This is a genomic window from Cohnella yongneupensis (genome assembly GCF_042655785.1).
Lineage (GTDB): Bacteria > Bacillota > Bacilli > Paenibacillales > Paenibacillaceae > Cohnella > Cohnella yongneupensis.
This window is the reverse complement of record NZ_JBHSNC010000027.1, coordinates 1-115,343: the sequence shown is the minus strand read 5'-3', so window position 1 is coordinate 115,343 and position 115,343 is coordinate 1. Positions and strand designations below refer to the sequence as shown.

The 115,343-nt window shown below is 51.9% G+C and carries 80 protein-coding genes and 1 pseudogene (1 of these 81 running past the window's edge); 13 read left to right on the top strand and 68 right to left on the bottom strand.

Going from position 1 to position 115,343, the window contains the following annotated elements:
• Positions 1–465, bottom strand: the 5' portion of a protein-coding gene (locus ACFPQ4_RS09505; RefSeq protein WP_378111581.1) for an AraC family transcriptional regulator. 396 nt of this gene lie to the left of the window's left edge; only the first 465 of its 861 coding nucleotides appear in the window; its start codon is at positions 463–465; the stop codon falls past the left edge of the window.
• A 129-nt stretch (positions 466–594) separates the two neighbouring features.
• Here ACFPQ4_RS09505 and ACFPQ4_RS09500 point away from each other — a divergent pair, with 129 nt between their 5' ends.
• Both ACFPQ4_RS09500 and ACFPQ4_RS09495 read left to right on the top strand, forming a co-directional pair.
• The gene (locus tag ACFPQ4_RS09500) at positions 595–1,686 is read left to right on the top strand and encodes a Gfo/Idh/MocA family protein (protein WP_378111580.1); all 1,092 of its coding nucleotides are present in this window, start codon (positions 595–597) and stop codon (positions 1,684–1,686) included.
• Positions 1,683–2,477 (top strand): sugar phosphate isomerase/epimerase family protein, encoded by a 795-nt coding sequence (locus ACFPQ4_RS09495; protein ID WP_378111579.1) that lies wholly within the window; start codon positions 1,683–1,685, stop codon positions 2,475–2,477. The genes ACFPQ4_RS09500 and ACFPQ4_RS09495 overlap by 4 nt, the downstream gene beginning before the upstream one ends.
• 67 nt (positions 2,478–2,544) lie before the next feature.
• Here the strand turns inward: ACFPQ4_RS09495 and ACFPQ4_RS09490 are convergent, their stop codons facing one another.
• Positions 2,545–5,196, bottom strand: a complete 2,652-nt coding sequence (locus tag ACFPQ4_RS09490; RefSeq protein ID WP_378111578.1) for an NPCBM/NEW2 domain-containing protein — start codon at positions 5,194–5,196, stop codon at positions 2,545–2,547.
• Positions 5,197–5,421: 225 nt separating this feature from the next.
• Positions 5,422–5,853, bottom strand: coding sequence for an Lrp/AsnC family transcriptional regulator (locus tag ACFPQ4_RS09485; protein ID WP_378111577.1), 432 nt, complete (start codon positions 5,851–5,853; stop codon positions 5,422–5,424).
• A gap of 156 nt (positions 5,854–6,009) precedes the next feature.
• Between ACFPQ4_RS09485 and ACFPQ4_RS09480 the strand changes: the two genes are divergently transcribed.
• On the top strand, positions 6,010–7,062 hold the full coding sequence (locus tag ACFPQ4_RS09480) for an oxidoreductase (protein ID WP_378111576.1): 1,053 nt from the start codon (positions 6,010–6,012) through the stop codon (positions 7,060–7,062).
• Between the two features lie 58 nt (positions 7,063–7,120).
• On the opposite strand, the gene ACFPQ4_RS09475 is transcribed toward ACFPQ4_RS09480, so the two are convergent.
• From ACFPQ4_RS09475 to ACFPQ4_RS09430, 10 genes are all read right to left on the bottom strand, one after another.
• Positions 7,121–8,173 carry an S-layer homology domain-containing protein gene (locus tag ACFPQ4_RS09475; RefSeq protein ID WP_378111575.1) on the bottom strand — a complete coding sequence of 351 codons (1,053 nt, stop codon included), beginning with the start codon at positions 8,171–8,173 and terminating at the stop codon, positions 7,121–7,123.
• 59 nt (positions 8,174–8,232) lie between these two features.
• On the bottom strand, positions 8,233–12,759 hold the full coding sequence (locus tag ACFPQ4_RS09470; RefSeq protein WP_378111574.1) for a glycoside hydrolase family 3 C-terminal domain-containing protein: 4,527 nt from the start codon (positions 12,757–12,759) through the stop codon (positions 8,233–8,235).
• Positions 12,760–13,098: 339 nt separating this feature from the next.
• Positions 13,099–14,456, bottom strand: a protein-coding gene (locus tag ACFPQ4_RS09465) for an IS1182 family transposase (protein WP_378111573.1) whose coding sequence is annotated in 2 segments (ribosomal slippage) — positions 13,099–13,886 and positions 13,886–14,456 — 1,359 coding nt in all. Because the reading frame shifts where the segments join, the coding sequence is not laid out codon by codon here.
• A gap of 162 nt (positions 14,457–14,618) precedes the next feature.
• Positions 14,619–16,157 (bottom strand): alpha-L-rhamnosidase-related protein, encoded by a 1,539-nt coding sequence (locus tag ACFPQ4_RS09460; RefSeq protein WP_378111572.1) that lies wholly within the window; start codon positions 16,155–16,157, stop codon positions 14,619–14,621.
• Positions 16,154–16,993: a carbohydrate ABC transporter permease gene (locus ACFPQ4_RS09455; RefSeq protein ID WP_378111571.1), complete on the bottom strand. Its 840-nt coding sequence runs from the start codon at positions 16,991–16,993 to the stop codon at positions 16,154–16,156. The genes ACFPQ4_RS09460 and ACFPQ4_RS09455 overlap by 4 nt, the downstream gene beginning before the upstream one ends.
• Positions 16,990–17,871 (bottom strand): carbohydrate ABC transporter permease, encoded by an 882-nt coding sequence (locus tag ACFPQ4_RS09450; protein WP_378111570.1) that lies wholly within the window; start codon positions 17,869–17,871, stop codon positions 16,990–16,992. Before ACFPQ4_RS09450 ends, ACFPQ4_RS09455 begins: the two co-directional genes overlap by 4 nt.
• Before the next feature lie 69 nt (positions 17,872–17,940).
• Positions 17,941–19,317, bottom strand: a complete 1,377-nt coding sequence (locus tag ACFPQ4_RS09445; protein ID WP_378111569.1) for an ABC transporter substrate-binding protein — start codon at positions 19,315–19,317, stop codon at positions 17,941–17,943.
• A gap of 170 nt (positions 19,318–19,487) precedes the next feature.
• Positions 19,488–20,816, bottom strand: coding sequence for an ABC transporter substrate-binding protein (locus tag ACFPQ4_RS09440; RefSeq protein ID WP_378111568.1), 1,329 nt, complete (start codon positions 20,814–20,816; stop codon positions 19,488–19,490).
• Positions 20,817–20,821: 5 nt separating this feature from the next.
• The gene (locus ACFPQ4_RS09435; protein WP_378111567.1) at positions 20,822–22,303 is read right to left on the bottom strand and encodes a response regulator transcription factor; all 1,482 of its coding nucleotides are present in this window, start codon (positions 22,301–22,303) and stop codon (positions 20,822–20,824) included.
• A gap of 2 nt (positions 22,304–22,305) precedes the next feature.
• Positions 22,306–24,078 carry a cache domain-containing sensor histidine kinase gene (locus ACFPQ4_RS09430; protein ID WP_378111566.1) on the bottom strand — a complete coding sequence of 591 codons (1,773 nt, stop codon included), beginning with the start codon at positions 24,076–24,078 and terminating at the stop codon, positions 22,306–22,308.
• A 284-nt stretch (positions 24,079–24,362) separates the two neighbouring features.
• Here ACFPQ4_RS09430 and ACFPQ4_RS09425 point away from each other — a divergent pair, with 284 nt between their 5' ends.
• Together ACFPQ4_RS09425 and ACFPQ4_RS09420 are read left to right on the top strand one after the other, a co-directional pair.
• Positions 24,363–24,968: a TetR/AcrR family transcriptional regulator gene (locus tag ACFPQ4_RS09425; protein WP_378111565.1), complete on the top strand. Its 606-nt coding sequence runs from the start codon at positions 24,363–24,365 to the stop codon at positions 24,966–24,968.
• 70 nt (positions 24,969–25,038) lie between these two features.
• Positions 25,039–27,357: an MMPL family transporter gene (locus tag ACFPQ4_RS09420; RefSeq protein ID WP_378111564.1), complete on the top strand. Its 2,319-nt coding sequence runs from the start codon at positions 25,039–25,041 to the stop codon at positions 27,355–27,357.
• Positions 27,358–27,465: 108 nt separating this feature from the next.
• Here ACFPQ4_RS09420 and ACFPQ4_RS09415 read toward each other — a convergent pair whose 3' ends face one another.
• On the bottom strand, positions 27,466–27,819 hold the full coding sequence (locus ACFPQ4_RS09415) for a DoxX family protein (RefSeq protein WP_378111563.1): 354 nt from the start codon (positions 27,817–27,819) through the stop codon (positions 27,466–27,468).
• Positions 27,820–27,964: 145 nt separating this feature from the next.
• Here ACFPQ4_RS09415 and ACFPQ4_RS09410 point away from each other — a divergent pair, with 145 nt between their 5' ends.
• A complete protein-coding gene (locus tag ACFPQ4_RS09410; protein WP_378111562.1) occupies positions 27,965–28,348 on the top strand; it encodes a winged helix-turn-helix transcriptional regulator in 384 nt (127 codons plus the stop codon).
• 126 nt (positions 28,349–28,474) lie between these two features.
• On the opposite strand, the gene ACFPQ4_RS09405 is transcribed toward ACFPQ4_RS09410, so the two are convergent.
• Positions 28,475–28,618 (bottom strand): hypothetical protein, encoded by a 144-nt coding sequence (locus tag ACFPQ4_RS09405; RefSeq protein ID WP_378111561.1) that lies wholly within the window; start codon positions 28,616–28,618, stop codon positions 28,475–28,477.
• Positions 28,619–28,833: 215 nt separating this feature from the next.
• Here ACFPQ4_RS09405 and ACFPQ4_RS09400 point away from each other — a divergent pair, with 215 nt between their 5' ends.
• Positions 28,834–29,388 carry an SLOG family protein gene (locus ACFPQ4_RS09400; RefSeq protein ID WP_378111560.1) on the top strand — a complete coding sequence of 185 codons (555 nt, stop codon included), beginning with the start codon at positions 28,834–28,836 and terminating at the stop codon, positions 29,386–29,388.
• 74 nt (positions 29,389–29,462) lie between these two features.
• Here the strand turns inward: ACFPQ4_RS09400 and ACFPQ4_RS09395 are convergent, their stop codons facing one another.
• From ACFPQ4_RS09395 to ACFPQ4_RS09360, 8 genes are all read right to left on the bottom strand, one after another.
• A complete protein-coding gene (locus ACFPQ4_RS09395) occupies positions 29,463–30,710 on the bottom strand; it encodes a DUF4153 domain-containing protein (RefSeq protein ID WP_378111559.1) in 1,248 nt (415 codons plus the stop codon).
• 2 nt (positions 30,711–30,712) lie between these two features.
• Positions 30,713–30,925, bottom strand: coding sequence for a helix-turn-helix domain-containing protein (locus tag ACFPQ4_RS09390; RefSeq protein ID WP_378111557.1), 213 nt, complete (start codon positions 30,923–30,925; stop codon positions 30,713–30,715).
• A 10-nt stretch (positions 30,926–30,935) separates the two neighbouring features.
• The gene (locus ACFPQ4_RS09385; RefSeq protein ID WP_378111556.1) at positions 30,936–31,418 is read right to left on the bottom strand and encodes a DUF2975 domain-containing protein; all 483 of its coding nucleotides are present in this window, start codon (positions 31,416–31,418) and stop codon (positions 30,936–30,938) included.
• Positions 31,419–31,574: 156 nt separating this feature from the next.
• The gene (locus ACFPQ4_RS09380; RefSeq protein ID WP_378111555.1) at positions 31,575–31,916 is read right to left on the bottom strand and encodes a LytTR family transcriptional regulator DNA-binding domain-containing protein; all 342 of its coding nucleotides are present in this window, start codon (positions 31,914–31,916) and stop codon (positions 31,575–31,577) included.
• A gap of 55 nt (positions 31,917–31,971) precedes the next feature.
• Positions 31,972–33,594, bottom strand: coding sequence for a response regulator transcription factor (locus ACFPQ4_RS09375; RefSeq protein ID WP_378111554.1), 1,623 nt, complete (start codon positions 33,592–33,594; stop codon positions 31,972–31,974).
• Positions 33,595–33,614: 20 nt separating this feature from the next.
• Complete coding sequence (locus ACFPQ4_RS09370) at positions 33,615–35,324, bottom strand: sensor histidine kinase (protein ID WP_378111553.1); 1,710 nt, start codon at positions 35,322–35,324, stop codon at positions 33,615–33,617.
• Positions 35,311–36,810, bottom strand: coding sequence for an ABC transporter substrate-binding protein (locus ACFPQ4_RS09365; RefSeq protein ID WP_378111552.1), 1,500 nt, complete (start codon positions 36,808–36,810; stop codon positions 35,311–35,313). The genes ACFPQ4_RS09370 and ACFPQ4_RS09365 overlap by 14 nt, the downstream gene beginning before the upstream one ends.
• Positions 36,811–37,194: 384 nt before the next feature.
• Positions 37,195–43,569, bottom strand: coding sequence for an S-layer homology domain-containing protein (locus ACFPQ4_RS09360; protein WP_378111551.1), 6,375 nt, complete (start codon positions 43,567–43,569; stop codon positions 37,195–37,197).
• Between the two features lie 360 nt (positions 43,570–43,929).
• On the opposite strand from ACFPQ4_RS09360, the gene ACFPQ4_RS09355 reads away from it, so the two are divergent.
• On the top strand, positions 43,930–49,452 hold the full coding sequence (locus tag ACFPQ4_RS09355) for a DUF4832 domain-containing protein (protein WP_378111550.1): 5,523 nt from the start codon (positions 43,930–43,932) through the stop codon (positions 49,450–49,452).
• A 953-nt stretch (positions 49,453–50,405) separates the two neighbouring features.
• Here ACFPQ4_RS09355 and ACFPQ4_RS09350 read toward each other — a convergent pair.
• From ACFPQ4_RS09350 to ACFPQ4_RS09335, 4 genes are all read right to left on the bottom strand, one after another.
• Positions 50,406–53,336 (bottom strand): DUF4832 domain-containing protein, encoded by a 2,931-nt coding sequence (locus ACFPQ4_RS09350; protein WP_378111549.1) that lies wholly within the window; start codon positions 53,334–53,336, stop codon positions 50,406–50,408.
• A gap of 89 nt (positions 53,337–53,425) precedes the next feature.
• The gene (locus tag ACFPQ4_RS09345) at positions 53,426–54,265 is read right to left on the bottom strand and encodes a carbohydrate ABC transporter permease (RefSeq protein ID WP_378111548.1); all 840 of its coding nucleotides are present in this window, start codon (positions 54,263–54,265) and stop codon (positions 53,426–53,428) included.
• A gap of 12 nt (positions 54,266–54,277) precedes the next feature.
• Complete coding sequence (locus tag ACFPQ4_RS09340) at positions 54,278–55,144, bottom strand: carbohydrate ABC transporter permease (RefSeq protein ID WP_378111547.1); 867 nt, start codon at positions 55,142–55,144, stop codon at positions 54,278–54,280.
• A gap of 76 nt (positions 55,145–55,220) precedes the next feature.
• A complete protein-coding gene (locus ACFPQ4_RS09335; RefSeq protein WP_378111546.1) occupies positions 55,221–56,570 on the bottom strand; it encodes an ABC transporter substrate-binding protein in 1,350 nt (449 codons plus the stop codon).
• A gap of 263 nt (positions 56,571–56,833) precedes the next feature.
• Here ACFPQ4_RS09335 and ACFPQ4_RS09330 point away from each other — a divergent pair, with 263 nt between their 5' ends.
• The gene (locus tag ACFPQ4_RS09330) at positions 56,834–58,105 is read left to right on the top strand and encodes a Gfo/Idh/MocA family protein (RefSeq protein ID WP_378111545.1); all 1,272 of its coding nucleotides are present in this window, start codon (positions 56,834–56,836) and stop codon (positions 58,103–58,105) included.
• 45 nt (positions 58,106–58,150) lie between these two features.
• Entirely contained in the window at positions 58,151–60,172 is a 2,022-nt protein-coding gene (locus tag ACFPQ4_RS09325; RefSeq protein ID WP_378111544.1) for a methyl-accepting chemotaxis protein, read from the top strand.
• A gap of 54 nt (positions 60,173–60,226) precedes the next feature.
• Here the strand turns inward: ACFPQ4_RS09325 and ACFPQ4_RS09320 are convergent, their stop codons facing one another.
• The 14 genes from ACFPQ4_RS09320 to ACFPQ4_RS09255 form a co-directional block, all read right to left on the bottom strand.
• Complete coding sequence (locus ACFPQ4_RS09320; protein ID WP_378111689.1) at positions 60,227–61,237, bottom strand: LacI family DNA-binding transcriptional regulator; 1,011 nt, start codon at positions 61,235–61,237, stop codon at positions 60,227–60,229.
• 63 nt (positions 61,238–61,300) lie between these two features.
• Entirely contained in the window at positions 61,301–62,848 is a 1,548-nt protein-coding gene (locus tag ACFPQ4_RS09315; protein ID WP_378111543.1) for a glycoside hydrolase family 31 protein, read from the bottom strand.
• A 132-nt stretch (positions 62,849–62,980) separates the two neighbouring features.
• Positions 62,981–63,799 (bottom strand): hypothetical protein, encoded by an 819-nt coding sequence (locus ACFPQ4_RS09310; protein ID WP_378111542.1) that lies wholly within the window; start codon positions 63,797–63,799, stop codon positions 62,981–62,983.
• Between the two features lie 261 nt (positions 63,800–64,060).
• On the bottom strand, positions 64,061–64,204 hold the full coding sequence (locus ACFPQ4_RS09305; RefSeq protein WP_378111541.1) for a copper homeostasis protein CutC: 144 nt from the start codon (positions 64,202–64,204) through the stop codon (positions 64,061–64,063).
• A gap of 187 nt (positions 64,205–64,391) precedes the next feature.
• Positions 64,392–64,769: a RidA family protein gene (locus tag ACFPQ4_RS09300; protein ID WP_378111540.1), complete on the bottom strand. Its 378-nt coding sequence runs from the start codon at positions 64,767–64,769 to the stop codon at positions 64,392–64,394.
• A complete protein-coding gene (locus ACFPQ4_RS09295; RefSeq protein WP_378111539.1) occupies positions 64,766–65,170 on the bottom strand; it encodes a pentapeptide repeat-containing protein in 405 nt (134 codons plus the stop codon). Before ACFPQ4_RS09295 ends, ACFPQ4_RS09300 begins: the two co-directional genes overlap by 4 nt.
• A gap of 3 nt (positions 65,171–65,173) precedes the next feature.
• Positions 65,174–66,202, bottom strand: a complete 1,029-nt coding sequence (locus ACFPQ4_RS09290) for a GyrI-like domain-containing protein (RefSeq protein WP_378111538.1) — start codon at positions 66,200–66,202, stop codon at positions 65,174–65,176.
• 22 nt (positions 66,203–66,224) lie between these two features.
• Positions 66,225–67,004: a VOC family protein gene (locus ACFPQ4_RS09285; protein ID WP_378111537.1), complete on the bottom strand. Its 780-nt coding sequence runs from the start codon at positions 67,002–67,004 to the stop codon at positions 66,225–66,227.
• Between the two features lie 150 nt (positions 67,005–67,154).
• Complete coding sequence (locus tag ACFPQ4_RS09280) at positions 67,155–68,486, bottom strand: (Fe-S)-binding protein (protein ID WP_378111688.1); 1,332 nt, start codon at positions 68,484–68,486, stop codon at positions 67,155–67,157.
• Entirely contained in the window at positions 68,479–69,921 is a 1,443-nt protein-coding gene (locus tag ACFPQ4_RS09275; RefSeq protein ID WP_378111536.1) for an FAD-binding oxidoreductase, read from the bottom strand. Before ACFPQ4_RS09275 ends, ACFPQ4_RS09280 begins: the two co-directional genes overlap by 8 nt.
• A complete protein-coding gene (locus ACFPQ4_RS09270) occupies positions 69,918–71,081 on the bottom strand; it encodes a Gfo/Idh/MocA family protein (protein WP_378111535.1) in 1,164 nt (387 codons plus the stop codon). The genes ACFPQ4_RS09275 and ACFPQ4_RS09270 overlap by 4 nt, the downstream gene beginning before the upstream one ends.
• Position 71,082: 1 nt before the next feature.
• The gene (locus ACFPQ4_RS09265) at positions 71,083–71,925 is read right to left on the bottom strand and encodes a class I fructose-bisphosphate aldolase (protein WP_378111533.1); all 843 of its coding nucleotides are present in this window, start codon (positions 71,923–71,925) and stop codon (positions 71,083–71,085) included.
• A gap of 2 nt (positions 71,926–71,927) precedes the next feature.
• Positions 71,928–73,421, bottom strand: coding sequence for a rhamnulokinase (locus ACFPQ4_RS09260; RefSeq protein WP_378111532.1), 1,494 nt, complete (start codon positions 73,419–73,421; stop codon positions 71,928–71,930).
• Positions 73,422–73,431: 10 nt separating this feature from the next.
• Positions 73,432–74,625 carry an apurinic/apyrimidinic endonuclease family protein gene (locus ACFPQ4_RS09255; RefSeq protein ID WP_378111531.1) on the bottom strand — a complete coding sequence of 398 codons (1,194 nt, stop codon included), beginning with the start codon at positions 74,623–74,625 and terminating at the stop codon, positions 73,432–73,434.
• Positions 74,626–74,816: 191 nt separating this feature from the next.
• Here ACFPQ4_RS09255 and ACFPQ4_RS09250 point away from each other — a divergent pair, with 191 nt between their 5' ends.
• Complete coding sequence (locus ACFPQ4_RS09250; protein WP_378111529.1) at positions 74,817–75,587, top strand: DeoR/GlpR family DNA-binding transcription regulator; 771 nt, start codon at positions 74,817–74,819, stop codon at positions 75,585–75,587.
• Positions 75,588–75,644: 57 nt separating this feature from the next.
• On the opposite strand, the gene ACFPQ4_RS09245 is transcribed toward ACFPQ4_RS09250, so the two are convergent.
• From ACFPQ4_RS09245 to ACFPQ4_RS09190, 12 genes are all read right to left on the bottom strand, one after another.
• A complete protein-coding gene (locus tag ACFPQ4_RS09245) occupies positions 75,645–78,443 on the bottom strand; it encodes a glycosyl hydrolase family 95 catalytic domain-containing protein (protein WP_378111528.1) in 2,799 nt (932 codons plus the stop codon).
• 110 nt (positions 78,444–78,553) lie between these two features.
• Entirely contained in the window at positions 78,554–79,576 is a 1,023-nt protein-coding gene (locus tag ACFPQ4_RS09240) for an ABC transporter substrate-binding protein (RefSeq protein WP_378111527.1), read from the bottom strand.
• 67 nt (positions 79,577–79,643) lie between these two features.
• On the bottom strand, positions 79,644–80,666 hold the full coding sequence (locus ACFPQ4_RS09235) for an ABC transporter permease (protein ID WP_378111687.1): 1,023 nt from the start codon (positions 80,664–80,666) through the stop codon (positions 79,644–79,646).
• A gap of 9 nt (positions 80,667–80,675) precedes the next feature.
• Positions 80,676–82,184, bottom strand: coding sequence for a sugar ABC transporter ATP-binding protein (locus ACFPQ4_RS09230; protein ID WP_378111526.1), 1,509 nt, complete (start codon positions 82,182–82,184; stop codon positions 80,676–80,678).
• A gap of 168 nt (positions 82,185–82,352) precedes the next feature.
• On the bottom strand, positions 82,353–83,339 hold the full coding sequence (locus ACFPQ4_RS09225; protein ID WP_378111525.1) for a substrate-binding domain-containing protein: 987 nt from the start codon (positions 83,337–83,339) through the stop codon (positions 82,353–82,355).
• Between the two features lie 25 nt (positions 83,340–83,364).
• Positions 83,365–85,125, bottom strand: coding sequence for a cache domain-containing sensor histidine kinase (locus ACFPQ4_RS09220; protein WP_378111524.1), 1,761 nt, complete (start codon positions 85,123–85,125; stop codon positions 83,365–83,367).
• Between the two features lie 5 nt (positions 85,126–85,130).
• On the bottom strand, positions 85,131–86,750 hold the full coding sequence (locus tag ACFPQ4_RS09215) for a response regulator transcription factor (protein WP_378111523.1): 1,620 nt from the start codon (positions 86,748–86,750) through the stop codon (positions 85,131–85,133).
• Positions 86,751–86,752: 2 nt separating this feature from the next.
• The gene (locus ACFPQ4_RS09210) at positions 86,753–88,804 is read right to left on the bottom strand and encodes a methyl-accepting chemotaxis protein (protein ID WP_378111522.1); all 2,052 of its coding nucleotides are present in this window, start codon (positions 88,802–88,804) and stop codon (positions 86,753–86,755) included.
• A 156-nt stretch (positions 88,805–88,960) separates the two neighbouring features.
• Entirely contained in the window at positions 88,961–89,896 is a 936-nt protein-coding gene (locus tag ACFPQ4_RS09205; RefSeq protein ID WP_378111521.1) for an AraC family transcriptional regulator, read from the bottom strand.
• A 61-nt stretch (positions 89,897–89,957) separates the two neighbouring features.
• Positions 89,958–90,785: a sugar phosphate isomerase/epimerase family protein gene (locus ACFPQ4_RS09200; RefSeq protein WP_378111520.1), complete on the bottom strand. Its 828-nt coding sequence runs from the start codon at positions 90,783–90,785 to the stop codon at positions 89,958–89,960.
• Positions 90,782–91,804 (bottom strand): zinc-dependent alcohol dehydrogenase, encoded by a 1,023-nt coding sequence (locus ACFPQ4_RS09195; protein WP_378111519.1) that lies wholly within the window; start codon positions 91,802–91,804, stop codon positions 90,782–90,784. Before ACFPQ4_RS09195 ends, ACFPQ4_RS09200 begins: the two co-directional genes overlap by 4 nt.
• 142 nt (positions 91,805–91,946) lie before the next feature.
• On the bottom strand, positions 91,947–92,957 hold the full coding sequence (locus ACFPQ4_RS09190; RefSeq protein ID WP_378111518.1) for a LacI family DNA-binding transcriptional regulator: 1,011 nt from the start codon (positions 92,955–92,957) through the stop codon (positions 91,947–91,949).
• A 314-nt stretch (positions 92,958–93,271) separates the two neighbouring features.
• On the opposite strand from ACFPQ4_RS09190, the gene ACFPQ4_RS09185 reads away from it, so the two are divergent.
• Entirely contained in the window at positions 93,272–95,401 is a 2,130-nt protein-coding gene (locus tag ACFPQ4_RS09185) for an alpha-galactosidase (RefSeq protein ID WP_378111517.1), read from the top strand.
• A gap of 88 nt (positions 95,402–95,489) precedes the next feature.
• Here ACFPQ4_RS09185 and ACFPQ4_RS09180 read toward each other — a convergent pair whose 3' ends face one another.
• Positions 95,490–96,242, bottom strand: a complete 753-nt coding sequence (locus ACFPQ4_RS09180; RefSeq protein WP_378111516.1) for a sugar phosphate isomerase/epimerase family protein — start codon at positions 96,240–96,242, stop codon at positions 95,490–95,492.
• Positions 96,243–96,401: 159 nt separating this feature from the next.
• Between ACFPQ4_RS09180 and ACFPQ4_RS09175 the strand changes: the two genes are divergently transcribed.
• Positions 96,402–97,109, top strand: a complete 708-nt coding sequence (locus ACFPQ4_RS09175) for a protein-glutamine gamma-glutamyltransferase (RefSeq protein WP_378111515.1) — start codon at positions 96,402–96,404, stop codon at positions 97,107–97,109.
• Between the two features lie 160 nt (positions 97,110–97,269).
• Here the strand turns inward: ACFPQ4_RS09175 and ACFPQ4_RS09170 are convergent, their stop codons facing one another.
• From ACFPQ4_RS09170 to ACFPQ4_RS09105, 14 genes and pseudogenes are all read right to left on the bottom strand, one after another.
• Positions 97,270–98,004 (bottom strand): hypothetical protein, encoded by a 735-nt coding sequence (locus ACFPQ4_RS09170; protein ID WP_378111514.1) that lies wholly within the window; start codon positions 98,002–98,004, stop codon positions 97,270–97,272.
• An 82-nt stretch (positions 98,005–98,086) separates the two neighbouring features.
• Positions 98,087–100,564, bottom strand: a complete 2,478-nt coding sequence (locus tag ACFPQ4_RS09165) for an FtsX-like permease family protein (RefSeq protein ID WP_378111513.1) — start codon at positions 100,562–100,564, stop codon at positions 98,087–98,089.
• Entirely contained in the window at positions 100,561–101,244 is a 684-nt protein-coding gene (locus ACFPQ4_RS09160) for an ABC transporter ATP-binding protein (protein ID WP_378111511.1), read from the bottom strand. Before ACFPQ4_RS09160 ends, ACFPQ4_RS09165 begins: the two co-directional genes overlap by 4 nt.
• Positions 101,245–101,273: 29 nt before the next feature.
• Complete coding sequence (locus ACFPQ4_RS09155) at positions 101,274–102,545, bottom strand: MFS transporter (RefSeq protein ID WP_378111509.1); 1,272 nt, start codon at positions 102,543–102,545, stop codon at positions 101,274–101,276.
• A 218-nt stretch (positions 102,546–102,763) separates the two neighbouring features.
• Positions 102,764–103,666, bottom strand: a complete 903-nt coding sequence (locus ACFPQ4_RS09150) for an NAD(P)/FAD-dependent oxidoreductase (RefSeq protein ID WP_378111508.1) — start codon at positions 103,664–103,666, stop codon at positions 102,764–102,766.
• Complete coding sequence (locus ACFPQ4_RS09145) at positions 103,656–105,026, bottom strand: DJ-1/PfpI family protein (RefSeq protein ID WP_378111506.1); 1,371 nt, start codon at positions 105,024–105,026, stop codon at positions 103,656–103,658. The genes ACFPQ4_RS09150 and ACFPQ4_RS09145 overlap by 11 nt, the downstream gene beginning before the upstream one ends.
• Positions 105,027–105,055: 29 nt before the next feature.
• A complete protein-coding gene (locus ACFPQ4_RS09140) occupies positions 105,056–106,858 on the bottom strand; it encodes an ABC transporter ATP-binding protein (protein WP_378111505.1) in 1,803 nt (600 codons plus the stop codon).
• A gap of 203 nt (positions 106,859–107,061) precedes the next feature.
• Positions 107,062–107,709: a response regulator transcription factor gene (locus ACFPQ4_RS09135; protein WP_378111504.1), complete on the bottom strand. Its 648-nt coding sequence runs from the start codon at positions 107,707–107,709 to the stop codon at positions 107,062–107,064.
• Positions 107,710–107,714: 5 nt separating this feature from the next.
• A complete protein-coding gene (locus tag ACFPQ4_RS09130; RefSeq protein ID WP_378111503.1) occupies positions 107,715–109,919 on the bottom strand; it encodes a sensor histidine kinase in 2,205 nt (734 codons plus the stop codon).
• A gap of 1,146 nt (positions 109,920–111,065) precedes the next feature.
• Positions 111,066–111,635: a GNAT family N-acetyltransferase gene (locus ACFPQ4_RS09125; protein WP_378111502.1), complete on the bottom strand. Its 570-nt coding sequence runs from the start codon at positions 111,633–111,635 to the stop codon at positions 111,066–111,068.
• 25 nt (positions 111,636–111,660) lie between these two features.
• A complete protein-coding gene (locus tag ACFPQ4_RS09120) occupies positions 111,661–112,650 on the bottom strand; it encodes a phosphotransferase enzyme family protein (protein WP_378111501.1) in 990 nt (329 codons plus the stop codon).
• Between the two features lie 387 nt (positions 112,651–113,037).
• The gene (locus tag ACFPQ4_RS09115; RefSeq protein ID WP_378111500.1) at positions 113,038–113,475 is read right to left on the bottom strand and encodes a YciI family protein; all 438 of its coding nucleotides are present in this window, start codon (positions 113,473–113,475) and stop codon (positions 113,038–113,040) included.
• A gap of 149 nt (positions 113,476–113,624) precedes the next feature.
• Entirely contained in the window at positions 113,625–114,884 is a 1,260-nt protein-coding gene (locus ACFPQ4_RS09110) for an RNA polymerase sigma factor (RefSeq protein ID WP_378111499.1), read from the bottom strand.
• Positions 114,885–114,943: 59 nt separating this feature from the next.
• A pseudogene (locus ACFPQ4_RS09105) lies at positions 114,944–115,042 on the bottom strand (YciI family protein); the annotation flags it as partial.
• Between the last annotated feature and the right edge of the window lie 301 nt (positions 115,043–115,343).

Here is a 115,343-nt window from a genome sequence, read left to right as displayed (position 1 = left end):
GTAAATTAGCAGCAGCACATCGATCAGGTGCTTGAATCGAAGCGCCTCCGAGATCGCGCCGCCTTGCTTATGCAGGAGAACGGCTTCTTCCGCCGCCTTGCGAATGAGCGCGGCTTGCGGAGCATGGCGCGGGATCTTCGGCACCGACAGCCACTGGGTATAGAACGGGGAGAGAAGCGTGCTGCCTCCGGGGATCGACTGCACCGCGGACGGAGAGAACAGAAGCAGGATCCAGTCGGCGTCCGCTTCCTTCGCGATGCCCCAATGAGGCTCGAAAGGCCGACAGACGAATATATCCCCCGCTTCGCCGTGGTAGACCGTATCTCCGAACCGATACTCCACCTCGTGATCCAATACGATGCACACCTCTAGACATTCGTGATAATGAACGTCGTGCGCTTCCGTCCGTAACGGTAGCCGCACGAACTCGAACGGCTTCTCCAACCGGATATCGTCATAATACAAGCCGAACACCTCCTATTAACTATTTTATCTCCCGTGGACAATTTGACTAGTATCGGATAGATGCCTAGCGAGATTAATTGCAAGTCGCATGTTAAATTAGGCGAAACACATTCATTTGGAGGACTTGCGATGCGATTTTATTTAATCGGAGCCGGCTTTATTAGCCGCACTCACGCGGAAGCTATTTACAAAAAACTGCCTAGCGAAGAAGTCGAGTTGAAAGTCGCCGAGCCGTTCGAGAAAAGCCTGGCTGAATTCATAGCGGCTTTCCCGAATGCGATAGGTTACGGCGATGCGGCCGAGATGCTGTCGGAAAGCCCGCGGGAAGACGATATCGTCATCGTCGGAACGCCTCCTGCCGTGCACTTCGAGCTAGCGATGCTAGGACTCGCTTCAGGTCGTCACGTCTTGTGCGAGAAACCTCTCGTGATGGATAAGCAGCAATCCGAGTTGCTGCTGCAGGAAGCCAAATCCCGCTCGTTATGGCTCGGATGCTGCAGCAACCGTTTTCTGGGCGATGCCAAAATCGAGGCAGTCAGAGAGCTGCTCGGACAGCGGAAGCTCGGCGAACCGTACAAAGCGACGTTCATTCATAGAAACGAGCGCGGCCGTCCCGGAATCGAATACCAACCTTGGTCCCGCTGGTTCCTCGATCGTTCTCGTAGCGGAGGCGGCGTTCTAATCGACTGGGGACCGTACGACATCGCTTTGTTGAATCAACTATTCGCTCCCGTTCAAGTCGACGTGCTGTCCGCTTGGACGGCGCGCCCGTTAACACAGGTCGATCCGACAGACTGCGTCAACGACGTGGAGCAGCATGTCGCCGCCATGCTTCGCTACCATACGGCTGACGGCAAACAACTGATGGTCCATTACGAGCGATGCAACGTCACGCACGGCGCGCCGTACACGACGACCGAGATCGAAGGCACGGAAGGCGCGGTCAGCTGGGATAGCTACTTCTCGGGGGATTCCGTCACTTACGGAAGAGATTTAGAAGGAAGCAGAACATCCGAAACGCATACCTACTCTAACCCGGAGGGGACGTTCGGCTTCATGGACAACCCGGTTCGCTATTTCATCGATAAAGTGAAATCGGACAGTGCGTACGCTCTCGTCAACGAGCAAGCCGCGTTTAACTTTCAATGCATGATGGCCATTTATGCTTGCGCGGAAACAAGAGAACCTCAGACCGTTAGACTGGAGGGTGCTCCCGTATGAAGACAGGATACTCCACCGGACTATATGGCTGGGGCGAGCGTTGGAAGCTGGACGGCAAGCCGCTGGATTGGAACGACATCTTCCAAGAGTGCCGCACTGCCGGACTCGGTGCCGTCGAACTAACTTCGGATCAAGATCTCGTTAAGCAAGCGCTCGCCCATGACTTGAAGGTATCCGCGATATACTGGGGCTTACCGCTCCACGAGCGATTAGACGAGGAACTCGTGAAACGCGAGGCTCTCTTGCTCGCCGAACGCCTGCATGCCGGAGGCGGATCTCACCTGCTCGTGAACGCCGATCCGAAGTGCGGTTGGTATGTAGCCGCGCCGAAGTCCGACGACGACTTCAAGCGGCAAGGCGACAATTTGAGCCGCATTGCGCATTGGCTGTCGTCCAGCTCGGTTCGAGTCTGCATGCATAACCATGCCGCAAGCCCGTATAACGCGATCGGAGATCTTCGCGCGGCCATCGAATTCGCCGATTCGTCCGTCGGACTATGCGTCGATACCGGCTGGGCTCACGTTGCCGGCTTAAATCCCCTCGATTGGATTACCCGATACGACGACCGCATCTTTGCGGTCCATCTCCGTAACCACCGAGGGGACGTACCGACGGAAGACTTGATCGAAGGCGACCTAGATCTTGCGGCATTCGCTCATAAGCTTCGCGACATCGGCTATGACGGATGGCTAACGATGGAGCTGTGGCATCGCCTGGATAACGCTCCGATTCGAACGATGACCGAGGATACGGCGTTGTCGATCGAATGGCTGCGTTCCGTACTTAAGTAGAAACAAACAAGACTACTTGCCTCAAGTTCGAGGATAGTAGTCTTGTTCTTTGTTATGCCGTCACATTCTATAGCGGATACAGAATCTTGGCGTCGCCCCAATCCGCGTGATCCCAATCGCCGCCGTTCACTCCGTTCGTCACGACGAGCTTCAGCTCGTTAACGCCGGAGATGTCCAAATCGATGTGCGCCGTGTCCGTCGTTGCCGTCATGACGCCGCTATCGTACGATTTAACGCCATCCAGCCATACTTCGAAGACAACGTCTCCGTTGCCGAACGTCTCGTCGTCCACGCCTACGAATGCTTGGAACCGCGCGTACTCGCCTCCCAGCGTGTACACGATCGTCGACGCGGCATGCGTGCCTAGCCCCTTCGCGTACACCGTATCATTCAGCGTGATCGGCTTTCCGTCGGACGATTTGTCTCGCATAATATTACCCCAGCCCGCCGTACCCGAATCCCAAGCGTAATCGCTCAAGTAGACCGTCGACGATGAAGGCGGAGACAGGACGGCCGTGGCCGCGTTGCTGGCGCCGGAGCGGTTGCCCGCCGCATCTCTTGCTTTCACCGTGAACGTGCTAGCAGTGCCAGGAATGAGTCCCGTCGCCGTATAGGACGTAGCGGATGCGCCCGATGTCGTACCGATCTGCACGCCGTTACGGAAAACCTCGTAGCCCGTAACGGCTTTGTTGTCCGTCGAAGCCGTCCAAGTCAAGCTCGCGCTTGTGCCCGTCACCTCGGCCACGGACAAGCTCGGCACCGTCGGCGCTTGCGTATCCGGCAGCTCCGTCGTCACGCTTAGCGGCGCGCTCGCATCAGATACGTTGCCATCCGCGTCTCTCGCCCTCAGTGTGATGCTGTATGTTGTTGCCGGGCTCAGGCCCGTTGCCGTGAAGGACAATTCTCCCGGTGCCGTCGTTCCAGACAACGTACCGTTCACGTAGACGTCGTACCCTACGACGCCGATGTTATCGGATGCGGCGCTCCAGGTCAGATCGATCGTCTCGTCGGTTCGGGTCGGGGATGCCAAATTCGTCGGCGTCGTCGGCTTCTTCGTATCGCGTAACGTCGGCGCGACTAGGATGAGTTTCTCCTTCAGATCGGCTCTTCCTTCGTTATCCCACACGACGAGCGTCACTCGGTATGCGCCTGCTTTGTCATACACGTACGTCGGCTTCGCCGACGCGCTTGGTAAGCCCGCTCCGAAATCCCACAAGTACGTCGCGATCGCCCCGTTGTCCGTCGACGTGCTGACGAACGTCACCGGTTCGCCCTCACGCACGACCAGCGGATTCGAGAAGCCAGCCTTCGGCTTAGGATTGGAGAAGCCGCGCGAAGTCGGCTGCGTATTGTTGCCGTTGCGATAGACGAGGTTGCCCGACCATTCCAAATCTTGCGCGGCGGATGGATACGGATCCATCGTCACGTCCTTGTTGCCATAGATCAGGTTGTTCGTGAAGCTCAGCTTATCGACGCCGGGAGCGCCTGTGATCTCGATCGCCTTGCGGCCGTTGTTAGCGATCAGGTTGCTGTCGAACGTCAAGTACTGGGAATCGCCGTGAATGCGGACGCCGTTCCCTTCGTAGCCCGGATAAGCGGCTTTCGGATTGCCGAGCTGCGTATTGATGAAGCTGTTCTTATAGAAATATTGATAGCGCTCAATCTCGCCCGATCCGGCGCCTTGCAGCTGCATACCCCACATGACGAGGTTCGTAATCGTATTGTAGCCCCAGAGCTGATGCCCCGTGCCCGGCGATTGTTGAATGCCGACTTGCTGCCCGCCGTCGACCACGTTGTCCGACGTCACCGCGTTCTCGGCCATGATCTCGAGTCCGATGGCGCCGACCGTTCCGTCCGTCGCATGCACCGTATTGCGGCGGACTGCGATCGTCTTCGAGCGGACCGCGCTTATCCAGTGATCAACGACGTTGTCCTCGATGATAGCGTTGTCTACGTTCGTATGAAGCTCGATCGACAAGCCGTTTTCTTTTTTGCCGGAGCCCGTGATTTTGTTGGAGCGGACGATCGGTCCCGGACTGTCGTCGTTGAGGAAAATACCTCCGCGTCCCGTGTCCGCGATGACGTTCCGTTCGATGACCGCGTTCTTGGAGCTCCATCCGACGCGAACCGCCGCGCCCCACATGGAGTTCACGCCGATGTTGGACACGTTATTATCCGTTATCCGCAAGCGATTCGTCCCGATCCCGTATAGCGCGTGCGGACCGAACCCGCTAGAGGCCGCGAAGTCCTTTACCCGCAGCCCGCTCATCTCGTTGCCGCTTCCTAATTCGGAGACGGCCGCCGACATGACGACCGTGCTGTTATTGCCATCGAGCGTCATGTTCTTGATTGAAGCGTTGGAGACATTATAGAAGTAAAACATATACGTATCCGAGCTATCCTTGTACTTGACGATCGTTCCAGCTTGGGATTGCCCCTTGATCGTAACGCCCGACTTGCCTCGAACCGTCCCGCCGAGATAGTACGTCCCGTTCGGAATAAGCACGGTGTCCCCAGCGTTCGCGGCGTCGATCGCCGCCTGTATGGCGGCTTTGTCGTCCTGGGCATCCGCGCCGTTCGCCCCGTAATCCGCGACGGATAGCGTCGCGCCCGCCGGTCCGCCTCCCGCGGCGAACCCCGTAACCGGACTTGCCGTTAGTACCATGCCCAGCGATAACATAAAGCTTATTGCCGCCTTGCGGTGTGACTTGATCTTCATTCGTCAATTTCACTCCCTCAAGCTAGAATGGCTCGGCTCCATAGGAGCCTGCTCTTCCATTCTGCATGCGGAAGCTTGCGATAGTTACTATATAATGTGAGACTCTATCTCGTTTTGGGCTATCGAATTGGGCGATCGCTATGATTATTGCGGAAGCGTCGGCGATCCAAGAATCGCCCTCGGTTATACGGATTAATGAACGGGAACTACGCGTTCACTGCCGCTTCATGAAGGGATAAGCCTATCCTGTTTGAGCGGCGAAGACAGCACGATGAGCGTGGTCGAATCGCCGAACGCCCCCAGTTCGTTAATCGCGCTTTCCAGCGTTTGGAGCGACTCGGTAACGAGCTTAACGAGAAAATTATACTGATGTCCGCTGATGCGGTGCAGTTCGACGACGTCGCGCGCTTCCCGGCAGTATTCCACGAACCGATCGTATCCTTTCGTATAGAACAGGACGAACGCAGCGATCGGCTTGTTGATTTTCTCCGGGGCGACGACGGCGCGATAATGGTCGATGATACCCTGCTCCTCCAGTCGGCGAACCCGCTCCGTGACGGCCGGCTGCGACAAGGAGACGGTCTTGCCCAGGTCCGTCATCGAGATGCGGCCTTGCTCTTGCAGCACGAGCAATATTTGTTTGTCCAGATCGTCCATTCGATCGACTCCTTTATTTTTAAGGCGAATGTCGTATTATAACAGGGTTTTTAAGCGTGATGCCGCTAATTGACTTAAATGATCCATGTAATCATGCTCATAAATTATATAAAATTTACTCCAAGAAATGAATTCGCCAACAGGAGAGGAACTTACATGACGGATCACGAGTTGTTACAGCCCGTGCGCATCGGCGCTTGGCGCCTTCGGACGCGGATCGCGATGGCGCCGATGACGCGCGGTTTCGCGGACGATGCCGCCGGAACGATCGGCGAGGATGTCGTCGCTTATTATCGGCGGCGGGCAGAGGATGGAGTCGGACTGATCATTACGGAAGGCATTATGCCGTCTCCCCGGGGAAAAGGAACCTTCGGAGTGCCCGGCTTATATACGAAAGAACAATCGAACGCATGGCGTAAAGTGACGGAAGCGGTGCATGAGGCAGGTGGTACGATCATAGCCCAGCTCTGGCATGTCGGTAGGCTGACTCATCCCGATCTGACCGGCGGCCTCGCGCCGCAAGCCCCGTCGGCCCTGCAAGCGGAAGGGCTCGTGCATAAACTGCGCAAGCCGTTCACGATGCCCGAGGCGATGACGATTGATGAAATCCGCCAAGTCGTGAGCCAGTATGAACAAGCGGCGCGGCACGCGATGGAAGCCGGGTTCGACGGCGTGGAGATTCATGGCGCGCACGGCTACTTAATCGACCAGTTCGCCTCGGCCGCCACGAACCTCCGAACGGACCGTTATGGCGACGGCAGAGCCGGTCGCTTGCAGCTCATGAGAGAAGTGCTCTCCGCCGTCGGCGAAGTCGTCGGCATGGACCGCGTCAGCATCCGATTCTCGGAGCTGAAGGACGATCAGCCCGGCTTCCGGTGGCAAGAGCCGGAGGCGGAAGTCGATGCGTACCTTGGGATGTTTCGCGAGGTCGGCCTGCGCGTGCTCCACCCGTCGACGAATACGTTCTCCCGGCCGGTGTCCGGCGATCTGACGCTGCACGAGCTTGTCCACGAACGCTGGGACGGCGCCATCATCGGCGTTGGCGGCCTGACCGCGGGTTCCGCTGAGGAAGCGATCCGCAAAGGCGTTATCGATGTCGCAGCCTTCGGTAAACCGTTGCTGGCCAATCCCGATTTCATCCACCGGCTTCGGAGCGGCCAGTCGCCGATCCCATACGATTCGGCGGTCCATTTGAAGCGGTTGGTATAAGAAATAGGGTAGCCGAAACTTCAATTTCGGCTACCCTTTGCGTTACTCGATTTGATAATTAATGTAATCTTCCAAGCAACCTATAAATAAAGACTGCCGCTTCCGCCCGGGTCGTATGTGCCTTGGGCTCGAACTTCCCATTGCCAGTACCGTTCATTAATCCGCTTAACCGCATGGCTTCGACCGCTTCCGTCGCGTAGTCCGAGACGTTCGCCTGATCGCTAAACGGCTTTGCCCCCGATGTCGCTCCTAGGTCCTTGTTAAGCAGCATGGATAACTTATAGACTATAACCGCCATGTCCTGCCTCGTAATCGGATCCTCGACACCGAAGCTTCCGTCTGGCCTGCCTTCTACGATTCCGAGTTTTTGGGCAGCGGCTATTGCATTCTCGTACCAAGCCCCAGACTTTACATCGGTAAATGTGCTCTTCCCCTTATCGTCATTCATCTCAATCGAATTCATAAGCATCTTAATGAACTCCGCGCGCGTCACTTGTCTCATCGGTTCGAACAACCCGTGGCCATTACCGACGATTATCCCTCTTGCAGCCAATGCTTCTATACCTTCCCGTGCCCATGAGACATGTTCCAGATCGCGGAACGAAACGCGCACGTAAACCGGGAACATAACCGTGTCTTCAAGCCATTTCTTCTCCGACTTAAGATCGGAACCTACCGTCTTGATGGATTCTATCTTAATCGAGGCATCGCCTTTCCCTATGGACTTGAAAGTGAATACCGATACCGGCTCAGCGCCGCTGACTCCGGGAACGGTCCCGATTTTGGTGAAAGCGAACGTGATCTTGTTGCCCGAATGAAGCGGAGAGATTGAAAAGCCGTCCTGCTCGGTAACCTTACTCTTAGGTAACGCATTGTTAGCCGACTCGAACGAAAGCTTAGACGAATCGTATGAAACAACGACTTCGTATCCGTACACATCATGCATGTTACGACCTCTAACCGTCACGTTAAAGGTTTCATTCACGTATACGGTAGTCTTATCGATGCTCAAATCGTAAGACGCATCAGCAACCGCGAAGGCTGGAGAAATAGCTACGCATGCGAAGATCAGACATAACGCCATATAGGAAACAAACCACTTTCGCAGCATAAGGTTCCTCCTCGATAAAAAGGCGGAGGAAGGGCAACCCCTTCCTCCTCCCTATTCGCTTAAGCTTGCAAAATCTTCTGTGCGATAATGACGAGGTCTTGAATATCGATAACGCCGTCATTATTAAGATCCATGCGTTTAATCGCATCCCATCCGGCAGCTTGCGATGTTTTACCGTAGTTGACGGACACTTGAGCCAAATCAAGAACGCTTATTCTGCCATCGCCGTTCACATCGCCCGAGACTTGCGTCACGACCAACTGTTTGAAGGCTTGAAGCGCTTGGCTCAGCGTACTTGCGGCATCTTGAACCTGCTGCTGAGTCGGTGTTCCGCTTGCGACCGAGACCGCCGCGTTAATCGCTGCTTGCAACGCGGTCTTGGAGCCGGCCGGATATTGACCGATGGCAGATCCCTCCGTAGCCCCGTCATGGAAGGCTTGAGCTTCTGCAATGAGGTTGAGAAGCGCTTGTTTGTCGACGAATACGATCTGCACGTTCAACGGGGCGCCGATTGCGGCTATGAATTCCGCATTCGCATCCGAGAACGTCGCGGTTAAGAGGTTGAACGCGGCAGTCTTGCTTTCCGTAAGCGCCTTGGCTTTCAAGTTGAGCATAATGATTATGCCGTCAGCCGTAACGGCATGATCCGGACCTTGGCTCGCCAACAAAATTCGCACCTTGCCAGGTTCATCCGTATCCGTTCCGACTACGGCCATTCCTTCCGTCAAAGATTCTGCGCTTGTAAATTCAATGGCGTCGGAATCATAGCTGACTTGAACATCTTGAGCCAACAACGGTACCGTCACGTTGTTCAATAGGATATTTATACTGAACGCGGCATTAGCATTAACTTCGTTGCCCCCAATGAGCGATACGACCAGCGCCCCCGTCGCATGGATCGATAATTCGTTCGTCACCGAAGCGGTAGCGCCATTAGCGTCAGTAACCGTTATGGATACCGTATAAGGGCTCGAGACATCCGCTGCTTCCGCCGGCGTTCCCGTAATGCTTCCCGAAGCGGAATTGAAAATCAAGCCGTCCGGAAGCCCGGTCACGTTCCACGAATATGGACCGGTTCCTCCGATCGCGCTAAAGCTAAGAGGCTGGATATAGGTGCTTCCGATCTCTCCGGCAGGCAGCACCGCATGATCGATCGGCGAGCTGATCGCGAGCGCGCTTTCCGTGACCTGCATAGTGTCGATTCGAATTCCCGGGGAATCGAATACGACGTATATCGTATGTTGTCCGACCGGTGCGCTGTCGATCGTTGCTTCTACGTCAATAAAACCTAGCTCTTTTACCGTCTGATCGGCCGCGGTCGGCATCGTGTACGTGGCAACGCTCGTAACCGGTACGGCGATTGTCGCGAACGGATCGTTCGTCGGCGAATCGGCCCTTAACGTAATGGTGCCGCCGCCTGCACTGCTCGCGACTCTGACGTTCAGCTTCTTCGCTCCGCTGAAATCCGCCTTCGGTAGGGCAACCCAAGAGCCGTTCTGTTTGGAATTGACGGTATAGTACTTACCCGCGATTTGACCGGCACGCAAGCTTTCTACCGTCCTAGCTTTCGAAGCCTCCGAATACATGACGGCGTTCGATGCGAATGCATGATCGAATACGCTGAACCCGCTGCTTGCGGACAATGCGGCAAGCTGGCTACCCGCGATAGAGATGTCCTTCGTAGCACGGATATCAGCCGACGAATGGCCGACCATCAACGTATAAGAGCCGTCTTCCACGATATAATCGCCCTTATTCACGTCCCATATCGCGAAGTCTTTGGGATCGACGGTCAGGTTGACCACTTTATGCTCGCCCGCGGTGAGGGACACTTTCTCATAAGCGACTAGCTTCTTCTGAGGGGTTACGTCGCCATACGCGGAACCGTTCTTCTTAGCGTACAATTGTACGATTTCCGAAGTGGTGACGCTACCCTCGTTGGTGATCTCAACGGATACATCGAATGTCGATCCGCTGTTGACCGAAGACGGAGATGCAAAATCTTTGTACGTGAATTCGGAATATCCGAGTCCGTATCCGAACGGATACGTGACCGGCGCTTGCGTGTACATGTAGGTAAGCTTAGACTCGGCAGGATCCGCGTTGGACATATCGACCGTATAGCGCGGATCCAGTTGGCTGAGCGACGTTATTGTCGTACTGCCCTCGGGAATCGAATAGTTATCGATCGCGGGCAGCACCGACATATCCGCGTACCATGTGGCGGTAAGCCTTCCCGTTGGCGCATAATCCCCGTACAAAACATCGACGAGACCTTGGGCATCGAACTCTCCCGAATACGGCTGCGTAACGATCGCGGAGACGTTCGGATCGTTCTGGATCTCGCTCATGATAACCGGCGAGCTTGCCAGCAGCACGACGATCGTCTTCTTGTTCTTGGCGGCGAAGGCGGCGGCGACGTTCTTAACCAGCTTGTAATCGTTCGCGCCCAAGTACAGATCCGGGCGATCATTGCCTTCCGCCGCGCTGTTGCTTGGATGCGCGCCTACGAAGACAAGGGCATAGTCCTGCGTTTCGGATAGCGCCGTTGCATCGGCGCCGGCTTCCTTAACCGTCGTTGTCTCGAATTTAACGGCATCCGGGCGAGTATTGAAACCAGCGATGTTCCCGATCGTCGCGGCCGCGGTCGCAACGTTGCCATCCGCTCCCGTCGTAAGGAATCGACCGCTGAACGCGCCGGTTTGGAAGCCCAATCCTCCTGCGATCACGGACGTCGAGTTGTCCGCGTTGTTCTCAAACCGTAGCTTTGCCGGGACCGTACTGTTATTGCCTAAGGAGGAAAGCGTGGACCAATTCGGATTGGTCAGTAACAAGGTTGCCGCGGCCGTATTACCGACCGCTGCGCTATTGGCCGTCGGAGCGGTAACCCAACGCCCGTTCGCCTTGGATAATAGGCTTGTGGCATTTTGCCCCCAATCAAATACTTCGAACAATTGCGCATTGGTGAACGCGTCGTTCACAGGCGTATAGTCGGCCTTCAATTGGGCGCCGGCCGCAGCTGCGCTAGCCGTCAAATATTGGCCGTTCGTCTTGGACTTAAGCGCGATCACTTCGCCTCCGGTGTTAAATTGCACATTGGCGGGACCGACCGTATTGAGGATCGAGTATAGCGCCGTTTTGCCTGCTGTCGGGAGGCTAGGCGTAGCTGCGGAGTATTGGGCTTTCATCCGCATATCCGCATACGCTCCGATTACCGCCGCTTTTTTATTTTTAGCTAACGGGAGCGCGGCGTCGGTGTTTTTCAGCAATACGACCGTTTCTCTGGCAGCCTGCTGCGCGACTTCTTGATGCGCCGGCGTGTTGAAGCTAGTCAGATTCGCGGAGATGTCCTTGGCCTGGCTTGCAAACGGATAAAATTTAGGTACGCCGTTCTCTTCGACTTCGTTGAAAATTCCCGTACGAACGAGTTGATTGATAAGCGGACGGCCGGCTTCTTGAACGTCTTGCAGCGTAATGCCGTACAGGCCTTCTTTGACGGCATTGGCCAGAGTCACGACGTCCGTCTTATCCGTTCCGGATGCACGTACGGATTCCGAATGGGCAAGAACCATCAGCGCGAGCGCATGTTTACGGTCCAATGTGTACTGCGTATCGTAGCCGTTGCTGAAGCTCGTATTGAACAAGTGATTCTCTCCGTTAAAGTCCGGCGAAGAATACATCCCGTACTTGGCAAGGTTATTGCCCAGGATCATGTACGGAGAAATAATGTTCGGAATGCCGTTCGTACGACCGAAGGAGGTCATTATGCCCGATACCGATCCGGATTCCAATCCTTTGAACGCGGATGGAATCTGGTATTCGTAGATCGCTCTGGCGCTTGCCGCGGTGCTCGATGATTGCCGGAACCATTCCGCGTTGTATAACGAGAAATGCTTCGTCCCTACGATCGCGCGAATCCAAAATCCGTCGTCGCTAGCGTCTTGATTCGTACCGGACAGCCCTGCGGCCATATTATCGATCATCGTCGCCGAAAGATAAGGGTCTTCGCCGTATCCTTCGGGGAACCGTCCGTTGAGCGGATTAATGCGAAGATCCGACAAGGCCGTGAAAGCGATAGGCTTCGACTGATTCGCGCCATTGTGAATATTAGCCGTGCCTTGCTTAACGTTGAGCTGGCTGATCTTCTCGCTACCCATCACTTGCCCGACTTCCGTCAGAAGCTCCTTATTCCAAGTTTGCCCGAGTCCGACAAGCGCGGGAAAGTCGGTCGAGACGCCGTATACGTTGTCCGCAGCGGCTATGCCTCCCGGCACCGTTTTCCCTTTGATTGCAGGCTTATCGTCCATCACGAACGTATAGTTGTCGCGGATCCCCGTTGCATATAGCGCAGCGCCTTCAAGCCCGACATAATTGAAATAAGTATCGACGAACGCGTCTAAGTGCGCGGGAACTCCGTCGAACAAGGGCATGCCATCGAAAATGCCGCCTATTTGTGTTTTGAACACAATGCTCTCTTCGGCCGAAGCCGTCGTCGGAAAAGCTTGTAACGCTCCGCTTGCCACGATCGTACTTGCCAGTAGAACAGTCGATAATTTCCTGTTCCAAAGCCCCTTAACCATCGTCATTCGTACACCGTCCCATTAATCACATTTTGATTGAAGAATGTGACTGACTCCCGATGCTTTTCCCTATGATGAAGCTCCTTTTTGTAACAAGCACCCCCTAATCACGCGGTAAATTCGGAAGTTAACGATACGTTGTGTATCTTAAGTGTAAGCGATTACTTTCGGTCGATTAAGTGCTTCATAATTTGGATACGATCCTCATTTTTTTGATTCGCGGTGCAAAAAAAAAGAAGAACCGGAAGTCCGGTTCTCCAGATCGTCGAGAAACCCCTCGTTTTTTTAAGACGTAGGGGTTTCTCTTTATTTTGGGTAAGGGATTGAAGGAATTGGAGTAGGAAATTACCCCAATTCCCTCCTTTCTAACTGGAGGGCAATCTTCTTCATGTTCTGCACTGTCGCAGTCATGAGCGCTTGCTCGGTTGCATTTCGTAATCCACGCAACCGGCAATAGCGAAACCCGTGGAGCTCTTTAGCGTCCGCGAAGCTTCGCTCAATGGTTTCTTTTCGTTTACGGTAAAGCTTCTTGCCCGACTTACTGAGTCGGTTCAGCCTTACGCGTTCTTTACACTCTTCCCAAACATGTCTGGTAACTACTTTGCGCTTGTTACGAGAACGCGTACACCTCTCGAGCATCGGACATGTTGCACATTGTTTGGGATCAGATACGTAGTGCCGGTAGCCATCCCTGTCCGTCGTACTGTAGCGTAATTCTTGCTGCTGGGGACAGATATATACATTTCGCTCTGAATCGTATTTGAATTCGTGTTTGTGGATCAGACCTTTCGTAGGATGGAATCGGCGATAGGCAATAACGCCAAAGATCTTCCTTGTATCGAGTCCTCTGCAGATCGGTGCGGTTAGATACCCTGAATCCAGTGCGACAGCTTCAACCTTAAAATCAAATCGTTCGCGTTGGCGGTCCAAACGTTCGAGGTAGGGCCTAGAATCGTGAACATTGCCTGCGGTGACAAAGACATCGGTAATGAGGTTGTATTTCACATCAACCGTGCGATGATCCAAATAGAAAAAGCCTTCCGGCTTCCCCTCACGGATCATGTACCCACTATCGGGATCGGTTGTGCTGACCTTCACTTCCTTGTCCTCGTTCACCTCCTCTCGCGGTTTTAGGGCTTTTTTCCGTGCGCTTTCCTGTCGGCCTCAACTGCAGCATTGAGATCGTCCAAATATGATTTCGTGTTTTGCTGGACTTGTTCTTTGGTGTATTTATGCTTATTGGCACTGGCTTTAACGTGAGTTGAATCGGAGATTAGAACGCGTCCACCCACCATGCGGTGCGAGATAGCCTGTAAGACGATCTCGTCGAATACATCTTGAAAAACATTTGTATCCTTAAATCGTGTGCGTCTGTTCCAACTTATCGTTGTGTGGTCAGGAACACGGTCGCTTAATCCAAGGCCGAGAAACCAACGATAAGCTAAATTGGTTTGGACCTCGCGCTCTAGTTGGCGCTCAGAACGAATGGCATAGAAATAGCCGAGGAAAATCATTTTGAAGAGGACGACAGGATCAATAGCCGGTCGCCCATTGTCTTCACAGTAAAGTGGTCTTACCTTCTCATCAATAAACGAGAAGTCGATATATTTATCAATCTTGCGAAGCATATGGTCTGCGGGCACAAGATCCTCAATAGAAACCAGCTCGTAGTTCTGTTGTTTATCTCGATTTGAACGTAGCATAAGGACACCATCCGTTCGATATAATATAGTTATATTATACCATATTAACGCGGTGCCGTATTAAACTATTTAGACATAAGAAGGGCTGTCGAGACTTTCTCGACAGCCTGAAGAACCGGAAGTCCGGTTCTCCTGCTATTTGTAACGAACGCTCTGCTCCGATCACGCGAAATACTTCCGAATGAAATAAGTCGGCGTACAGCTCCACGCATGGCAGTAGCTGTTAATCAGATTGCTACCGTACGGCGAATTCTTCTTGTCCGCGGGCTGATACACTTCCCAGAACGTATCGGCGCCGTCGCGCACCATTTCTCCCCAATAGGCCCGTATCTGCTCAAGCGCCTTTTCTTTGCGTCCTGCCACGATCAGCGCTTCGACCAAGTGATGGTACATATAAGGCGTCATCGGCCGAACCGCGGGGTCGGCGGCAAATAGCCGATCCAATAGCGCCGCGTTCTCATCCCGACGGAACACCCCTGCCAGCACCATCCACACTTGGGATGCCCAGGAAATCTGCCGCTCCGACCCGCTGACGAAGAAGCCCTGCGCCGGATCCCACAGATAAGCCATAGCCGCGTCCGTCACGCGGGTGATTTGCTCGCGGATGAACGCAGCCTCCGCGTCCAACTTCAACTCCTCCGCGAGCGCCAATCCATTCTTCATGCCATAGATCAATACGGCATGGGCCGGCGTCTGCTTGTTCAAGTCTTCATGCCAATCCGTGAAGCAGTACCAAGACGGGTCGTCCGTTACGATCCCCCGCTCATCGAGCCTCTCTAGCGACAGATGAATTTGTTCAAGCGCGATCGGCCAAAGCCGTACGAGCGTCTCCCGATCCTGCGATGCCAAATAGTAGTCGTGCAGCGTGGAGATGAAGAACAAGGAGTAGTCGTACAGATAAATATCGTCGCCTGCCGGTTCGGGACGCTCATATACGCATGCCCCGACTTGTCCGCCTTCGAGACGCAGCCCGGCGAACAAATACAAGCATCTTTTGACAAGATCGAACTGATTGAACGTCTCGTAATTCGCCAACGCCTGAAGCCTTAAGTCGCCGATCCACAGCCTGCGATCCCGCTTCGGTCCGTCTTCGAAGACGGTCTGCATGCAGTCTTGCAAAGTCTTCACCGCAATTCGGTCCATCTCGCGCAGATCCGCCGGCAGCCCGTCCGGCAATTCAGGAACGCAAGCCACGTCGCCGGAAGTCACGGTCGTCACGAACATGTCCGGGAAAGCGACTTTGAACTTGCGCGCGGGAGAGACGACTTCGATCTTCAAATAACGGAATGTATATCTTCTCGGAAGCGTATACGTTCCCGGAACCGTATCGAAATTGATTATTTCATCCTGCAGCCAAGATCGATCCAGCCAACCGTTATATTCATCGAAGTTCTCGGCCATCTCGCACGGCATCTCGCCGAACGTTAATTTGAGCCGAACGGGCGAATCCGCTCTCGCCTCCACCGATTGCAGGGATAAGGTCAAATAGCCTACTTGATGGTCGCCGAAATCGATGATCGCCTGATCGCCTTTACTAAAGCTTCTCGCGCGCAGCTGGTCGGCGGTACCGGACTCCGTTACTTTCCAACCATGCAAAGCCTCGGCATCCGCGATGACCTCTACCGTACCTACCGGCGACACCTTTGTCCGAATCAAATCCGGCGTCAGCCGTTCGGCCATGTCGACATATTCGTTATTCATCCCTTAACCCCGCCTACCGTCAAACCGCCGATGAAATATTTTTGAAGCGCCAGAAACATGATCAGTAGCGGAAGCGCGCATAGGATACACGCCGCGAACAGAACGTTCCATTGCGCCGGATTTTGCTGATCGCCCAGGAATCCGAGCATCGCGACCGGCAGCGGCGCATCCGCGGCCTTCGTGATGAACACCATGTTGAAGAAGTAATCGTTCCAGATCCATACGCCTTGCGTAATGACCACCGACACCGTAACCGGCAGAATAAGCGGAAACACGATTTGCCAGAAGCGGCGAAGCAATCCCGCTCCATCGATGTGCGCCGCTTCCTCGATCTCTTCAGGCACGCTGCTCCGGATAAATCCGGTATATAGGAACGTAGAGAACGGCAGACTGCACGTGATGAACATCAGAATCGGCGTGTACTGTCCCATCGGTATACCTAAGCTCTTGATCATTTGAATAATCGGAACGAGCACCATCTGCCCCGGAACGACGAGTCCCGATAGAAAGAACAGATACAGGAACTTGGACGTTTTACTGCGAATGCGCGCGATCGGGTAAGCTGCCATCGCCGCCAATAGCACGACGAAGAATACGGAGACCGCCGTCAATACGACGCTGTTCCATAATGCGGTCGGGAAATGCATGCGGGTGAACGCGGAATGGAAGCTTGTCGTCGACCATTCGTTGAAAAAGTTGAGAGGATCGGTCATGTTCCGCGGCGACCTGAACGAGCTGGAGAGCACGATCACGAGAGGAAGCAAATTTAACAATACGAGCACGATAATCGACGCATGGGTGAACGTTTTTTTCGCGAAAGCTCCGGAAGCGTTCATGCCGAAACCTCCCTTCGATTCAGGGTCAAGACGAATGCGGCCGTGATGACGATGATCAACGCGAACGCGATGATACCGAGCGCGGAAGCTTTGCCGAATTGCTGGTCCGTGAACGCCATTTTATAGATCGTGAAGATGAGCGTATTCGTCGATGTTCCCGGTCCCCCGTTCGTCATGATGAACGGATAGTCGAACGCTTTGAGGCCGTTAATGACGCTTAGCGTTACGTTGATCGTGACGGATGTGGCGAGCAACGGAAGTTTGATGAACCGAACGAGTTTCCACCGGCCTGCGCCGTCGATCTTGCCCGCTTCGAGCATATCTTGCGGAACGGTCTGCAGCCCTGCCAAAAAGATGATTGTGCCCGTACCTATATTTTTCCAGACATCGACTGCGATAATGGAGTACAACGCCTTGGAATAGCTGCCGAGGAAGTTCGTATCCAGACCGGTGATCCCGATTTTATTCATGAAAGAGGCGATCATCCCATCGTCCGGCATGTAGATATAGCTCCAGATGAAGCCAACGACGATCGCGCTGAACAACGTCGGAACGTAAAATGCCGAACGGTAGATCCCTTTGCCTCGAATATTCGCGTTTAGTAGAAAAGCAAGCGCAAGCGCAATCACGTTGCCCAAGACGACGGTAATGAACGTGTAGATCAACGTGTTCTTGATCGACAGCCCTAACAGCTCTTCGTGGAACAACGTTTTGAAGTTATCCAATCCGACGTATTTGAACTGCTGCACGTAGCCGTTATAGTCGGTCAAGCTGTACTGGAACAGCTTCATGATCGGAACGATCCAGAACAAGCAGTAGAAGATTAATGCCGGTAGCACGAAGAAGTACATCGTTTTTTTCATGACGGCGCTGTTCATGATGGTTATTCCTTTCCTGGACAAAATTACATCAAGGGGGAAACCTCTCCCCCTTGATACCCGTCACTATTAACCTTTGTTAAGCTCTTTGAACTTGTCTTGCATTGCTTGCGTTACTTCTTCGGCCGTCGTTTTCTTGCCGCCGATGATTTCGGCGAATTTCGATTGCATTACATCGCTTACGCCAGCCGGCCACATTTGGTTGCTGAAGTAGAACGCATGGCCCGTCGTTTGGATTTCGTTCAATACATCTTGGAAAATTGTGTTCTTCAGCGTCACGCCGTTAAATACGCTGATGGACGGATTGGATTCCACCCAAGCTTGGAACAACGGGGACTGTACGTCGTACAAGTAATCGAAGATTTGCTTGCCGACATCGAGATGCTCCGATTTCGCGTTAAGCGCATAACCTGCTGCGGTTGCCGCGGAAGCGTATACCGGCTGGCCCGCGTCGTTGCCCGGCAAGGAGAAGAATCCGCGTTCGAAGTCCGCGGCGCCCGCTGCCGTTAAGCCCGGAAGATCCCACGTTCCCGTGAAGATCATTGCCGCTTTGCCGTCGACGAATTGCTGCACCGCTTGCGCGCTAGCCATGCCGAGGGAGCCGCTCTTCACGTAGCCTTTGTTGTACAGCTCCGCGTATTGATTAACCGTCTTCACCCATTTCGCGTCGGTCAAGGACGTTCCGCCCGAGGAGAGTTTGTTGTCGAACTCCGGATCGGAAGGGTACACCGAGTTCGCCGCGATCTGGTACATCCCGAATTGGACGACCCATGGGTCTTTGTCGCCCATGACTATCGGCGTGATGCCGGCAGCCTTCAGCTTCTCGGATGCGGCCAAGAAACTTGGCCAATCTTTTGGAATTTCCGTAATTCCAGCTTGATCGAATAACGATTTGTTGTAGTAAGTGCCAAGGATATCCATCCCTTTGGCAACCGCGTACGGCTTGCCTTCATAGCTCATATCGTTTCTAGCGGCCGGGCTTACGTTATCCCAGAAAGCGAGATCGGACAGATCCGCCGCGTATCCGGCTTTCGCGACTTCGATCGCGCCCATGTTCGCCAGCTTAGGGAAGACGAGGAAGATGTCCGGACCTTCGCCCGCGGCAAGCTTCGCCTTAACGGAAGTATAATATTGCTCGTCCGGAAGCTTCTGTACTTCCAAAGTTACATTCGGGAATTTCTCCTTCACGAGCTTAGGCAGCGTGTCGAGTTCGAAGTCCGCGCCTTCCGCCGCTTTCGCGCCGGATACGAGCATCGTCAACGTTACCGGTTCAGCCGCGCTCTCGCTCGGGCTTGCCGACGCGCTTGCCGAAGGACTTGCGGGAGTGCTTGCCGAAGGGCTGTTCGACGCCTCGTTACCGTTGTTAGAGTTGCCGCAAGCCGCCAACGCCATCGTGAACACCGACGCCATCGCGACGCCCGCGACTTTGGTTTTCCAAGCTTTCATCTGATTTCCCCCTACTTGAATTGGATTGAATGAATAATGCGATCGCTTACATTTGTAATTGTAACGGAGCCGCGAAGGTCCTATAAGCGCGTCATTTTTTGGTTCGAATCCGCATTTTTCGGGGAACGAAAAAGAACCCTCTCGGGTTCTCTTTACCTTGCGCGCTATCTCTACTGCTGCTCCGCGCGTTCTTGGTCGATCAACTGCTGCAGCTCCCTCATATACTGCTCGGGCTTGTATCCTCCATTGGTGACGAGCAACTGCGCGTTGTCCCAAGCGACGAACTGCGACTTCGTGCCGAACCGGGCTTCGAACCAGAGCGCGCCCTTCTTCACGTGGTTGATCTTGTCCAACACCATCTTCGTAAGCGGTGGCAAGTCCGCCGGCAAAGTTTGCACGTTGAAGCCCGTTACCATCCCCAGCTCGCTCATCGCGCGGTCTCCGTATCGCTCGAACACGAACTTCATCCATTCGCCGACCTCCGGCGTGTAGGCTGCTTTCGAGAAGGATGTCGTCAAGCCCGCGTTCACGGGGTATTCATCCAACGTCCCGACGCCGTCCTGCACGAGCGGAATGCTGAAGAACCCGATTTGATCGGTTCCGATCTTGTTAATCACAGCATCGTTGAACGAGCGCAGCTGCCAACTGCCCATATAGAACATCCCGGCTTTGCCCTGGAGGAATTGATTAACCGACGTGCTCATGTCTATCGTGTTGACTCGCGGACCAAAGTAGCCTCTTAGCCCCATGTCTTGCACGGTTCGGGCCGCTTCCTCAAAGCCGGGATCGGTCAGCTTCAGCTGTCCTTTGTCCACCTTTTCCATCGCGTCGGTCCCGAATTTCCGAATCACGTAAGCATTGATCAGCCGAGTAATCGGCCACTTTTCCTTACCGGCGACCGAGAACGGCTGAATGCCGACCTGCTTTAATTTTTCCGCGGCGTCAAGCATTTCGTCCCAAGTCTTAGGCTCTTGTATGTCCAGCTTCGCGAAGATCGCTTTGTTGTACCAGAAGCCTTCGATGTTCATCTCCAGCGGCAAAGCATATAGGCCGGCGCCGTCCACGTAGGCTTTCAGCAGTTCAACCGCGGCAGGGTTCAACCGATCGAGCATGCCTAATTGAGTGAATACGTTCTCTACGTCCAACGCCGCGTCGCTCTTAATGATATCCAACAGCGGTCGGCCCGATTGATAGCTGAACAGTGCCGGCAAGTCGTTGCTGGCGGCCAGCAGTTGCACGCGCTGCGAAAGGTTGCTTTCCGGAACGTATTCGAATTTGTATGAAGCATCGGGGTGAAGCTGCTCGTATTCGCTCGCGAGCTCGCCTATGATCCTAGAGCTGCCCTCGTTGTCGTTAATGGAAGATAAGTACATGATCGTCTTAGCCGGAGACTCCGTCTCCGCCGCATCTTCGATCGAGTGGTCGCTGCAAGCGCTCAGCAGCACCGCGATGCATGCGAGGCTTACGATTCCTGCGCGTAAGCGATCTCTTCTCCACATGCGCTTCACTGTCCTTTCCCGATCGCGTTCGTCCGATACTGTCCGGGCGTCATGCCGGTCTGCTTCTTGAACACTTCGGAGAAGTGCCGGGCATGATAGTAGCCGACCTTCTCGCTAATTTCCTGAATGGGCATCCCTTCGTTCAGGAACGCTTTGGCCTTCTCCATCCGCACCTTCGTCAAATGCTTAATGTACGAGAGTCCCATTTGCTCCTTGAACAGCAGGCTGAAGTACGTCGCATTCATTTGGACGTAGTCGGCGACCTCCTGCTGCGTCAAGTCCCGTCCATAGTGCTCCTCAATATACGCCAACGCCCTCTCGACTGCCGAATGCTTCGATTTCTGCCGGACGCCGACGATCCAGTCCATGATCTTCTCCATCTCTTGGCGGATCCAATCAGCCATCTCGCTCTGCGTCTCCACATTCCGTAGCTCCAGCCGGATCCGCGCCGCGCCTCCTAGCTCGGCCGAGTTGCCTCCCGTCTCCTTCGCGACTTCGAGCCCGTGGAACAGTAGCTTGAGCAGCTCGACCTCCGCGATGTCGGGATCCAGCTTCTCCTGCTTGAAGTCGTCCAAGAGCGCATCCAGCTTGCGCATCACATTCTCCTTGTTCCCGGTACGCAGATCGAAGAGCAGTTCTTCTTCTCTATCCGACAAGATAGGATTGATCCCGTTGCCCTCTCCCAAATCCTCGAATCGAATCCAGCCTTTGCCCTCCAAATATTTGCCGTAGCGAAGCGCCTTCAAGGCTTCCTTATAGCTTCGGGGCGCATCGTCGATCGAAGCGAACGCTCGGCCGGACCCGATCGTTGGCCCCATCCAAACGACGAGCTCATCCTCCCACTCCGCTTTCGCGCCGTCCAGTGGGAACAAGACGATCAACTTCTCCGAGCCGTTGCGGACATGGATGACCCGTAGCTTCTCGCTCGGCTGCGGGTCGAACCCTTCTTCCGCGCAGGCGAGTACAGTCACTCCCGTCACGCGCTTGGCCAACGGGCCGAATTGCTCCTCCCACTTCGGCCGCGCCATCGCGCCGTTCAGCAGCAATTCGTACGTCGCCTTCTCCAGAAGGCCTTGATGCCATTTCTGCTTTAGCTCCGACACCTCGTTCATTTCCTTGACCCTCGCAACAGCCTTCTGAATGCCTTCCCTGATCTTGTCGATGTTGATCGGCTTCTCCAAATAATCGACGACACCCAGCTTAATAGCCCGCTTTACGTAATCGAATTCATTGTACCCGCTGAATACGATGCACATCGTCTCGGGCGCTTCGGACCTGATGACGTCGATCAGCTCAAGCCCGTTCATGCCCGGCATCCGAATATCGGTCATGACGATGTCCGGCTTCAATGCTCTAAACATGTCGAGCGCCGACAGCCCGTCGGTTGCGGTCCCCGCAAGCTCGATTCCGTATTCTTGCCAATCGATAAGCTTCTTAAGTCCCTTAAGTACGATGAATTCGTCGTCGAACACGACCGCTTTAAGCATGATTATTCCCCCTGCCTCTGTTCGTAGGGAAACCGGAGCGCAATGGTCGTTCCCTCGTTCGGTTTGCTGGAGATGGTGAACGAGCTTCGCGGTCCGTAAAATAAAGTCAATCGATCGCGCACGTTCTTCATGCCGTAGCCTTGCTCCGTTCGTTCGAGATCCGCCATGCCGACGCCGTCGTCGGTTACCGTGAATACGAGATACTCCCCGTCCTTGCGCCCGCTGAGACGAATCGTTCCTTTGCCGACCTTTGGCTCGAGACCGTGATAGATCGCATTTTCGACTAACGGCTGCAACAACAGCTTCATGATTTCAAGTCCCATGATCGTCGTGTCCACGTCTTCGATATATTGGAAACGGTTGTCATACCGCAGATTTTGAATGATCATATAGTGCTCGATATGCTTCAGTTCCTTGAACACCGGAATGGTTTCCTTCCCTTTGTTCAAGCTAAGCTTGAAACTCTCCGAGAGAGAGAGAGCCATTTGGGCGATATCCGGCTTGTCCTCGAGCAAGGACATCCAGTAGATCGAGTCCAACGTGTTATATAGAAAATGAGGCTTGATTTGCGCTTGCAACGTCCGAAGCTCCGCTTCTCTTTCCTTTAGCTGCGAATGAAGAAGCCGTTCGCTTAACTGCTGGTTTTCCACCGTCATTCGCTGGAACGTTTGGCCGATAACGCCGACCTCGTCTGCAATGAACGGCTCGATAGGCTCGCCCGTCGGATGGCCTTTCGCCCAATCCACGATCAACTTCTTCAATTGCAGCAACGGTCGCGTTATCGTTCCGGATACGAAATAAGACACGAGTAGCGCGATCCCCGCCATAAGGGCCGCGATCAGCATCGTGATCGTTCCGATCCGGTCGGATTGCTTGAGCAGCGTCTTCGTTTTCACGAAGTGGACGAACGTCCAACCGCTTGTCTCGTTCCGATACTGGGTATACACGTAACCGGCGTTCTTCATCTTGGCGAACGTATTGTCCAGCGTCTCTCCGATCCCGATCGCCGAGGTCATCTCCGGATGATAGTCGTATACGACCTGCGGCCGTTGCCGCTCGGAATCCACGACCAGAAAACCGCTTTCGTCGGTTTCATTGACTGCTTCGCGAAAGATCGACTTGCGAATGTTGATTACGAGGAGGCCGATCATGTTGCCGCTTAAACGGTTCGGATCCCGTAACACCTTTACGCTGGAGAAGGAATCGCTCTGCGTGGATTCCTCAAGAACGTTATAGCCGAAAAAGATCTCTTTTCCTTTGGCCGCCATGCTCCTATCGTACCAATCCGTACTTGCGATCATTCCGCGAGTATCGTCGGTACCGTATTGGCCCGCTTGCTCCGATCTCCCGTAGCATACCGAACGGAATTGCCGATCGAATAAGCAGATGGAATCGATATTTTGCGTATCGAACAAATTCGTTACGACGATCTTCTGCAGCAGGTTAGCCGCCTTTACGTCGATAACCGCCGTGTCGGTATCGCCTGCTTCACCGCTTAGAATAAGCCCCTGCCTTAGTTCCTCGTTGGACAATATAACTCGGTTCATATCGATCATATTTCGCAGAAGCAAATCAGCCATCTTGCTCGACGTCTTTAGGTGGCCTTGAATCGTCTGGATATGATTCTGAACGAGCGTATCCTTCGCGTAGTTAAAGGAAATATAACCAAGAACGAACAAAGGAGGGAGCGAGACGATAATCATAGCCGCCAGAAAGCGGCTACGTATTTTCGGTAAACGGAAAATCGATAACCTATGTCCCAGCCATTGCTTCATGAACATCGTCCTTTTAATAAAAATCCCCGGTCTACCGGATCCCTCGATCGGCAGGCCAGGGCTTGCGCGTGCAAGATATAGAATAACCTGATTCCTATTTTAAACCAATTACCGTTTCTGATCCGATCCTTATTTTTTAGGCAGAGTCCGAATTTTTCAGGTGCAGGCTCCAATCTAACTTTACAACCGCCACAAAACCGTAACAACTTGCCCATTGTGCATTATTGCCCAATGGGCAATAATCTAGATAGGATCATTTTCGGAAGCGAGGTGAACACTTACCCATGAATTTGCGCGATATGAAAAAGGGAGCAACCGCCCATGCGTTGGCTGAAGCCGCGTTCGAGCTGGCGCTGGAGCATGGCTTGAACGGCTTCGTCGTCGAAGACGTCGTGCAGCGCGCCGGTTACTCCAGAAGGACGTTCGCCAACTACTATTCCTGTAAGGAAGAAGCGGTGGCGATGGTTGCCGAACCGTTCCACGGCGTCGAAGAAGCGATCGATTTGCTGAAGCATACGCCCGCAACCTCCACGCCGCTGGATACGCTGCACCAATTCATGAAGCTGCGGCTTACGGCGGAATACTTCCGCAAGATTCACAAGCTCATATCGCTGGCCAAATCTAATCCGACGCTCCTTCCCTATATACTGATCGTGCATTACAAGCAGCAAGCGGGCGCGCAGGCTGTTTTGAACCGCTTGTACCATGATCGTTACTCTGCGGAATATAACCGCCTACTCACGAGCGCATTGACCGGTGCCATCATGCCGATGTTCGACGGCAGCATGAACGTGCGCTTTCCAGGGCAGCCGGAGGAAGAAGCAACGGGCGCCATCACGCTCGACGAGTACATGGACCAAGTGTTCGGCTACTTGCGCAACGGCTTCTAGTGATCGGATTGTCACGACAAAGAACACACAGAGAGAAAGCGTTAGAGGATAGAGAGGAGACATCTACGACATGTCTAAATTTTTGTATCGCATCGGCAAAACAGCCTTCAACAACCCTTGGCGCTTCATCGCCAGCTGGGTCGTCATCCTTGGCATCTTCGTGACTATACTCGGTGTTAACGGCATTCACACGAGCTCCGAGATGAGAATCGCGGGCACGGAATCACAGAAAGTGCTCGACAAGCTGGCGAAAGAACTTCCGGCAGCGTCCGGCGGACAAGGAAGCGTCGTGTTCACCGCCCCGGCTGGCGATCGTTTGGATACGCCAGAGCGTCTGACGGCGATCAGCAATGCCGTAAACAAAGTGTATACGCTCGACTTGGTCCTTAATCCAGCCGACTATGCTGACCAAGCGGCTGCAGCAGCTTCGGGAGATGCCCAAGGCGCCGACGCGAAGCAAGCCGCGACGACTTCGGCCGAACAGCCGCCATACGGCCCGCTTATTATCGACGGTGTTCCGGTACCTGGCGTCCTTATCGCAACCGACGGCAGCGTGGCGTTGTTCCAATTCCAATTCACCGTACAGCAGACGTCCGTACCGGACGACGTCAAAACAGCCGTCATCGATGCCGTCAAAGGAGCCGAAGCCGGCACCGGCATCTCGGCGCTTCCCGGCGATACGCTGACGGCGACTCCGGCTTCCGGCGCGACGGAAGCGATCGGTATCGTCGTAGCCGCGGTAGTGCTGTTCATTACGCTTGGTTCCGTCGTCTCCGCCGGTCTTCCGCTTCTCATCGCGATCGTCGGCGTAGCCGTTGGCGTCGTGGGCGCCTACGGGTTCTCGAAATTCATCACGATGACTAGCGTTACGCCGGTATTGGCGCTCATGATCGGGCTAGCCGTCGGCATCGACTACTCCCTGTTTATCATTAACCGGCAGCGTCGGATCATTCTCGACCAAGGGCTAAGCGCGCGCGAAGCAACGAGCCGGGCGGTCGGCACGGCCGGCAGCGCCGTGTTCTTCGCGGGCTTGACGGTCATCATCGCCCTGAGCGGCATGCTCGTGATCGGCATCGAGTTCCTGTCCACGATGGCGCTCGTCGCCGCCGCGACCGTCTTCGTCAGCGTGCTCGTCGCGCTTACATTGCTGCCGGCGTTGCTCGGCTTGGTCGGCGAGCGCATCTGCTCTAAGAAATTACGCGAGAAGAGCAAATCGCACACTTCCGTGCAGCATCACAAAGTGTCGTCTAAATGGGTGAACGGCGTTGTCAAAGGCCGCTGGGCGATCATCCTCGGCGTGATCGTGCTCCTAGGCGTCGCGGCTATTCCCGTCTTGAAGATGGAGCTCGGCATTCCTTCCGGCGCGACGGCTAACTTGGACATGACGACGCGGCAAAGCTACGACGCGATCGCCGTTGGCTTCGGAGAAGGCTTCAACGGTCCTCTGCTGCTCGTCGCCGAGCCGAAGGATTCCTCCGGCAAGGTAACGCCGGAGACGTTGGGCGGTATCGTCCAAGAGATCCAGCAGATGAAAGACGTCTCGTTGGTGACGCCGATGGGCGTTAACGAGACCGGCAACATGGCCATCTTGAACCTCATTCCCCAATCGGGCCCGACCGATAAGGAAACCCAGGACCTGGTCAAAGCGTTGCGCGATCCCGATTCGGTCTTCGCGCAGAAATACGGCGTTACGCTTGGCGTAACCGGCTTTACGGCGATCAACATCGATATGTCGGCGAAGCTCGCCGAAGCGTTCCCGATCTACGTCGGCGTCATCGTCCTTCTGTCTATCATCATCTTATTGCTCGTGTTCCGTTCCATCATCGTTCCGATCAAAGCGACGGTAGGCTTCCTGCTCAGCGTGCTCGCCACGTTCGGTCTCACGACGGCCGTGTTCCAATGGGGATGGCTCCATTCGCTGTTCGGTTTCGATACGGGAGGACCGCTGCTTAGCTTCATGCCGATTCTCGTAACCGGCATCCTCTACGGATTGGCAATGGACTACCAAGTGTTCCTCGTCAGCTCGATGCGCGAATCGTACGTGCACGGCCATCGGGGAACGAGTAGCGTCGTCGACGGCTACAAGCAATCCAGCCTTGTCGTCGTTGCCGCCGCGATCATCATGGTATCCGTCTTCGCCGGGTTCATCTTCGGCCATGACGTTATGATCAAGCAAATTGGCTTCGCGCTTGCCATAGGCATCCTGATCGACTCGTTCATCGTCCGGATGACGCTCGTTCCGGCGATCATGGCGATCTTCGGCGATAAGGCGTGGTGGCTGCCGAAATGGCTGGACCGCATGCTGCCGAACCTCGATGTCGAAGGGGACAAGCTGCTCGCCGAGCTGAAAGCGCAGGAGAGCGCGGGAAAGCGCAAGCAGTCCGCCTAAAATTCGCAAGGCGTAATATAAATGCCGCAAATAAAAATTCCCGGCGAGCCTCGCTCGCCGGGAATTTTTCGAATGTTGAAGCGGCAGCCTATCGGCTATGCCTTTCGCTCACAACCGACCGATCGCGACGAATACGGCTAACGCCAAAAATACGACATTCACGCCGATTTCCTTATACTCTTTGCGCTTTACATGAAATAAGGCTCCGAGCAGCACGATTACAGCTAGCCCGATCGCGGCCGCCGGCGTCATCGCGGGCGCGATGCCCGTCGCTTCCGGCACGATCAGACCGATTGCTCCGATCAGTTCCATCACCCCGATGAAGCCGACCAGCCCTCTCGGAACATCGTCCACCCATCCCCAGGCGACTTGCGCTTTGTCGACTTGAATCCCCTTCAACCAGCCCGAGTAAATAAATAGGAGCGCTAATAACCCTTGCACGATCCATAACGCGACATTCATGATGCGCCAGCTCCCTATCGCTCGTTATTCTGTATCCGTTCACCGTAGGTGTATAATAAGCGATAGTCTACCTTATATGAAGTAGTCACTTAAAATAAACATAGTATACAAAAAGATACCTTAAGTCGGGAAAGGAGTTCGTACGATGTCCACCTACTGCAAATTCGAAACGGCGTTAGACATTCTTGTCGGCAAATGGAAGCCCGTCATTCTGCTTCGCCTTTTAGCCAACGGCACGATGAGATTCAGCGAGCTTCAGAAATCGATACCGGATATCACCAAAAAAATGCTCACCCAACAACTAAGAGAGTTAGAGTATCACGATATCGTACATCGCGAAGTTTATCCCCAAGTCCCTCCAAAAGTGGAATATTCCATTACGGAATACGGTAAGGGAATGACGCCGATTCTCCAGGCTATGAGCGATTGGGGAGCGGCTCATGTCGCGCATTTGGACGAGTTATACGGCAAAAATTCCTCCGAAGGAGCTTTTCTTGTCCCAGTCGACGAGCAAGCCGAATTTGATTAAAAAGAGACCGCCCCCAAACTCACGGTTTAACCGTATTCTGATGCATAGGTTGAGGCTTAAACGTGACGCGGTTTTCAAAGTCGGAGAACACGTTAAGGGCTGGATTCGCCCGTACGTCCGCCACTTTCAACTCGCCAAGAATGCCGCGATTCCAGGCTCCTTGCCGTCGGTCGTACCGTAGAACGGCAACCCATAATCGGCAATATCGACGACTTCATAATTCGCGTCGCCGCGTTGCGCGCCGATCTCTTGCCAAAACAAGTTATCCACGGGGGATAACTTGTCATTGTGAATAAAGGTCGCTGTGGATATGTGGACGATGCGTGGTAGAAGTACAACTACCCACTAATATCGAGGGGTTAATATGTGTATAACCCTGTGGGTAACTGGTATAAATCAATGTCCCCACGATATTGTCTCTCCATTCGTTGACATCGCGCCCGTTTGATACTACGCTGATTGCGACCCGTACCCAGGAGGCAAGTATGAAAAATCTGCTGATCGTTGGATACCGCGCGAATGAACTGAACATTTTCAACCAGAAGCACAAAGGCATCCCTTATATTAAGCAAGCGATAGAAGCTAGACTGGCGCCTCTCGCCGAGGAAGGCTTGGAATGGGTACTTACGGCCGGGCAATACGGCTTCGATCTGTGGGCGTGCGAAGTGGCGAACGAGATGAAGCAGCGATATCCTCAGCTCAAAACGTCAATATTGGCAGCCTACAGCAGCCCGGAGGAAAAATGGAGCGAGGAGAAGCAGACGTATTTTCGTGATATAGCCAAGGCTGTCGATTATTACGGCACGGTGAGCAATCAGCCGTACACCGGCGCTTGGCAGCTTCGCGCGCGCGACGATCTGCTGCTTCGCAAATCGGACGGGATGCTCCTCTTCTACGACGAGGATGCGGGCGAAGCGAGCCCGAAGCATATGAAGCGACGCGCGCTGGAGCGGCAGCAGGCGGACGGCTACCCGATCTACACGATTACGGCGGAAGACGTGCAGCTGATGGCTGACGAATCCGGGCGAGATTGGCATTAAAAAGACGGCTCCCTCTAATTAAGGGAACCGTCTTTTCCTGTGTACGTCCATTTCGCCCCGGCAAAGGGATAGCGTTAATTAAATAGCAAAGGAAAAGCAAAGGTAACGAAAGCGGCCCAAAGCCCGTAAACCGGCAAATACTTGGTAACGGCATCCTGGATCGCGATCGGTCCGGTTCGGTTTCGCAGAAACCGCGTATAGGCGAGCATAATCCAGATTAGGTTCGCCCAGATCAGGATGTTCGCGCCAAGCACGGCAACTCTGTTAGGCGAAATCCCATAAGAGGAAAGCCTGAACACGATAGCCGACAAAGCGACGCTGTCGATGACAAGAGCAAGGACGATTAGGGCGAAGTTGATATAGTCAGAAGCTTTCTTCTTCTCGTCCTTGCCGCTCTCTGTAATGGAGAATATGGTGACGACCAACACGACTAGGAGTATTCCGTTAAAGGACAGGAGGAAGTCGCGGTCCAAGAACGGATTTTTCTCGCCCCCGATAAGCGTTATTAGATAAACCACCAAGGTCGCCAACACAATAGGACTGAAAATGCGGGCTATATACGGCGCAATGTTTTTGGCTAATTTAAGGTTACTCGATACCAGGTATGCAGCAACGATAGCGAGCGCGGCCGCGCCGAATACGACGACGTTTTTAAAATAAAATTCCGTTACGTCCATGTCGGCGAATCCGAATAACTTCATTGTTAATCCGAATAGCAGCATTCCGCTGATGGCCATGATGGCGTAAAGTATCCCGTATTCCCCGTTTAATTTTAGATAAGCCAACCTTGCGCCGCCCTTGCCGTATTCATTTCCTGTATAAGCAAGCCCTACTGATACCCATAAGAGAACGGGAAGGTGCAGGTAAGCCAGCATAATGCTGTCTTCTTGTTTTAACGGCAACACGTTAAGATAAACTCCGGAGATCAGGAATACCGCTGCCAGCGTGTAAACAACCTGCTTGCTCGAAGTATTCTTGTAGACGAAATAGGCGGCAATAAACGGAAGCACGCCGAAAGCAAGGTTAACAGGGGCAATGGCTTCCGTATCGACGAAATGAAACAGGATTCTTGTGCAGATCCCGGCTAGAATAGCTAAAATCCCCATTATAAAGAAGTCCTTCGGAATGACCGAAGCCGTCTCGGTATTGGTCTTTTCACTAAAATTCAATCTCTCATACCACACGGCCAGAATTTGCGAATCGGGGTGTTGTTCCCAGGCAGCCCGGAAAGACTTCGTAAAAGCTTCGGGTTCTTGCCTGAACATTCTCTCCAGCTCATGGGGATTAGCCCTATTCTCGATAATCGGATTGTTAGCGTCCATCGTTATCCCTCGTCGCTTCTGTATTCTAAAATATCTCCGGGCTGACAATCGAGCGCCTTGCAAATCGCCTCTAAAGTCGATAATCGAATCGCTTTTGCCTTTCCGTTCTTCAAAATGGACAGGTTAGCCATCGTTATTCCGACTCTCTCCGTAAGCTCCGTAACGCTCATTTTCCGTCTGGCCAGCATCACGTCAATGTGGATTATTATCGCCATGTCACTCACCTCAGACCGTCAAGTCGTTTTCGGATTTTATATCGATGGCCTGTTGTAAGAGCTTCTGGAGCACGGCGGCAAAGACGGCAATGACCATGGAGGCGAAAACAATGACCATTCCGATTACGATGACCCCGGGGGAATCGTCTTTCTCCCCCATGAGATAGAAGAGCGGCATGCCTAGCGCAAACAAACTACTGATGGAGATTGCGCAGGCGGTGATGTTCTTTAACGCCCGTACGGATCGCTCCGAGAACGCTTCGTTCTTATCGATATAGCCTAACAGCTTGAAAGCCTGGTACAGCGCAAAGTAAAAAGGGATCGCCCCTGCGTACAGGAGGAGAAAAACGAGATATTTGAGATACGTATGATCCGGATACAAATCCACCATATAATCAGCGATCTCCGGCACCGCGAATATGCACATTGCGAGAACCGGGGTTCCGATAAGAAAAACAGCTACCCGTAAAAATAACGTTGTTCCTCGTTCCACGAACAAACACCTCACTAAGTTATCGTTAAGTTGAATTTATCACACCATTTATCGTTTCGCAATAAATTTAGATCGTTTAATGATCAATTTCGATTGTTTTGCACAGAAAAAAGAGCATTCCTCATCGCGGAGAAATGCTCTTGCTATACTCGCCGATCATGGGTTCAGGTGTCTTTTGACCTCGTTAATTTTATCTGCGTCTACGGATTCGCGACTACCGTCTTCAAATATGATTTCACTGCGGCGTTCGTCAAACCGGGTTACGGTCGCCATATTCACGAGGATATCTTTATTCACCAACACAAACTGAGCTTTAAATAATTCGGCGGCGTCTTTGATTTTATTGATGGGCGTGTATTTTCCCTTTTTGGTGACATAACAGAGCGTTGATGCCCCATCCACTTTAATTTCCTCATTGGATATCACTTCGGAATATTTAATGATCGTAGGTTTGCCATCCTTCACCGACAGGACCGGAATGTTGTAATCTTTGTCCATGTTGATCACTTCCCCAGCATTAGTTACTGGTTAATATACCGTTTCCCCCGTCATCTCACAAGCGAGCCTTCCAAGCGTCGGGGGTCATGCCGAAATGGTTTTTGAATAGCTTGATAAAATATTGAGGCTTCTGATACCCGACCTCTAACGCAATTTGACTCACTTTCATCTCTTTGTTCTTGAGGAGCTGCACGGCTTTGTCCATGCGCAGCCGCAGCACGTAGGCCGAGAAGTTCTCCCCGCTTCCCTGCTTGAACAAGTTGGATACGTATACCGGATGCAAGTGAACATGATCGGCCACCGATTGTAACGTCACTTCGCTTAACCGTTCCTCCACATAGCGATAGACCCGGTCCATCAGTTCCGATCGCAGACTATCGGACCGATTGCCGCTATAAGCCTTGAGCAAATGGAAGCTGACGAACGCCCACTCGCGCAGCGGCCCCGCGCTCCAGCTGGCATCCGCTTTCAGCATCATGTCGATGTCTCTGCCGAACACCTCGAAAAACCGTTTCCCTTTTTTATGAACGTAATAAGTGAACGCCTGGAGCAAGGCCGTGTAAATTTCGAAGCCGTATTCGTTCGTGTTGCTGGCTTGACCGTCGAGCTCATCGAAGATCATCGCAAGCTTCTTCTCCAAAGCGCCCCACTGCTCGACCTCGATCAGCTGCATAAGCGTCGGCGTGGCGTACAGAGAGGACAGCGGACGCAGCTCGATCATCGTCTGAACTTGGACGACGTTCAGGAAGCTTTCCGTCTGGTAGCCGATGAAATCCGAATACGTCGACAACGCCGCACGGTACATCGTAGCCAAATCGCGCGGAATGTTGCCGCTATGGCTGACGACGACCGACACTTTCATTTTCAAATACAGCTTAATCTGATGCTGCACTTGTCTCGCCAAATCTTCGAGCATAGCGCTTGCTTCCGACTCGCTCCCGGTTGCGCCTTCCAGCGGTTGAACGAGCATGATCAAGTAATCGTACGGATCTTTGCATTGCCACACGCGATGGTGCCTGGAAAATACCTCTTCCGTAATATTGCACAGGGCGTATTCCAGCAAAGAGAAGCTATACAAATCGGTATCCGAATTGTTCTCTTCGACTCGGATGCAGAGCAAGGTAGCGGATTGCTCCAAGTCGAAGTTCAAATTGTACAGTCCCATCTTTTCCTTCAAAGAAGATGCCGGCAGCTTTTGTCCCTCTAGCAAGTCCAAAAGCAGCGATTCGCGAAGCTTCGGCAAGCTCTCGCGGAACAGACCGGCGATTTTCTGCTGATCGACGAGCTGTTTGCCCTCTTGTTCGATCTCGGCAATCAGCTCGCGTATCGTAAGCTCTAGCTCATCATTGGGTACCGGTTTGAGCAAATAGCTCGAGACGCGATGCTGAAGAGCTTCCTTTGCGTATTGAAATTCGTCGTGACCGGTAAGAATGACGGTTTTAATGTTGCGGCGCTTCTCGTTGACGTTGGAGATGAGCTCTAGACCGCTCATTCCGTTCATTTGAATGTCGGTTACGATGATGTCGATGGAATGATAGGCGAGCAGCTCCAGCGCTTCCTCGCCGGAGTAAGCTTTGTGCACCGTGGTAATGCCCATTCGTTCCCACGGGAGCGCGATCGCCATACTGTCTACCAAATGGGTGTGATCGTCCACGAGCAAAATTTCGTACAAGGCCATCCACTCCTTCCGCCTCTATTCTACTCCCCGCATTTCCAAGAAAGCTCCGCGCACACTCCGCCGAGCGACGACCCCCGAAGGATCAGTCCCGAGCCGTCGCCGTACAACAGCTTCATCCGTTGATGCACGTTTTGCATGCCGGATTCGATATCCTCGTTGTTCGCCGTCCGTATGCGCACGTTCATGGCGTCCAGTGCCGGCGTTTCGATCCCGATGCCGCTATCTTCGACCGTCAACCGCGCGAATTCGCCGTCCCTTGTTCCTTTGATGCGAATCATCCCAAACCCGCTTTGATTTTTGAACCCATGCAGGATCACGTTTTCCACGAGCGGCTGTACGATCAAGCGCGGAACTTCCATTTGCAGCATGGAGGGCTCGACTTCGATCTCGAACTCGAAGCCGTCCATCAGCGAATAATTGATTTGCAAATAATGGGCTACCATCTCCAGCTCTTCCTCGAGCGTAGCCAGCTTTCTCCCGGTCTTCGTCGTGTAGCGGTAATATTTGCTTAAGTTCATCGTCATCGCGATCGCCGCTTCATTCTCGCCCAGCTCGATCATGCTCTTAATATAAGCAAGCGTATTGTAGAGGAAGTGGGGATTAATTTGCGATTGAAGCTGCTTAAGCGTCGCTTCCTTGGAGCTCAGCTGCTCCTTGAATACGTCTTCGATCAATGCCTCGATCTTGGAAGCCATCGAGTTAAAGCGGTCGTACAGGAACCGGAATTCGCCTTTCGGCTTGTCTTTCATCCGGCTTGAGTAGATGCCTTTCTCGATCAGATTCATGCTTTGCATTAATTTGCGGAACGGGATTTGCACGTTGCGGTATAAGACGAAAGCAAGCACGATCGCCATGAACAGCATCATCGAGCTGATCGCGTAAAACATCGTTTGATTGCGTTTGATCGGCGCCATAATTTGCGTAATCGGAACGTAATCGACGACGTACCAACCGAGCGAATCTACCTTTTTATAATGGAGCTGATAGCTGGATTCTCCGGCCTTGTTAAGAAAATAACCATCGCTCGAAGACGAATCCGGATTAAATCCGGTTAACAACTCGTCTATTAGCGCTCGGTCGGAAGAGTAATTGTAGATCGGCGCGCTGCCCGGCTGGTACAGAAACGGATCGCCCGACCCGTTCGTCTTGAAATCGGACAACGCGCTATTGATTTCGGCCACGTCCATCTTCACGATGACCCGCATGTCGGCCTCCGCCTGAGAACCGGAACTGCGCGGGTACGATAACACTTCCATAAAGTACGACCCGGCCGGATCCTCGAAATACTGCCATAGCATATCCTCGTCGGGAAGCTTGGACGGCAAGGCGTTCAAACTCGAATTACTTTTGATCACGTTGTCCGCCTTCGGATAAGTAACGGCGATGACGGCCTTCCAATCCCCGTACCCCGCAAGGCGATTGATTTCTTCCGAGACGGTACGAACGGTTCTGTACTTTTGCAAAATATCGCCAAGTAGATCCGGATACGCCAAATTGCGGACGTCCGTGCTCTCGTAAAGCATTTTTTGATACGTATCCAACTGAAGCAACGTATGATCCAGCTGGCTCGCGAACGTCTCGATCTGGTTTTGCTTGACCTTCATAATCTCGTCGGTCAGTAAGTTTACGCTCGTACGATTGGATATCGCATACAAAATCAGAATCGGAGTAAGCAATATAAACAGCGTCGATATGACCTTCGTGAATATGCCGAAATTATTCATGCGCATCGTTCATCTGCTCCCGGAATGTCTCGAACTGGCTGCGAGCTTCTTCGAACACTTTGTCGAAACCTGCTTTTTTAAGGGCTTGAATCGCATCCGCGTACCCTTCGTCATAGCCGACTAGTCCAAAGTTGATCGGTTCGAACTTTTCTTTGTAGACGGTCAATACTTTGGCCAGTTCGTTCTTGACGGGTTCCTCGTTAAAATGAAACCCGAAAAGCTTGGAAATTTTCGCGTTATCGTCGTTATTAAGCATATCGTCGACCACTTTATCGTCTACGATCGTAGGTGCGGTAAAGTAGTTTTTGTTTCTCCACATCCACTCGTACATGAGCTGATCGTTCGTAAGCAGCCTGATTTTGCCGTCGTCCAGCTCGTAATCTTTGCCTTCCACGCCATAGATGATGAACATATAATTCTCTTTGCTCTTCAAAATCCAGTTCATGAACTTCATGGCGCGTTCCGGATTTTCGGCCGAGGCGGGGATCATATAGGCTTCATTGCTCGGCGCGATAATGTATTTCGGTTTGTCCGGAGACAGGTAATATTCGCGAAGCCTGGCGTTCGGATCGGCTTTTTGCGCCGTTTGCAAATTTTCCATTGCCCGCGAAACCGCGCCGACGCGGAACAGTAGCTTGCCCGCGTTCTCTTGGTCGATCTTGGCCGCCGGATTGCCGACGAGGTCCATATCGATGATGCCTTTGGCTACCCAGGATTCGCGGAGCTGAACGGACTTTTTGTATAAATCCGACTCGACGTAATTAATGAGCTCCCCCGTATCTTCGTCTACCGCGAACAATTGCTGCTCGTCGAGCATGGAATAGTTGCGATCGGAAATTTCCCGCCATAGGATGTCCTGGCCGCGGTCCGTCTCCAGGTAGCCGTAATAACCGGGTTCTCTCGCATGCATTTTCTCGTAAAAAGCTTCAAGATCCGCGATCGTCTTGATTTCCGTCATGCCGACCGATTCCAGCAAATCCTGACGGACGAGCACCGACGTAAACTTGCCCGCGGAAGTAAACGCCTGAGACGGAATCGCCCATTGCTTGCCGTTGATTTGGTCAAGCTTGAAGTTGTCGGCGGGAATGTTCGAGATCAAATCTGAACCGTATATGGCAAGTAATTCGTCGAGTGGCTGTATGTAACCTTTGGACATGTAGCCGGAGACGAACGGAGTGCCGTACCAGAATAAGTCGTATCGTTCGCCCGTGGAGAGCGCGAGCTCAAGCTTTTGCTGATAATTGGCCCATGGGATATACGTAAGATCGAGCTCCATATTCAAATCCTGCCTCAGTCTGGCATTCAGTTCATTATCTACGAATTCCCTCATGCGCGCCGATTCGTCGCCGGGCATAATCATTCTCAGCGTAACGAACTTGTCCGTACCGTTCCCGGAGGAGGATGGCGCATTCTCTTCGTTACCGCGGCAAGCGCTCGTCAGAACGCCGACCAAGACAAGCAAGGCGAAGACCCGTAACGTACCTTTGAGCATGAATGCAGAACCCCCATTGTAGAAAAAGCACTAAATTCAGGTTACATGATCTTGCCGCAATCGAATAGACCCGCAATTCAAGAATCGATGCCCGATATTTAAGGTTGCGCGAAAGCCTCCGTACCCTCTCCCACGAACTTTCATGCAGAATGTGCAATTAGATTCGCCGTTGTCCCCCAATAACGCCGTCTTCGTGCATTTAGTACAACTAACTTTCGACTTTTTGCCTAATTGCCTGCTTGCGGCTACTTTTAACTGTACGCCATGCAACAAGTGCGCGCGTAATCGAAGAGTCCATCGGATTAGATGTACGTAATGCAACTAGCCGACAGTCTTGCATAAGCGCCAAAAGGGACTTGGCGAATATCGCCAAGCCCCTGCCAATCAATTAATAAATTGCACGTACTGCATGAACCGCTTGATCAAGACGGCCGCTTCCGCCCGCGTCGCATGGGCTGCGGGGTCGATCGTCGTCGCCGATGTTCCCTTCATAATTTGCGCGGCGAGCAATTCGGCCAGCGAATGCTTCGCCCAAGCTCCAATGGAACCGTTATCCGCGTATTTACCAAGAATGGCCTCTTGCGTGTCGCCCACTTGCACGGATTTGTTCACGTATTTCAGAGCTCCGGATAATAGGACTGCCATTTGTTCGCGGGTAATTCGTTCGTTCGGTCTGAACGTACCGTCCGAATAACCTTTCACGATGTCCGCATCGACCGCTTGGCCAATGGCATCCGCATACCAGTCTCCTTGAGCGACATCGCTGAAGGTAGTCGGCTTACTAGGAGAACTCAGTCCGAGCGAACGAACGAGTAAAGCTACGAACTCCGCGCGCGTAATCGATTGATTCGGCTCGAAGCTGTCGGCAGTCACACCTTGTATGATCCGCTTGGAGGCCAACAATTCGATATCCGGCCTTGCCCAGTGACCGTTAAGGTCGGCGAAAGATTTGCTGCCCGATACTACCGTGTAAATACTATTCCCGTTCCGTTTGATTACGACTTCCGTATTTCCGTTGCTGCTTGCGAATGTTGCCGGTACGAAGCTGAATGTCCCCGTAACCGGGTCATATACGACGGCAGTAGCCTTAGTCGGATCAATGGAACCCGGGAGGATGATCGATCTTGCAACGTACGTGTTGCCGAAGCCGTCGACTTCAACCGTTTTTCCTTTGGCGTTCGCGGTGATCCTGTAATCCAAGGTGGAGGAAAGCAAGGTAAGCCCATTGTTACTTGCCTGCGTAGAGATTTGGTCTGCCGCTGCTCCCGTTACTCTGTCGATCTCTATGCTTAGGGTCATTTCTTCAACTTTCACGCCAAGTTCTAGCGCTAAAGCTTGCAAGCCTAACGCCTTAACGGGAACTTGATAGTCCCCAAAATCGGTTTTGACGATCACGATCGCTTCCGGCATGTCTTTCGCTACGTCCACGAATGCGGAGGAAGGAAGATTTACCTTTACGTTTCCTCCGTCACTGTCCACTTCGACCGTAACCGATTTAACTTCGACCGCACTGCTTTGGAGAGAGTCGAAAGCATCCTTGAGTTTATTCGAATCTACGGTCGCGACCGTTTCTTTAACGCCGTTCGCGTTAGTGCCTTGAACGGAATTCACACCGTCTTTGCTTAGCTTAACGCCGTCCTTCGACTGCTCGTTCGGCGTTGTGGTCGGCGTTGATGGTGATGACGGCGTCGAACCGGAATCGGAGGTCGATACGGTTATTGTGAATGCCTTCTCTATATGGCCGTCGGAGGTGCTAGCCTTAATGATGGTTTGGCCGACGCCAACTGCCGTGACCAAGCCAGCGGCAGATACGTAGGCGACTTTATTGTTCGCCGAAGACCACACGACTCTACTATTGCTCGCATTCGCCGGCGCTACGGCGACATCGATCTGCTTGCTTGCGCCTGGAGCCAATTGAACCTGCTGCGTCGTATTCGCCGTTAGTCCCGTAACTCTTACCGGAGCTTGCGCAGCGCTATTCGATACCACTACGTTGCCTAGATTCAGCCATCCGTCGCTACCTTGCTCGGTATTGGCAAAGTTGAACGTCTTGGCATCTGCGTTGATCTGCTCTAGCGGATTGACGTAGCGCATGAAGATTTGATAGCTTCCGTTAGGCAATGCCGGATTGTCGGTCGATTCGAACAGCTTATTATTCTCGAATCCGTTCGTGTTAGGAAGAACGTCTTTCAAATCCCAGCCCGGCTCCCATATTTTCACGAAACCATCGCCTGATTTGGCGGCAAGCTCGACCTTCCAATCGTAGTAGAACGGCGCTACGCCTCTGTTCTCAAGCTCGGCGGCAACCTTCAGATTGCCATCGGCTGCATCCAGGTAAGCAGTCGGCACATGATATTCATAGCCCATATCGCGGGAACCTTCCGTAGCTCTTGCCAACGCCGCAGGGTCCAGCGGAGTTTGGAAAATGCCCTGCGCGATCAACCAGGATGCATGCGTCAGATTAAGACTGGTGTAGTAATCCTCGCCTTGCGCGCCTTCGATCGGCGCCGAAGGCTCGTTGTATCTAGGCGGATCATTGTTCCACATCTTCACTTGAATTTCCGGTCTCATCTCTCCGCCCATGCTGTTTTGCTTCCAGAAATCGTTCACTCCCGCGTCATTCACTCTACCCCAGAAATGCCAGCCTTGCCCTCCCAAGCTTGGCGGCAGCGTCTGGAACGCGAACGAATCGTCATGATAGCCGATATCAAAGTTTTTGGTCTTGAGCGTGCTATTGTCCATCGGATATCTTAGTACGAGCTGCGTTTCGTTGAACGCGTTATCCATATCGGTAAGAACCCGCTTCAGGTTCGCGTCGGTCGGCATCAGGTTAGGCGATTTCAAATTCCCGTCGTAAGGATACGTGTGCCACTCGCCCCAGAAGCCGATTAACCCGGTCATGATGAAGCCGATCCGAGGGTCGCCGTCATAACGCGATCCAAGCGCGCCGATAAAATTGTCCAAAGCGGCCATTAACCGCTCGTCATTGTAGTCGGGAGCTACGCTCGTAGCGTCCTTGCCATTGTCGTACTCCGTATAGCCGTGAGTCGCCAGCCCTTCATCCAGCAGGAATTGCGGAATTCCCGACGGCTTATTCGGGTAGTCCAGATACACCCTGAATACGGCCTGATTTCCTCTGGATGCGACCGCTTCAAGCCGTTTGTCCAGTTCGGACCAATCGAAATCGTTCATATTGTTCATCAGCTTGTTGAGCGGCAAATAGAAAAACTCCATGCTGTACGGCAACTGGGCAGGCCGGTCTCTCCAGTCGTCGCCCGTTTTAAAATAAGCTTCCTCGGATGCATCGTAGAAAGGAAGGAAGCCTTTCAACGGATTGTCTACCGGTGCGCTTTGATACGCCAATGTATGCGTCCCGTCTAATGTTGCCCAAGAAGGCGCGCTCGGGTGGTCGACAGGTTCGGGCTCGGGTTCTCCGCCCGACTGATCCGTCCTGCCTGCCAATGCGTACAAGCCAAGCTGGTCGATCGTAAGGACGTTGTCCGCTTGATTTTTAGGACCGAAACCGAACTGAACTTGAAGCACCTTGCTCGCATCGAATTCAGCGTCGCAGGCGTCGCAGCCCTGCCATGCGGATTGGGACATCGCGCTCAAAGGAATTCTAACCATTCCCGCGTAGCCCGCAGCGATTGATAGCGAACCTCCGCCGAGAACGGTCGACTTCCAGCCATCGGCGGCATTGTAGAACATCACGGTTCCGCCTGCCTTCAAGGAGAACTCGCCTTTCGAAGCATCCGTAACGACCGCAACGTTCAGATCCATATTTTTGTTGCTTGGCGAAGCATTGTTCACCCAGAAGGTCAGTCCGTCGAAGGAGGACCAATCCGAGTCCGATCCGGTAAATGCGATACGTTTAATATTCACCCAGTCGGATGCATCCTTGCCCGGAGGAGGGGAAACCGAGAACTTCATCGCCTGGCTTCCGTTCGAGAAGTTCGCCGTGTCTAGCGTTCGAAGCGTAGACGGCTCACCGGATTCCCAATCGATTTTCCAGACGTTCTGCAAGGCGGCATCGTCCGCATAGGACTCGAAATCGTCCAGCGATTTATCTGCCCGATAGAGGGTGATGTCATCTATCGTGATGACGTTGTTCGCGTAACCCGACGGCGGGTATCCGAACTGAAGGCCGTTCACTTCGCTAGGATCCAACGCCGCGGAGCAGTCTGCCTGAACGCCGTCGCACTGCCATGCGGATTGGACGAATTGATCCCAAGCAATTCTGACGACTCCTTCGAATCCGGCGGGAACATTAAGCGAAGCGCCGTTGAACGCCGCAGGGTGCCAGTTTCCGTTGTCAGCGATCGTCAGCGCCGATCCGCCCTCCTTCAATCCGAACTCGCCTTTGGATACGGGCGTTTCGAGCGCGACGTTCAAGCTGAAGTCTTTGCTATCGCTCGCCGTATTGTTCACCCAGAAGCTCAAGCCGTCGAATGCGGACCAATCATTCTTATCCGCAGGGATGGAATGGATAATATTCGACCAAGTCGAAGCAGCGTTCGCAACCGCAAGCTTCAAGCCTTTGCTTCCGCTTGCTTGGCCGATCGTTCTCGTTACCGAGCCTGGTATGTCGGACCACGCTTCAGACCAGGCTTGCCCGATCGCCGCGTTATCCGCGTAGGACTCGAAATCTTCGATGAGCCCAGGAGCCGTCGCCGGCGGGGTTACCGGCGGCGTTTCCGTCTCCGTATCGGATTCATACCTGTCCGTCAAATAGATTTCGTCGATATAGATGGTACCCGTCGTATCCCAATTCGCTTGCGATATCGCTAGACTCCAGATCGTATCCGATAGATTCGCTCCGCCTGCGGCCAAATCGATCACGATATCTTTGTAGTCTGTCGTTATCGTATCTCCGCTGAATTGACCGATCGTCTTCGAAGCGCCGCCAATGGTCAGCTTGACCTGACTCTCTTCGCCGCCGACGGCTCCTTTTACCCGAATGACCAGCTTGTTCAATTCCGATAGATTGCGGCCGATATTGATATCCATCCATGAACTATTCTTATATTGCAGCACCAATGCGCCATCGGCAACGACGCCTGCGCCATCCCCATTCCCAAAGTTGCTGCCATTAATCGATTGATTCAGATCGTTCAACTTCGTTGCGCCCCACGCAGGCGACCCGTCGAAGTTATCGACGAGAAGCCGTTGCGGAGGAGCCGGCGGCGACGTCGGCGGCGCGGAGCAATCCCCATCGCAATCCCCGATCAACACCGAACCTAGATTGAGCCAACCTGCCGCGTCTTGATCCGCATTCGCGAAGCCTACTTTTTTCGCTTTAGCGCTAGTCGCCTCTAGTGGATTGACAACCTTCATGACCAAATAATAATAACCGTCGTTCAAGTCCGGATCGGCAACCGTCGTATCGAAGTAATAAGGCTCGCCGAATGGGACATACTTTGGATCCCCGGGAACGTTCCACTCCGGATACGTTCTGATTTGCACAGGCTGAACCTTCGTAATATCCCACGACGTGTCCCATTGCTTCACGAGCGTCCCCGAAGCATTCTTGACGCCTAGCTCTACCTTCCACGGATAAGCGAAAGGTGCGACGCCGTTGTTCTGAATGGTCACTCCGACCTTCAGAGGATCTCCTTGGGCAACATCGTTGTAATAGGCGCTCTTCACGTTCAGATCGTAGCCCATCTTCCTTACGCCCGCGGCAACGGCAGGATCGCTGGCGCTATAGTTGCTGATGCCCCACTGGTTGATCATCCACGTGGCGTGCGTCAGTTCGATATCGTCCAATGCATTGTCGACATTGGGGCCGCCGCTGAAGAAGGTATTCTGAATTTCCGGACGGACTTCGCCGCCTACGGATTCTGTCATCCATTTATTTTCCGAACCCGCGTCCAGCATCTGGGTCATGAACGAATAGTAGGCTCCGCCCATGCTTTCCGGTTGCGTCACGCTCTGGAGCGGATCGCCTTCCTTATAGCCGAACGAATCGTCATGATAGCCGATGTCGTAATTTCCCGCGTTATGAAGCTTCGGATTGCGAACCTCAAGCTTCGTATAATCGAATGCGTTATCGTATGCGGTGAAAATACGGTCTATCGTCACGTCGCTCGGCATGTGATTCGGTAATCCGTCGGCCGTATCGTCATCATAAGGCCACGTATGCCATTCCCCCCACAAGCCGACGAGTCCCATGTGGATGAAGCCGATCCGCGGATCGCCGTCATACTTCGCGCCGAATGCGGCGATGAAGTTTTCCAGATAGGTGACCATGTCAGGATTGTCGTAATCCGGCTCGATTTGACCCGAGTTATCGCGCATTTCGATGCCGTCATTATCATGAATAAACTGCGGAATGGCGTCCTCTCTGCCCGGATACTCCAGATACACTCTCACGGCAACCTGATTCCCTCTTGCCGCGATCGCGTTCAAGGCCGGCTCTATGCCTGCATCAAACGTAAAGGAATTCGGACCGTTCATTACATCTTTCAGCGGCACGTATACCCATTCCAAGCTGTGGGGGAACGAAGTCTCGGTTTCCCACGGATAGAACGGCGCGAATCCTTTCAGCGGATTGTCCAAAGGACTTGGGGCAGCAGTCAAGTCGTGCTGGGTCAGCGTACCATCCACAGCCGGACTCGCATAAGGTAACGTCGGTATACCCGTCGGAGCCGGAGTTGCCGAAACCGCTGGTACCATGTTCATAAACAGCGACGACAATAAACTGAATATCAGAATGAATTTCATGGATGCTTTTCTTGAATCGTACGCAAACCTTTTCATCGTATTCCTCCCATTTTTAACTTGTTAAGCGCTTTCAGATAAAAATTGATAGATAGGAGTATCTTTAACTTCGACTCCCCTTTCCCCCAATTCCCCTCAATCCTTTCGAGAAATTATTTGCGCAAATATTCAAGCGAATTGTAGCATGGTGAATTCGAATTTGTATATGGCCCATCGTATTTACGTTATCAATGTGGTGGGACACCTTAAATTTGTGGCTTTGTATGTCACACATAAAGCAACTATAATAGGTATTATTGCGCAAATATTTTCTTAAAGCGCACGCAAAGGAGGGATGGCAGCCAGACATCCAGATCCGATCTTCATGGAAGCACAAACTTCACTCATGGAGGTATGATGATGTCCACAAAGAAATGGCTCTCTTCTATGCTTGCGGCTATTATCCTCATTAGCTTGATGCCCGCCTACCTAGCAAGCGCCGCGACACTCACTTACGCCGCCGATTTTGCAAGCGTTTTTCAAAATCCCGAAAGAGGCTTCCACAACCGTTACGAGATCATTAACGACGTTTCGGTCAACGACTATGCCAGCTCCGCGACGAGCATCGCCGGCTTCAATCCCGACATGCTTGACCGCACTTTCGCGCGCGCCAAGCAAGCGGGCAATACACTCATTCACAGCTACATCCACCTGGACAAATACAAAAACACCGACCAGCTCCCGCAAGCCTTGCTTGACAACTTGGCTTCCGGACTCGCTTCGATCCGCGCCGCCGGTCTCAAAATCGTCTTGCGTCCGGCATACGCTTGGTCAGAATCGCCCACGCTGCCCGAAAGCCGTATATTAGGGCACATCACGCAACTCAACGCCGTCATCTCGGCTTATTCGGACGTCGTGCTCCACCTCGAGGCCGGTTACCTCGGTCCTTGGGGCGAATGGCATACGAGCCAATTCACAGATCCTTTCAACCGAGCGGACGCCGACACCCGCTACCGCATCATCAAGCAAATTTTGAACACGACCCCCGCTTCCATTCCGATCGTCATCCGTTACCCGATTTTTATCAAAGAAGTGCTTGAACTTCCTACGCCAACCGGTTCGACACCTCTAACTCAGAGCAATCGAGACCGCATCGGCTTCCACAACGACTGCTTCCTATCCGACTCCGCGGATATGGGCACGTACGACAACAACTCCTGGATGGGCTGGTATTACGTCGAGGAGAAAAAACAGTGGATGTACGATCTGGCGACTTCGACCGGAGGCAACAAAATGATGGGCGGCGAAACGTGCGACTCCGCAGGCTCCAACGACCTCGCCGGAGTCAACGTGCAGTCGGAGATGAGCAAACTCAATTTCACCGAAATCAACGAGGATTACGCCGCCGTTAACCTTAACATTTGGAAAAACGCCAACCTGACGGCATCCGGCAACGATCCCGCGGAAACCGCCTTCACCCGTCTGAAGCGCAAGCTCGGGTATCGGCTAAGACTCGTCGACGCGACTTTCCCGACGAGCGCCAGTCCCGGAGGCAGCTTCACCTTCTCCGCTCATCTGAATAACGACGGCTATGCCGGCATTATTAAATCCAGGCCTGCATTCCTCGTCTTCGATAGCGGAACTCAGCGATACAACGTGCAGTTGACCGGCGTGGACGTCCGGCAATGGCTGAGCGGCCCCGTTACGGTATCGAACCAGACGGTTACTTTGCCTGCAGGCATGGCAGGCGGCAACTATAAGCTGGCTTTGTGGCTCCCGGACGCCGACGCAGGATTGCGCTCGCGACCGGAATACTCCGTTCGTCTTGCCAACACGGGAACTTGGGATGCGACCAAAGGCTATAACGTCTTGGCCAATGCCGTGACGATTAGCGGAACTCCCGTTGCGCCTCAAGCTCCGGCGAACTTGCAGACCTCCCCCGGCAACGCTCAAGCCTCATTGACTTGGGATGCCGTCGACGGAGCGACGAGCTATAACTTGCTTCGCTCTACGACTAGCGGTTCCGGCTATACGCAAATCGCTTCGGGCTTGGCAGTTACTAGCTTTACGGATACGGGCTTAACGAACGGAACGACCTATTTTTACGTCGTTAGAGCCGTGAACTCCGTCGGAGCGAGCGGCAACTCCAACCAAGCAAGCGCGACCCCGGCCGCGATTTCCGTTCCGGCCGCGCCCGCATCGCTGACGGCAACGCCGGGTAACGCGCAAGCTTCTCTCTCGTGGCCAGCCTCGACGGGCGCAACAAGCTATTCGATATTGCGGTCGACGACGAGCGGTTCCGGTTATGCGTCCATCGCATCCGGCGTGACCGGCACTTCGTATATCGACACCGGCCTAACGAACGCAACGGCCTACTATTACGTCGTCCGCGCCGTTAACGGCGCCGGAGCGAGTGGCAACTCGCCGCAAGCGAGCGCGACCCCGGCCGCCCCGCAGCCGGTAACGATCGACGCCTATGCGAGCGCGACGGCGTTCGCGAATAAGAAGAATGATCTGAACTTGGACTTCAGTTGGACGATGGATAGCTTGTATTACGGCTCCGAAAGCGTAGGCAACATCGTCCTCAACTCCGGCGGCAACGGGCAATATTTGCAAGAGAACGTCAATCGCAGCCTTGCCGGCGCTACGAATTTAATTATTCGCGCGCGCGACTGGAGCGACTCCGACTCGGAAAGCCATTGGAACGTCGTGCTGAACGACGGGACGGACCATTCGGTCGGACCGATTTCCTTGTACGGAAACGTAACCGGAAGCTATTCGAACATTACGGTCCCGCTCTCCGCGTTTAACGCCAACTTGGCGAATACGCAGTATATTCGCCTCGTCCATCGCGACACGACCTACGCCGTGCTGCTCCTCGACTCCATTACGGTCGATGGCGGAGGAAGCGGAGGCGGCGGTGCCGATACCGCCGCGCCGTCCGCTCCGGCAAACCTCGCGCAGACGGGTACGACAAGCAGCTCCGTCAGCCTGTCGTGGAATGCTTCAACGGATAACGTAGGCGTAACCGGCTATATCGTCTACCGCGGCGGCGCCCAAGTCGGCACGCCTACCGGCACGAGCTTTACCGACACCGGACTTAGCGCGAGCACGGCGTACGTGTATACGGTGAAGGCCCGCGATGCGGCCGGCAACTTGTCCGCCGCCAGCTCCGCTCTGTCGGTTACGACGAGCGCCGCATCGGACGCGACGCCTCCTTCCGCACCCGGAAATCTCGCATCGTCCGGCAAAACGAGTAGCTCCGTCAGTCTCGCTTGGAGCACCTCGACCGATAATGTCGGCGTAACCGGTTATATCGTCTACCGCGGCGGTACCCAAGTCGGCACGCCTACCGGCACGAGCTTCACCGACACCGGACTCAGCGCGAGCACGGCGTACGTGTACACGGTGAAGGCTCGCGATGCGGCCGGCAACTTGTCCGCCGCCAGCTCCGCACTGTCCGTCACGACCGATGCCGCTACCGCGCAGACGAGCTACGAAGCCGAAGCCACCGGCAACGCGCTCGGCGGCAACGCGGCGACGGCTTCCTGCGGCAGCTGCTCGGGCGGCTCCAAAGTCGGCTATGTCGGCAATGGCGCTACGCTTCAATGGAACGGCGTCATTCCGGCTACTTCAGGCAGCCAGACGGTCAAATTTTATTATTTGAACGGAGAATCCAGCCGTTCCGCGCAAGTCAGCGTGAACGGAGGCTCGGCCGTTACCGTGAACTTCCCAAGCAGCGGCGGTTGGGGTACCGTTGCCTCGCTTGACGTTACCTTATCGCTGAATGCCGGCACGAACACCATCAAGGTATCGAACGCCAGCGGCTGGGCTCCGGACTTCGACCGCATTTCCCTTAGCGCGCCGCCGGATACGCAAGCCCCTTCCGCGCCTACGGGACTCGCGTCGCCGGGCAAGACGAGCACGTCCGTCGACCTGGCTTGGAACGCCTCAACGGATAACGTCGGCATAACCGGCTACCTCGTGTTCCGTGGTGGCACGCAGGTCGGCACGCCTACGGGCACGAGCTTCACGGACAGCGGACTCACGGCTGGCACAGCTTATTCTTATACGGTTAAAGCGCGAGATGCAGCTGGCAACATATCCGCCGCCAGCTCGGTGCTTTCCGTTACGACGACCCCGCCCGACACCCAGGCGCCTTCCGTTCCGGCAGGCCTCGCCGTGTCCAGCAAGACGAGCAACGCCGTCAGCTTAACGTGGACCGCCTCAACCGACAACACGGGCGTAGCCGGCTACCTCGTGTTCCGCGGCAGCACGCAAGTCGGCACGCCGACGGGCACTAGCTATACCGATACCGGTCTTAGCGCCAGCACGGCTTACACCTACACCGTCAAAGCGCGCGACGCAGCCGGTAACGTGTCCGCTGCCAGCTCCACCCTTTCTGTCACGACGAACGCCCCGCCTCCGGGAGGCTCGGCAACAACGGTTCCGACCGGCGTGCCCATCAATCCTTACGCCGTTAATACACCGGACGCCGCATTGGCCGTTCATGCGCTGACGAAAGGTACCGACCCGATCACAAATCCGCTCAAAGGCTTCGCCATCTGGCATTGGTCGGGCGACAACGCCGACAAAACCGTGCTGGCAGGCGGCATCCGCAACTCGCTTGAATGGAAATACTTCGGTCTCGGCGAGTTGATGACCGGCATGAATACGTACGATTGGTCGCTGGTAGAGAAAGCCCTTGACGAAGTCGCCTCCCACGGCAAACAGCTTTCGCTTCGGGTTGCTAGCTGCGAATCGTTCTCCAGCAAAGACGTTCCGGACTTCCTAATGAGCCAGGTTAGAAACGGATGCATCCTCAACTACGATTCTCCGACCGTCATGCAGGCTTTCCAAAACTTCATCGCCGCCTTCGGCGCCAAATACGACGGAGATCCGCGCATCGGCTTCATCCATATGGGCCTTGTCGGACGTTGGGGCGAATGGCACACTTGGCCGAACGACGGCAGCAACGGTACGCAAAACTGGATGATTTCCGACGCGAACGCCAACGTCATTCTCGACGCATACGATGCCGCCTTCAACACGACGCGTCTGGAGAACCGCTACCCTCGGTCGGGCGGAGGTACTCATCTGACGACGCTGGCCAGCATCGGCTTCCATGACGATTCGTTCGCTTACCGCGAGACGGATCCGGCCCTCGGCCGCGTAGGCAGCATGACGCTGCCATTGTCCATGGACGGCAAGTCGGACTCCCAACTGACTCAGGCCTTCCTGTTCGGTTCCGAGAACAAATGGGCGACGGCGAGCATTGGCGGCGAGGTTCGTCCCGAAGTCCAAGGCAATCTGTTCGGTCCCGCATCGGCGACCAAGGACGACGCGATGACCGACGTGGAGATGTCCCACGCGACATGGATGATTTGCCAGAACTGCACTTACAACATCAACGACCCTAATGAAGTCGCCGTCTGGCAGAAGATGGGCTACAACTTCTACGCCAAGAACGCGTACTTCAACAATACGGTCTCCGGCAACTTTAAGGTCGGCGTGCAAATCGAGAATACCGGCGTCGCGCCGTTCTACTACGGTCCGAGCATGTATCCGGTCGAAGTCGCGCTTAAGAACACCTCTGGCTCAATCGTCAAAAGATGGACGACGGATTGGGACCTGCGGACGATTATGCCCAAACAAGTCCGCGCATTCCCCGAATGGAACGTGCCGGGTAATCCGACTTACGTGAACTTCGGACAACCGCAATATTTCGATACGACGGTTAATGCCGCGGGCGTCGCTTCGGGACAGTACAAATTGGTCATGCGCGTCGTTAATCCGCTCGAGCGAATCAACGAAGCCGACGTCCGGGCTAAAGGCCAGTTGCCTGCCTACTTGCCGTGGCACACCCCGCTTCCGCTCCTGTTCGCGAACACGAGCCAAGGCTCCGACGGCTGGCTTGATCTGGGCAACATTACTTTGCAGTAACTGGTTTACGCTCATCTCATCCGCCACATGGCCGCCGCGCTCGCTCTACATGCATAACGTGCAACTAAATTCGCCGCCGTCCGCCCATCATGCAAAACGTACAACTAGATTCACCACCGCCCGCCCATTCGCGTCGTCTACGTGCATTTCGTACAACTAACTTTCGACTTTTGGCTCATTTCCCACGATTCGGCTGCGATTAGCTGTACGGAATGCAATTAAAGTGGCAGAATCCGAGGATTACGTCGGATTAAATGTATGTTCTACAACTAGGCGACGGTGGCGGGTGGCATCGTGTTGGCGGCATGGTGTAACTCTCGGAATTCAACTCCTCTTAACACGCTCACTTAGGCTGTAACCACACCTCATCATGCAAAACGTACAACTAGATTCACCACCGTCCGCCCATTCGCGTCGTCTACGTGCATTTCGTACAACTAACTTTCGACTTTTGGCTCATTTCCCACGATTCAGTTACGATTAGCTGTACGGAATGCAACTAGAGCGGCAGAATCCGAGAATCCCATCGAATTAAATGTATGTTCTGCAACTAGGCGACGATGGCGGGTGGCGTGGTGATTGCGCGTGGTGGCGGGTGGCGAGCAGCGAGGTCGCGGGTGGCGAGTGTAGTCGCGGAAGTGCAGCCGCGAGGCAACTCAAGACATCAAAATGGGCTTGGCGAGATAATCGCCAAGCCCATTTGCCTTTCCACCACCCAAAATAGCAAGCAATGTTCTTATCGATGATAGAAGAGGGACATGTGTCTCCTGAAGAGCGAGAATTCACCTTGTTAAGGTGTTACCATTCAGAATTCGGGACCAAATTTCGGGGTCCCCGCAAAGTAATTGGAATAGGCTACAAAGCTTTACTTCACTTTGCGGGGTGAAGCCGCAGCGGAAGGAGATACATATCCCTCCACACTCACATCGATTCCCTAACAACACTTGCCCCCCCTACGCGAACCGAATCTCGTCGATCCAGATCGTCCCGCTTCCGCCCCACCAGAATGTCATCGTCAATTGGCCGGGCGCGCTGCGATTCACGCCGTTCGCGACTAGATCAATCTCGATATCTTTGTAAGCCGTCGTAATCGTGTTGCCGCTGAAGTCCGCCAACGTCTTCTCCACGCCGCCGATGCTCAGCTTGAAGTGGGACTGTTCGCCACCGTTGGCGCCCTTCACGCGAACGATCATCTTCGTATATCCGGCGATGCTCTGCGTTACGTCGGTACCTAGCCAGCCGTTGTTAGCGTATTGCAGCTTCAGCGCGCCGCTCTCGATGATTCCCGCGCCGTTCGAGAAACTGTTGGCTCCCGCCCACTTGCCCAGATCGTTGCTGCCCGGCCATCCCGGCGAACCGTCGAAGTTGTCGAGCAGCAAGCCCGTGCCGCCTCCGCCCGAAGCGCTCGTCGTATCGGTGACGGAGTTGCTCGACGCGGAGACATTGCCCGCCGCGTCTTTGGCCTTAACGGTGTACGTATAAGAAGTACTCGCCGCCAATCCCGAATCGGTGTACGAAGCGCTAGCCGTCGTCCCGACGTACGCCCCGCCTCTGTATACGTCATAACCAACCACTCCAACGTTATCCGTAGAGGCCGTCCAGCTCAAGCTTATGCTGGCAGCGGTTTTCCCCGTCACGATCAGGCTTCCCGGAGCGCTCGGCGCTTGCGTGTCGCTGCCGCCTCCCCCGCCCCCGACGGCGACCTGGATTCGGTCGAAGTCCGGCGCCCAACCGCTCGGGTTAGACAGCTTGATCGTGTTGTTGCCCGCGGCCAACGTCACTTGCGCCTGCACCGTGCCGACCGTCGTCCAGCCGCCCGTGTTCGGGAAGCTTACGCTAACCGCCGATCCGCCGTTGACGCTCATCTGAGCCGTACGGGTCGCATCGCCGTTCAAGTACGAAATCGTCAGCGTCGCCGTCCCGGCCGAAGCCGCGTTAACCCCGTTAAATTGCAACGTCCCGCTATTGTTGCCTACGTAGCCGACCTTGCTCCCTCCGGAGCACGCCGAGCAAGCGCCTGTAACCGCGCCTCCCGCGAGCGTATTGCCCGAAGCCTCCGCCTCGTAAGTTACCGTACTGCCTCCGCCGCTTCCCGCGGACGTCGAAACGGTGACCGCGTTGCTCGCCGCCGACACGTTCCCAGCCGCATCGCGAGCCTTCACGGTAAATGTATACGACGTGCTTGCGGCAAGTCCCGTATTTGTGAAGGAAGTCGACGAGGTCGTTCCGACGAGGCTGCTACCCCGGTATACGTCGTATGCCGTCACACCGACGTTATCCGTAGCCGCGCTCCACGTTAACGCCACGCTGCTGGACGTGACGCCCGTCTGACTCAACCCCGACGGTGCCGTAGGTGCTTGCGTATCGCCGCCTCCGCCTCCGCCGCCGCTAACCCCGCCGTCGTAAGCCCCACTAGTTAAGCTATAGGATAGCGTGTTGTCAGACTTCAAGCTGCTGAACGAGCCCAAATTCTGATCGCTCGGATCTCCCCCGATACCGACTTTGCCGATCGGCGTACGACCGCCCGAATAGTAGTTCGTATTCGCGAATCTTACGCTAGGTTTCCAGCCGGACGGATCGAGAATCGACAACGCCAGCGTATACGTCCCGTTAGCCAAGTTGCTCGGAATCGTGAACGAACCGGATACCGCGTTCGTTGCCGGCGCGTTAGTATAAGTCCTCGTGCTCGCGTTCCAATTGGTGCCGGGCAACCATTGCCGAATGTCGGCATTGAACAAGCCTTTCCAGGCAACCGTTTTATCCGCTCTGAGCAAGCTGGCCTCTACCGGCCAATTGTAATAGAACGGCGACGAGCCTTTATTTACGACGTTAAACGAGACGTTCATCGTGCCGCCAGGCGTAACGTTGCCGGAGAATGAAGCTTGATTAATGACGTACCGGTAACCGAGCACCTTCTGCATCGCCGTCGCACCTGTTTCGACCGCGGAGTTAGCCGCATTATATTCCGCGATCCACCCGAGGCTGGACGTGTGGGTTTTCATAATCCAATCGATCACGTAGTTCGTGTTATTCACGCTGCCCAGCGTTCCGTCCGGGCTGCCGCCCAAGTTCGATTGGTCACCCCAGTCGTACGCGACCTCGCCGCTGTTGATTTGCGTCCGCCACGTATCCCGCGAGATTTCTCCGTTTCCTCCCGCGGCGTCATCCGGGAGCGCGAAGGAATCCCACTGGATGCCGAACGGATAATTGACGAACGTCTCCGGATAACGAACCATTACCTTCTTGTTCGGAAACGCGCTGACATAAGCATCACCGAGTGCTTGCTGGAAGCTTAGCGGAATGCGGTCCGTTCCGTCGGCGAACTTGTTCGGATAAATATGCTGCTCGCCCCAGTTCCCGAACAAGCCGAATTCGACGGCCGCGACGCGGGGATCGTTGTTCCACGCTTGCCCGAGCTTGGCGATAAAGGCGACCATCCGGTTTTTGTACGTATCCGAAAGCCATTGCTGAGCCGGATCTCCATGCGGAATACCGTCCGGCCAATATTCGCCTACGTTCGGATAGACGATGACGACCCTCGGCACAACCTTCAAATTGCGGTTTTCCAGCCCCGCCCACGCGGTGTTGCTCCAATCTTTAATTTTCTGCACCGAATCCGAAGCCAAATTCTCGAGACTCGTATACGGAATGTACTGCTTGTAGATCGAAGTGTACTCCTTGTCCGGGAAGTTAGTGCTGCCGATGTACACCGACGGCCTGAACCCCATATTCGGATTTTTGAACGCTTCCGACGTTTCGGTCAAATTAACCGTCAACGTCCCTACAGCGGCACGAGCTTCTTTACCCGGCCACCCCGCCGATCCCGCCGCCACAACCAAAGCCAGGGAGAGCGACAAAATAGACGACCCTAATTTTCTTTTCACTACGAATTCCTCCTCTAAAATTTACATATTAAGCGCTTACATAAGGAGGTGAACGAAAAGGGAGCATCATCAAGACCTCCCTTATCGTCCTACCCTTTGTGAGCGCTAAATGCCACGCCTTCGATAAATCTCTTTTGGAAAATAAAGAACAAGATAATCATCGGGATGACGGCCATGAAAGCTCCCGCCATCAGCACGGGGTAATTCGTTCCGAATTTGGATACGAGCGTTGCCAGCCCGGCGGACAAAGTCAGCTTCTCCGGAGAACTATTAATAATAAGCGGCCACTGCAGCTCGTTCCAAGACCACAGCAATTGAATGATGACGACCGCGACTAACGCCGATTTTACGAGCGGAAGCATAATGTGCCAATAGATTTGGAACGGATTGCAGCCATCGAGAATAGCCGCCTCCTCCAACTCTTTTGAAATACCGAGGAAAAATTGCCTAAGCAGGAAAGTGGCGAAAGGACTAATGAGCGCCGCGATCCATAGCGCCGTTACCGTATTCACCAGTCCCAGCTTGCTGAGCATGAGATATTGCGGCGTGTAAAACACCGGGTTCGGTACCATCATGACGGAGATGATGAGAAAGAAGCACAACGCTCTGCCCGGAAATCGAATTCTCGCGAAAGCGAAAGCAGCCATCGAACTGAATACGATCGGGAACACAGTCTTCATGAATGCCGAGAAAGCCGTATTGAAGTAGTAATACTTAAAGGAAGATTGTACGAACGCTTCCTTGTAGCTCCCCCATTTCAACTCGGAAGGGAATATTTTGACCGGAATTTGGGTCGCTTCCATCGGCGTCTTGACGGAAGTCAGCAGCATCCATATAAAGGGCACGACCATAAAGAGGGAGGTTGCGATGAGCACTACGTAGATGACAAGTTTCGTTCTGTTGTTCGATCGGACCAAGCTGCCGTTCATCTCATGCCCTCCTTAGTCGTATACGACCCATTTTTTCTGGAATAAAAACTGCAGTCCCGTCAGGACCAAATTAATGAGAAGTAATATGTTAACGATGGCCGCACCATAGTTCTGATCGTAGTAGACGAAGGAATTTTGGTAATAGGCGTACACGAGCGAACGAACCGAAGGCAACGCCACGTTCGTCTTCCCGATGAGCAAGTAGATAGAGTCGAAAATTTGCGATGCCCCGATCATCAACACGACCGTCGTGAAAAATAGCGTCGGGGTTAGAAGTGGCAACGTGATATACCGGAATTTATTGAATTTGACCGCTCCGTCGATCTCGGCCGCTTCGTACAACGTCTTAGGAATCCCTTGCAAACCCGCCAATATAAGCAGCATGTTAAAGCCGATAGCCGCCCAGACGCCAACGAGCACGACGGAATACATCGCGAAGCGGGGATCCGACAGCCATGAAATATGCGTACCGAACACATAGTTTATAAAGCCGTAATCCTGGGCGAACAGAACGACCCATACCATGGCCGCCGCCGCGGGCATAGTCACTTGGGGCAGGAAGAAGATGACCCGGAATATGGACTGTCCCTTGATTTTGGCGTTCAGCATCACGGCGAAAAAGGTAGAGAGCACCACGGTCGCCGGTACGAACAGCACCATGTAGTAGAGCGTATTGCGCAGGTTTTGCCAAAACTCCGAGTCGTGGAATAGTTTCTCGTAATTTTTGAATCCGACCCAATGGTTGACGAGCCCGAAATTCTCGGATTTCAGAAAACCGAGATATATGGAATAGAAAGCGGGCCAGCTCCAGAACACCAACGTGCCGATCAGTGTGGGAGCAATCATAAAGTACGCCCATAAATATCTGCTTTTCGACATAATCGCCGCCACCCTTCTCGATCGCCGAAGGCATTCCGCAAGCGCGGAACGCCTTCGACATTCATCCTGCTAATCGTTATTTCGCATCGGCTATCGCTTGGTTCATCATATCCGCGACTTTCTTGGCGCCTTCCTCGATGGAAATCGCTCCGCCCCATGCTTGAGACATGATCTCGGATTCTTTGGCGAACCAGACAGGGTAGGATTTCGAACCGCTTGGATACGGAACCGCGTCGGATGCCTGATCGATGAACACTTGCAGGTTCAAGTCCGGTTTCGATTTGACCCATGCGGCTTGCGTGTCTTTGAATGCCGGGATTGCCGCGCCCATCTCGGCGGTAATTTCAGCCGCGCGCTTGGAGCCTAGGAACTCAAGGAAAAGACCGGATTCGTCTTTGTTTTTGCCTTTGGCCGACATAACGTTGCCGAGACCGTTAATGATGTTGCCGCGTTTCACTTTGCCTTTCGGAAGCGGTGCCCAGTTCCATTTGCCATGAATGATTTCGCTGCTATCGATATCTCCGTTGCGCCAAGATCCTTCGAAGATCATGGCCAGCTTACCGGATTTGAACATTTCGGTGGAGTCGGTATCCGTCAGTTGTTGATGCGTCGGGGAAGCTTTGTCGAGCACCATTTGGTAACGGAATTTCAGAGCTTCGATGGAAGCAGGATCGTCATATCCGGATTTGGACATGTCGTCCGATAAAATATATCCGCCGTTCGCGAGCATATCGTTCCAGTAGCCGACTTGCGTATCCATTTTAGCAGCGAATCCGTAAATGCCTTTGTCCGGTTGGGACAATTTCTTGGCGACTTCGGCAAGCTTATTGTAATCCCAAGTATCGTCCGGATAAGGAACGCCTGCTTGGTCGAACAATTCCTTGTTATAGGCAAGCCCGATCGTATCGAAATCCTTCGGCACGCCGTAGTTAACGCCGTCGAGCGTGTAGATGGAACCGAGGTTGGAAGCGTAGTTGTTCAAATCGATGGCGCCAGCATCCACTTTGTCCGTGATCGGCTCAAGGAATCCGCCCGTCGCGTATTTAATGAATTGGCCTCCGTGCATCCAGAACACGTCTGGCAAAGTGCCTGCAGGCGCGGCGGCGGACATCTTCGTCCAATAGTCGCCCCACGGGATGACTTCTACCTTAACTTTGATATTCGGGTGCTGCGCTGTGAACTCGGACGCGATCGCCTCCATCGCTGGCTGTTGGTTCTTGTCCCAAATCGTATAGCTGATCGTTACGTCCTTCTCTGGCTTCTGGCTCGCTTGATCGTTCGATGCGGACTGGCTAGGTTGCTCGTTCTTTGCGGACTCGCTTGCTTTATTGCCATTGTTTCCGTCGTTGTTGTTACCGCAGGCTGCCATAATCGTCGAGAATGCTAGAATCGTGCCCAATAAGTAAGCTGGTTTATTACGCAACATTTACGTTTCCCCCTCAAAGTTTATCCATGTCCGTTGCTCGTTTCGGAAAATTTGCGCAAATTATCCGACTCGTTGCATCAAGAGTACTTTTGACTTCTTCATCATAAAACGCCACAGACCACAAATAAATGCCGTAATTTAAAGATTCTCGCCACATATTTAAGAATCTATTTCCAACCCACTCTCATCTGTGCTACAAAAATGATAGGAAATTATTTTCGTAAATTTGCGCAATATTAGTAAATTGAAGGCGGGGATGCAGCATGAAAAAACTGAAATTGGCGGTTATTGGCGCAGGGGCGCGCGGTTTTCTAAGCTATATGCCTTATGTACAAAACCACCCGAACGAAGCCGAAATCGTAGCCGTTGCCGAGCCGGATGCTAAGCGGAGGGACGCCTTTACGAAATCATTCCGCTTAAACGAGAATCAGGTTTACCTTTCGTGGGAGCAACTGCTCGAACAACCGAAGATGTGCGACGCCTTGCTTATATGCACGCAAGATCGCATGCATTTCGAACCTACGATGCAAGCTTTGCGCAAGGGGTATCACGTTCTATTGGAAAAGCCGATGTCGGCAGATCCTTTGGAATGTGCGCTCATGACGGAAGAAGCTACAAAACAAGGACTGCTGCTGTCAATCTGCCATGTCTCGCGGTATACGCCATTCTGGCGGGAGCTGAAGAGCTTGATCGCGAACGGGCGAATCGGCGACGTCATCTCCATTCAACATAACGAGAACGTTGGTTACCTCCATTACGCGCATAGCTTCGTTAGAGGCAATTGGCGGAATTCCCACCTCTCCAGCCCGATGATTCTAGCCAAGTCTTGCCACGATATGGACTTGATCCGATGGCTAGTCGATTCAGAATGTACCAGGGTCAGCTCCTTCGGCTCCTTAAGCCACTTCCGGCTGGAAAACGCGCCGCCCGATTCGGCGGAACGCTGCACGGACGGCTGCGCGGTGGAATCGTCTTGCCCTTATTCCGCCCCAAGGTTCTACTTGCAAAATCTCGAAGATAATCCGTTTGCGAGATTAATCGCCGACCCGCCTACCGTAGACAACCGCATGAAAGCGATCAAGACCGGGCCGTACGGGAAGTGCGTCTACCGGACCGACAACAATGTCGTAGACCACCAAGTCGTGAACATGGAGTTCGAGAGCGGAGCGACCGTCATGTTCAGCATGTGCGGGCTTACGCGAGACATAAACCGAATCGTGCAAATCATGGGAACTAAGGGAGAGTTGCGGGGGGATCTCGTCAAAGGAGAAATCGATCTGTTCGAGTTTGCCGGAGGCGTTCGAACGCTCGTTCAGGCATCGACCGGGGAAGGCGGACATCAAGGCGGCGACGATGGGATTATGCGGCAATTCTTGTCCGATTTGCGGGAAATGCGCTACGAGAACAATCTTACTTCCGCCGAAGCGTCCCTCGAAAGCCATCTCATGGCGTTCGCGGCCGAGCAATCCCGCCTTCGCGGCGGGGAAGTCGTCGATATGAGAGCGTTCCGTTCCATGACAAAACCGAGGGAGTAAACAAAAATGAGGCTGCCTGCTCGCTTTCTAAAGATGGGGTACTCCGTGGGGAACCAATTGTTCTTCTTGTTTTTGGTTAGCATTATCGGTTTCGTTCTGATTACCGGTTACGGTTCGTACTACTCTTCCCAAAGCATTCTAAAGGAAAAATTGACCGACGCTTCGAAACAAACGATAACGCAAGCCGGCGAAAAGCTGGATCTACTTTATAACCAATATGACGAGAAAACCGAACAACTCGCCATCAACAATTTATTTCTTAAGGATGTTAGGGACTATTTAAGCTCGGATTTGCCCGACGTAGATAAAGCGCTGGCCAAAATTAAAATTCAATCCAAACTGGATGAGATGGTTGCCGTCGACGACTCGCTAGTGTCTATTCAACTGTACGACGCCGACGGACAATGGCTATTATCCGGTAGACAACCCGCGATAGCGAAAGAGGTTTCGCAAGAAAAGTGGTTTGCCGATATTCGATCCAACAATGGACATGCCGTCTGGCTGGAAACCCATCCCCAAGGCTATTCCAGCAACGGCGAAGAAGCCTCCATCGGTCTTGCCAGGGCATTAGGCAATCAAGGCGCTGGCGAGTTCCTGGGCGGTTTGCTCTATGAAATCAAGCTCGATTTGATCGGCAACGAATTAAACGCCGTCCGAATAGGAGACGATGGCGTCAAAATCGTCGCAACCGCGAGCAATGCAGTGATCTATAACAGCGCCGACCACAATAACGACAACGCCGCGTCTATGATGAACACAATTGTAAACAGGAGCTCCAATAGCGAGGAATCCGGTTTTGCCTACGTTAAAGACAGCAATGGAATCAATAATGCAATGGTCTTCACACGGTCGGAGAAGAACGGTTGGTACACTTTGGCCTACGTGCCGGTCAGCCAGTTCCTTCGCGAGACGCGTTCCATTTGGCACAATACGTTGCTCATCGCAGGGTTGTCGCTTTTATTGGCAATCGTCATGGGCTGGTGGATGGCCCGTCGATACGGCAAACCTTTAATTAAACTAAGAGAACTGATGAAAGCCGGAGAGAACGGCGACCTTCAGGTGCGCATGGTTTCCTCCAGGAAAGACGAAATCGGTCAGCTTGCAGCGAGCTTTAACGGCATGATGTCGCAGATTACCCGGTTCGTCCACAAATCGGCCGAATCGGCCAAACAAGTGCTTACCACTTCCGAAGAGCTGTTGCGGGTTTCGAAATCGACGGCCGCCTCGGCAGACCGGATGACGAGAGCGAACCGGGAAATCGCCTCGGGCTCTGCCGAGTTGTCTTCCGAAACCGACAAGGTGAGCGGAATGGCTTCAGAGACAACGACTCAGATGGGGTCGGTCATCCATAGCAGCGTTCAAATGGAGCAATCCGCGATCGAACTAAGGCAGGTAGGTCTTCAAGGCCAATCTCTAATGGTACAGCTACGCGGACAAACGACAGAGGTAGAAACGAAGACCCGCTTAATGGTGGAAAGAGTGGAAAAGTTAAAGGCAGGCAACCAGTCCGTCAAGCTCGTCATGAACAAGCTTTACGACATCGTGAAGCGAACGAATATTCTCGCCCTCAATGCCTCCATAGAGGCCCATCGATCCGGCGGCGCAGGTAAAGGGTTCATGGTCATTGCCGATGAAATTCGGAAGCTTGCGGAGCAATCGAAAGCGACGATCGAAGGAGTTGGGGACATCACCAATCAGATCCTTCATGATATCGATCGCACGGCTTTGCTAATGGGAGACACCTACCCTATTCTTACAAAGCAATCTCAATTGGTAATGAGCACGGACGACATTTTTCGAACGGTGCAAGAAAGGCAGAGCGGATTCCTTACGAATTTATCCGTCATGTCGGAAGTTCTTCAAACGATGGAGCAATCTCAGATCCAGTTGGCGACGGCCATGGAAAACGTAAGCGCCATATCGGAGCAATCTTATGCGACGTCCGTGGAAGTGGCGGCGCAAGGCGATATTCAATTGCAAATCAGCAATCGCCTATTGCAACTATCGGAACAGATGGCTGAGTTATCAAGCGGTCTTCAGCGAGACTTGGATCAGTTTACGTTTTAACGCTAAAAGCGGCAGTCCCCGGAATGACCAGGGACTGCCGCTTTTATTTACCTGCTATGCGCGAACTTTACCGCACGAATCCCGTTCGACCAGCTCCGTCTTCAAGCTGATATTCACTTCCGAGATATATTTGTTCGTAATGAGCTCCGTTATCATCTTAACGATCAACGGGCTAATATCGTACCTGAATCTTCTAACCGTCGTCAGCGGCGGCATCATGAACTCCGATAGCTTCAAATCGTCAAACCCGACGAGGGATACGTCCTTCGGAATTCTGAGCTTCAGCTCGGACAACCCCTTCATCGCTCCGAACGCGATCATGTCATTGAACGCGAATAGTGCCGTAATATCGGGCTGCTCGGCTAGCAAGCGCTTAACCGCCTGATAGCCGTGCGCCGGATCGAATGCGCCCATAAGCACGCTAGCTTCGTCCCATTCGAGACCTAATTCTTGAAAAGCTTCCTTACAGCCGCGCAGCCGGTTCTCGTTCACCAAATGCCGGCTTGGACCGGCAATCAAGCCGATCTTGCGATGGCCAAGCTCGTGCAAATAACGGACGACGTCGTATGCGCCTCTACGATTATCGTAATCGATAAAGTTCTGCGAGCCCTCATAGCTTCTGCCGTTCGTCACCAAATAAGGAATGCCTCGGTTAATGAGTTCGTCGACCAGCTTATCCTCTATGAACGGGTCGAACACGACCGCCGCGTCGATCTTCTTCTCGCTTAGCAACCGGTAGGCGGAAGAAGAAACCGCAAAATCCGCGGTATGGGTCGCCATATGAAACTGATGACCATGGGCTTCAAAGTGCTCCTTCAGGTCGTTCAGATCCGCGGAAGAAGCAGGATCATTGTCGAAGAAATCGTTCGCGTCGGGAACGAATACGGCAATGCTATAAGCGATTCCCGAAAGCTTCGACGGGGCGATGCCGGGCTTAATATACTCGTTCGCGACATCAAGCACCTTGCGCCTTGTTTCCTCGCTAAAATTCCCTTGGTTATTAATAATGCGAGAAACGGTGCTGACCGATACGTTGGCCTTTTCGGCTATTTCCTTGAGCTTGATGGACGATCTCCTCCGGTCCGGTACAACCTTATACTTTCATCTTAATGAGCGTTGGATGGAGAGTCAAATAGATAATGTCTCGCGACGATACCAAGGCAGACGCGAGAGCGGGGCTTGCACCTTGATTGTACTGGGTCCAACGACCACGCTCCCGTCATCCCCGATCCATGTTCCTACCGGGAATCGGATTTCCCGGCTGACGGATCCCTTCTCTAGTACGGGAGCAACTAGAATCGAGGCTCCGACCATGAATTGATCTTTAACGGACTCGTACCCTTGTCCCGGGAACACGAACTCCAACGCGCGCAAAATCGGAGTGCCTCTCCGCCCCGCTTCGTCCGCGAGTGCTAGCAGCTCCGGGCCGAGCTGTTCCCGCAATTTCACCGCATCCAGGCAGTATGAAGTCATCCGTTCGTCAAGCGCTTTCCATGGCGCCGTCGAAAATTGCATCATTGGGAACAACGCCGCGCATTGCGCATACCGGACGAATAGCTCCGGGTCGAATGCCGTTCCGCCTAAATCTCCGTCCCACCCGCCCCCGACCATGTCCGGACAATTGAACGCGAAGCCGACCAAACCTTGCGCGATCGCATTCGGTATGAGCGCCCGAATGCCGTCTTGTCCCCAAGTATGAGGCTTATCCCGCAAGCGTTGCATGAGCGGCGCTCCGCCCATCTTCCAGCTTGCGCGGTATTCGCTGAGCGGATAATGCAGTCCTAAGCGGCTATACGCGGCGCAATCCTCGTTCGGGATATTCGTTCCTCTCCATGTAAAGCCCGTAACCCATTCGCTGTTCGCGTCGCCCGCGGGGTCACCGGCATCGAATTTAAAGCCGTCGATGCCGTATAGCTCCACCAATTCGTCCAACGTGTCCTTAAACCACGTCCACGCTTCGGGATACGTATAATCCAACACCGCGCTACAGCCATTCCACCATCTTCGCAGCGCTGTCTTCCCTCTATCGTCGTTAACCAGATAACCTTGCTTAGCAAGCATTCTTCCCGTCCGGCTGTCCGGGCTGACATAAGGACATACCCATAGCATGACCTTGAATCCCATATCGTGCAGCTCGTCGACCATCTGCTTCGGATCGGGAAACCGGGCCGGGTGGAAGCTCCAAGTGCCGTAATCCTCCATCCAGTTATCATCGATTATGAGCACGCCCGGCGGGAACCCTTGGCGGACGATTTCCCGCGCGTAGTCGATCGTCTTCCGTTGCGTCGGCTCGTAATGCATTTCCATCCACGTGCAATATTGCGGCGCTGTTATCGCTAGCGGATCAGGCGTGCGTCCAAGCGCCGGAAAATATTCGCCGGCCGCCTCGTGGAAGGCTTCCTCGAGCGTATGATACTGCCCTTCGCGAAGGATTGCTTTATTGTCGCTATCGATGCTTATCGTGCCGGAACCGAATTTGAATTTAAAAGGCCTGTCGTGCCAAATGAATCTGCCTCTGTTCGATACGAGAAACGGCGCTCCGGAATTCTCCAATAAGTTTCTTAAATCATGCTCGATATCCTCCGTACCGTAAGGCATTCGAATGCCATCGTGAATAGCGCCGCCCCACCAAAGCTCATCCTTCAACACTGGAATTTCAATCGTTTTCGAGGTCATATCTGTTGTCCACCGCCGTCAGGAAATTTTTTGCGCAATTTATTTCTATATTAGCGTTTCCTGCTTTTCCCGTCAATGCGCAAACAAAAAACCGCGACCGGCGCGGTTTAAAGGTGGTCTATTTATTTCAACTTAACTGGCCTTTTTCCCGTAAGCTTCTGTCAACACCCCATAGGCATCGATTAATTGCTTACATTTTAATTCGTCGCCACCGACATCAGGATGATGAAGTTTCATTAAACTTCGATATTTTGAACGAATCACATTGAAATCAGTAGTATTCGTTGGGAGTTCCATAATCTGAAGCGCCCATTTATTCGGATTTGTAATTCTTTCATTGAAGTTTTTATGGGATTGCTTGTACGCATACTCTTCTTCGAAATTATTACTTTCACCATAATCATCTTGTTTTGATTGGCGTGACCTATTAAAATTGTCCCACTTTTCGTCCAGCTCTTGCCACATCTCATGCCAAGCGCTTTTAATTTCATTTTTAAATTCCTCAAACTCAGCCTTTCGTTTTCGTCTGCGCTCTTCTTCTTCTATCCGCTCTCGTTCGGGTCCGCCACCTGCAACCCATTTGTCAAAAACCGCACGCTCGAACATATACAACTCTTCTAAGAATGCTTCTCTATTCGATTTTTGATTAAGCCACGTTTGAAACATAGCGCGAATGTAATTGTCGGAAAAATTAGATTTTATAAACACTTTAACTTCATTTATGAAGGGACGTTGAACAATAACATGAATCACACATATACCCGTGGCAATAGGCAAAATAAAATAATAATTAGGTTCTCCTGAAATAAACAGAAAAAAGAGGGTCCAAAGCGCATTAGAATACCAAAGCGCGTCGCCCTTTAAGCGAGTGATCCTATAGGCTTTCAGCGTCTTATTCTTTTCAAATAATAAGATGTACCAAAACATCCAACAACCGATTAGAGGCCTCATAAGCATCTCCCTTCATATTCCAACCTTTATATGGCTCTTATACATAGAATCACGTTTTTCCACAAACCTACCTCCGTTCGGTCAAAGAACGGTTCAATCTCGCTTTCATCTCCTCGTTCCGGTCAAGCAGCGGCAACAGCTGCTTACGCGTTTGTGCAATCGGTCAACTGCCGATGCGTACTGATTTCTAGAACGAGGGCTTGATTCCCTGCCGGACGCGGTCGAAACGGCGGAATTGTTGTCGGATCTTGCTTCTGATGGTTAGTTGCTTATCTCTTTTATTTTACGTACCAAGTTCGCATTAACCGCTTCTTGTAGACCAGCGCATAACTCGATTCGGTCGGCGCCTCCTGCAGCGGCTTGCAGAATATCTTCCGTGGATGTAGCGATCACTTCGATAATCACTAAAGCAGCGCTCCTTCTTTCTTCACGAGTTCTATTTAAATTAACAAACTTTCGGATCCTTCTAGTGCAGCCCGTCTTCCGATGCCAACACGAAACAAAAACCCGTCAGCTCATTTAGAGAAGCTGACGGGCTCTTACGACCTTTTACCGAAACGCCGAATTCAACTTCACCGGATTTGCCATAATCCTACGAATTAATGACCGCTATGGCATCCATTTGAATCAGGAATCCTTGGCTGACGCCGGTAATCGCTCTTGCAGGGTACGGAGCTGAAAAATACTCCTTGTAGTACTCGTTAAACCTGTCAAAATCAGCGCCAGGCTCCAGAAAAACGGTAACTTTGACGACATCGCTCATTTTCGCTCCAGCTGCTTCCAGGATGGCTTTTACGTTCTCCAATGTTCGCCTGGCTTGATACTCCAGCGTATCGCTGTTACAAAATCCCGTATCGGGTTCGAAGGGGCCTTGCCCTGCGACGTACACGGTATTACCGACTTTGATAGCCTGAGAATACGGCATTGTGCCCGGTTGCTGCGCTTTGTCCGTTAAAATGACTTCTTTCATTTGTACTCCGCTTGATATCTGCTGATCAACTCCGAAATGTTAATTCCGTTAATCGTTAACCCCTCAATCTCGCAATTCTCGATGGAGACGTTCTTCAGATTGCAAGACTTGATCGTACTGCCCGCCATATCGCACTGTTCGAATCGAATCGGACGCTGCTCGCCTTGATCGTCCCGATAAGCCGGATGTCCGACGGGCGGCAAGCCGATACCGTGTATGTAAGCGCCGCCCAGCTGCGCCTCGAAGATTTCGAGATCGGACAAGTTCGCGTCCTTGATGAGAACGCCGGACATATTGATGTTAGTAAACTTGGATTCGCTTAATTCGACGCAATCGAACTCGGACCCTTTAATAAACGAATACCGTACTTTCAGCTTCTCGTTCTGATTATTAAGTTCCATCGCTTATACCTCCACAATCGATTTGGCGAGAACGACCGGAAAATGCAGCTCGATTACCGATTCGCCGTTGTCCGGTCCCCTATACTTGCAGTCATAGCGTTCGTACTCATAATCGTCGATTGCATTATACTCCGAATGCCCGCGCCAGCTTCCATGGAAGAAGCCCCATGCTTCATGGATGTCCGCAACCTGTCCGCGATAGGTAACGACGGCGAATTCGCCGGCGGGGATCGTGCGCTCGATCATTCCGTCCGGGATCGGACTTCCGTCATTCTCCGCAATCTCGACGCCGGCCAAATATAAGAAGTTCTGACCCGGGCCAAAGGGCGGCGCGTACGTAAATAGACCGAACGACTCCTCGCTATCGTTCGCAATACTCCGCTCTTTGCGAAGAGCGTGGAACGCTTCCCAGATCGCTGGGATCGCCTCCGCTGCCTGTTCTCCGTCTTGCTGCGCCACGAACCGCTCGATCCCGATAATCCGGCGCGACGGCTCAGCGACAATATCGATGCTCTCGATATGCTGAAAGCGGTCCGTCTCGAGCGCCTCCGCATGCTTGATCGGCGCGTAGATGTCATAATCGAAAAAGTCGATTTCCGAACGGGGGATGTCGAACGGATTGACCGGATTCAGCCGGTTGGCCTCGAAGCCGAACGAGCCTTCCGTTACGTCCCGTTCGATTCCTTCCTGCTCGAACCATTGATTTAGGAAGGCATACCCGTCTTCCATCCGGCTTCCATTGCCGCGGATTGTCAGCTTGGCGTATTTGCGCGCCGGAAGGATGATCGTTTCCAGCCCGTCCGGAAGCTCCTCGAACCCACTTACCTCAACGCCGGTCCACAGCTCCCGCACGCCGGTCGCCCACTGCCATTCCGGGATGAATACAAGCCCGTAGTCCTCATTCTTCACGGACGAGTGACCGCCAAGCAGCTCCCGTATCCCTCGCCATGCCTTGCGCGTGCCTTCACCGCTTTGCTCCGAACGAATGACCGCCGCTTTCATCTCCGGCATTTCCACGATACGTACCCTCATTGCCCCCATAACCTCCCGATCGTTAGGATTGAACGACATTCTGCGTAATCATAATGATATTGCCGTCCTCGTCGCGAATATTGAAATAAGACACCGAAGGCAGCTTCTGAATGTCGAGTACGACCTCGAACCCGTGACCGACGGCTTCGCGCTTCGCCCGCTCGATGTCGTACGTATCCAGCTTTAGCAGCAAAGGACCTCGTTCCGGCACCGGCACGTTGTCCATGCCATTCGAGTCCAGCATCAGATGCGTACCGTTATCGAGTCGGAACAGATGCAGATGACCGTATCTATCCTCTTCCCGAACCTCCAGCCCCATCAGCTTGCTGTATCGGTCCACGGCCCGCTCCAGGTTTCTAACCCACAGTATGGCCGAGTCGATCTTGGACTGGATGCTGCAGTGGGCTCTGCCACCGTCAACGCCGCCGAAAGCGAGATGATAGCCATCGGGATCCTCGACGACGAACTCCTTCCACGGCCCGAAGTCCGGATAAATGACCGGTTCCCTGGCGAACTTGGCTCCCTTGCTCTTGAATTCCTCGTACAAACTATCAAGCCCCGCCCATGTCTCGGTGTAGCCTTGCACATCGATGCCCGTGTCCGCTCCGCTTTCCGGAGGGTTCGGAACCGGCCTGAAGCCCTCCGGCGCCTGATGCAGCTTTAGCGCCATGCCGTTCAGTCCGTCCCGCTCCGCCCACCAGTCGGTTACGTTGAAGCCAAGTACTTCCCGGTAATACTGCCGCGAACGGGCGATGTCGGATACTGCAAGCACGCTAAGCGAACTGCCAATCTGTCTTCCCATTTACGATCGCCTCCTAGACCAATAACTATGGAAGTATGCGAATATACATTCGCCTTTTTTGATGGAAAATCCTTCAAGGCTTTTAAATTAATAAATTAAATATTCACAAAAAGACCCTTACCCGTCATTGCCGACGTTAAGGGTCTCCACTCACTTATTACCGCTAGATTCATAAAGAAAATCTACGATATGTTTAACTTCTACCTTTTCATTCGTCCCGTACTTCTCTACGCCCAGTTTCATTTGCAGAAGACACCCGGGGTTGCTCGTCAGCAAATAGCGAGCGTTGGTTTGGTTAGCGTGCTCCATTTTGTGCTCCAAAATTTGATCCGCCATATCCGGCTGCATCACGTTGTAGATCCCTGCCGAACCGCAGCATCTATCCGCTTCCTTCATCTCGATGAACTGCACGTTCGCGACGCGTTTGATCAATTGCCTAGGAGCATTCGCCCCCTTCATTACGTTGCGCAAATGACAAGAATCTTGGTACGTTACCTTCAGAGGCATCGAGTCTGGTTCTATCGGTTCGGAGAACTTCGGCAACCGTCCGAATTGAAGCAGCAATTGGCTAATATCAATGACACGCGAAGCAAATCGCTTGCCTGGCTCATGGAATTCAGGATCATCGTGCAGCAGATGGTCATATCCGACCAACTGCGCACCGCACCCGCCGGCATTCGAAACGATATAGGCAATGCCCGCTTCCTCGAAAGCTTTCACGTTTACGCGTGCCAGCTCCCTCGCCAAGTCCATCTCGCCACTATGCGCATGAAGGGCACCGCAGCAGGTTTGCTGTTCGGGAATGACCACTTCAAAGCCCGCTTCCGTCAGCAATTTAACCGTATTAACGTTAGTTCCAGCGAACAACACATCCATAATACAGCCCCGAAATAACGCAACTCGGGCTATCGGATCGCCTTTGGCCGGAATGATCCTTCCAAGCTGCTCAACCACGCCTTTCCCGGTCCCATCCGGTAAGATCCGTTCCATCTCTCGCAGATGCTTCGGGAAAACCTTCATCAACCCGCTCGCCCTTACGATCGCCCGAACACCTGACTTTTGGTAGACGGTTAACGCTCTCCCCAGCCATTTCAACCGGTTACGATGGGGAAACATGCCTTTAAACATGAGCTTTCGAATACCCGTGACTGGTGCACTATGATGCGCATGATCCTCAATGGCGTCGCGAGCCTGCTCGATCAATTGACCGTATTTCACGTCCGCGGGACACGCCGGTTCGCACGCTCTGCATCCGAGACAATGGCTCATCTGCTCCTGAAACGTTTGATCCGGCTTCATAATACCGTCCGCAACAGCCTTCATCAACGCGATGCGTCCTCTCGGCGATTCCGCTTCCAAGCCAGTCTCGCGAAAGGTTGGGCATGCAGGCAAGCAGAACCCGCAACGCATACAATTCGTCAGCTGTTCGTAGTCTAGCTTTGTTACCAATGTACCCGTTAACGATCCCTGCGCCCTATTCATTTGGCTCGGTGCGTGACGTTCGGACACGATCGATCACCACTCTTTTTCTTGTTTCTTTAGCGAACACTTTGCCGGGATTAAGCAAGTTGTGCGGGTCGAACGCCAGCTTGATCCCGCGCATGACGGCAATGCCGACCGCTCCGATTTTCCACTCCAGATACGGCGCTTTGACAAGTCCGACCCCGTGCTCCCCTGTGATCGTACCTCCGAGCGAGATCGCCGCCTCGAATATTTCCTCGAACGCAAGCTCTACGCGATGTACTTCCTCATGGTCCCGTGCATCGGTGGTCGCCGTAGGATGAAGATTGCCGTCGCCGGCATGACCGAAGGTAGCGATTTGTACGTTGTATTTGTTTGCAATTTCATTAATACGCAGCACCATGTCCGCGATTCGGGAACGAGGAACCGTCGCATCCTCCAAGATCGTCGTCGGCCGTAGCCTTGCTAACGCAGTAAAGGCGCTTCGCCTTGCCGTTAACAGCTTTTCCGCTTGTTCCCGATCTTCGGCCACTTCTATGCGACTTGCTCCCTCCGACTCGCATATCGATCGAATTTGATCGATGTCGCGTTCCACCGTCTCTGAATCGCCGTCCTGCTCGATTAACAGAATCGCAGCAACGTCATGCGGGAGACCCAGCTTCGCGTAATCGTCCACTACCCGAATCGTTGCGTTATCCATAATTTCGAGCGTGGCGGGAATAATTCTATGCTCGATAATTCGGGACACTGTTCTTGCCGCGCTATACAGATCCATATACATCGCTAGCATCGTCTTTTTACTCTTCGGCGGAGGGATAAGCTTCAAGGTCGCTTCCGTAATAATGGCGAGCGTACCCTCCGATCCGACAAGCAGCTTGGTTAAGTCATACCCCGCTACGTCTTTCATCAATTTTCCGCCGGTACGAATGATCTCTCCGTTGGCCAGAACGGCCTCGAGCCCGAGCACATAGTCTTTGGTCGTACCATATTTAAGACCGCGCAACCCCCCGGAGCTCTCTGCGATATTGCCGCCGATCGTTGAGATCTTCATGCTGCTCGGATCCGGCGGATAAAATAATCCCATAGATTCGATGTGGCTCGTAAACTCCGCCGTAATAATTCCCGTCTGAACCGTGGCCGTCAGGTTCTCTTGATCTACCTCTAGTATCCGATTCATCCGATGCATGACCATGACGACGCCGCCTTGCACGGGAACCGTTCCTCCGCATAGGTTCGAAGCAGAGCCGCGAGACACGACGGGGATACGATGAACGGACAGCACCTTCATAATGTCTGCCACTTGATTCGTAGTCTTCGGGTAGATTACTCCATCGGGCAAGCTTTGCAGCATCGGCGTCCCATCGTAGGAGTGCGTGACAAGAGCCTCCGGATCGTCTCGATAATAGGACTCACCGACGATTTGCCGCAGTTGTCTCGTAACAATCGGGTCTATCATAACGGTATCGTATTTCCCGAACGGTTGGATTCCAATGCGGCGGTAAACAAGGCATGGCTTCCCGCCGCCTCCTCCGGAGTCGCGCATCGAAACGGTTGCAGCATTCCGTCGCTGCCGTTCGCGAGCTCATCGCAGAACGCCGCCCACATCTGTAGAATGGAGTCCGAAAAACCGAACTCGAAGATTCCTCCCGTTATCGTGCCGTATGCCGATTTATATGGAACGTCCGTTACATGCCAAGCTTGAGCGCCTCCAGGAACATAGGGCAGCGAGGCGACCTGTTTCGGATTTTTGGTCGTAAACTCCGCGGAAAAATCGGTGCCTTGAATTCGAATGAACCACGTGTTGGCATGTCCTGGGGCAATTCGTTTCGTTGATAGTACCATTGGAAAATGCTGCGTCTCCGTTTGCACATCGCAAGCAAGAATCGCGTTATCCCACGTTTCGCAAGGGGCCATTCCGCCTCGTCCATCCGGTCGCTTTTCTACGATTTTGTTGAGTAAAGCCCTCACATTGCGCGGTTTCCACCCGAATCTTAGCGGCAAATGCAACACATGAAGACCAAGATCACCCATACAACCGTACTCGCCGTTAGTCTCGATCCGTCGCTTCCAGTTAATCGGCTTAGTCGGATCAAGGTCGCTGGAATGCCAGAAACCGGCTTCCACCTCTATAATGCGACCGAATCGTCCTTCGTTAACCCATTTCGTTATCTGCATCGCGCCTGGGAAGAACGGAAACTCGGACGAGCTACGAACAACGACCTGCGGATGCTCTTTAATCGTTTGCAGTATGCTCGCGTTCGCTTCCTTATCGATTCCGAACGGCTTTTCTCCTAGCAAATGCTTGCCGGCACGAATAATATCTTCGTAGATTTGTCGGTGCAAATTATGCGGGACTGCGCAATAGATCGCATCCACGTCAGCATTAGCGAGCATATCCTTGTAGTCTACGTATACGTATTTAACGCTGGGCACCGCTTGAACGAACCATGCCGAAGCAGCGGGATTGGCATCGCACACCGCTATAATTTGGGGTTCGAAGTTCACGTCGGTCAGGTGGCACCAGCGCGCTGCGGCGCTAGCGAATTCCTTGCCCATCAAGCCGCATCCGATGACGCCGAAGCGGATAATCTTTTTCTCCAACTTATCAGCCGCCATATTACACGCCTCCTCTGTTCAAAATAGCCAATGCCATCTCTGCCGATGCTCCTTTATGAACGACTTGCATAAGCGCTTTAGTCATGCGTGCCGGGGCCGGATGCTGGATGACGTTCCGTCCGTAGACGATGCCCGCTGCCCCTTGTCCCATCAGTCGAACGGTGCGGTTTACGATTTCTTCGTCCGAGGCGCGCCCGCCCCCGCGCACGAGAACCGGCACTCCCGAAGCGACTTCAATTACGCGATGGTATTCTTCGATGTTATCGCAAGGGTCGGCTTTAATGACATCCGCGCCAAGCTCGACGGCTTGACGAACAAGCGGCATTATTTTGTTAATATCTCCGTCTACCATATATCCGCCCTTGGCTTCATTCGGCAGCATGACTAGCGGTTCAACCATAAGAACCATTCCGTACCGCTCGGCATCGCTCTTTAACTTCATCACGTTTTTGACGCATTGATAGTGCAGCTCCGGCTGGTCGGGCAACAACAACAGGTTTACGCATACGGCAACGGCGTCCAGGCGTACGGCATGTTCGATTGCATTGTCGATCGTTTCGCTGAACAGATACCGCGGCAACCGCGCACCGTAAATATTCGCGGCATCCGTACGGAGGACGAGTCCCGGCTTATGTTTCCCAGGGATATCTTGCAGGTGCTTTGCCTGTCCTACGCTTAATTGGATACAATCCGGATTCGCTTGAACGACCGTCTCGACGGCCTGCTTCATGTCCTCAATAGAAGCTAAGAAGGACTGTTCGTTAAAAAAACCGTGATCGATCGCTACATCGAAGCATTTCCCTTCCTCGCTGAACATTCGTTTCAATCGTGCTTTTGTACTCATCCCTAACACCTCTCCAATAGTTGTATGAATCGTTCGTACGCTTCTTCCCAAGGCAAATCTATTTGAGGCTCATACACGATTACCGGAAAAGATTCCTTCACGAGCCTGCGAGCATCCGCAAGATTAAGACAATGACCCGATGTAATAAGCTGCGTAAGCACATTGCCGATCGCGCTTGCCTCGATCGGTCCGACCCATACGGGACGTCCAATGGCACCTGCAGTCAATTGGCAGAGCAATTCATTCTGACTACCGCCTCCGACCATATGCAGACCGCCGAATCTATTACCCGTTAGTTGTTCCAATTCCTCAAGCGTATATCGGTACCGCAGCGCCAAGCTCTCTATCACGCAACGGATCACTTCGCCTTTGCTTATCGGAACATGTTGTCCGGTTTCCCGGCAGAACGCTTGAATGGTGTCCACCATGCTATTCGGGGAGTAGAACCGTAGATCATCCGGATTGATCAAGCAAGAGAATGCCGGAGCCTCCCGGGCTTGAAGCGCGAGTTCGGAATAACTGATCGCATTGCCGGCTTCCTCCCATTCGCGCTTGCATTCCTGAATAATCCATAATCCCATGATGGATTTCAGCAGCTGTACGGTCCCATAAGCACCGCCCTCATTGGAAAACGTCAGCTTCGCGGACTCCGCGTTTATTAATGGCTCGGTAAGCTCCGTTCCGAGCAGGTTCCACGTACCGCACACCAGATAAGCGAAGGGCTCGTCACCTGCCGGTATGGCTACTACGGCCGAGGCCGTGTCATGAGCTGCGGCGATCACGTCGATCGGAACAACGCCTAATTCTGCGCACACATTCGCCGTGAGAGGGCCAATGATCTCGCCGGGTTGGATCGGATCGGAAAATATCCGGGACGGGATCGAAAGCGAGTCCATAAGGGCCGTATTCCAAGCACGATTAACCGGATGTAACAATTGCGTTGTCGTCGCCATCGTGTATTCATTCGTTCGCCGACCTGTCAGTAAATAAGCGAGCAGATCGGAGATCATCAGAAAATGCTCTGCAACGCCTAACTGCACCGACCTTGCCTGACTCATCGCAAAGAGTTGATAGATCGTATTAAACGGCATATTTTGCAGCCCGGTTTGTTCATACAACTCGTCAGCGCCGATTCGTGCATTGATTCGTTCGATCATACCGTCGGTTTGTCGGTCTCTGTAGTGATAGGGATTGCCAAGCAGCTCGCCGTTCGCGTCCAATAACCCGAAGTCAACGCCCCACGTATCGACTCCGATCGTCTCCGGCCGGTAACCCGCTTGATGGGCTTTACGAATTCCGGTCTTCACCTCATGCAGCAGACGCAAAATGTCCCAATGCAAATGATCTCCCACATGAATAGCGTGATTGGGGAATCGATGAATCTCCTGCATCCCAAGCTTCGGAGTCGTACCTTCATCGCTAATCAGCTCACCAATGAAGGCTCGCCCGCTGCCCGCGCCAAGGTCAAAAGCGAGTACAGTCGATAGCCTACTCATCCAATTACCCTCATTTCTTTCCTAACAGTCCTATCGCTTCGCTAAGCTTCAGACCGTCTCGCGGGATATATTGTCGCCAGTACATGATCGAGGCTTCCATTTTCCGCAATACATCATTGTTGGATTCACTAGTTCCAGAGAAGATTTCAAGCGTTAAGTAGATATCCTCGCATCTCGGCGGCATCCCTGCTTCTTCAGGTCTTTTATAGGCTTTCTCCAGAGCTCTTAATAGCGGTTCGCCGAAAATAAGTCCATCCTTGTTACAGGCTTCCGTGAATGGTTGATGCGCCGATGAGGTCCCCGTAGTCTGCTGTAAGTGCACGATAGGCGAGTATGCCCCTAACTCTTCTATCCACCGGTATGTATCGCTGTCATGGGCTTCAGCAAACAGATACGGATAGTCATCCATCAGTTCGTTGATGCGATTCAAATAAGCAGTTTGCTCATGAATCGGTGACATGCACATCTCCACGAACAATTCATAAGCTGCATACGGGCCCACCCATAACGGTCGCAGTGTGCCGTCCTGTCTATTGCGTTCTGCCTCTTGTTGGATTTTCTTAATTTCCGGTCTGCGGAATTTATGCTGACCGCTCTGATGACCCGTATCCAGCGTCAAATAGAACGGAGACGCAGACTTGCGGAATACTTCCCTTAATAATTTCTTAGAGCCTTCGATCGTCCACGGAATTTGATGAGGCGTGTACATTTGCTCGACGCTCGGTGCACGAATGCCTAGCTCTCGGCAATGTACGGAAATTTCAGCTAATCTAGCATACAAATCCTCTTCTCTTTCTTTGTAGGCACTTGGAATTTGCAGCGTGGCGTCCGCGAATGCATGACAATAAAATCCGAGTCCCGCTCCTACGCTTGCAGCGATATTCGCCATCGGATAGATCCACTCGTGCTGAATCCGGTCGCGGATCGACTTATCGTGATGCGCCAGCCCTAGCGTCGTATACGTTCCATGTCCCGAGTACATGTTCGCGACTTTTACTCCGGTCTTGTCCGTCTGGACATTAACTTCTCGCACCCAGTTTTCCAAGTACTCCTTGCTCATGTACAGAGGATCGCATTCGTTGTCCGCGCTTGCTTCTACATAAGCAATGTCCATGGCCTGCAATAAGGTCATCCATTCCGCGGGTTTGGTCCACCGCTTGGAGGCAAAACAATTATCTACGACCAAATACAATTTGGGATCCATTCGTTACACCACCCTCAATTAATTTGGTAACACCACCCTTTTATTATTGGTCTTTTATTTGTTTTTGTCTACACTTTATTTTGTTTTGTTTGTTTAATTAACAAAAACAAAGAAATATTGCGGTTTTATTGTCCCCACTTCTTGATTTTCTTAAGTAAATCGACTATGTTACAGATGTATACTAAACCGAGGTGAGCGACGTGTCCGTTCATGACCGAAAAAACAAAATATTATCCCAACTAAAACAACACGGCATAGTACGCGTGGCAGAGTTAAGCCCCCTGCTCGGCGTTACGGATGAGACCATCCGCAAGGACCTCGATCTATTAAGCCAGGAAGGCAAATTGCAACGGACGCACGGAGGCGCTATTTCGTTATCGGAACCCCTTTCGCTTACCCCGCATTTAGAAAGGGAGCATACGAACGTAGAGCTCAAGATGGCTATCGCCGAAATCGCGTTGAAGCATATTCAACCCCATGACACGATCGCGATCGATGGAAGTACCTCGGTAACCTATTTAGCCAAAATCATTCCGGATATTCCGCTAACCGTACTTACGAATTCCATGAAGGTAGCGTTTGAGCTGAGCAACCGCGAGCATATTAACGTCATCGCCGTCGGCGGCAACTTGCTTCGTAAATCCCATTCCTTCCACGGGGCCGTCACGGAACGGGTCTTGAAAGAATACCACGTCAATAAAGCCTTTTTGTCTTGCACCGGACTTCACGTCGACAGAGGATTTAGCGATTCAAACGAAGCGCATGCCTCCGTGAAGCAGCGAATGATCGAAATCGCGGACTCCGTCTATTTTCTCGTCGATAGCAGCAAATTGGGCGTTAAGGATTTAGTTCAAATTGCGCCGATTGGCGACATCGACTATTTGATTACCGATAGCCAAGCCGATGCCGAATACATCAATAAGCTTAGAGAAGCCGGGCTTAAGGTTATCACGCAAGCTTAAAAAGCGGTTACCACACCTAATTCGTGTGATAACCGCTTTTCTTTATTACCGCTTCAACTAAAGTTGAAATTTCTCCCAAGGGCCAATGGCGGTTCGATTTGCGATCAATGCCGCTGCACCCGCATTTTCCGCGCAAACGTATTGGTTATTCACTACTGCTTGGAGAGAGAAAGTGCCGTCGCTATTATTAATCCATATAAATTTCTGCGCCGTCCCGATCGTTGATGAATTGGCGATCAAGCTTGCGGAAGAGGAAGCAGTCACATACATATTGTTGACTGCTTTGAGCGCGATCGCTCCGCCTCCGGCATCGACAACAACGAACTGCTCCCATCCGCCTGCGGCAGGTGCATTGGCAATAAGGGGACTTGCGCCGGCAGAATCCGCGCATACGAATTTACCGTTAACAATCGCTTTGAAAGTAATCGTCTGTCCGATAGGCACGCCGCTCGCTACTGCTCCGTTGCCCAGCGATCTTTGAGTTCCGTTTACTGTGATCGTCTTAGTCCCTTGATTCGCCGTACCGGTCAGTTGCGCGAAACTGTAGCTTCCAAGCGGTTTGGCTGTCCTTTCGACGATATAATTCGTGTTTGCCGCCGTCGAGATATTGAATTGGTTGCTGGAAGTCGTCAAGATGATCGCGTTGTCCGATAGTCTTCTAACCTGAACCTGCTGCGTACCCCATGGATTAACGATCGCGGTTGAGTTGCCGAATTGGCTCCGGATGCCCACATACTTAATTTCTCCGGCTTCCTTCTCTGAGCTGACCAAGAATCCGCCGCTCGCAAGCAGGGTAAATTTCGCATTCATCGTCGCGTCGCTCGGCAGTCCCGGGAACACACGGATTTTATCGCCATAGCTTTGAAGCAATGACTCGTTCATGGCGATCAAATTCACGCCCATGTATTCAAATTCGCCATTCGTATTCATCGTGCGTCCGTTTGCAAGGTCTTGATAGCGTTGGACCATCATCTTCATGCCCAAATACGCTTCGTCGCCAAGACCCAATCTTGCGGCCTGAATCGGAGCCGGATCCCAAATGTTGTTGATCCCATACGGATTTGGCCGGCTATTATAGTTGTTAATGATCATTTGCTGATCCGAATAACCAATACCGCTAACGGAATACGGCCAAGCCAGTTCGAGGACTACGTTCTCGTTGTTCCGGTTCTGCGAAAGCGGCGGAGTATGCGGGAAATACTTAGTCGAGTCATTCGGATCTACGGGATACGCAACTAAGTTGTTCAAAATGTTCTGCCACTGCGTGCGTAAAGTGCTGTCTAGACCGAGCTGCTGACTGACTTGAATAGCGACGGGGAATAGCGCTCTTACGGCCGCTAAGTCAACGATCGCATTTTGTACGTCCCAATGCTGTTCGTGCGAATTAGAAGAAGCCATATAGTACTTGCCTGTTCCGCTATTGAAACTTAGCTTCGCCGAATAAAATTTCGCCGCTTCCTTCATGAAGGGATATGCCGTATTGCTTAAATAACTAGCATCGTTGGTGTATTTGTACTGCGCATACATGTTTAACGAAGCTTCTGCGGCGGTCGACATGATATCCTGCGTGTAATCGCTATTAATCGTATGTCTGGCATTGCCGTCAAACCCCATCGTCTCGGGCAGCCAAATACCGTCGATCCCATATCGGGTCATCGTATACGACTTTAACGTATTGAAGTTTCGAGCATACAAGTTGTTGAACATATTCACGATCTCCGCATGGTTGGACGCGAGGAACGAATGATAGAGATCGCGTTGGTTCCAGTACCAGTAGGCATGCCCCCATTTGCCCGCGTCGTCGTCATTCACGCCGCTAAAAGCACCGTTAACGAAATGACTCGGATAATTTCCATAACTGCCTGCCGCGATCATGTAAGTACTTAAGTAGTAGAAGTTCTCGAGATAGTCGGCGTCTCCCGATGCGTTAGCGTATTGAACGAAAGATTTGTTCCAAAAATCGTGCCACCAGTTTTTGAAGTTATTTAATGTCGTTGCATACCCGGTGCTCTTAACGCTGTTAAGCAAACTCTTCGCTTGCGTTATTGAATCGTTGCTTGGCGCATTTATCCGGCTTGCGACGGATATCCATATCGTGTAGCTTGAGGTCGGAGTAATGTTCAAACGAACTTTACTGCCGCCCACGGATTGGGTCGTGAAGCTCGCTCCTTCTACCGTTGCGGCCATCGTGTAGCCGAATTTGTTCGCATCGGTCTGTCCGCGGCTAAAACCTACGACAGTTGGATCCACGAAGGTCGTTACCGTCTTCCAAGTATTCAGATCCGGCACGTCGCCGCCATTAGGAAGCGTGCTAACGTCCCACAGGCTTAGATCAAGCGTTACGTTCGACACGCCGGTACGAGTATCATCCACGTGGATGCCCATGACTTCGGAGTTCGGAGAACCCATGACCGTAATCGTTCGATTATTGTCGTACTTAGTCGTTGAAATGCCATCATATAACGATAGCCTTTGCTGATAACTTGAATAGCTTGAATCGAAGCCAGGATTGGAAGTTAGGTTGACCAACCCTTCCGAAGCCCAGCCCTGCTCGGAAGCGTCCACGCCCTGCAGCTGCATCGTAAGGCCGCCTGTCGTATTCCACACTTGCGCGCCTACGCGACCGTTTCCTACCGTCATTCCGCTTTTGGAATTCGTAACCGGAGAATTAAATACGAGATCGTTTTTTGACAAATAGGATGCATAATCAACACTCAACTTGCCACCGTTCGTATCGAACGATTGCGATGTCGGACTAGCCTCCGCCATTGGAGCTACGAACAAACATGCAGCCACCAAGCTGCTTGCTGCCGCCACGCTCACGAGGCGTTGTTTCCAATTCTTTTTGCGAACCATAACTATTCCTCCTTGTCATTTTAAACACTTGCAGAAGTTGAAAAACCTCGCCACCTTTGCCTAGAGGAAAGCCTGCCGCCACTTACTCCGGCAGGCTTTCTTGCAACTCCTTATTCGTAAAGAACAGCTTTGATTTCCGCGTTGTCGATGTTGGTTTTGTCATACCAGTAGAAGCCCGTATCAATGTTCTTCTCTACCGTCTCGCCTTTGATTGCCGCTACGGCTGCTTTGACGGTTTCGTAACCGATACCGATCGGGTTTTGGGTAATCGAACCGGCGAGTACGCCTTCACGAATCGCATCCATTTGCGCTTTACCGGAGTCGAATCCGATAGCCGTTATTTTGCCGACCATATTGGCTTCCTTGACGCCGTTAACTACGCCGATCGCCGCTCCTTCGTTAGATCCGAAAATTCCTTTGAGGTCCGGATGCGCCTGGAGGATAGCTTTCGTAATATCCGTCGCCTTCAACGGGTCGCCGCTATACTGAAGATCGACGATTGTAATATCGGGATATTTCGACTCGATTTCCTGTTTAAACCCATCTCTGCGGTCTACGCCCGTGCGGCTCGTTTGGTCGTGGACGATCATAGCGATTTCGCCTTTACCGCCGATTAATTCAGCCATTTTGTCCGCTGCGAGAGCTGCGGCTTTTTTGTTATCCGTCGACGCCGTCGTCACCGGAATGTCGCTGTCCACGCCGGAGTCGAATGCGATAATAGGGATATTGCTGTCTTTGGCTTGCTGAAGGAGCGGAATAGAAGCTTTGCTATCTAGAGCGGCAAACCCGATTGCCGAAGGTTTCTTGCCTAGCGCAACTTGCAGCATTTCTAATTGCTTGTCGACTTGCTCTTCCGTTTCCGGTCCTTCGAACGAAATTTCAGCGCCGAATTCCGCAGCCGCTTTCTCGGCCCCGATTTTAACCGCTTGCCAGAATTGATGCTGGAAGCCTTTGCAAATAATCGGAATGTACAATTTCTCTGTTACTGCAGCTTTCGACGCAAGCGGTGTCGTACTTGCTCCTTGCGACGGGCTACTCGTGTTCTCGTTTGAATTTTTTCCGCACGCGGTAACAGCTATGATGCCCGCCAGCAAAAGCGTGGCTACGGACATACTCTTAAAACTCTTTTTCATGGTAACGCTCCCCTTCAGTGGATTGGTTTAATTTATATAATCTTCGTGAACGAAGACCATACCCTAGTTACGACGCTTTCTTGCGTCTAAGAATGTCCGCGTACACGGCAAGGAAGATGACGAAGCCGACGACCACCGTCTGCCATTCTTGCGGAACGGACATAATTCGGAGTCCGTTTGTCAACACGCTCATGATGAGCGCCCCAATGACCGTCCCGAGTATCGAGCCTTTGCCTCCGCTTAGCGATGTGCCACCGATGACAACGGCCGCTATCGCCTCTAGCTCGTATCCCGCTCCAAGGGCCGGTTGGGCAGAGTTCAGTCGTGAAGCGATCAAAATACCTGCGATTGCGGTAAATAGGCCGGTAATGGTATAGATCACGATTTTCCAATAATTCACGTTGACTCCCGACAGCCTTGTCGCTTCTTCATTGCTTCCGATCGCGAAATTATAACGTCCGATAATAGTCCGGCTTAATATGATGCTGCCTATAATCGCTACGCCGAAGAAGATAACGACGGCGTTCGGAATTTTGAAGCCGGGAATTATTTTATTGAATAAGGAATCTAGCGATATATCCGAGAATCCGAAGCCTTTGTCAGGCGTTGGGAAGTATACCGGCCGCGTTCCCGATATGACGAGCGCCAATCCTTTTGCGATCATCATGACTGCCAGCGTTGCAATAAAAGGCGGAATTTTCATCTTTGCCACCGCTACGCCGGAGACGAAGCCGCATAAGGCTCCGGTCGATAAACCAACGAGTAGCCCCGCCCAGATCGGCCATCCCCAATAGCTAATGCTGACGCCGGTCATCACTGCGGTTAACGTCATTACCGTACCGACCGATAGGTCAATCCCCCCGGTAATGATGACGAAAGTCGACCCGAGCGCCAGTACCCCTACGACCGCCGTCGATAGCAGTACGCCTACTATATTGGTGAATTGAAAGAAGTTATCCGATGCCAGCGAGAACACTAACACCAGAACGATTAAGCTTCCAAAGGCGAGAAGCTGCTGCAATAGTTCGGATTTTATGGAAACAGAGTAACGATTCGATTTCTGCGTTACCAGTGTCTTATTCATCGATATCCCCTCCAATTAAACGGCTTCGAATCTTTGCGTCGCGAGCTGCATGATCTTCTCTTGCGAGACGTTCCCATCGTTTACGAGCTCCCCGGTAATTCGGCCTTCGCACATAACGAGTATGCGATGACTAAGTCTAAGCACTTCCGGAAGCTCCGAGCTGATGACGATAATCGACTTTCCTTCGTGAACTAAACGGTCTAAAAGCTTGTAAATCTCGCTCTTAGCTCCAACATCAATGCCACGCGTCGGTTCGTCGAAAATCAAAATATCGCAGTCCTTGGTCAACCATTTGCCGATAATCACCTTCTGCTGATTTCCGCCCGATAAATTGCGCAATTGTTGATTAATGCTTGGCGTTTTTACTTTCAGGCTATCTACGATTTTGTCGGCTATATGCGCAATGCGAGAGTCCGACATCCAGCCCCATCGCGAAAAGCGTTCATACGATGCAACGGCTACATTAGACTTCACATCCATATCCAGCACGCAACCGTATCTTTTACGATCTTCCGACAAATACCCGAGCCCATGGTCTACTGCGTGATGAGGGCTAGTGATTTTTACTTTGTTGCCATGAATGTAAATCTCGCCTGCGTCGATTTCATCCGCGCCGAATAACGCCCTTGCCACTTCCGTACGTCCCGATCCTACCAAGCCGGCAATGCCTAGTATTTCGCCTTTGCGAAGCTGGAAGCTAACATCCTTGATCGCTCTTCCGCGATTCAATCCTCTAGCTTCCAACACGATCTCCGTATTTTTACGGTGATCCTCGGGGCTAGTGGAATGATAGATTTCCCTGCCGACCATCATAGCTATGATTCGATCGATCGTTGTCTCCGCCGTCATGACAGTGTCGATATAACTGCCATCCCGCATAACCGTGATTCGATCGCTTATCCGTTGTAATTCGGCCATCCTGTGAGAGATGTACACAATTCCTACGCCTCTTGAACGAAGCTTTGCGATTGCGGTAAATAATTCTTCGATTTCCGAATCGCTTAACGCCGCCGTCGGCTCGTCCATGATGAGCACCTGCGAATCGTAAGAAATGGCTTTTACGATTTCGACCATTTGTTGCTTGGCTACGGTTAACTCCGACACCAGCGTCGTAGGCTCTATGTCCAGATTCATCTGCCGCAGAAGAATAGCTGCTTGCTTATTCATCTCTCTATCGTCCAGGAATAGCTTGATCGCTTTCCGTGGTTCACGGCCAATAAAAATATTTTGCGCAACCGTTAGATCCGGAGCCAAGTTCAATTCCTGGTGGATCATGCTAATCCCGAGCTTCTGGGCTGCTTTCGTATCCGGCAATTGAACGGATTTGCCGCCCAGAATAATCTCGCCTGCGTCTTTCTGATAGACTCCCGTCAAAACTTTCATCATCGTTGACTTACCTGCGCCGTTCTCTCCGACAAGCGCGTGAACTTCACCGGGCAGTAGATCGAATCTGCAATTTTTAAGAGCATGCACACCGGAAAAATGCTTCTCGATTCCCTTCATGACGACGATAGGCTCGCGCATCGCCCCACCTCACTCCATCTTCTATTTCTTGTCGTTGAACATAACTTTACTCTCAACTCAATTAACCTTACATGTGATTTACTACTGGAATAGTCGAAAAAACGCCAATAAAAAACAAAAAAACCGGAAGATATTCCGGTTTAAACACAGATATTTGTTTGGATAATCTTACTTATCGTAAAAAGGGAACAAAAGCTTCTGGTATTCTTCCTCGTACATATTTTGTTTGGTAATGACCTCTGAGCCCGTGTCGATTACCTTTGGCACGCTTTTTCCATGAGTAGCATCAACGGCTGCTTTAATGCTCAAATACCCCATCTGGAACGGCTTTTGAACGATGGTAGATCTTATGACGCCTTCTTCCAGCAGCTTTATTACGGGAATCGGGCTGTCAAACCCGATCAATGCAACTTTATTTTTAAGATTCAGCTCCTGAAAGGCTCTCCCTCCTCCAACGCTTGTCATTTCGTTTAAGCAGATGATCCCGTCGACGTCGGGATGCTCATTCATTATTACTTTCATCAGATCGTAGGCGTTCTCTTCAAGACCTTTGGCATAGTAGGTATCCAGTAGATCGATGTTCGGGTCTTTACCTAGTACCGCTCGCACGCCGTCCTCCCGATCGCTCACGGAAGCCGCGGCAAGGACGTATTTAATAATCGCGACTTGAGCCGGTCGGTTTCCAAGCTGCCGCTTCATCTCCGTACCCGCTTTTTCTCCTGCCTTATAGTTATCCGTCGCGATGATACTCTCCGCTATGTCCGCTTTAATACCCGAATCTACAATGAACAGCCGGATTCCGCTTTGTTTCACCTTCTCGGACACGGGTACGAGTCGATCGTAATCGTTCGCGGCTAGTATTATCGCGTCGGGTTTCTCCGCGATCGCTTCCTCAACTAACGCAATTTGCTCGTCAATGTCCGACTCCGATTTGGCGCCTTTAACAATAACGTGCGCGCCGAACTCTTTAGCCGCAATATCGATGCCGTCCTTCATGACTTGCCAGAACTCGATTGAATCGTCGGTCGATTTGATAATGACTCGTATTTCTATTTTCTTATCCTCCGAGATTCGCGTAAGCCAGAAGCCGAGGATAGCAGCAAGCATAACCCCCGCTGCTAGTACCCAGATGAAGCGTCGGAAACTCCACCGCATCGTTATTTCACCTCATTATATTGGGCTACAAAACCTTAGGAAAGCGAATCGTAACGACTGTTCCGACTCCTAGCTCGCTAGTATAGCTAAGTCCATACTGTGTGCCGAAATAAAGCTGAAGCCGCTCGTGTACGTTTCGCACTCCGACTCCGCGACTGCCCGTACGAGTAGTCGAGGGATACAATAAGGAATGGCATTTTTCCTTATCCATACCCTGGCCATTATCCTCTACGATTAGCAAAATATCGGATTCCGTTTCCTCTGATCTGATCATGATCCATCCGGAGCCGCGCTTCTTCTTGATGCCGTGGTAGATCGCGTTCTCGACTATCGGTTGAAGGATTAGCTTAATCGACATGTAGTCTTGAAGGGATTCGCTGATTTCAATCATATAATCCAGCTTGTTACTATAACGCATCTTTTGGATTTTCAAATAATTCGTAATGTGCTCGACTTCCGTGCTAATCTGGACTAGCTCTTCGCCTTTACTGATCGATGAACGAAGCAACTTAGCCAATGCGGATGTCATGACCGTAATTTCCTTAACTTTGTTACTCTCGGCCATCCAAATGATTGAATCAAGCGTGTTGTACAGAAAATGAGGATTTATTTGCGCTTGCAAGGCTTTGATTTCGCTTTTGCGCTTCTGCTCTTGGTCCGAAATAGCCTGCGTCATCAGTTCCTTGATTTTACCGACCATTATATTGAACGTTCGCGCTAGCCTGCCGATCTCAATCGTCCTAGGCACGGGCACGTGAATATCGAAATTACCCTTCTCCACTTCTTTCATATGATGCTCAAGCATCTTGATCGGTTGACTGATTCGTTGGGTCAAAAACACCGATATTATTATCGCGATTACAATGCAAATAATTCCCAAGAGAATAAAGGATGAACGTATTTCATGCTGATTTGCCACCAATTCGCTGACATAAGATACGCCTACGATTTTCCATCCGAAATCCGAATCTTGAATCGAATAGATCCGACTGCTGCTGCCTTCGTCGCTCGTGAACGTGCCGCTTTTGTTGACGAGCACTTTATCGATCATTTCCGATTTGAGGTTGCTATAGATGAGCTGTTGCTGCGGATGATAGACGATTTTTCCGCTGCTGTCGATTATGAACACATATCCTCTATCGCCTAACTTGATATCTTTCAGCATATCGCTCAATACATTGAAATTTAAGTCGACTAAAAACACGCCAAGCTTCTGCGTCCTGTCACGGCTTAATAGCTCGCGGCTGAGCGAAACCACCCATGGATAACGACCTTTAAAGATGGGCTGCACATGCGAAGAGGATACGACGTCCGCCCCATCGGCAGCAATCGCATCCTGATACCACTTCATGCTCTTGATATCGACGAACGGATTAAGCTCAAAATCCTTTCTGCCGGAAATGAATTTATCGTCGCTGCCGAATATATTGATTGATGCAATGTCCGAACGCGAGATGAACATGGCCTCAAGAAAGTCGGCTACAGTCTCCCTTTGTTTTTTCTCTTCTGAGAGACTTTCAAAACTTTTCGTAGATAAATACTGTTGAACGCTGCGATTATTCGCAACGAGACTCGACATGTACTTCATTCCGTTGACATACGATTTAATGTTCTGGTTGACCTGCTTTACCAACTCTAACGTGTAGGCTTGCGCGTTGGTTTTAACGGAATCTCTGGACAAGTAGTATGAAGTCACGCTCATGATAAAGATCGTCATCAGAATAACCAAGACGAACGCAAGCACGATATTCGTCCGAAAGCTTCGAAATCTAGTAAATAGATTCATCCCTATCACGCTTTCTTAGTTGTCATTTTAAGACGATAATCCGTCGGAGTGTCCCCTGCATGCTTTTTAAATGCTCCGCTAAAATAATGAGGATCGCTATATCCGACTTCGTAAGCGATTTCATAGCTTTTCATCGAAGTAAGGTTCAATAGTTCCTTGGCCTTCTCCATCCGTTCATGCGTTACGTATTCAATAAAAGTTTTCCCTTTGTATTGCTTGAATAGCGTGCTGAAGTAGCTTGTACTCATGGAGATATGGTTGCATACCGATTTGATAGACAACTCCGGATCGTTAAAATGGGCTTTGAAAAACGCAATTGACTTTGCAATCTGCAACAAATTAAAATCTTCCCTTAAGCTCTTGATCTTGGATACGGCTTCCGTGCAGAGGTTTTTCATCCACTCCTCCGTATCGTAAAGCGTCGTAAATTTCGAAATTTTTTGTATCAGATTTTCCGCGTTTTGCGGCGATTGCACAAGATCGCTATTCATTTCATAGAGCGTGTGGATCAAAGTAAGCACGATTCTTTGAAGATAAATCTGGCAAACGTCTCCGGGATACAATTGATCGCGAAAGACGGCGAATAACCTGGCAACCCATAGCTCCATCTCTTCTATCGTTCCGGTCTTCAGCTTGGTTATCAGCTCGCTCTCCCATGACATGATCGGGAACGCTTCGCGATGGCCCCGCTGAGCCATATCCGATAGTCGAATAATGGAATTCGACCCGATAACGAAACGATACTCGAGTGCAGATAAAGCGGTTTCATGAGCGATCGAGACGTTGCTGCCAAGCTCGGATGCATCTCCGATTCCGATTGAAACTTTCACGGGAAGGATCGAGGTCACCGCATGATGAATTTCTTCCGCATAGCGCAGCGCTTCCTCTTGCAATTCGACTGGATCAACGCCGGATAACAGCGTTAATACACGGTTGTCCCGATCACGAAAGACGACCGCTCCATCGTACTTGCTTATGATTTCCTGCGTTATATTAAAGACGGCAAACCAAATGAGTTGTTGGTCGGAGGTGGTCACGGTTTGACTCCAGAGAAAGTCGTCCACGACCATGACCAGCTCTATCGCATGAGGACCCTTCCAATTAATCCGGAAATACTGCCAGCCTTCCCGCTTCTCCTTATCCGACATGGGGGACGTTAACATCCGCTCTAGGAAACGTTCTCTTAAGAGCGGCATACTTTCCGTTAGCTGACGCTTCAAATGTTCATAATCTTGCTTCTCTCTTCTAGCCAAGTCGAGCTCGCTTCTCAGCTTGCCTAGCACTCCGCCTAATTCATCGGCCGTAACCGGCTTTAGAATATAGTCGACCGCTTGCATCTTAATGGCTTGTTGCGCATATTCGAAATCGTCGTATCCCGTCAAAATAATAACTTTGATTAAGGGGTACTTCTCCGATAACTCTTTCGTTAACTCTAATCCATCCATAAATGGCATGCCAATGTCGGTCAGCACAACGTCGGGTTTATTCTGCTCGATAAATTCGAGAGCCTCAATGCCGTCCTCGCTGACGCCTATGCAATCGAAACCGTATTCCGCCCAGTTCATCTGGGTTCTGATTGCTTCTCTTACGAGAATTTCGTCATCTACGAACAGCAACTTGTACATGCTCATCCCGCCTTGTCGACTTGATTCGTCTTGAATTTCAGAACGGCATGGGTTAGCCCTTCCGCAGTATCCCCCATCGATCGAGCCATATCTGCTAATTTCTCGGTTTCCATCAATTGTTCCTGCATGCCGGAGCAAGCTTCCTCCGTGACGGCTGCGGTTTCCTGTGCGACAGACACAATGACTTCAATGGCTTTGAATGTTTTTTGTCTGGAGTAAAGCATTCGGTCAGATGATTTGCGAATATTAGAAACGAATTCAAGCACCTGGTTTACTTCCTGATTAATTTGTTCAAAGGTTCTACCGGTTTCTGCTATCGCCACGTTCTGCTCTTGTAGCAGCACAATAGCATGATCGGCTTCCGTAACCGTCGCTCGGGACTTCTCCATGACGCCGGAGATTATACGGTAAATCTCCGTAGAAGCATCTCGAGATTGCTCCGCTAGCCGCTTCACCTCATCGGCTACGACTGCGAACCCCTTGCCTGCCGCACCCGCCCGTGCCGCTTCAATAGCTGCATTGATAGCTAAAATGTTCGTTTTCTTCGCAATTGCGGTTATCGTTTCAATGATTTTGGTGATCGTGCCCAATTGTTCGCTGAGCGATCCGATGTGCTCATTCACATTTCGCGATACCGCATTGGATTTGTCCGTCTTTTCATTCAATGACGCGACGATAAGCTGAGCTCTGCCACAAATCGCTCCAATCCCGGTCATTGCGCTAGATATCGTATTGATGTCCGATCCTATCGTATTAATATTATCAGACAATTCGTTCATATTGGATAGACTTTCCATTGCCTCGCCAGCCTGATGGTTAGCTCCGGAAGCTACTTGTTCAATCGTAGCGACGAAGTGATGCTGATTGTTGCGAAATCTATTCGCATAGGCGGTCGTTTGCTCCGCTTGTCCAAGCATATGATCAGCAGACAGACGAACGCGCCCTATCAATTGGCTGATGGTGCCCATCGTCTCTTTGAAAGAGTTCGAAATGGTTCCCATCTCGTCTTTATTCGGATCGTCTATGCTTATCGTCAAGTTGCCCTCATTAACTTGATTCATCTGTTGTAACAACTGCTTCGTTGGGATAGATATGCCGAGTGAAAGAATATAGGCTATCATGACCGATACCAGCAGGCATATTACCCCGATCAGGATCATTTTCTTTTCCAATGTATTTAATTCCGCATAAATAAACGATTTGGGAATGATCGATACGACCGTCCAGCCACTACTCTCAATGGTAGACTGAGAAATTAGCGAAGCGACGCCGAACGCTTGTCCGAAGTAGGAAGTACTTGTTCCAGCCTCAGTATCCGTCAGTACTCGATTCACTGGATACTTGATTTTGTCTCTACTCGACACGACTTTTCCTTGCTTGTCCACAATTACAATATCCGATGACGTCCCTAAATCGATATTTTCGTATAGATCCAAGAAATGTTTCTCCGTAAGCGTCAACACAATGGTTCCTAGAACATTGCCATTTATGGACGACTTAATTTGTCGGCTAATCGAAATGTAGGCTTTGCCGTTCGTCGTATCGTCGATTAATGCAAAGTGATAATCGTGATTAGCTTGCGTGTCCGCGACAATAGACTTGAGTTGGTCTTTGTTCAATGCATTATATGTACCCAGCGTCGTCGCATCATCTACATATAGGACAATGCTAGACACAAAGTTGAATAATGATAGTTTACGGGATATTTCCTTATTGATTGAATCATTCAACACATAGGCCTTATCGCCAGCTGTCTTCAAATTACCTAAACCGTCTTGAATCCCGTCGCTAGAAGAAATATCCTCAATCGCATACTTCACGTGCTCGATATCCAAGTCTATTTTCGCGCTTATTTGATTGATGATCTGCTTAGAGTATAGTTCGATCTTGTCGTTCATTGCTTGGCTGGATTGGCGATAGCTCACGAAACTGGTCACCAAGATCGATGCGGTAAGCAAGAGAATGAAAAATACGGAAAGGCGCGTTTGTATCGAGGAGAAGCGTACGACTTTACGGTTCGCTATCCTGCTGAAAATCCCGAATAGAAATTTCATTTTCCCCAGCCCCCGACATTTGATATGCGATTTCACCTTAACTTAATAGGCAGTGTTTTACGATGAGGTTTTATCGCATTTTGATGGAAAAAGCTATTTATTGACACAAAAGAGGAGCTGCCTTATAGCAACTCCTCTATCCATTTCGAGGCCGGGTTATGTGCTGTAACCCTGGGGCATATCCTGCCGGGCCCACAACCGATCCTGAACATGGAAGTCCGATTGTGTTGCGGCAAATTCGCTGGGCGTCACACCAACGATACGTTTAAAAGTCCTACTGAACAAATGGATGCTGGAGAAGCCTATATCCTCGGCGATCTCCGTCAAATTGTGCCGGCCCTCTATGATTCGAAACTTCGCTTGTTCAATGCGCACATGCTTCAAATAGTTGTAAAATGTAACTCCCAGCTGGGTCTTGAATAAGTACGACAGATGATTCGCCGTAATGCCGATATGCCCGCTGATGAACCCGATATTTAACTGAGGATCCCGGTATCGGTCATGCATGAAACGAATAGCCCGTTCAAGCATCGGCCACCCTTTCGTCATACTGCCTTTCCTCATATGAGTCGGAGTCTGGTTTTTGAAGAACAAGTAGAGTAACTCCAGACAGGCGGATTTAATCGCCAATATACCGCCGGAAGAAGGGTGCTCGAGTTCCTTCTCCATGACGGTGAACTTTCTTTTCAACTCGACCCGGTCCGGAAGAGGCAGATGTGAGATCGGATGTATGGAGGCTAATTGCATTTCCCTGTTATCCGTCTGCCATGACTTTCCCCCGGCATTCGATTCGCTATCTCTATCAAGAATACTCCTGCGCTCGTCGTAGTACAGATCCAGATGAACGATATATTGTACTAAAGGAACCGTCGAAGCGGACTTGATAATATGAGGCATTAACGGGTGCATGAGTAATACATCGCCTTCCTGCACATCGTATTTTACCCCGTTCAAGATAAATTCCGCTTTACCCTGATCGATATAGGTATAGACATGATCCCCATCTATCCATTCGCCCGAAAGCGACGATGACTTCATTCGTCTGGCACCTCTAACATAAGGCGAAATGCCGTTCATCCACCCCTCATTCAACCTCCCATTCTCCCTCCTTCGATACTGTCTTTAAACATCCATGGCGGAGGAGCAAGCGACGCTAAAGCTCTTCGAAGAGCTTGTCGAAGCACGCCTTCGAATGGGAGAATAGATCCATCAAGCTCTCGTTCCGCGCTGGCGCTAGCACTTCTTGAGCTACTACGCCGGTGTATCCGATTTTTTGTAGGCTTGTGAGGAACCCGGTTAAATCGATGGCGCCCTCTCCCGGGTAAAGCCTGTCGGAATCCATTAAGTCTTCAATCGGCAACGGCTTCGCGTCGTTGATGTGAACATACGTGATCTGATCCGGCCTTAACGCGAGCAGTTCTTGGGTCGACAGTCCGTTCGTATGCCAATGATAGGAATCCAGCAATAGACCGATATTTCGCGCTTGAATCGCTTCCATCCACTCAAGCGTATCCTGCATGGTCCATATTGTCGGATTGGCCCAATGGGTGCGCAGGTGGTGCGGTCCCACAAACTCAAGCCCCAGATTAATTCCATAAGCCCCTAGAATATTTGCGCATAACCGGAGCCGTCTTGTCGCGGCAATCATGAATGGCGCAGCCGGCAAATCTGTTGCGGGTAAAATATACGTACAACAGGACGCACAACCTAATGCCGCTGCCGCCTCAGCCTGCTGCACAAGTCTCGGGAGCCCCGCCCTGAACAGATCCTCCGAACCGCGCCAGTCCGCTTCCAACCCGAACGAGCCGATGATCACATTATGGCGGGCTAATAAATCTGCAGCTTCTACTTGCCCGTATTGTTCGATTAGTTCGAGCGGATTCAAATCCACCGAACGAAAACCGAATCGGTCCGCAAGTCGGATATACTCCTCATTAGATCCAATCTCGCCCAAACCGGCTTTGGTGACTCCTCTAATCATCTTGTTTCTCCTTCCGCGGACCAATCGAACAAAACGCCGTTGTATCGGTCTTTGTTGATCCGCAGCCCTTCGTAAGCTTCAGCAGCCTGCTCGGGTTTGATGACATGGCTGATCAACGGTTCGATTTGCAGCTTTTGTCGCTGCATCAGTTCGAATACGATAAGTGAATTCCTCACCAGCGAATGTTTGACGAAGCGGTCGGGCTCAACGGGGTAACGCCATTCATGGGCTCCCTTAAAAGTTATGGAACCACGGTTTTCCAAGTGGCAATAGTTAAGCACGTCCGTGACATCGGTTTGATAGACTCCCCGCGGGCTTCCGAGCAGAATCATCTCTCCCTGACTTCCTATATACTCGAGGCTGTCCACTCCGACCCGGGGGATACCGGTCGCCTCAATGTGGCTGGATACCCCTCTGCCGTCCGTAATCTTCATGATTTTCTCTTTTACGCTATCGTCAGCTTCCAAGGTATACTCCACGAAGCATTGTCTTGCAGTGCGCAGTCGGTCCTTAGAGAGGTCCACTCCAATCACTGTCGCGCCCTGTAGCCGGGCCAGCTGAGCAGCTAGATTGCCTACCAGCCCAAGACCGGTGACACTGACCTTGTCGCCTAGTTCAATATTTGATACCCGCAGCGAGGTAAAAGCTACCGTAGCCATCCGTGTAAATGGCACCCACCTTAGCTCCAGACCAGCCGGCACTTTCAATACCACGTCACGGACTTCCAATGTCTGATACTCACAGTGACTGCCGTAATGGAAGATTACATCTCCCGGCTCGATGTCCTTGACCCCTTTTCCAGCCTCAATCACCCGGCTCACGCTGGCGTACCCCGGGCACAACGGTAGCTGTGCCCATGATTCCGTTCCCGCCAACATTGCTTGCTCCGTTCCTGGACTGATTAGCGAATAGATCAATTTGACGAATATTTCATTCTCGCCTAGAGGCCTCGACACATATTCCTCTTCGATCGTCTGTACCTGCAGAGGACTCATAAACATCACTTTTCTGTTCTTCACGGCAGCCTCGCACACTCCTCGTTCTATTCTTCACCTCCATATAATCGTTTTTTATGGAAAATGTCTTTGGCTAGGAAGAGTATTAATTGTCTAAAATTACGAACAGACAAAGGAAGCTCGTGATGTAAGCAATAATCTGTTTTTATAAACCACTGCTGCTACGCACGATGAGTTTGGAAGGCACTACCACCTGAACCGGAATGTCTCTTCCCTTTATCCGATCGATCAGTAGCCTTACCGCCATCCTCCCCATAATTTCAGGTTGAATACGAATCGTTGTCAGAGGTGGACTCAAATACTCGGCAATGTCGATGTCGTTGAAACCAACGATGGCCACGTCCTCCGGCACGCGCAGACCCGCTTCCTTCAGCGCATGCATCGCCCCAATCGCCAGCGTATCGTTGGCAACGAAGAACGCCGTCGGCAGATCGCCTTTCCGAATCGCCTCGTTCATCAGACGATCGCCCTCATGACTCCACCAACCTCCAATGAAAATATGCTCGGGATTTAACAACTCCCGATCTTTCATATAGCGCTCATAGTGGTAGTGTCTCTGATCTTTACCATAGGTACGGTTGCCTCCGATAAAGCCGATCTTCGTATGCCCTAGCTCGAACAAATGATCCAACGCGAGTTTCGTTACCCGCTCAAAGTCAATGACGACCGAATCAAAGCTCTCAACATCCGGCGCACAATCAATAAATACAACATTTTTAAGTTGTTTGACCTTCTGGAGATTAATCTCGAGAGGCCTGTCGATAAAAATCACGCTGTCTACATCGCCGAAGTCCATGTCCAGCGTTTCATCCAGTGACAATCTGAATATTTCGGCCGTCCTGTTGCCAGATGCCGCGCATTCCTTCTCAATCCCTTGCCTGATCGCGTGAAAGTAATGATCGACCTTCTCTTGGTCCTCCGTCAGAAACATCACGGTGCCGATCCTAACCTTCGACAGTTCGGTATGTTCTACACTCTCCCTATTGCTCGACGCTTTGCGACTTCGCGGCGTCTGATAGTTGAGTTCCTCGGCAATCGCAAGAATACGTTGTTTCGTTTCATCGGATACGGACAATGTGTTGTCCTTATTTAGCACCCGGGAGACGGTCACGCTCGACACATTTGCCAGCTTTGCAATATCGCGAATGGTTGCCATTCTTTCACCCTATCCGAAATGTAGAATAACCCTAATTCTAAATGATTTCATCGAGGTTAACAATTTAGAACTTTTCAGTGAAAAGATCACGTTCGCGCAACTCATGATATGTATTGTGTGTGATAAAAGGTCGACCCTCTCCGAAAATTCAGTAAAAATACACTTATTTTCATAAAGCGTAAACACGCAGAACGGCAACTATCACATGATGAATTCATTGTAACCCGACTAAAACTAAAAAAACATTTCGTTTTTTCGTTATATGCTTTATATTTATTAAGTGAATATTCACTAAAAGAAAGAGGCGAAGTACAATGGCAATTATTTACGAAAAAGAAACATCGCGATGGCTCCTCCAAGGGACAAACTTATCGTATGGCCTAGGCGTTCATGAGAACGGCACTTTACAGCATCTTTACTACGGATCAAAGCTTCCTTATATTACAGACCTGCTTGCTTCCGATAAAGCAACCATCCGCCATTCCTCCTTCGAGCCATCCGGCGGCATTCTCCAGCAGGAGTTCCCTGCATGGGGCGGGATGTACTATTATGAGCCTTGTCTGAAGGCAACCTTCCCCGATCAGGTACGGGATACTAAGCTCGTGTACAAGGAACATCGGATGATCGAAAGTGACGAGCGCGAAGAGCTAATCATCACGCTGAAGGATACCGCCTATCCGTTGCTCGTGCATCTGCATTACAATTTCTATCCAGAGCATGACATTATCGAGCGGTTTGCCGTTATCGAGAATACCGGCAAGCAACCGATTACGTTGGAGCAATCCCTATCGGCTTCATGGCACATGCCAAGAAGCGACCGTTATAGATTGACTCATCTAGCAGGCAAATGGATCGAAGAGACCCAAGTTTATCAAGACGAGATTACCCCGGGGAAGAAAACGCTGGAGAGCAGACGGGGAAATACAGGCTGCCAGGCTAACCCGTGGTTTGCCATTGACCGAGGAACCGCGACAGAGGATCACGGCGAGGTGTGGTTCGGAGCGCTCGCATGGAGCGGCAACTGGAAAATGACGGTTGAATATAACCCGTTCAAGCTGCTGCAGGTGAGCGGCGGGGTTCATGATTTCGATTTCTCCTGGCAACTGGGTGGCGGAACGAAGTTCCAGACACCTTCTTTTGTAGGGGGGTATACGAGCGAAGGATTCGGCCAAGCAAGTCGTAATTTCCATCGTTACCAACGTGAGCATGTGCTGCCTAAACCTTTCTCCGAGGGATTGCGCCCTGTCTTGTACAATTCATGGGAAGCGACCTACTTTGATGTCAACGAGGAAGGACAAACGAAGTTAGCCGAGAAAGCGGCAGCGATGGGTGTTGAGCTATTCGTCATTGACGACGGCTGGTTCGGCGAACGCAACCATGACCGCGCCGGGCTCGGAGATTGGACAGTCAACTCGAAGAAGTTCCCGAACGGGCTGAAGCCGCTCATCTCCAAGGTGGAAGAGCTTGGTATGAAATTCGGAATCTGGGTAGAGCCGGAAATGGTCAATCCGGACAGCCATTTGTACAGAACCCATCCGGATTGGGTTTACCATTTCCCTACCCGCCCTCGTACCGAGAGCAGAAATCAGTTGGTGCTCAATGTTGCCAGACAGGATGTGCAGTCCTTTATTATCGAGAAAATGGATTATATACTGAGCGAGAACAATATCGCGTTTGTCAAATGGGATATGAACCGTTCTCTCAGCGAAGTCGGCTGGCCGGAAGCGCCGCAGGAGATGCACAAGGAAGTATGGGTGCGTCACGTGCAGGGATTGTATAACATTTTCGCTACTCTGCGCGCCAAACATCCAGGCGTCGCCTTTGAAGCATGCTCCGGCGGCGGCGCGCGAATCGATCTGGGCATTATGCGGTTAACCGACCAAGTCTGGACAAGCGACAATACCGATCCTTATGAGCGTCTCTTCATCCAAGAGGGCTATTCGCTTGCTTATTCCTCTCAAGCAATGATGTGCTGGGTAGCCGACGCAGGCAAATGGGTGAAAAACCGTCAGGCTTCCGTCGCATACCGATTCCATTCCTCCATGATGGGTTCGCTAGGCATTGGGGGCAACCTCCTACACTGGACTGAGGAAGAGCTCAAGGAGTCGCGTAAATGGGTAGAGGAATATAAAACGATACGCCACATCGTTCAGAAAGGGAACCAATATCGCTTGCTCTCGCCAAGAGCGGGCAATACGACCGCTGTGCAGTACGTAACAGCCGATCAGCGCGAATCCGTGCTTTTCGTACTGATGCACCCTCAGAAATTTCAGAACCCCTCCCCGCGCATTTACATGCGCGGTCTGAAGAGCGATGCACTGTACCATGTAAGCGACTTCGAGAAGCCGTTGAGCGGCAGCGCATTGATGAACCGAGGAATCGATCTTGATCTATGGTCCGATATGGCAAGCAAAATGGTGAAAATAACGGAAATCCCCGTTTAACTACGAACAAATCAGAAGAAGGGGCGTCCCGAAGTCAGCTACGACTTCGGGACACCCCTTCTTCTCGATAATCTCAACCGGAAGCAGGTTATATGAATCCAAGCATCTGCAAGTTACGATAACTGATGGCGATACTTTCGAGAGCATCCCTTCGGCACGAATCTTGTTCGACAATAAACCACTTTGTTCCTGCCTTCTCGGCTGCGTGAGCAATTGCATTAAAATCCAAAATCCCTTCGCCGATCTCGGCAAAGAATTGTTCCTCGCCCGCTTCTACGTCCTTGATATGCAATAGCGGACAACGATCAAAAAATCCACCGAGGTATCCAGCTGGATCTTGGCCGCCACGTTTTACCCAATAGGTATCCAACTCGAACTTAACGAATGACGGATCCGTTTCTTGGCGTAAGAGATCCAACGCATAAACGCCGTCAAACTTGTTAAACTCCCAGTCATGATTATGATATAACAACTGTACGCCTCGTTGGTTCAAACGCGCTCCGATCTTATTAAGTTTTGCAGCCTTGATTAACAGATCTTCTTTCGATTCGAATCCAAGAGAGAGAGCTACATATTTCTCCGCGTTCACTTCCTCCAAATAATCGACGATTTCGTCAGGGTTGGACTCAAGCTCATTTAAACCCGAATGAAATCCAATCACTTTTAAACCAAGTTGATCCAGCAACGACTTTTGTTCAGCTATAGTCATTCCTTTAGGCGGCGGTCCTAGTTCAATCCCTCGATAACCGATTTCCGCTATCTTTGTTAACGTTCCTTTGTAGTCCTTACTAAGATGATCTCTAACTGTATACGGCTGTATTGCAACAGGAATTTTGGACATCTATCGATAACCCCTTTTATAGTTGGATTCTCCCCTTCGTTACTAACTATCATATTTGAATAAGATCCAAAGATCTTTATTTCAGAATACGATTTTTATATCGAAACAATGATTTAACCCATATGATGTAGCAATAGCAATCTGAGGAGGCGCCTGCCTATGGATTTCGAGAATGCGTTGCGCTCGAACATTATCGATGCGGCCAAGAGCATGAGTAAGGGAGGAACGCGGTTCGCGACGTTCCGCAAGTCATTCTGCAACCCGAAGTTATGGATACTGACGAACAAAGGGGGCTTTCTGCTTCGGGATGAAGTATCTCCTGCGAGAGGCGTCAACGACATCTTCTCGAATGGAGAGAAGTACGGCTTCGAATGCGCCGTAGCCATCGTGATCGTATTCTACAAAGGCGTATTGGACACGATCGGCGCGGATAAATTTAATGAACTGTTCTCGAACCTGCTCCTATTCAGCTGGGATGCCGACAGCGATCTAGGGATCACCACCGCGCGTGTCGGCGCCCGTTATGCAAAACCCGGGGACTGTCTCTACTTCAAAAACCCCGACGTCAATCCCGAGAAGACGGAATGGCAAGGCGAGAACGTTATCCTGTTAGAAGAAGGTCGATATTACGGCCATGGTCTCGGCATACGAGACGCGGACGGCATGATAGCCGCGCTGAACAAGAATCGTAAGAAGGATGCGACCGAATCAGCCTATCTGGACGACATCGTCTCCTATCCGGATTACGATACACTCGCTCAGTATGCGCCATCAAATCTCAGTCGTTACAGGGCGGACTCCCGCTTCCCCGAGAGTCTCATAACCATCCGCTCGAGAATCGGCAAGCGGCGTACGATCAGCGTGTAGACTCAACCGAACAATATAAAAGTCTGGTAGGACGCCTCCTGAGAAAAGAAAATGGGGTTACCCAAAGGCAGCCCCAGTCTAATACTTTATTTTCTCTGAACATCAAACAAAAAGTCTGGAACCGCTAGAAATTACCATATTAAGAAAGTTGGAAATCAGATCATTCCTGGACACTTGGAATGCTCACAACATAGGATACCGTAATAACTTGATTTTCCCTTTGAAACTGCCCCCATATCTTATAGGTTCCGCTTTTCGGGAACGATGTTTCAAAAGCTGCATCCGGACCCGTCCCTTGGCCTTCATCCGCATGCACGTGTAGATATTGTTCTCCGTCTTGCGAGAGGATCACCACGTGTCCAATTGCTCCTAAGTAAGGCTGTAGATCGGTAATCGGCTGTCCTGTTGCGGCATCGGCAAAGGAAAACTTAAGCGTGAGCTCTTTACCCGCTGCCGGCTGATCCATGGCAAGCTTCACATGCTTCCCTTCAAAGATCTTGTTCAGGTTCGTATCCATCATGACCGGAGCCGGTTTTGCGCTTTTGCCGTCAACCTTAACCCATACCATCTTCGTCATAGAATCGCCGCCTGCCACTTTGAAATCAGCGATCAGCCTGTATTCTCCGCCAGCGGGAAAGTCATTCGCGATTTCAAACACGCCGTTCCCTTTATACTCGGGATGGATATGGTTGAAATAGGATAAATCCTTGCTGATGACAATGAGATGAAGGAGCTTCTCATGATTGACTTCAAACTGGTCGATCGGCGCTCCATCCTTCTTCTTGATCTCAAGCCGGATTCGCTTTGTATTTTCGGACCCTGACAATTCGTCGCCATCGACAGTCCATGTCACTTGCACCTCATCGGATAACAGTCTTTGGCTGACGGCGGTCACTTTTTCGTCTTCCCACGATGTGCTCGTTCCGCAAGCGGATAACAGCGCGACTATCAAAATTAACAACAAATACGGAGTGGCTTTACTCATATCTTAACGCCTCGCTTAACGGGGTTTTGGACGCCCTGGATGCCGGAGTGAAGCTGGAAACCAAACTTACGAATATTCCGAATAGGGCGATACACAGAATGATGATCCACGACACTTCGAATCGATAGGTCAGGGAGCTAATCTCAACGAAAGTGGAGGTCAAATACACCAATAATATCCCGAAAATGCAGCCGACTGCGGTAGCTGCGAGTCCGATGCCGAAGCCTTCCAGCATGACCATTCCGACTACCTGCCGCCGTGTAACCCCGACTGCGCGCATCATCCCAAGCTCTCGAATGCGTTCCATAATATTGATGAGCAGCGTATTCGTAATTCCCATGCCCGAAATGATAATGGATAGGATCACAAGACCGTTAATAACACTGAACGTGCCGGTATACATGGAGCCCACCATCGCAACGATATCTTCCGGACCGAACATCTCTTCGATCCTTTCCCCGAACTGGCCAAAAATATTTTCTCTTACTTGCAGCGGGGAGGCAGTTTTGTCATTCAGCACCAATACGTTTTTCGCGTATTTGATCCCGAAGTTATCGTTAAAGGAATCTTCCTTCATGAAAGCGCCGTATCCGCCGTTTTTCATGGTGCTGACGACCGCGACAACCTTGAAGGAATGCGGCCCCTTCAGCGTTGCAAGCTCAATGCTCTCCCCGACCTTGCCCCCCCAAGCCGTATAGGCGGCTTTATCCAAAATGATTTCATCGCGGCTCAGACTGCCGACCAATTCGCTGCGCGATGTGCCGGATCCCGCGAATAACGGAAACCGGTCGATCCACTCCCCTACTCCGACCACCGGAAGCTTGCGCTGCCGGCCGTTCAAGTTCCAAATGGCCGAATACAGCGTATACGCCCTTGCGTCGGCCACTCCCGGAATTTTCTTGATCTGTTCAAGATCCGTTTTTTCGGTATGATGAAAACGAATGTCCAGGTTGCCGCCGTAGGAGGCAAAGACGACTTTTTCATAAGACTGATTGAATGCCGAATTCATGGAGCTCATCAGCACGACCATCGCGATGCCCCAACAGAGGATGACGGAGGTCATCGCATTGCGGGCCAAATTACGTCTTACATTGCTCACGGCCAATTGCCCGCTCAATCGGAACATCCGTCGATAGATGGGCTGCAAAAGGAACATCAACAGATTGAACAGGTACGGATATACGAGCGCGATTCCGATCATCAGAGGCACGATCAGGAGCAAATGTTTGATGAAGAAACTTGCGGCGATCAGCACGCCCCCTGCCGCAACCAGCCACTTTCGAGAGGACGTCTCGGTACGTTTGGGTTTAAGCGCCTCAATCACGCTGATCTTGCCTACTTGCCGAATCGGGATAAGAGCCGCGGCGAACGGAACCAGGATGCCAGCCGGAACGGCAACCGCGAAGCCTTTATACAGCACCATGTTGGTATCTTCGTAGACACTGAATACCATGTAGATCAGATGAGTTAGAATGTTGCCGAATCCATATCCCAACAATAGCCCGATGGCTGTTCCCGAGATTGCCAACAAAAGTACCTCTAACAAGACAAAAGCACGCAATTGCTCGGGCAAGTACCCAATCGTCTTGAGAACGGCAAATTCCTGCTTACGTTCTTTAACGCTGACGTACAAGCTGTTAAAGATGATAAACCCGCTTAGCGCAATTCCGAGAAACCCGGCCAAATACAGCGCCAGAAAAAAGGTACCCGCATCGCTTACCGAACCGAAATCGACCAGGACAGGCTGCATATACATATTCCCGTATCGTTTGACCAGTTCATCCGCTTGCCGCTCTACCGATTTCTTGTCGGATGGTGAGAGGGCCTTGATCTGCACATCTTGGATTTTACCGGTCAGCCCGAACCAATCCTGCATAACGGGCAGCGGCACGGCTGCCGCCCAATGATGATACTTCGCCATCATCCAGCTGGACGGCCCCATCAGCTCCACCGTATATTTGACGATCGCGGATACTTGGATGCTTTTGACGCCCTTATCCGTATCGAAGGATATCGTATCGCCCACATCGGTTTTCCACGCCTTGGCCGTCCTGTCGGTAATGACCGCGCCGCCGGACGTTAAGCTCCCTTTGACCAGTTGAAAATGGGTAAGCGACGTATCCAATCGCGTGTAACCGCTTAGCTCGACCCTTTTCTGAATGTCGGATATTCCGTCTTTCTCCAGGTGCAGCTTTGTCGTATGCTTTAGTACGGCGATAGCGGCCGTATTGTGCAGCTTTTCAAAGTCTTTATACACGCCTTCAGGCATATAGGCGTCCGTACCCGAGACGATATAATCCGCTTTGCCGAAAGCTGCTTTTAAATACAGAGGGAACGTTCTTTTGGCGGTATCGACGGAAGCGGTCACGGCGAACGCGGAAGCCACCCCGATCATAATGGACAATAAAGTCAGCAGCGTTCTGAGCTTGCGGCGCATTAAATTGCGCCATGCGATTTGCAGCAATCTCATGATCGGCTCCCTCCGCCGGGTACGACTTCCCCATCCTGGATCATGATGATTCGATCCGCCGTTTGCGCGGCCTTGCGATCATGGGTAACCATCACTACGGTGATACCCTCTTCTTTGTTTAAGCGCGAGAGGAGCTTCAGAATTCCTTCGCCGTTCGTTTGGTCCAGATTACCTGTCGGTTCATCCGCCAAAATAAGATGAGGCTTCATCGCAAGAGCTCGAGCAATGGCAACGCGCTGCTGCTGACCTCCGCTTAACTGCGAAGGGAATTGCGACGCTTTGCCTTCCAGGTTTACATCTTGGAGCAGCTGATTGACTCTTTTTGCGATCTCCGACGACGGAGCCTTATTTGCGGAGAGAGAAAGGCCGACATTTTCTGCCACCGTCATCATGGGCAGCAATTGATAATTTTGGAACACGAAGCCGACCTTCGTACGACGAAACAACGTTCTTTCCCTCTCATTGAGACCGTTCAACTGTACCCCGTCGACTGTAACCTCTCCCGAAGTCGGAAGGTCCAGACCTCCGATCAATTGCAGCAACGTGCTCTTTCCCGAACCGCTTGGCCCCATAATGGCGATGAATTCCCCTCGCTTGATATGAAGATCGTTCTCCTTGAGTGCGGTATAGTTCCCCGCATCCATAGCAAACACTTTGGACACTTTGTTCAGCTTGATCATGGCATTTGCCTCCTCCGTTTATTGGTTCATCAATGGCGGAATCCGCCGGCGTGAGCCGTTGCTGCCGCCGGCCCGGACTGCTTATGGCGCAGCAGCGGCACGACGCCGATTGCACCGACTAGAAAAAGCGCTGCGGCCATTCCATACAAAACTCCTAATGGAAGATTGGCTTTCAGAATGCCGACAATACTCATGGTCAGGACCATCCCGCCGATAAAAATCGGATTCATAATTCCGCTAACCCTGCCTACGTAGGCCTCTTCTGCATGGCTCATCATTATCGTCTGGCAGGAGATATGGATGAAAGGAACAAAGAATCCTGCAGCGAATTGGGCGGCGAATGCCGCTCCCGTAGATGTCGTTGTGCCGATAATAGCTACCGCCGCGCTGCTGCATAAGAATCCGACCATCAGCATGACGCGGGGCGGCATGCGCCGGAAAAGGGACATCATGAACATGCCGCCGAGCAGGATGCCGGCACCGTTCATGGCGGTAAGCCACTGCAGCTGCTCCGCTTGAAGGCCCAAATGCTCCGTGACTACGAAGACGCCGAGCGGATTGATGATGCCAAGAGCAAGTCCTGCGGCCAGGAAGAAGCTTGCCATGTACAGGAAGATCTTGTTCGCCAGGACATAATGCAAGCCGGACTTGATGTCCTCCGTCAATCGCGCCGGCTGTACCGACGGCGCTGCACGGTCTTTGGGAAGAGTGGTAAGAACGGCTGCGGATAATAGAAAGCAAATCCCAATCAAGACAACGGCGGTATGGACGCCGAAGCGGAAGTAAACGAGCGTGCCCAGCACGGGCCCTACGATCATGAAAATAGCCTGGATGGTCTGATACATGGACATGCCCATTTGCATCTGAGAAGCGGGCACATGCAGCTTGAACAGCTTCATGCCGGCCGGCTGCGAGAATTGGGACAGAATCGACGAGACCAGCGTGGCGAAGAAAATGGCCTGCCAGCCGCCGAATGTCAAGGCAAGAAGAACGATAAAGACGGATACTGCGCTCAGAAGGTCACAAAACACCATCGTGCGTTTGGGTCTCCACCGATCCGCGAAGGCTCCGCCGATAAAGGAGAAGATGAAGATAGGGGCGTATTCGGCTACAGAGATCAGGGAAACGGCGATCGGGTCCTTATTCGTCTGTTCTGTAACGAAGAGCAGGATGGCAAAATTTCGAATCCAGATGCCTAGCTGTAAAAAGACGGCGGAAAAAAGAATGGAGCGGATAAGCCGATTCGCAAAAAACGATCGATTATCGGACTCGGACGAGAAATGAGCTGCTGCGTGATGCATACGGATCTACACCTTTCATCATTTGGTTTATAATCCCATCATAAAAGGTTACGGGCGAGTCGAACCCGCCATTATTGAGCAGGGTCGCGCATCATTTGCTGCTGGATACGGCATCTTTATGCGGTGGCCGCGCAAGCGGCGAACTTACGGTATTGGGTCTCGATTACGGCAAAACAAAAAGCGCCCAACTGGCGGGCGCCCTTTCGTTTAACCATTGCTTAGGCAAAGGTTTCCTCCGAGAGATCTTCGTTAACCCCGATAGCGGCACGGCTGCCGGCCGCTGCGGCGATGATAAGCTGGGAGGGAGCTGCGGTCGCTGTATCTCCCGCGGCGTATACTCCCCTTACACTGGTTCTGCCGAAAGCATCGGTTATCATGTCATTATTCTCGTTTCGTTTGCAGCCTAAGATGTCTGCAAACGGACGGTTTTGAGAAAGTACGGGCGTAACAAAGCCACCGTTCCGCCTAATCATGGATCCATCCGCAAATCGTACGGCCGCAAGCCTACCTTTGTCCGCAAGCAAGAAGTCCACGGGCTGGCTTTCGACCAGGAGGCCTTTTTCGCGTAACGCGGCTTGCTGCTTCAGGGTCAGGACATCTTGACCATTCGTGCACACAATTAAATCCTGACTCCAGTTATACAGCAGCATAGCCATGCGATATGCCTGACTGGTTTCCGAAAGCAGGACAAGCGGCTTATCTCGCAGCTCCCACCCGTCGCAGTAAGGACAGTTGAAAATACTGGTGCCGTAACAGTTCGCCAGACCGTCGATTTTCGGAAGCGATTCTATTAATCCGGTGGCCAAAATAATTTTACGGGCGTAGAGCGCGCGCCCGCTCAGGGAGACCAGCCGAAACCCGGCACCGTCCTGACTAATCGAATCGATTTCCCTTTCTTCTTTTTGGATGGAAGGATACTGGGTTAATTCTTCCGCCGCGAGCTCCCGAAATTGGGATGGCGAGACGCCGTCTCTCGTCAGAAATCCATGCGAGACCCGTGTGATTGCGTTTCTCGGTTTATGGTTATCGAAAAGAATCGTTTTTCTCCGGGCACGCCCAAGCACGAGAGCGGCATTTAAGCCGGCCGGACCTCCACCTATGATCGCGCAATCAAACTCCATTGCGACTCTTCTTCATAATGAATCGTCTGTCTATTAAGAAAGCAGCCAATAAAGCCAGTAGAACGGTTAGCAGCAAATGGATGTATGTTCCAAGCGGCAGCGATCTGCCTTCAAGATGGATTCCGTTCGAACGATATTCGAATCGTTTGACCGCGTGCTTGGCCGTTAACAGGTCTTCTTGTTTGGCCAAGTCTTCCAGCGGCGCTTCGAAGACATACCGGTTTGGCGAATCGCTATGAATAAAGAGAGTCTCTTTCGCTTTGCCTTTTTCGCTCCAAAGTTTTATATCCTCTGAAGCTAACGATTTCGCGTCGCCGCCCGGTACGATCATTTTGTCCAATTTGGGAGCGCTCGAGATTTGATGCCTAGCCAGTAAATTCAGATGGTGTTTTGTAGCCGTTGGAGCATCCGAGCTGGAAATTGTGCGGAGCTGTGTCGTGCCGGTGTCCCCGTAAGCATCGAATACAGAAGATAAAGCCAATTCATCCATGCCGTTGTACAGAAGTACGCCCATCTGTTTCTTATTCCAATGGAATGTAACATTTAACCAGTAGGTTGCAAATTTGATATCCGTGTGAAAGGGGTGATCCACCTTTGGATTTTGAACGAAATGGTACGAAGGATAGTTGATTTCATTCGAGATTTTCGCTGCCATGGGTTCTCCCAGCTGCCGAGAAATCAAGTGAAGCACGGCATCGATACCCGCGCTTTGGCCGGCCGAAGTGACGATGTTTCCTTCGTCGACGTAGCGAACATCCGCTTTCCATTGCGTATCCGTAAATTGCTTCTTCAATAAAGGGATGAATTGCCAGTGCGAGGTGGCCGATTTCCCTTTCAACAAGCCTGCATCGGCAAGATTCAGCGCCCCGCCGCAAATGCTTAAGTAGGTGGTGGTTTTGTTGCCGGAATATTTCTGAATCCATTCGCGAGTCGGTTTATAACTCGGGTCATTCATTTTGGGCATATAGGGGACCACAATAATATCAGGGCTCTTGTTTAATAGATGATCCAGTTCTTGATAGGAGTAATGGGGGATCACATCCAGTCCGCCCGATAAGGTCTTCAAGTTTGTATCCGGTGCGACGGCGTATACATTATAAGCATCCGTCATCGACAACAGGGCGTAAGGAATAATAAGATCAAAGTCTTCCGTCGTTGACTCCGCCATTACGACCGCTACCGTAGGTTTATCGGGATTGTACGAAGGAATATCCACTCCTTGCAGCGAAGGAACCGTCTCGTGACGGACATTGTAGTAAAAATCTTTTTGATGGCGATTAAAGCCGTAAAACCCGATTCCTCCCACAGTTACAACGAAAAGCAATACATACACAGCCAAACGCAAAAGCAATTTCTTCATTTCCTTTCTCCTCCTTGAAATGATCGATTTTATCCAGCCTTGACCTGTTCCGCCGCGCAGTCGGTGGTTTCCAAGCCCGCTGCGGCTATGCCGGCCGAATTTTGTTTCGTGTAGAGCTCCCAATAGTAACCTTCCATCTGGAGCAGTTCCTCATGGCTTCCGCTTTCGACGATCGTACCTTTGCGAACGACGAAGATCCGATCCGCATGGACCACCGTCGATAGCCGGTGGGCGATCATGACGATCGTCTTGCCCTTGCGGATTCGCTCGATCGAGGATTGGACGAGCTCTTCGCTCTCGTTGTCAAGCGCGCTTGTCGCTTCATCCAGCAGAATGAGCGACGGATCCTTCAGGAACACCCGGGCCAGGGCGATCCGCTGCTTTTGTCCGCCCGACAGCTTGACGCCCCGCTCGCCGACCTCCGTCCCGTACCCGTCCGGCAACGTACGGATGAAATCGTGAGCGAACGCTTTCCTCGCGGCCTCTATAATGTCCTCCTCTGCCGCGTCTGGCTTTGCCATGGCGATATTGTCCCGAACCGACGAGCTGTACAGGAAATTGTCCTGCGTGACGATGCCGATCTGGCTCCTCAGGCTTGCAAGCGAATAATCCCGGATATCCCTGCCATCCATGAGCACGCGGCCCGCGTCGACGTCGTACATTCGGGTCAGCAGCTGAAGCACCGTACTTTTCCCCCCGCCGCTCTCGCCCACGAAAGCGTATGTGCCTCCTTTGCGGAGCAAAAACGACATGTCGTGCAAAACCCGTTCCTTCCCGTCATAGGAAAAAGCGACGCGGTCAAACAGAATGGAATCGGACAGCCGGTCAAGGGCTGCGGGCTGCTCCTTCTCCTTGACGGACACCGGCGTAGCCAAAAAATCGAATACGCTCTGAAGCGCAACGCTGCCCTCCGCGATCACGGGGATGGCCTGAACCAGTGCAGCTACCGGCGCACGCATGCGATCGACATAGGCGAAGAAGGCGATCAGGCTTCCCAGCGAAAGGCGGCCGTCAATGACGAAGAGGCTTCCGGCTGCAACGACCAGGAACGGTGTAATGTCGCTCAGCATATTTACCGCGGCAAGCGAAACCGCATGCGTCCCGGCCTGTTTGTCTGTCATCCGCTCGAATCGCTCCAAATGGCGGTCAAGCTGCTCGCTGTCCCGCTTCTCCGACTGAAACAGCTTGGAGAGCGAAGCGCCCTGGATGCGCTCAAAAACGAAGCCGCTCAACACCGAACGGTAGCCCATCATCTGACGAGTCGTGCTCTTGACCCTGCGGGATAGGAAGTGGGCAAGGGTGAACTGGATCGCGACCAGCAGCACTGCGAGAAGCGTTAGAACCGGGTTCAGCGAGAACATAATGCCCGTCACGAAGAGCAGTACGATCGTCTCGATCCACACGTTCGAAAATATCGCGGTCATGTAGCCCCGGATTTTCTCAACATCGTCGAAAAACCGGGTGCCGATTTCCCCGCTGCGGTTGTCGGCGAAATATTTCGCATCTAAAGCGTGTACCTTGGCGAACACGTCTTGTCGAAGAGCCGTAATGATGCGATTGTTCGCCTTGTTCATGAAGTACTGCCGGACATACTCCATTGGCGCCCGTACCGCGAAGAAGACGGCGATCATGAGGCCGGCGATCAGGAACAACTGATCCATTTTGTCCGAACGGGACATCGTCTCGCTGCGGAGCAAATGGTCGAACAGGTATTTGATCACAAGCGGCACGGAGAGCGGGATCAGGAACCGGAACAGGCTCCCGGCGAAACCTAGCAGGTAGAGCTTTTTTTGCTTGCCTGCATAGGGCAGGAATCGTCGCAAGGGGTTCATGGCTGGCCTCCTTCATAAGATCGGTTTCATCTTAACGCAGGAGCGCCGCAGCCAACGCGCAATGGTTGCGCCCCGCCGCGCATATGTTAGAGGCCTGCCGCGCAAACCCTTGCGCGACACACGCAAAAAACAACCCCAATAAAAAGCGAATCCGCACCGCCCAGTGAGGGGCGGTGCGGTCTGGTTATCACATCGCTTCGTTATCAGTACAAATCCTCCGTAGGCAGAATGCCGAGGCTTTTCGCCTTACGTATCGCATCGACACGCGAGTTGACATGCAGCTTCTGGAACAGCTCCGTCAGGCCGTATTCGAGAGAGCGCTGGCTTATCATGAGCGTTTGGGAGATCTCCTTGTTGCTCTTTCCCTTGGCGAGCTCCCGCAGAAGGAGGTCCTCCTCCCGCGTGATCGTGGTCGGCTCGTGCTCCGGGTCGCCCTGTACCTGAATTTCCTGCCGTCTTAGCTGTCGGAGCAGCTGCATAGGGATGATCGCCTGCTTCCGAGCTGCGCAGCGAATGGCCAGAATGAGCTCTTCGCGAGTGGATGTCTTCGAAATGAAGCCCGATACACCGGACTCCATGAGTAGATTGAAATGCGGCGCGATTTCAAAACCTGAATAGATTAGAATGACCGCGCCCGGCACGTAATCTAGCAGCTTGCGCGTCAGGTCGGCGCCGTTGATGTTCGGCATATAGAGATCCAGCAGGATGACGTCGAATTTATTTAGGCGCACCAAATCGGGTACGAGGTACACGTCCGTCTCGATCGTGACGTTAATGTCCGGCTCCGATTCAATGAGCATTTTGGTGCCTTCGACCACCGACCGGTGGTCGTCGACAAGCAGGATATTCATAGCTCTCACCTTTCCGTCGTATGCTTGGGGAACCGTATGGTGACATGGAAGCCCTTGCCGGGCGCCGACCGGAAATCGACCTTGCCTTCAAGGCTCTGCACCCGTTTCTCGATGCCTGCGATGCCCATGTGCTGGAATGACCCTTCCAATTGCGACAACCGCACGCCGACGCCGTCGTCCGAGTAGCGGAATGCAATATCACCGCCCTCATTCGCCAGCGACATCGTCACTTTCAACGCCCTCGAGTGCTTGGTGGCGTTGTTCAGCAGCTCCTGAACGATCCGGTAAACGCCGAGAATTTGATCTTCGTCCAGCGGACCGGCCATCTCATCCGCCTGAAACTCAATTTCGTAGTTGGCGAACATTCGCGAATAGGCGAACAGACTCTTCAGAGACTCGACAAGCCCCATTTTTAGCAAAAAAGGAGGTCGCAGCTCGTTGCACGTAATCCGAATCTGGTGGATCGCATCAAGCAACCCCTCTTCGATTTCGGCCAACTCCGAGCCGGTGCCGGCGTCGAACGATTTGGAAGAACGGAGTGATTCGAGCTTCCGGTACCAAATGATCAGGTCCTGCAGCACCGAATCATGCAGGTCGCTCGACAGCGATGCCCGCTCCTTCTCTGACAGCTTGAACAACAGCCGGAGCATCCATCTCGGCGTTTCGCTCCCCGTCATCATCTCTTCCATCCGCTTCATCAGATCCTCAGTACGGTACAGGTTGTCGTATAGGATCGTCACATAACGAACGGCCGTATCGAGCCATTTCTTTTCGGGCTCGGGCAGCGGACGGTCCAGACCGATGGCCAGCCATACCGGTTGCGGCTTCTCGCCTATGCGGACCCGGAGCGTATGCGCATCCAGCTCCCCGCCTGAGGATTCGGATACGAAAGACGTTCTATCCTCCGCTTCAACGATCGACACGTCGGAGACGCGGAGCACGGCCCGTACCTCGTCGATCAGCCGGTCTTCCAGCTCCGACACCTTCATGACGCCCGCGAGGTCTTCTGACAGACGATTCAAGCTCGACTGCAAGAAATTGGAGCGTTCCTCGCTCCGGATCAGCTCCCGCTCCCCCTGCTTGCGCTTCGTAATGTCCTTGATGATGCCGTGAATTCCGTTCAGCTGCCCTGACAGGATAATGGGCACAAACGTAATGCTCACGATCCGCTCGCCGCCCGTCATGTCCGCAAGCCGGCATTCGACGCCCCGCGGCGCGCCTTCTTTCATGACCTCGAACAGCGTTTCGTAGACCGAGCCGTGGTCCTCGTCGAAAATCATCCCAATGAAGCACTGATTGGTCATCGTTTCTCGCCGGATGCCCGTAATTTGCTCAAACGCATTGTTCGCATGCGCAAAATAGAGCCCCTCCAGTACAATTGAGAAAACACCGTCCAAGTTGTGCTCGAACAAAGACTTGTACCGCTGCTCGCTCTCCTCCAGCGCGATCTCGGCGCGCTTCTTGTCCGTAATGTCGAGCATGATGCCGTCCAGTCGCTCCACCGCACCCTCGTTGTCCAGGTGTGGATGGATGATCAGCTGCCCCCAGCGCGGCTCGCCGGGATGATGGATCCAGCGGAACTCCTGGCGCACCGTCAGTCCCCGGTCGAGCTTCTCCTTCACCTCGCCCATTAGGAGCGCGTTGTCGTCCGGATGGATATGGTCATGCAGGCGGATCGGACTCCTGACAATCTCTTCCCTCGGCAGGCCGCTGATTTTCTCCACGCTTTCGGAGAAGAAATTATAGTGGGAGAAATCCTTATCCGTCGACCATACCGCGGCGTTGACGTTGTCGAGGATATTCTCCAGCAGACGCTCGGCCTGTTTGCGCGCCGTCACGTCCCTCACCACCGCCACCACGTAGTTGACGGTTCCGTCTCCGTGCAGCACCGGCATAACCTTTGTCTCTGCGTCAAGGATGCGGCCGTCTGCATGCTGCACCTGGTAGCCAATATCGACCGGCGTTTGGGTTTGTACGGCCTGGATGAGCGATTGCCTCACACGCTCCCGGTCCTCTTGTACGATGATGGCGAAAGCGTCCATCCCCTCGTATTCCTCCACGCTGTAACCGCTCTGCGAACGGATGGAAGGCGACACGTACCGGACGACTTCTTCGCTGTCGACCACCACGATCGTATCGGATGTATGCTCGGCGACGATCCGGTACATTTCTTCTCTGCCGCCTACTTTAAAACTCTGATTATCGGTCATTGACAATACCCCTCTTGGCCTTGTCTCTTGTTCTCGTTCCATTATAGCGGAGGTTCTTCCGCCCCATCACGCAAAAATATGGGCTTTCCCCGCAAAAATTGACGTCGATATTGCCGAAGAGAGAAGCAACTGCAGCTGCAGGTGCTTCGTCCTTGAACGGGATCAGGAATATATGCGGATGTCTCTTCTGAACGTCTAGATATCCTCGTTGAAAAGCCAGTTGAGATCCACATTTAATTTTTTTCTTATTTCATTAAGAGCTTCCGTTACAAACAAAAAGAGCCGTCCTACGTTGAAGGACGGCCCATGATGTCTTTGAGTGGCTCCACAGTTTTTAACTGTCAATCAGCTCTTTTTTAGTAACAAGGTCTATCAACTCATTTTGACAATGTGTAGAAAATCCTTCGGAGAGAACTCTATTGGTGTAATTGGATAACAAATCTAGCATTATTCGTAGTAACTGAAATAAAAACATCGATATTGCAATGATAAAAAACATTTTCTGATTCGACAGCGTCAAATTATCTATCAGTTCTTTAGTAAAAATAATGTTTAAATTATTTTGTATCGCAAACCAACAACTCAAACATAGAACACCAATCACAGATTTCTTATTAAATTTGAAAACTCGCATAAATGAATCAAATAAAATGTTTATGGTTAGCTTAGAAGCGATTGGCATAGATTGAATATCCTCATTTTCACAATTAATATGCACTCTAATCATGAACAACAGAGTGATAAACTAGGTAAATTTGAAAAATTTAACTTTCGACTTGATAAATATACCAATATAGGCAATTGAAGAATATGGGACAATATTAACAAAATAGTACAAAATTGTCTTGTTAAAGATGGTATTATTTTTCAGTTTTTGCCGAATGAGAGACACGGAATACAATGTCAAGTCTTAGCCATACCATTCATTGGCATATATCTGATGCAGCATTTTGCAATCCTCCTAAAAGTGATTTTCCGAATAAAAAAGCACCCCAATGAAGGTCAACGGCCTTCATTGGGGTGCTTCTCCTATTACTGTATTCAGTTATATTTAGAATAAACTAATACATGGAAACTTATCAATCAATACGAAATGAATGCTTTTTACTGGTTACGGCGCACTGACGACCAACATTTGCGGAATGGCTAATACAGGACTGTTTTTAGAATTGGAACTGCTTTGTCATAATCATTATTGTAATGAGCAAAACTTTCATGACTAAGAATTTCAAAACCAGTCTTTAGATAAAGTCCTATAGCCTTATAGCTCCACGTTTGAGTATGCAAGTATATATCTCTATCGCCTTCTAAAAGCTGCAATCTATTTAGACACTCTGATACTAAAGCCTTTCCTAGTCCTATTCCTTGATATTCTTTTTTCACAGCAAACCAATGAACGGATGGATCTCGTCTTCCTCCCGTTAAATTCCACCAACTTGTGATTGTCCCAATCTCTTCACCGTCTTCGTTCCGAATAAACAGAAGCCTCCGCTTGAGTTCATCCCTAAAGGGCAAATACTCTGTCCTGAAGTAATCAAGACCTTGTTCTATATGATCGAATTCACCAACAGATGCTTCGATCTCAGCCCATTTTTCTTCCTTACCTGGAACGTACCAAGAAAATGAATATCCAGGAGGTAACGCAGAATTAGGTAAAGGAATACCTGCACTACGCTTCATGATTACATTGTAGTGAGGTATTGATTTGTCTAACATATACCCTTCGCCCCTTATTAGGTGTTCAAAATTCGTTAATCAACGAAATTCCTGTTGTAATCCGCATTCGGCTATCCTGCAAAAAATCGCGTGTCCAATCGTCTGGTCGACTTAAATCCCAGCTTCGGTGCATACCGACAAATACGATAATTTCGCGCAATCTAAGGAAGAGCTCAAGCTGATCCTTCCAGCCGTCAGGCATTTTACGGCCATCCTCTGTATAGCCTAGCTCGAAATGTTTAATGAAAAGTTCGTACTGCATCTTCCGCTCAGACTTAGAATCCTCCCCGAATACATACAGTAAGTAATAAAGTTGGATGGCAATGTCTTCGGCATACCAGCTGTACTGGCATTCGTCGAAGTCGAAGAGCGTTATTTTCCCGGATTCATCAACGGTGAAGTTTCCTACATTGATATCCCCGTGAATCAAACCGAAATTATCAGCAGTAACAGGTAGACCAGCCAAATGTGCTTTAAGTTCATCAAGGGCAAGAAGAATTGGCCGATGCTCTAACGGTATATAATTACTGGCCCGCAAGAGGTATTCATTACACTCCCACGTGTGTCTTTTGGCCATAGGTTTGTAACGTTTCGCGAGTTCATGTAGACGTCCGGTCACTCGTCCGCATTGTTCATAGAGAATCGAGTTACCTAAGCATTCTGGGTACCCGATTTTATGACCTGGAGCGTGTTTGAAGGAGGTCATAAAGAAATCCATCTTACTTCCCTGGACTCGTTCGAAGTCCTTTCCATCAACCGAAAGCACCGGTTCTGAAACCGACAAACCATTGTCCGAAAGATAACGAATCCATTCTATTTCAGCTGCAAGTCCTTCAGATGTACGAAGAGTGCTCGGAGTGAACCGGAGAATATATTTCAATTCATAGTGAGTGTAGGAATAAATAAAATTCTGAAAGCCTCCAATGAAAGTAAGCTCCTCAGGGCTGACGCCGAACCGCGTAGCACCTTCTACAACATGTTCGTCCAGGAAAATTTGTTTTATCTTCGGGTCCATGAGTTCTCCTTGGTAATTCAGTCGTGATGGAACAATCGATAAACCTTTCCCAAACTTCTCTTGTTACCTCAATGTAATAAAATGAATGCCTGGTGACATACGAAAGCCTCAATTCAGAGAAATCTCTATTCCATAGCAATCTTACTAATCCATCTTTTTACAGTCAATGAAAATTGGTGGAACTATTAAGTTATGCCCGTTATTTCAACAATAAAAAAAGAGCTGCCATGTGACTTCCTAAAAGCAAGTCATAAGGACTCTCCATCATATTTTGCATGAAGTTGGCCATCATTTCGTCCCAGTAATGGAATGACCAACCGCCCCAACTAAAGTTGCCGGTAGTGTCTTCTTTATCTTCTCCTGGAGATTACAGTTCGAACGTATCCTTCAATTCGGCCGTTCCATTGACCTCGTTGTTGAGTAAATGGGTTGTAACTTGGCTAACGCTTCCGGATCCTGGGTGAGTTCCGGCGCTTCAAACACCTGGCGCAGCTCGATTTCCCCTTGCCCAAAGCCGTGCGGATCGGGCATCCTCATCGCCCACTCGATCGCTTCCTCCTTCGATTTCACCTCAATTAACGTGAAACCCGCGATCAACTCCTTCGATTCGGTAAAAGGGCCGTCCACCACCTTGGGTTTTCCTCCCGGTTCCGGATAGGAAATACGGATTGCGCCCGAGCTCGGGTGGAGTCCTTCCGCCGCAACGAGCACACCGGCCCTCGCCAGCTCCTCGTTATACTTCGCCATGGCGCCGATCAGCTCTTGACTCGGCATAAGGCCGTCCTCGGAATCTTTTGTCGCTTTGACGATCATCATGAATCTCATTGTCATTCTCCTTTCGTGTTTGATTGACCTCTATATACACAACGAACGGGTGAAGCAAGAATCGACAAAGCGCTAAAAAATTTTCTGCGACTGACTAATCAATATACAGACTTTGTTCTCGATTTGCTTCAACTATTCAGTTGGCTTTACTAGGAACCTGCGGCGCACTCGGAAGCACGCCGCAGGAGAAGCTCGCGCTCCTTCTCATTGCGTGCCAGCGCTGCGGCGCGTTTGAATTCCGCACACGCTTCTTGCTTGCGGCCAAGCTTTACGAGGAAGTCCCCTCGTACGCTGGGCAGAAGATGATAGTTTTTTAAGGACGTTTCCTGCTGTAACGCATCGACGACTTCCAATCCCACATCGGGACCGAAAGCCATCGATAGCGCGACCGCGCGATTAAGGTCGACAACGGGCGACGGCGCGACTTGGGATAATGCGTCGTAGAGGGCCGAAATCCGGACCCAATCGGTCTCCGAAGATGTACGGGCATGGGCGTGGCATGCAGCGATCGAAGCTTGGATCAGATAGGGACCGAACGCCCGACCGAGACGCTCGGCCCGTTCGATTGCAGCCAGCCCCCGGCGAATCAGCAGGTGATCCCAAAGCGCCCGGTTCTGGTCCATGAGCAGAATCGGCTCTCCACTCCGGCTCACCCGTGCCCTGAATCTGGATGATTGAATTTCCATCAGTGCGACGAGTCCATGGACTACCGGCTCGTCCGGCGCGATCTCGGCCAAAACCCGCCCAAGCCGCAGCGCCTCATCGCAAAGCAAAGGCCGGATCCAACTGCCGCCGGAAGACGCGGCGTACCCCTCGTTAAACATGAGGTAGATGACTTCGAGCACGGACGATATCCGCGCCGCCAGCTCAGCCTTAGGCGGTAATTCAAAGGGGACGTGAGCGGCGGCGAGCGTGCGTTTCGCCCGGACGATCCTCTGCGCGACGGTCGCTTCCGGTACGAGGAACGCGCTTGCGATTTCTTCGGTCGTCAATCCCCCGAGCAGCCGAAGCGTAAGCGCTACCCGTGCCTCAGCGGAAAGAACGGGATGGCACGTCGTGAAGATGAGGTGAAGGAGATCGTCGCCGACGGGATCGTTGAGCGCCGCGTCCCAATCCGGCTCATACTGCCGGTCGATCTCCCAGCCCAGTTCCTCGTATTTACGGTCGCGCTGTTTGTTCCGGCGCAAGTGATCAATAGCCCTACGTTTTGCGGTTATCATCAGCCACGCCCCCGGATAGTCGGGTATGCCGGTTTCCGGCCATCGTTCGAGCGCGGCAATAAGCGCATCTTGTGCCAAATCCTCGGCAAGCCCGACATCCCGTACCAAACACGCCAGAACGGCAATGATTTTGGCTGACTCGATTCTCCAGATTCCCTCGATGGTGCGGTGGACTACGGATTCGTTCATGATTTCTGCTTCCTCCTCATGCGCTCCTGCATCTAAATTTCCTTGTCGGTCCCCGCCGGCTCCTCGTTATACTTTGCCATGGTGTCGAACGTTTCTTGAAGCGGCATGACGCCGGCTTCGGAGTCCTTAGTCGCTTTGACGATCATCATAAATCTCATCATGTACGCCTTCTTGTCCTTTTGATTGGCCTCTAATGACTCAACGAACGGGACATGCCAGAATCGACAAGGAGGAAAAGTGCCGCTGTATGTTTTGCTAATAGACATCATTTATAAACCATTTTATCACCCTCGTAAAATATCCACTTTATAGGAAATATACTCTCCTTAGTATGAAAATAACGTTACGCATAACTCCCTCTATGGAGAAACACTTTGCTCCTCTTTACGCCCATATTCTTAGGTTTTCGATATTATTCAAAGAGTGAAGACAACTATTTGGAGGAACCATGTTGAAATT

Excerpts from the sequence above, each read along its gene's own strand:
- ACFPQ4_RS09500 (WP_378111580.1), top strand. The coding sequence starts at position 595 with ATGCGATTTTATTTAATCGGAGCCGGCTTTATTAGCCGCACTCACGCG.
- ACFPQ4_RS09495 (WP_378111579.1), top strand. The coding sequence starts at position 1,683 with ATGAAGACAGGATACTCCACCGGACTATATGGCTGGGGCGAGCGTTGG.
- ACFPQ4_RS09490 (WP_378111578.1), bottom strand. The coding sequence starts at position 5,196 with ATGAAGATCAAGTCACACCGCAAGGCGGCAATAAGCTTTATGTTATCG.
- ACFPQ4_RS09485 (WP_378111577.1), bottom strand. The coding sequence starts at position 5,853 with ATGGACGATCTGGACAAACAAATATTGCTCGTGCTGCAAGAGCAAGGC.
- ACFPQ4_RS09480 (WP_378111576.1), top strand. The coding sequence starts at position 6,010 with ATGACGGATCACGAGTTGTTACAGCCCGTGCGCATCGGCGCTTGGCGC.
- ACFPQ4_RS09475 (WP_378111575.1), bottom strand. The coding sequence starts at position 8,173 with ATGCTGCGAAAGTGGTTTGTTTCCTATATGGCGTTATGTCTGATCTTC.
- ACFPQ4_RS09470 (WP_378111574.1), bottom strand. The coding sequence starts at position 12,759 with ATGACGATGGTTAAGGGGCTTTGGAACAGGAAATTATCGACTGTTCTA.
- ACFPQ4_RS09460 (WP_378111572.1), bottom strand. The coding sequence starts at position 16,157 with ATGAATAACGAATATGTCGACATGGCCGAACGGCTGACGCCGGATTTG.
- ACFPQ4_RS09455 (WP_378111571.1), bottom strand. The coding sequence starts at position 16,993 with ATGAACGCTTCCGGAGCTTTCGCGAAAAAAACGTTCACCCATGCGTCG.
- ACFPQ4_RS09450 (WP_378111570.1), bottom strand. The coding sequence starts at position 17,871 with ATGAACAGCGCCGTCATGAAAAAAACGATGTACTTCTTCGTGCTACCG.
- ACFPQ4_RS09445 (WP_378111569.1), bottom strand. The coding sequence starts at position 19,317 with ATGAAAGCTTGGAAAACCAAAGTCGCGGGCGTCGCGATGGCGTCGGTG.
- ACFPQ4_RS09440 (WP_378111568.1), bottom strand. The coding sequence starts at position 20,816 with ATGTGGAGAAGAGATCGCTTACGCGCAGGAATCGTAAGCCTCGCATGC.
- ACFPQ4_RS09435 (WP_378111567.1), bottom strand. The coding sequence starts at position 22,303 with ATGCTTAAAGCGGTCGTGTTCGACGACGAATTCATCGTACTTAAGGGA.
- ACFPQ4_RS09430 (WP_378111566.1), bottom strand. The coding sequence starts at position 24,078 with ATGAAGCAATGGCTGGGACATAGGTTATCGATTTTCCGTTTACCGAAA.
- ACFPQ4_RS09425 (WP_378111565.1), top strand. The coding sequence starts at position 24,363 with ATGAATTTGCGCGATATGAAAAAGGGAGCAACCGCCCATGCGTTGGCT.
- ACFPQ4_RS09420 (WP_378111564.1), top strand. The coding sequence starts at position 25,039 with ATGTCTAAATTTTTGTATCGCATCGGCAAAACAGCCTTCAACAACCCT.
- ACFPQ4_RS09415 (WP_378111563.1), bottom strand. The coding sequence starts at position 27,819 with ATGAATGTCGCGTTATGGATCGTGCAAGGGTTATTAGCGCTCCTATTT.
- ACFPQ4_RS09410 (WP_378111562.1), top strand. The coding sequence starts at position 27,965 with ATGTCCACCTACTGCAAATTCGAAACGGCGTTAGACATTCTTGTCGGC.
- ACFPQ4_RS09400 (WP_378111560.1), top strand. The coding sequence starts at position 28,834 with ATGAAAAATCTGCTGATCGTTGGATACCGCGCGAATGAACTGAACATT.
- ACFPQ4_RS09395 (WP_378111559.1), bottom strand. The coding sequence starts at position 30,710 with ATGGACGCTAACAATCCGATTATCGAGAATAGGGCTAATCCCCATGAG.
- ACFPQ4_RS09390 (WP_378111557.1), bottom strand. The coding sequence starts at position 30,925 with ATGGCGATAATAATCCACATTGACGTGATGCTGGCCAGACGGAAAATG.
- ACFPQ4_RS09380 (WP_378111555.1), bottom strand. The coding sequence starts at position 31,916 with ATGGACAAAGATTACAACATTCCGGTCCTGTCGGTGAAGGATGGCAAA.
- ACFPQ4_RS09375 (WP_378111554.1), bottom strand. The coding sequence starts at position 33,594 with ATGGCCTTGTACGAAATTTTGCTCGTGGACGATCACACCCATTTGGTA.
- ACFPQ4_RS09370 (WP_378111553.1), bottom strand. The coding sequence starts at position 35,324 with ATGCGCATGAATAATTTCGGCATATTCACGAAGGTCATATCGACGCTG.
- ACFPQ4_RS09365 (WP_378111552.1), bottom strand. The coding sequence starts at position 36,810 with ATGCTCAAAGGTACGTTACGGGTCTTCGCCTTGCTTGTCTTGGTCGGC.
- ACFPQ4_RS09360 (WP_378111551.1), bottom strand. The coding sequence starts at position 43,569 with ATGAAAAGGTTTGCGTACGATTCAAGAAAAGCATCCATGAAATTCATT.
- ACFPQ4_RS09355 (WP_378111550.1), top strand. The coding sequence starts at position 43,930 with ATGTCCACAAAGAAATGGCTCTCTTCTATGCTTGCGGCTATTATCCTC.
- ACFPQ4_RS09345 (WP_378111548.1), bottom strand. The coding sequence starts at position 54,265 with ATGAACGGCAGCTTGGTCCGATCGAACAACAGAACGAAACTTGTCATC.
- ACFPQ4_RS09340 (WP_378111547.1), bottom strand. The coding sequence starts at position 55,144 with ATGTCGAAAAGCAGATATTTATGGGCGTACTTTATGATTGCTCCCACA.
- ACFPQ4_RS09335 (WP_378111546.1), bottom strand. The coding sequence starts at position 56,570 with ATGTTGCGTAATAAACCAGCTTACTTATTGGGCACGATTCTAGCATTC.
- ACFPQ4_RS09330 (WP_378111545.1), top strand. The coding sequence starts at position 56,834 with ATGAAAAAACTGAAATTGGCGGTTATTGGCGCAGGGGCGCGCGGTTTT.
- ACFPQ4_RS09315 (WP_378111543.1), bottom strand. The coding sequence starts at position 62,848 with ATGACCTCGAAAACGATTGAAATTCCAGTGTTGAAGGATGAGCTTTGG.
- ACFPQ4_RS09310 (WP_378111542.1), bottom strand. The coding sequence starts at position 63,799 with ATGAGGCCTCTAATCGGTTGTTGGATGTTTTGGTACATCTTATTATTT.
- ACFPQ4_RS09300 (WP_378111540.1), bottom strand. The coding sequence starts at position 64,769 with ATGAAAGAAGTCATTTTAACGGACAAAGCGCAGCAACCGGGCACAATG.
- ACFPQ4_RS09295 (WP_378111539.1), bottom strand. The coding sequence starts at position 65,170 with ATGGAACTTAATAATCAGAACGAGAAGCTGAAAGTACGGTATTCGTTT.
- ACFPQ4_RS09290 (WP_378111538.1), bottom strand. The coding sequence starts at position 66,202 with ATGAGGGTACGTATCGTGGAAATGCCGGAGATGAAAGCGGCGGTCATT.
- ACFPQ4_RS09285 (WP_378111537.1), bottom strand. The coding sequence starts at position 67,004 with ATGGGAAGACAGATTGGCAGTTCGCTTAGCGTGCTTGCAGTATCCGAC.
- ACFPQ4_RS09280 (WP_378111688.1), bottom strand. The coding sequence starts at position 68,486 with ATGAATAGGGCGCAGGGATCGTTAACGGGTACATTGGTAACAAAGCTA.
- ACFPQ4_RS09275 (WP_378111536.1), bottom strand. The coding sequence starts at position 69,921 with ATGATAGACCCGATTGTTACGAGACAACTGCGGCAAATCGTCGGTGAG.
- ACFPQ4_RS09270 (WP_378111535.1), bottom strand. The coding sequence starts at position 71,081 with ATGGCGGCTGATAAGTTGGAGAAAAAGATTATCCGCTTCGGCGTCATC.
- ACFPQ4_RS09265 (WP_378111533.1), bottom strand. The coding sequence starts at position 71,925 with ATGAGTACAAAAGCACGATTGAAACGAATGTTCAGCGAGGAAGGGAAA.
- ACFPQ4_RS09260 (WP_378111532.1), bottom strand. The coding sequence starts at position 73,421 with ATGAGTAGGCTATCGACTGTACTCGCTTTTGACCTTGGCGCGGGCAGC.
- ACFPQ4_RS09255 (WP_378111531.1), bottom strand. The coding sequence starts at position 74,625 with ATGGATCCCAAATTGTATTTGGTCGTAGATAATTGTTTTGCCTCCAAG.
- ACFPQ4_RS09245 (WP_378111528.1), bottom strand. The coding sequence starts at position 78,443 with ATGGTTCGCAAAAAGAATTGGAAACAACGCCTCGTGAGCGTGGCGGCA.
- ACFPQ4_RS09240 (WP_378111527.1), bottom strand. The coding sequence starts at position 79,576 with ATGAAAAAGAGTTTTAAGAGTATGTCCGTAGCCACGCTTTTGCTGGCG.
- ACFPQ4_RS09230 (WP_378111526.1), bottom strand. The coding sequence starts at position 82,184 with ATGCGCGAGCCTATCGTCGTCATGAAGGGAATCGAGAAGCATTTTTCC.
- ACFPQ4_RS09225 (WP_378111525.1), bottom strand. The coding sequence starts at position 83,339 with ATGCGGTGGAGTTTCCGACGCTTCATCTGGGTACTAGCAGCGGGGGTT.
- ACFPQ4_RS09220 (WP_378111524.1), bottom strand. The coding sequence starts at position 85,125 with ATGAATCTATTTACTAGATTTCGAAGCTTTCGGACGAATATCGTGCTT.
- ACFPQ4_RS09215 (WP_378111523.1), bottom strand. The coding sequence starts at position 86,750 with ATGTACAAGTTGCTGTTCGTAGATGACGAAATTCTCGTAAGAGAAGCA.
- ACFPQ4_RS09210 (WP_378111522.1), bottom strand. The coding sequence starts at position 88,804 with ATGAAATTTCTATTCGGGATTTTCAGCAGGATAGCGAACCGTAAAGTC.
- ACFPQ4_RS09200 (WP_378111520.1), bottom strand. The coding sequence starts at position 90,785 with ATGATTAGAGGAGTCACCAAAGCCGGTTTGGGCGAGATTGGATCTAAT.
- ACFPQ4_RS09190 (WP_378111518.1), bottom strand. The coding sequence starts at position 92,957 with ATGGCAACCATTCGCGATATTGCAAAGCTGGCAAATGTGTCGAGCGTG.
- ACFPQ4_RS09185 (WP_378111517.1), top strand. The coding sequence starts at position 93,272 with ATGGCAATTATTTACGAAAAAGAAACATCGCGATGGCTCCTCCAAGGG.
- ACFPQ4_RS09180 (WP_378111516.1), bottom strand. The coding sequence starts at position 96,242 with ATGTCCAAAATTCCTGTTGCAATACAGCCGTATACAGTTAGAGATCAT.
- ACFPQ4_RS09175 (WP_378111515.1), top strand. The coding sequence starts at position 96,402 with ATGGATTTCGAGAATGCGTTGCGCTCGAACATTATCGATGCGGCCAAG.
- ACFPQ4_RS09165 (WP_378111513.1), bottom strand. The coding sequence starts at position 100,564 with ATGAGATTGCTGCAAATCGCATGGCGCAATTTAATGCGCCGCAAGCTC.
- ACFPQ4_RS09160 (WP_378111511.1), bottom strand. The coding sequence starts at position 101,244 with ATGATCAAGCTGAACAAAGTGTCCAAAGTGTTTGCTATGGATGCGGGG.
- ACFPQ4_RS09155 (WP_378111509.1), bottom strand. The coding sequence starts at position 102,545 with ATGCATCACGCAGCAGCTCATTTCTCGTCCGAGTCCGATAATCGATCG.
- ACFPQ4_RS09150 (WP_378111508.1), bottom strand. The coding sequence starts at position 103,666 with ATGGAGTTTGATTGCGCGATCATAGGTGGAGGTCCGGCCGGCTTAAAT.
- ACFPQ4_RS09145 (WP_378111506.1), bottom strand. The coding sequence starts at position 105,026 with ATGAAGAAATTGCTTTTGCGTTTGGCTGTGTATGTATTGCTTTTCGTT.
- ACFPQ4_RS09140 (WP_378111505.1), bottom strand. The coding sequence starts at position 106,858 with ATGAACCCCTTGCGACGATTCCTGCCCTATGCAGGCAAGCAAAAAAAG.
- ACFPQ4_RS09135 (WP_378111504.1), bottom strand. The coding sequence starts at position 107,709 with ATGAATATCCTGCTTGTCGACGACCACCGGTCGGTGGTCGAAGGCACC.
- ACFPQ4_RS09130 (WP_378111503.1), bottom strand. The coding sequence starts at position 109,919 with ATGACCGATAATCAGAGTTTTAAAGTAGGCGGCAGAGAAGAAATGTAC.
- ACFPQ4_RS09125 (WP_378111502.1), bottom strand. The coding sequence starts at position 111,635 with ATGTTAGACAAATCAATACCTCACTACAATGTAATCATGAAGCGTAGT.
- ACFPQ4_RS09120 (WP_378111501.1), bottom strand. The coding sequence starts at position 112,650 with ATGGACCCGAAGATAAAACAAATTTTCCTGGACGAACATGTTGTAGAA.
- ACFPQ4_RS09115 (WP_378111500.1), bottom strand. The coding sequence starts at position 113,475 with ATGAGATTCATGATGATCGTCAAAGCGACAAAAGATTCCGAGGACGGC.
- ACFPQ4_RS09110 (WP_378111499.1), bottom strand. The coding sequence starts at position 114,884 with ATGAACGAATCCGTAGTCCACCGCACCATCGAGGGAATCTGGAGAATC.